The organism is Sphingomonas sp. NFR15 (assembly GCF_900103265.1).
Lineage (GTDB): Bacteria > Pseudomonadota > Alphaproteobacteria > Sphingomonadales > Sphingomonadaceae > Sphingomonas > Sphingomonas pollutisoli.
The window spans coordinates 1-115,343 of sequence record NZ_FMWX01000009.1; the positions used below are offsets into that span (position 1 = coordinate 1).

106 protein-coding genes, 1 tRNA gene and 2 pseudogenes (1 of these 109 running past the window's edge) are annotated in these 115,343 nt (G+C 66.0%); 61 read left to right on the forward strand and 48 right to left on the reverse strand.

What is annotated here, in order from left to right; translation table 11 throughout:
- Positions 1-21 precede the first annotated feature (21 nt).
- The gene (locus tag BLS81_RS17530; RefSeq protein WP_093226012.1) at positions 22-318 is read left to right on the forward strand and encodes a transposase; all 297 of its coding nucleotides are present in this window, start codon (positions 22-24) and stop codon (positions 316-318) included.
- Here BLS81_RS17530 and BLS81_RS17535 read toward each other — a convergent pair.
- The 4 genes from BLS81_RS17535 to BLS81_RS17550 form a co-directional block, all read right to left on the reverse strand.
- Complete coding sequence (locus BLS81_RS17535; protein WP_093225833.1) at positions 285-1,004, reverse strand: sensor histidine kinase; 720 nt, start codon at positions 1,002-1,004, stop codon at positions 285-287. The genes BLS81_RS17530 and BLS81_RS17535 overlap by 34 nt on opposite strands.
- Positions 1,005-1,075: 71 nt before the next feature.
- On the reverse strand, positions 1,076-1,504 hold the full coding sequence (locus BLS81_RS17540; RefSeq protein ID WP_093225835.1) for a cupin domain-containing protein: 429 nt from the start codon (positions 1,502-1,504) through the stop codon (positions 1,076-1,078).
- Between the two features lie 54 nt (positions 1,505-1,558).
- Entirely contained in the window at positions 1,559-2,320 is a 762-nt protein-coding gene (locus BLS81_RS17545) for an SDR family oxidoreductase (protein WP_093226014.1), read from the reverse strand.
- An 822-nt stretch (positions 2,321-3,142) separates the two neighbouring features.
- Positions 3,143-4,114 (reverse strand): AraC family transcriptional regulator, encoded by a 972-nt coding sequence (locus BLS81_RS17550; protein WP_093225836.1) that lies wholly within the window; start codon positions 4,112-4,114, stop codon positions 3,143-3,145.
- 59 nt (positions 4,115-4,173) lie between these two features.
- On the opposite strand from BLS81_RS17550, the gene BLS81_RS17555 reads away from it, so the two are divergent.
- Positions 4,174-5,136: an oxidoreductase gene (locus BLS81_RS17555; RefSeq protein WP_093225838.1), complete on the forward strand. Its 963-nt coding sequence runs from the start codon at positions 4,174-4,176 to the stop codon at positions 5,134-5,136.
- A 479-nt stretch (positions 5,137-5,615) separates the two neighbouring features.
- Positions 5,616-5,738 (forward strand): annotated as a pseudogene (locus tag BLS81_RS21300) (hypothetical protein); the annotation flags it as partial.
- Positions 5,739-5,810: 72 nt separating this feature from the next.
- Here the strand turns inward: BLS81_RS21300 and BLS81_RS17565 are convergent.
- On the reverse strand, positions 5,811-7,361 hold the full coding sequence (locus tag BLS81_RS17565) for a PAS domain-containing sensor histidine kinase (protein WP_176787235.1): 1,551 nt from the start codon (positions 7,359-7,361) through the stop codon (positions 5,811-5,813).
- Between the two features lie 400 nt (positions 7,362-7,761).
- Here BLS81_RS17565 and BLS81_RS17570 point away from each other — a divergent pair, with 400 nt between their 5' ends.
- Entirely contained in the window at positions 7,762-9,303 is a 1,542-nt protein-coding gene (locus BLS81_RS17570) for a winged helix-turn-helix domain-containing protein (protein ID WP_093225842.1), read from the forward strand.
- Positions 9,304-10,133: 830 nt separating this feature from the next.
- Here BLS81_RS17570 and BLS81_RS17575 read toward each other — a convergent pair.
- Positions 10,134-10,883, reverse strand: a complete 750-nt coding sequence (locus BLS81_RS17575; RefSeq protein ID WP_093226015.1) for an SDR family NAD(P)-dependent oxidoreductase — start codon at positions 10,881-10,883, stop codon at positions 10,134-10,136.
- A 92-nt stretch (positions 10,884-10,975) separates the two neighbouring features.
- Between BLS81_RS17575 and BLS81_RS17580 the strand changes: the two genes are divergently transcribed.
- The gene (locus BLS81_RS17580; protein WP_093225844.1) at positions 10,976-11,851 is read left to right on the forward strand and encodes a LysR family transcriptional regulator; all 876 of its coding nucleotides are present in this window, start codon (positions 10,976-10,978) and stop codon (positions 11,849-11,851) included.
- A 472-nt stretch (positions 11,852-12,323) separates the two neighbouring features.
- Positions 12,324-15,359, forward strand: a complete 3,036-nt coding sequence (locus BLS81_RS17585) for a sensor histidine kinase (RefSeq protein ID WP_093225845.1) — start codon at positions 12,324-12,326, stop codon at positions 15,357-15,359.
- On the opposite strand, the gene BLS81_RS17590 is transcribed toward BLS81_RS17585, so the two are convergent.
- Positions 15,356-15,988 carry a response regulator gene (locus BLS81_RS17590; RefSeq protein ID WP_093225847.1) on the reverse strand — a complete coding sequence of 211 codons (633 nt, stop codon included), beginning with the start codon at positions 15,986-15,988 and terminating at the stop codon, positions 15,356-15,358. The two genes, BLS81_RS17585 and BLS81_RS17590, sit on opposite strands and share 4 nt — an antisense overlap.
- 392 nt (positions 15,989-16,380) lie before the next feature.
- Between BLS81_RS17590 and BLS81_RS17595 the strand changes: the two genes are divergently transcribed.
- Positions 16,381-16,809, forward strand: a complete 429-nt coding sequence (locus BLS81_RS17595) for a DoxX family protein (protein ID WP_093225848.1) — start codon at positions 16,381-16,383, stop codon at positions 16,807-16,809.
- A gap of 263 nt (positions 16,810-17,072) precedes the next feature.
- Here the strand turns inward: BLS81_RS17595 and BLS81_RS21180 are convergent.
- Positions 17,073-17,334 (reverse strand): annotated as a pseudogene (locus BLS81_RS21180) (catalase); the annotation flags it as partial.
- 421 nt (positions 17,335-17,755) lie between these two features.
- Here BLS81_RS21180 and BLS81_RS17605 point away from each other — a divergent pair.
- Positions 17,756-18,586, forward strand: coding sequence for an alpha/beta fold hydrolase (locus BLS81_RS17605; protein ID WP_218123163.1), 831 nt, complete (start codon positions 17,756-17,758; stop codon positions 18,584-18,586).
- A 404-nt stretch (positions 18,587-18,990) separates the two neighbouring features.
- On the opposite strand, the gene BLS81_RS17610 is transcribed toward BLS81_RS17605, so the two are convergent.
- Positions 18,991-19,752 (reverse strand): SDR family oxidoreductase, encoded by a 762-nt coding sequence (locus BLS81_RS17610; RefSeq protein WP_093226017.1) that lies wholly within the window; start codon positions 19,750-19,752, stop codon positions 18,991-18,993.
- Positions 19,753-19,882: 130 nt separating this feature from the next.
- Between BLS81_RS17610 and BLS81_RS17615 the strand changes: the two genes are divergently transcribed.
- The 4 genes from BLS81_RS17615 (at position 19,883) to BLS81_RS17630 (ending at position 25,008) form a co-directional block, all read left to right on the forward strand.
- Complete coding sequence (locus BLS81_RS17615; protein WP_256326317.1) at positions 19,883-20,380, forward strand: carboxymuconolactone decarboxylase family protein; 498 nt, start codon at positions 19,883-19,885, stop codon at positions 20,378-20,380.
- 480 nt (positions 20,381-20,860) lie between these two features.
- Positions 20,861-21,400 (forward strand): fimbrial protein, encoded by a 540-nt coding sequence (locus tag BLS81_RS17620; RefSeq protein WP_218123160.1) that lies wholly within the window; start codon positions 20,861-20,863, stop codon positions 21,398-21,400.
- Between the two features lie 197 nt (positions 21,401-21,597).
- Positions 21,598-22,344, forward strand: coding sequence for a fimbria/pilus periplasmic chaperone (locus BLS81_RS17625; protein ID WP_176787236.1), 747 nt, complete (start codon positions 21,598-21,600; stop codon positions 22,342-22,344).
- Between the two features lie 171 nt (positions 22,345-22,515).
- Entirely contained in the window at positions 22,516-25,008 is a 2,493-nt protein-coding gene (locus BLS81_RS17630) for a fimbria/pilus outer membrane usher protein (protein ID WP_176787237.1), read from the forward strand.
- Here the strand turns inward: BLS81_RS17630 and BLS81_RS20880 are convergent.
- On the reverse strand, positions 25,001-25,225 hold the full coding sequence (locus tag BLS81_RS20880) for a hypothetical protein (RefSeq protein WP_176787238.1): 225 nt from the start codon (positions 25,223-25,225) through the stop codon (positions 25,001-25,003). The genes BLS81_RS17630 and BLS81_RS20880 overlap by 8 nt on opposite strands.
- Positions 25,226-25,256: 31 nt before the next feature.
- Between BLS81_RS20880 and BLS81_RS20885 the strand changes: the two genes are divergently transcribed.
- Entirely contained in the window at positions 25,257-26,018 is a 762-nt protein-coding gene (locus BLS81_RS20885) for a fimbrial protein (protein WP_176787239.1), read from the forward strand.
- Between the two features lie 87 nt (positions 26,019-26,105).
- Here BLS81_RS20885 and BLS81_RS17640 read toward each other — a convergent pair whose 3' ends face one another.
- Positions 26,106-26,561, reverse strand: coding sequence for a hypothetical protein (locus BLS81_RS17640; protein ID WP_093226021.1), 456 nt, complete (start codon positions 26,559-26,561; stop codon positions 26,106-26,108).
- Positions 26,562-26,714: 153 nt separating this feature from the next.
- A complete protein-coding gene (locus BLS81_RS17645; RefSeq protein ID WP_256326318.1) occupies positions 26,715-27,485 on the reverse strand; it encodes an AraC family transcriptional regulator in 771 nt (256 codons plus the stop codon).
- Positions 27,486-27,621: 136 nt separating this feature from the next.
- Between BLS81_RS17645 and BLS81_RS17650 the strand changes: the two genes are divergently transcribed.
- The 4 genes from BLS81_RS17650 to BLS81_RS17665 are packed head-to-tail and all read left to right on the forward strand — an operon-like array spanning position 27,622 to position 32,181.
- Positions 27,622-29,685, forward strand: coding sequence for an FUSC family protein (locus BLS81_RS17650; protein WP_218123161.1), 2,064 nt, complete (start codon positions 27,622-27,624; stop codon positions 29,683-29,685).
- Complete coding sequence (locus BLS81_RS17655) at positions 29,682-29,897, forward strand: DUF1656 domain-containing protein (protein ID WP_093225859.1); 216 nt, start codon at positions 29,682-29,684, stop codon at positions 29,895-29,897. The genes BLS81_RS17650 and BLS81_RS17655 overlap by 4 nt, the downstream gene beginning before the upstream one ends.
- Positions 29,894-30,790 carry an HlyD family secretion protein gene (locus BLS81_RS17660; RefSeq protein ID WP_093225860.1) on the forward strand — a complete coding sequence of 299 codons (897 nt, stop codon included), beginning with the start codon at positions 29,894-29,896 and terminating at the stop codon, positions 30,788-30,790. Before BLS81_RS17655 ends, BLS81_RS17660 begins: the two co-directional genes overlap by 4 nt.
- Complete coding sequence (locus tag BLS81_RS17665; RefSeq protein ID WP_093225862.1) at positions 30,787-32,181, forward strand: efflux transporter outer membrane subunit; 1,395 nt, start codon at positions 30,787-30,789, stop codon at positions 32,179-32,181. The genes BLS81_RS17660 and BLS81_RS17665 overlap by 4 nt, the downstream gene beginning before the upstream one ends.
- 121 nt (positions 32,182-32,302) lie before the next feature.
- On the opposite strand, the gene BLS81_RS17670 is transcribed toward BLS81_RS17665, so the two are convergent.
- Both BLS81_RS17670 and BLS81_RS17675 read right to left on the reverse strand, forming a co-directional pair.
- Positions 32,303-32,743 carry a hypothetical protein gene (locus BLS81_RS17670; protein WP_093225863.1) on the reverse strand — a complete coding sequence of 147 codons (441 nt, stop codon included), beginning with the start codon at positions 32,741-32,743 and terminating at the stop codon, positions 32,303-32,305.
- Positions 32,740-34,179, reverse strand: a complete 1,440-nt coding sequence (locus BLS81_RS17675) for a hypothetical protein (RefSeq protein WP_093225865.1) — start codon at positions 34,177-34,179, stop codon at positions 32,740-32,742. The genes BLS81_RS17670 and BLS81_RS17675 overlap by 4 nt, the downstream gene beginning before the upstream one ends.
- A gap of 167 nt (positions 34,180-34,346) precedes the next feature.
- Here BLS81_RS17675 and BLS81_RS17680 point away from each other — a divergent pair, with 167 nt between their 5' ends.
- Entirely contained in the window at positions 34,347-35,549 is a 1,203-nt protein-coding gene (locus BLS81_RS17680) for a hypothetical protein (RefSeq protein ID WP_093225866.1), read from the forward strand.
- 68 nt (positions 35,550-35,617) lie between these two features.
- Positions 35,618-36,190, forward strand: a complete 573-nt coding sequence (locus BLS81_RS17685; RefSeq protein ID WP_093225868.1) for a hypothetical protein — start codon at positions 35,618-35,620, stop codon at positions 36,188-36,190.
- 42 nt (positions 36,191-36,232) lie between these two features.
- On the opposite strand, the gene BLS81_RS17690 is transcribed toward BLS81_RS17685, so the two are convergent.
- The 15 genes from BLS81_RS17690 to BLS81_RS17755 form a co-directional block, all read right to left on the reverse strand.
- A complete protein-coding gene (locus tag BLS81_RS17690) occupies positions 36,233-36,643 on the reverse strand; it encodes a hypothetical protein (protein ID WP_093225869.1) in 411 nt (136 codons plus the stop codon).
- A 9-nt stretch (positions 36,644-36,652) separates the two neighbouring features.
- A complete protein-coding gene (locus BLS81_RS17695; protein ID WP_093225871.1) occupies positions 36,653-37,741 on the reverse strand; it encodes a DNA/RNA non-specific endonuclease in 1,089 nt (362 codons plus the stop codon).
- Between the two features lie 31 nt (positions 37,742-37,772).
- Positions 37,773-38,663: a DUF1521 domain-containing protein gene (locus BLS81_RS17700; protein WP_176787240.1), complete on the reverse strand. Its 891-nt coding sequence runs from the start codon at positions 38,661-38,663 to the stop codon at positions 37,773-37,775.
- Between the two features lie 52 nt (positions 38,664-38,715).
- Positions 38,716-39,138, reverse strand: a complete 423-nt coding sequence (locus BLS81_RS17705) for a hypothetical protein (protein WP_093225874.1) — start codon at positions 39,136-39,138, stop codon at positions 38,716-38,718.
- 105 nt (positions 39,139-39,243) lie between these two features.
- Complete coding sequence (locus BLS81_RS17710) at positions 39,244-39,546, reverse strand: hypothetical protein (protein ID WP_093225875.1); 303 nt, start codon at positions 39,544-39,546, stop codon at positions 39,244-39,246.
- Positions 39,543-40,286 (reverse strand): DUF6683 family protein, encoded by a 744-nt coding sequence (locus BLS81_RS17715; protein WP_093225876.1) that lies wholly within the window; start codon positions 40,284-40,286, stop codon positions 39,543-39,545. Before BLS81_RS17715 ends, BLS81_RS17710 begins: the two co-directional genes overlap by 4 nt.
- Positions 40,287-40,387: 101 nt before the next feature.
- Complete coding sequence (locus BLS81_RS17720) at positions 40,388-40,981, reverse strand: hypothetical protein (RefSeq protein ID WP_143023396.1); 594 nt, start codon at positions 40,979-40,981, stop codon at positions 40,388-40,390.
- A gap of 152 nt (positions 40,982-41,133) precedes the next feature.
- Entirely contained in the window at positions 41,134-41,496 is a 363-nt protein-coding gene (locus tag BLS81_RS17725; RefSeq protein ID WP_093225879.1) for a helix-turn-helix domain-containing protein, read from the reverse strand.
- Positions 41,493-42,278, reverse strand: coding sequence for a type III secretion system export apparatus subunit SctT (gene sctT / locus BLS81_RS17730; RefSeq protein ID WP_093225880.1), 786 nt, complete (start codon positions 42,276-42,278; stop codon positions 41,493-41,495). The genes BLS81_RS17725 and sctT overlap by 4 nt, the downstream gene beginning before the upstream one ends.
- Entirely contained in the window at positions 42,275-42,544 is a 270-nt protein-coding gene (gene sctS, locus BLS81_RS17735; protein WP_093225881.1) for a type III secretion system export apparatus subunit SctS, read from the reverse strand. The genes sctT and sctS overlap by 4 nt, the downstream gene beginning before the upstream one ends.
- A 57-nt stretch (positions 42,545-42,601) precedes the next feature.
- Positions 42,602-43,252, reverse strand: coding sequence for a type III secretion system export apparatus subunit SctR (sctR, locus tag BLS81_RS17740; protein ID WP_093225882.1), 651 nt, complete (start codon positions 43,250-43,252; stop codon positions 42,602-42,604).
- A complete protein-coding gene (locus BLS81_RS20890; RefSeq protein WP_176787241.1) occupies positions 43,252-43,509 on the reverse strand; it encodes a FliM/FliN family flagellar motor switch protein in 258 nt (85 codons plus the stop codon). The genes sctR and BLS81_RS20890 overlap by 1 nt, the downstream gene beginning before the upstream one ends.
- A gap of 20 nt (positions 43,510-43,529) precedes the next feature.
- Positions 43,530-44,168, reverse strand: a complete 639-nt coding sequence (locus BLS81_RS20895) for a hypothetical protein (RefSeq protein WP_176787242.1) — start codon at positions 44,166-44,168, stop codon at positions 43,530-43,532.
- Entirely contained in the window at positions 44,165-44,470 is a 306-nt protein-coding gene (locus BLS81_RS17750; protein ID WP_093225884.1) for a FliO/MopB family protein, read from the reverse strand. Before BLS81_RS17750 ends, BLS81_RS20895 begins: the two co-directional genes overlap by 4 nt.
- Positions 44,467-45,606 carry an EscU/YscU/HrcU family type III secretion system export apparatus switch protein gene (locus BLS81_RS17755; RefSeq protein WP_093225885.1) on the reverse strand — a complete coding sequence of 380 codons (1,140 nt, stop codon included), beginning with the start codon at positions 45,604-45,606 and terminating at the stop codon, positions 44,467-44,469. Before BLS81_RS17755 ends, BLS81_RS17750 begins: the two co-directional genes overlap by 4 nt.
- Positions 45,607-46,253: 647 nt before the next feature.
- Between BLS81_RS17755 and BLS81_RS17760 the strand changes: the two genes are divergently transcribed.
- The 16 genes from BLS81_RS17760 to BLS81_RS17835 all read left to right on the forward strand — a co-directional run bounded on the left by BLS81_RS17760 (position 46,254) and on the right by BLS81_RS17835 (position 63,686).
- Positions 46,254-46,880 (forward strand): lytic transglycosylase domain-containing protein, encoded by a 627-nt coding sequence (locus tag BLS81_RS17760; protein ID WP_176787243.1) that lies wholly within the window; start codon positions 46,254-46,256, stop codon positions 46,878-46,880.
- Positions 46,877-48,850, forward strand: a complete 1,974-nt coding sequence (locus tag BLS81_RS17765) for a flagellar biosynthesis protein FlhA (protein ID WP_093225888.1) — start codon at positions 46,877-46,879, stop codon at positions 48,848-48,850. The genes BLS81_RS17760 and BLS81_RS17765 overlap by 4 nt, the downstream gene beginning before the upstream one ends.
- Positions 48,850-50,658 (forward strand): type III secretion system outer membrane ring subunit SctC, encoded by a 1,809-nt coding sequence (sctC, locus tag BLS81_RS17770; protein WP_176787244.1) that lies wholly within the window; start codon positions 48,850-48,852, stop codon positions 50,656-50,658. The genes BLS81_RS17765 and sctC overlap by 1 nt, the downstream gene beginning before the upstream one ends.
- On the forward strand, positions 50,655-51,782 hold the full coding sequence (locus BLS81_RS17775) for a hypothetical protein (RefSeq protein WP_093225891.1): 1,128 nt from the start codon (positions 50,655-50,657) through the stop codon (positions 51,780-51,782). The genes sctC and BLS81_RS17775 overlap by 4 nt, the downstream gene beginning before the upstream one ends.
- Positions 51,783-51,802: 20 nt before the next feature.
- The gene (locus tag BLS81_RS17780; protein ID WP_093225893.1) at positions 51,803-52,114 is read left to right on the forward strand and encodes a hypothetical protein; all 312 of its coding nucleotides are present in this window, start codon (positions 51,803-51,805) and stop codon (positions 52,112-52,114) included.
- A 2-nt stretch (positions 52,115-52,116) separates the two neighbouring features.
- The gene (locus BLS81_RS17785; protein WP_093225894.1) at positions 52,117-52,503 is read left to right on the forward strand and encodes a hypothetical protein; all 387 of its coding nucleotides are present in this window, start codon (positions 52,117-52,119) and stop codon (positions 52,501-52,503) included.
- Between the two features lie 18 nt (positions 52,504-52,521).
- Positions 52,522-53,271 (forward strand): type III secretion system inner membrane ring lipoprotein SctJ, encoded by a 750-nt coding sequence (gene sctJ / locus BLS81_RS17790; RefSeq protein ID WP_093225896.1) that lies wholly within the window; start codon positions 52,522-52,524, stop codon positions 53,269-53,271.
- Entirely contained in the window at positions 53,268-53,750 is a 483-nt protein-coding gene (locus tag BLS81_RS17795; RefSeq protein ID WP_093225897.1) for a hypothetical protein, read from the forward strand. The genes sctJ and BLS81_RS17795 overlap by 4 nt, the downstream gene beginning before the upstream one ends.
- Complete coding sequence (locus BLS81_RS17800; RefSeq protein WP_093225899.1) at positions 53,747-54,352, forward strand: FliH/SctL family protein; 606 nt, start codon at positions 53,747-53,749, stop codon at positions 54,350-54,352. The genes BLS81_RS17795 and BLS81_RS17800 overlap by 4 nt, the downstream gene beginning before the upstream one ends.
- Positions 54,342-55,670, forward strand: a complete 1,329-nt coding sequence (locus BLS81_RS17805) for a FliI/YscN family ATPase (protein WP_093225900.1) — start codon at positions 54,342-54,344, stop codon at positions 55,668-55,670. The genes BLS81_RS17800 and BLS81_RS17805 overlap by 11 nt, the downstream gene beginning before the upstream one ends.
- Positions 55,667-56,122: a hypothetical protein gene (locus tag BLS81_RS17810; protein WP_093225902.1), complete on the forward strand. Its 456-nt coding sequence runs from the start codon at positions 55,667-55,669 to the stop codon at positions 56,120-56,122. The genes BLS81_RS17805 and BLS81_RS17810 overlap by 4 nt, the downstream gene beginning before the upstream one ends.
- The gene (locus BLS81_RS17815; protein ID WP_093225903.1) at positions 56,113-56,727 is read left to right on the forward strand and encodes a hypothetical protein; all 615 of its coding nucleotides are present in this window, start codon (positions 56,113-56,115) and stop codon (positions 56,725-56,727) included. The genes BLS81_RS17810 and BLS81_RS17815 overlap by 10 nt, the downstream gene beginning before the upstream one ends.
- 129 nt (positions 56,728-56,856) lie before the next feature.
- Positions 56,857-58,626 carry a GGDEF domain-containing protein gene (locus BLS81_RS17820; RefSeq protein ID WP_093225905.1) on the forward strand — a complete coding sequence of 590 codons (1,770 nt, stop codon included), beginning with the start codon at positions 56,857-56,859 and terminating at the stop codon, positions 58,624-58,626.
- Positions 58,627-58,792: 166 nt separating this feature from the next.
- Entirely contained in the window at positions 58,793-59,947 is a 1,155-nt protein-coding gene (locus tag BLS81_RS17825) for a patatin-like phospholipase family protein (protein WP_093225906.1), read from the forward strand.
- Between the two features lie 9 nt (positions 59,948-59,956).
- The gene (locus BLS81_RS17830) at positions 59,957-62,086 is read left to right on the forward strand and encodes a gluzincin family metallopeptidase (protein WP_093225908.1); all 2,130 of its coding nucleotides are present in this window, start codon (positions 59,957-59,959) and stop codon (positions 62,084-62,086) included.
- A 4-nt stretch (positions 62,087-62,090) separates the two neighbouring features.
- Positions 62,091-63,686 carry a ComEC/Rec2 family competence protein gene (locus tag BLS81_RS17835; protein WP_143023397.1) on the forward strand — a complete coding sequence of 532 codons (1,596 nt, stop codon included), beginning with the start codon at positions 62,091-62,093 and terminating at the stop codon, positions 63,684-63,686.
- Positions 63,687-63,982: 296 nt separating this feature from the next.
- Here the strand turns inward: BLS81_RS17835 and BLS81_RS17840 are convergent, their stop codons facing one another.
- The 3 genes from BLS81_RS17840 to BLS81_RS17850 form a co-directional block, all read right to left on the reverse strand.
- On the reverse strand, positions 63,983-65,653 hold the full coding sequence (locus tag BLS81_RS17840; protein WP_143023398.1) for a hypothetical protein: 1,671 nt from the start codon (positions 65,651-65,653) through the stop codon (positions 63,983-63,985).
- An 8-nt stretch (positions 65,654-65,661) separates the two neighbouring features.
- Positions 65,662-66,357, reverse strand: a complete 696-nt coding sequence (locus BLS81_RS17845) for a DUF6683 family protein (protein WP_093225912.1) — start codon at positions 66,355-66,357, stop codon at positions 65,662-65,664.
- A gap of 309 nt (positions 66,358-66,666) precedes the next feature.
- On the reverse strand, positions 66,667-67,518 hold the full coding sequence (locus BLS81_RS17850) for a class I SAM-dependent methyltransferase (protein WP_093225914.1): 852 nt from the start codon (positions 67,516-67,518) through the stop codon (positions 66,667-66,669).
- A 257-nt stretch (positions 67,519-67,775) separates the two neighbouring features.
- Between BLS81_RS17850 and BLS81_RS17855 the strand changes: the two genes are divergently transcribed.
- The 5 genes from BLS81_RS17855 (at position 67,776) to treF (ending at position 76,243) form a co-directional block, all read left to right on the forward strand.
- On the forward strand, positions 67,776-68,318 hold the full coding sequence (locus tag BLS81_RS17855; RefSeq protein WP_256326319.1) for an RNA polymerase sigma factor: 543 nt from the start codon (positions 67,776-67,778) through the stop codon (positions 68,316-68,318).
- Positions 68,218-69,276 (forward strand): FecR family protein, encoded by a 1,059-nt coding sequence (locus BLS81_RS17860; protein ID WP_256326320.1) that lies wholly within the window; start codon positions 68,218-68,220, stop codon positions 69,274-69,276. Before BLS81_RS17855 ends, BLS81_RS17860 begins: the two co-directional genes overlap by 101 nt.
- Positions 69,277-69,376: 100 nt before the next feature.
- The gene (locus BLS81_RS17865; RefSeq protein WP_256326321.1) at positions 69,377-71,998 is read left to right on the forward strand and encodes a TonB-dependent receptor; all 2,622 of its coding nucleotides are present in this window, start codon (positions 69,377-69,379) and stop codon (positions 71,996-71,998) included.
- 148 nt (positions 71,999-72,146) lie between these two features.
- The gene (locus BLS81_RS17870) at positions 72,147-74,570 is read left to right on the forward strand and encodes a TonB-dependent receptor (RefSeq protein WP_093225917.1); all 2,424 of its coding nucleotides are present in this window, start codon (positions 72,147-72,149) and stop codon (positions 74,568-74,570) included.
- A 53-nt stretch (positions 74,571-74,623) separates the two neighbouring features.
- The gene (gene treF, locus BLS81_RS17875; protein WP_093225918.1) at positions 74,624-76,243 is read left to right on the forward strand and encodes an alpha,alpha-trehalase TreF; all 1,620 of its coding nucleotides are present in this window, start codon (positions 74,624-74,626) and stop codon (positions 76,241-76,243) included.
- Positions 76,244-76,935: 692 nt separating this feature from the next.
- Here the strand turns inward: treF and BLS81_RS17880 are convergent.
- From BLS81_RS17880 to BLS81_RS17910, 7 genes are all read right to left on the reverse strand, one after another.
- Positions 76,936-77,919 carry a DUF1176 domain-containing protein gene (locus BLS81_RS17880; protein ID WP_176787245.1) on the reverse strand — a complete coding sequence of 328 codons (984 nt, stop codon included), beginning with the start codon at positions 77,917-77,919 and terminating at the stop codon, positions 76,936-76,938.
- Between the two features lie 1,050 nt (positions 77,920-78,969).
- Positions 78,970-79,045, reverse strand: a tRNA-Lys gene (locus BLS81_RS17885).
- An 88-nt stretch (positions 79,046-79,133) separates the two neighbouring features.
- Positions 79,134-80,246 carry a rod shape-determining protein RodA gene (gene rodA, locus BLS81_RS17890; protein WP_093225921.1) on the reverse strand — a complete coding sequence of 371 codons (1,113 nt, stop codon included), beginning with the start codon at positions 80,244-80,246 and terminating at the stop codon, positions 79,134-79,136.
- Positions 80,243-82,327 (reverse strand): penicillin-binding protein 2, encoded by a 2,085-nt coding sequence (mrdA, locus tag BLS81_RS17895; RefSeq protein WP_093225923.1) that lies wholly within the window; start codon positions 82,325-82,327, stop codon positions 80,243-80,245. The genes rodA and mrdA overlap by 4 nt, the downstream gene beginning before the upstream one ends.
- On the reverse strand, positions 82,324-82,839 hold the full coding sequence (locus BLS81_RS17900) for a rod shape-determining protein MreD (protein ID WP_093225924.1): 516 nt from the start codon (positions 82,837-82,839) through the stop codon (positions 82,324-82,326). The genes mrdA and BLS81_RS17900 overlap by 4 nt, the downstream gene beginning before the upstream one ends.
- Complete coding sequence (gene mreC, locus BLS81_RS17905; RefSeq protein WP_093225926.1) at positions 82,836-83,735, reverse strand: rod shape-determining protein MreC; 900 nt, start codon at positions 83,733-83,735, stop codon at positions 82,836-82,838. Before mreC ends, BLS81_RS17900 begins: the two co-directional genes overlap by 4 nt.
- 113 nt (positions 83,736-83,848) lie before the next feature.
- Positions 83,849-84,895 carry a rod shape-determining protein gene (locus BLS81_RS17910; RefSeq protein WP_093225928.1) on the reverse strand — a complete coding sequence of 349 codons (1,047 nt, stop codon included), beginning with the start codon at positions 84,893-84,895 and terminating at the stop codon, positions 83,849-83,851.
- Between the two features lie 154 nt (positions 84,896-85,049).
- On the opposite strand from BLS81_RS17910, the gene mutL reads away from it, so the two are divergent.
- On the forward strand, positions 85,050-86,873 hold the full coding sequence (mutL, locus tag BLS81_RS17915; protein ID WP_093225929.1) for a DNA mismatch repair endonuclease MutL: 1,824 nt from the start codon (positions 85,050-85,052) through the stop codon (positions 86,871-86,873).
- A 3-nt stretch (positions 86,874-86,876) separates the two neighbouring features.
- Here the strand turns inward: mutL and BLS81_RS17920 are convergent, their stop codons facing one another.
- A complete protein-coding gene (locus BLS81_RS17920; protein WP_256326322.1) occupies positions 86,877-87,482 on the reverse strand; it encodes a TetR/AcrR family transcriptional regulator in 606 nt (201 codons plus the stop codon).
- Positions 87,483-87,604: 122 nt separating this feature from the next.
- Between BLS81_RS17920 and BLS81_RS17925 the strand changes: the two genes are divergently transcribed.
- Positions 87,605-88,270: an O-methyltransferase gene (locus BLS81_RS17925; RefSeq protein WP_093226028.1), complete on the forward strand. Its 666-nt coding sequence runs from the start codon at positions 87,605-87,607 to the stop codon at positions 88,268-88,270.
- Positions 88,271-88,287: 17 nt separating this feature from the next.
- Here the strand turns inward: BLS81_RS17925 and BLS81_RS17930 are convergent, their stop codons facing one another.
- Together BLS81_RS17930 and BLS81_RS17935 are read right to left on the reverse strand one after the other, a co-directional pair.
- Positions 88,288-90,060, reverse strand: coding sequence for a cation:proton antiporter domain-containing protein (locus BLS81_RS17930; RefSeq protein ID WP_093226030.1), 1,773 nt, complete (start codon positions 90,058-90,060; stop codon positions 88,288-88,290).
- A 124-nt stretch (positions 90,061-90,184) separates the two neighbouring features.
- Positions 90,185-91,411 carry an NADP-dependent isocitrate dehydrogenase gene (locus BLS81_RS17935; protein WP_093225931.1) on the reverse strand — a complete coding sequence of 409 codons (1,227 nt, stop codon included), beginning with the start codon at positions 91,409-91,411 and terminating at the stop codon, positions 90,185-90,187.
- Between the two features lie 124 nt (positions 91,412-91,535).
- On the opposite strand from BLS81_RS17935, the gene BLS81_RS17940 reads away from it, so the two are divergent.
- The 19 genes from BLS81_RS17940 (at position 91,536) to hflX (ending at position 110,960) form a co-directional block, all read left to right on the forward strand.
- Positions 91,536-92,264: a phosphatidylserine decarboxylase gene (locus tag BLS81_RS17940; RefSeq protein ID WP_093225932.1), complete on the forward strand. Its 729-nt coding sequence runs from the start codon at positions 91,536-91,538 to the stop codon at positions 92,262-92,264.
- A 27-nt stretch (positions 92,265-92,291) separates the two neighbouring features.
- Entirely contained in the window at positions 92,292-93,104 is an 813-nt protein-coding gene (locus tag BLS81_RS17945) for a CDP-alcohol phosphatidyltransferase family protein (protein WP_093225934.1), read from the forward strand.
- Between the two features lie 396 nt (positions 93,105-93,500).
- A complete protein-coding gene (rpsB, locus tag BLS81_RS17950) occupies positions 93,501-94,343 on the forward strand; it encodes a 30S ribosomal protein S2 (RefSeq protein WP_093225936.1) in 843 nt (280 codons plus the stop codon).
- Positions 94,344-94,429: 86 nt separating this feature from the next.
- Positions 94,430-95,368 carry a translation elongation factor Ts gene (gene tsf / locus BLS81_RS17955; RefSeq protein WP_093225937.1) on the forward strand — a complete coding sequence of 313 codons (939 nt, stop codon included), beginning with the start codon at positions 94,430-94,432 and terminating at the stop codon, positions 95,366-95,368.
- Between the two features lie 207 nt (positions 95,369-95,575).
- Positions 95,576-96,247 (forward strand): UMP kinase, encoded by a 672-nt coding sequence (gene pyrH / locus BLS81_RS17960; RefSeq protein WP_275504744.1) that lies wholly within the window; start codon positions 95,576-95,578, stop codon positions 96,245-96,247.
- Positions 96,248-96,249: 2 nt separating this feature from the next.
- Positions 96,250-96,807 (forward strand): ribosome recycling factor, encoded by a 558-nt coding sequence (gene frr / locus BLS81_RS17965; RefSeq protein WP_093225940.1) that lies wholly within the window; start codon positions 96,250-96,252, stop codon positions 96,805-96,807.
- A gap of 26 nt (positions 96,808-96,833) precedes the next feature.
- On the forward strand, positions 96,834-97,544 hold the full coding sequence (locus BLS81_RS17970; protein ID WP_093225941.1) for an isoprenyl transferase: 711 nt from the start codon (positions 96,834-96,836) through the stop codon (positions 97,542-97,544).
- The gene (locus BLS81_RS17975; protein WP_093225943.1) at positions 97,541-98,335 is read left to right on the forward strand and encodes a phosphatidate cytidylyltransferase; all 795 of its coding nucleotides are present in this window, start codon (positions 97,541-97,543) and stop codon (positions 98,333-98,335) included. The genes BLS81_RS17970 and BLS81_RS17975 overlap by 4 nt, the downstream gene beginning before the upstream one ends.
- Positions 98,335-99,492, forward strand: coding sequence for a 1-deoxy-D-xylulose-5-phosphate reductoisomerase (locus BLS81_RS17980; RefSeq protein ID WP_093225945.1), 1,158 nt, complete (start codon positions 98,335-98,337; stop codon positions 99,490-99,492). The genes BLS81_RS17975 and BLS81_RS17980 overlap by 1 nt, the downstream gene beginning before the upstream one ends.
- Positions 99,489-100,622: an RIP metalloprotease RseP gene (gene rseP / locus BLS81_RS17985; RefSeq protein ID WP_093225946.1), complete on the forward strand. Its 1,134-nt coding sequence runs from the start codon at positions 99,489-99,491 to the stop codon at positions 100,620-100,622. Before BLS81_RS17980 ends, rseP begins: the two co-directional genes overlap by 4 nt.
- A gap of 68 nt (positions 100,623-100,690) precedes the next feature.
- Positions 100,691-103,489 (forward strand): outer membrane protein assembly factor BamA, encoded by a 2,799-nt coding sequence (bamA, locus tag BLS81_RS17990; protein WP_371128302.1) that lies wholly within the window; start codon positions 100,691-100,693, stop codon positions 103,487-103,489.
- On the forward strand, positions 103,489-104,214 hold the full coding sequence (locus tag BLS81_RS17995; protein WP_093225948.1) for an OmpH family outer membrane protein: 726 nt from the start codon (positions 103,489-103,491) through the stop codon (positions 104,212-104,214). The genes bamA and BLS81_RS17995 overlap by 1 nt, the downstream gene beginning before the upstream one ends.
- Before the next feature lie 10 nt (positions 104,215-104,224).
- On the forward strand, positions 104,225-104,701 hold the full coding sequence (gene fabZ / locus BLS81_RS18000; RefSeq protein WP_093225949.1) for a 3-hydroxyacyl-ACP dehydratase FabZ: 477 nt from the start codon (positions 104,225-104,227) through the stop codon (positions 104,699-104,701).
- A gap of 5 nt (positions 104,702-104,706) precedes the next feature.
- Positions 104,707-104,925: a hypothetical protein gene (locus BLS81_RS18005; protein ID WP_093225950.1), complete on the forward strand. Its 219-nt coding sequence runs from the start codon at positions 104,707-104,709 to the stop codon at positions 104,923-104,925.
- A gap of 81 nt (positions 104,926-105,006) precedes the next feature.
- Positions 105,007-105,240, forward strand: coding sequence for a 50S ribosomal protein L31 (gene rpmE / locus BLS81_RS18010; protein ID WP_093225951.1), 234 nt, complete (start codon positions 105,007-105,009; stop codon positions 105,238-105,240).
- A gap of 234 nt (positions 105,241-105,474) precedes the next feature.
- Positions 105,475-107,685, forward strand: a complete 2,211-nt coding sequence (locus BLS81_RS18015; protein ID WP_093225953.1) for a sensor histidine kinase NtrY-like — start codon at positions 105,475-105,477, stop codon at positions 107,683-107,685.
- A 3-nt stretch (positions 107,686-107,688) separates the two neighbouring features.
- Positions 107,689-109,062, forward strand: coding sequence for a nitrogen assimilation response regulator NtrX (locus tag BLS81_RS18020; RefSeq protein ID WP_093225954.1), 1,374 nt, complete (start codon positions 107,689-107,691; stop codon positions 109,060-109,062).
- A 70-nt stretch (positions 109,063-109,132) separates the two neighbouring features.
- On the forward strand, positions 109,133-109,660 hold the full coding sequence (gene hfq, locus BLS81_RS18025) for an RNA chaperone Hfq (protein WP_256326328.1): 528 nt from the start codon (positions 109,133-109,135) through the stop codon (positions 109,658-109,660).
- A gap of 10 nt (positions 109,661-109,670) precedes the next feature.
- Positions 109,671-110,960, forward strand: coding sequence for a GTPase HflX (hflX, locus tag BLS81_RS18030; RefSeq protein ID WP_093225958.1), 1,290 nt, complete (start codon positions 109,671-109,673; stop codon positions 110,958-110,960).
- A 17-nt stretch (positions 110,961-110,977) separates the two neighbouring features.
- Here hflX and mazG read toward each other — a convergent pair whose 3' ends face one another.
- The 6 genes from mazG to BLS81_RS18060 form a co-directional block, all read right to left on the reverse strand.
- Entirely contained in the window at positions 110,978-111,721 is a 744-nt protein-coding gene (gene mazG, locus BLS81_RS18035; RefSeq protein WP_093225959.1) for a nucleoside triphosphate pyrophosphohydrolase, read from the reverse strand.
- Between the two features lie 56 nt (positions 111,722-111,777).
- Positions 111,778-111,978 carry a hypothetical protein gene (locus BLS81_RS18040; protein WP_093225960.1) on the reverse strand — a complete coding sequence of 67 codons (201 nt, stop codon included), beginning with the start codon at positions 111,976-111,978 and terminating at the stop codon, positions 111,778-111,780.
- Positions 111,975-112,739, reverse strand: coding sequence for an MBL fold metallo-hydrolase (locus BLS81_RS18045; protein ID WP_093225962.1), 765 nt, complete (start codon positions 112,737-112,739; stop codon positions 111,975-111,977). The genes BLS81_RS18040 and BLS81_RS18045 overlap by 4 nt, the downstream gene beginning before the upstream one ends.
- Positions 112,736-113,512, reverse strand: a complete 777-nt coding sequence (locus BLS81_RS18050; RefSeq protein WP_093225963.1) for a TatD family hydrolase — start codon at positions 113,510-113,512, stop codon at positions 112,736-112,738. The genes BLS81_RS18045 and BLS81_RS18050 overlap by 4 nt, the downstream gene beginning before the upstream one ends.
- Positions 113,512-115,074 (reverse strand): methionine--tRNA ligase, encoded by a 1,563-nt coding sequence (gene metG / locus BLS81_RS18055; RefSeq protein ID WP_093225965.1) that lies wholly within the window; start codon positions 115,072-115,074, stop codon positions 113,512-113,514. Before metG ends, BLS81_RS18050 begins: the two co-directional genes overlap by 1 nt.
- A gap of 70 nt (positions 115,075-115,144) precedes the next feature.
- On the reverse strand, positions 115,145-115,343 hold the 3' portion of the coding sequence (locus tag BLS81_RS18060) for a DNA polymerase III subunit delta' (protein ID WP_093225966.1). It continues 782 nt past the right edge of the window; only the last 199 of its 981 coding nucleotides appear in the window; its start codon lies off the right edge, out of view — the gene reads right to left on this strand; it ends in the stop codon at positions 115,145-115,147.

The window sequence follows — 115,343 nt, forward strand, 5'->3', positions numbered from 1 at the left end:
CAGCGTCACGACAGCGTCGAGGTGCCGCCGCTGATCGACGGCATCGCCTTTGACGGGCTGATCGCCGACAAGGCGTTCGACAGCAACGCACTCGTTGCCGAACTGAACGAGCGCGGCGCCAAGGTCGTCATCTCGCAGCACCCCGGCCGGGCGCAAAAGCTCAAGATCGATGCCGCGATCTATACATGGCGTCACCTGATCGAGAACTTCTTCTGCAAGCTCAAGGAGTTCAAGCGCATCGCCATGCGCGCCTGCAAAACCGACCACAGCTTCGCGGCCATGATTTATCTCGCCGCAGCCGTCATCAACTCACGGTGAATCCCCACATACCCTAGAGGATCGCCGTTCGTTCGGCCGGGCGGCCGTGCCTCGAGCGTCGGACCGCAGTGCATGACGAACCGCGTGCCGGGCATGGCGTCCTCCCAGCGGCAGGTCGCACCGAGACGTCCGACGCTGGCACCGATGATGCGCGAGCCGAGGCCCGCGTTCGAACCCGATGGCCCGGGCGAGTAGCCGCGCCCCTCGTCCTCCACCGTCAGGCACCAGCCACCCGCTTCCAATCCGGAAAGGCCGATGCGGACGACGCCGGCTGCCGATGCGGGATATGCGTGCTTGCAGGCGTTGCCGACGAGTTCAGCGACGAGGATGCCGATCGCGCTCGCCTCGTCGGGGGTGACGAAGACGCTGGTGCCCTCGAAGTAGAGGCGGCGCTCTCGCCCGGCGTTCTCGCAGACGCTCCTGAGATCGCGCGCGAGATCCTCGATGAAGTCGCAAAGGTCGAGGTGGTCGATCGCCTCGATCTTGTAGAGGCGGCGATGGACGTTCGCGATCGCGTGGATGCGGTTCCGTGCGGCCTCGAGGACCACGACGGCGCCCGGGTCGGCGATCTCACGGCTATCGATCTCGATGAGCGAGGCCAGCAGCGCGAGGTTGTTGGCGATTCGGTGGTTCATCTCCGCCGCCTCGTGCGGAGATGCCGCGAACGCCGTGGTCGTCCCGGTCATCACGTCGTCTCCCCCGAGGTGTTGGGTAGTTTCTCCGGGCCTCGCTTGGATGGTGGCCGGCGGAGTTGATCTCAGTGGTGCTCGTCGGGCACGGTCAGCGGTCCGTCATTGTCGTCAACGACGAAGATGGCGAGCAGCTTCGCGGGCTTGGTCTTGCTCGCGTTCGCGCTGACGCCGTGCTTGTCACCCGGGCTCTCCGTCCAGTATTCGCCCGCCTTGAAGGTCTGCGGTTCGCCCCCATTCACGCCACTGATGATCGCGCCCTCGAGGACATAGGCGACGATGAAGGCGGATTTAGCGTGGGTGTGTGCGGGCGACTTGTCGCCCGGGGCGTAGGTGACGAGTACCGTCTTCACCGATTTGCCGGGGATGTTGGTGATCCGATGGGAGAATTCCGGCTTGATCGAGGTGAGCACCTGGGCCGCCTTGGCGGTCTGGGCGTTCGCCGCGTTCGGGGCGATGAGTGTGGCTGCGAGCATGGCCGCGAGGGTGAAGCGCATCGATGTTCCTCTCTGGTGAGCGAGTGGGTTGGTGGAGCCTGCCTTTGTGCGCGCTCAGGCGGCGGCGGGCATTCGCTTGCTGGCCAGCCAGTCCTCGAAGGGGGTCGCCTGGATGTGGACGTCGGTTCCCGGCAGCAGCGTGTCGTCGGCCAGCGGGGCACCGAAGTAGGTGCCGTTCGGATCGGCCTCGATCTTCACGGTGCCGCCGGTTTCGCGGACATAGCGTTGGGCGAGCTCGTCTATGCGGAAGACCTCGGGACCCGCGATCTCGTATGCACCGTTGACCGGGTCGGCGAGGACGCGTTCGACCAGCGTCTCCGCGACGTCCTCGGCCGCGACGGGCTGAAACCGTGCGTCGGCGAGCCGGGCGACGCCGTCGACCGCTCCCATCTCGACCATCATGGGCACCAGTTCGAAGAACTGGGCCGCCCGCACGAGCGTGAAGGGAATGGGCCCCCGGAGGATGTGCGCCTCTTGCGCGACCTTGCCGGCGATGTAGCCGCTCTCAACCAGCCGGTCGCTGCGTAGAACCGAAAGCGCGACGTGGTGGCGGACGCCGGCGGCGATCTCCGCAGCCATGATATTGCGTGCTGCGGTCTCGAAGAAGCCCATGGAGGCCCTGCGGTCCATCGTGATCTTGTTGGTGACGTCTACGACGACTTGCGCACCGTGAAGGGCATCGTCGAGCCCATTGCCGGAGATGATGTCGACGCCAGTGTCCGGCGCCGCGGCGACCGCCTCGTGGCCCAAATCCCTCAGCTTGGCAACGACCTTCGAACCGACCTGGCCCGTGCCTCCGATGACGACTACCCGCATCACATGCCTCTCAGTTTCTGATTGCGTGGCGTTCTCAATAGCGGGCTGACCGGTCGGTTTGGATTATAGCTAGGTCCCGTTCCGGCTATACGAAGGTCGAGGCCCGTCGCCCGTCAGCGCGGCCATCCTAACCCCAGCGCCCCTGCATCTCGGACCGATCCCGGATCGTGAGCGGCTGGGGCGACATCCAAACTTCCGGACGATCCGGCTGCGCCCACCGCGTGGTGGTGAGCGCAGGGAGCCGCTTCCCGTATCGATCGGTCATGAAGCTGGGAGCGCCTCATGGCGGTGGGTTCGGCACGACTCGTTTTCTGTCTGCCGATCGCTCTCGGAACGCGCAGCAGGCAATGCTCGCGACCGACATCGTCGCGTTGATCGAAGCGCCGGGATCAGGCGCGCCACGCTTGGCGGCTTCGACTGGGGCGCCCGCTCGGCCTACATCGCGGCGGTACTTTGGCCGGGACGGTGCGCGGGTCTGGTGTCCGTAAGCGGCTATCTGATCGGAAGTCAGAAGGCGGAATTGGCCTGTTGGTATCGGTTCTACTTCGCGACCGAGCGCGGCCTCGCCGGATAGGCGCCCAGGTGCAGGGCCTTCAATGAGCAGATCTCGCGCGTCGCGTCACCGCGGGCTTGCCGACCATCACGACGGCGGGTGAGGCCAACGGCGCGCCGCATCCCGAGCCTGTCGCCTGCCATGCCAGGCTCACGTCGCGATACGAGCATCGGCTGATCCGCGGCGGGATCGGTCACAACCTCCCGTAAGCGGCGCCGAGGGAGTTCGCGCAGGCGATCCGGTCGATCGCGTCGGGCGCGTGAGATGCATCAGGCCGCCGCCGTTTCAGGATCTGCCGTCAAGACGGCTTCCGACGTCGCGCGAGGACCGGCCTTTGCCCTGTATTGTCCCGGGGAGACGCCGAACTTCCGCTTGAACGCCGCTCCAAATGCGCTGTCCGACAGGAAGCCGATCGAACGCGCGATGGACGAGGCGGACTCGCGACCTGCCCTGAGGCGCGAGGCGGCGATGGTGAGCCGCCAGCCTGTGGCGTATTCGACCGGCGTCGCGCCCACCCGTGCGCGGAACCGGGCCGCGAATGTCGAGCGCGACTGCCCCGCGACGTCCGCGAGATCCTCCAGCCGCCAGAGTCGGGCGGGATCGGCGTGGATCGCCCGGATCACCGCGGCGAGTGGCGGATCGGAGAGACCGCCGATCCAGCCGAGTGCGTTTTCGCCCCGGCTTTCGAAATCGGCCCGGAGCGCGTGGACGAACATCAGGCGGAGGATGTCGTCGCAGGCCGCACGGGATCCGGCCTTGCCGCTGCGCCATTCACTGTCAAGCTGGTCGAGCAGCCAGCCCAAGGGTGCCGCCGCCGTCGCCGCGCCTTCTATTACCAGGGTCGATGGCAGGAGGTCGAGGATCTGCGATGCGCCGTCCGGACCAAATGTCACGCTCCCGCCCAGCAGGTCGACGTCGTGCCCAACGCCATACCGTCCGGCCAGCGCGTCGTCGCCGAACGCCAGCGCCGCATCGACCGGCTCGAGCGCTGGATCGCTGGTCAGGACGAACTCTGCACACTCCTTGATGACGACGCAGTCACCAGCGCGCAGATGTCGCTGGTCGTTGCCGACCACCAGCCAGCACTCCCCCTTGCGCACCGCGTTGAACTTGCAGCTCTGCGGCCTGAACCGCAGCGACCACGCGCCGCCCGCCTCGAGCCGGACGGAGCAGGCGGGTTTTGCGTGCACCATCTCGAGAAGGTCCGAAAGCGGATCGACCGGTGCGTTCTGGATTATCACGACAGAAATTCCGACGATGGATGATGTCTCGTCCAGGCCATATGGCGTAGAATAGCGGCATGACAACTCCTCAGACCCCAATCCGCTCGGGCTTCGGACCCGCATCGACCGCAGGCGATATCATGAAGGACATCGATCTCGCCGGCACCACCGCTATCGTCACGGGAGGCTATTCGGGTATCGGCCTCGTCACGACGTTCGCGCTGTCAGATGCCGGTGCCACCGTCATCGTGCCGGCGCGCGACATGGACAAGGCCGCAGCGGCCATCGATGGACGTCCCGGTGTTGAACTTGCCGCGATGGATCTCACCGATCCGCGCTCGATCTCAGATTTCGCCCGGCGATTCCTTGACAGCGGCCGTCCGCTCCCGATCCTGATCAATAGCGCGGGCGTCATGGCGACGTCACTGTTCCGGGATGCCGACGGCCACGAGGGGCAGTTCGCGACCAACCATCTCGGCCACTACCGCCTGGTCTGTGCTTTGTGGCCGGCCCTGCGCGCGGCGGGCGCGCGCGTCGTGGCCGTGTCGTCTCGGGGGCATCAAATCTCCCCGGTGCATTTCGACGACATCGACTTCCGGGATCGCGAATACGACAAGTGGCAGGCCTATGGGCAGTCGAAGACCGCCAACGCGCTGTTCGCGCGCGGTCTCGACTGTCGCGGGGCAGAGCATGGCGTCCGCGCTTTCTCCCTTCATCCCGGACAGATCATAACCGACTTGGCGCGCCATCTTTCGAAGGAGGAACTGAACGGCTTCGATGCCTTCGATGGCGAGGGTCGGCCGAAGATCGATCCGGAAGCGGGCATGAAGAACGTCGAGCAGGGTGCGGCCACCAGCCTGTGGTGCGCGACGAGCCCGGCGCTCGCCGGCCTGGGCGGCGTGTATTGCGAGGACTGCGACATCGCCGGCATCAACGAGAAGGAGGTGGGCCGCAAAGGCGTCGCGCCTTGGGCCGCGGATGACGAGGCGGCTGAAAGGCTGTGGTCTCTGTCCGAGGACTGGACCGGGGTAAGTGTCTGAACATTGCGAGGATGCTTCGTCGCGCAAAGTCTGTCGTTGTCCGTCGCATCGGCTCGAGATACCTTGAGATCCACCCTTTTTGCGCATCGTTTGATACGTTTCTGCAAGATCCTGGGATTTAGAACGATCCGTTTTGATTGCAGTGTTTTCTCTGAAGGCGATTTGCGGCTGATGGTCAATTCGAGCAACCCGGACAGGTCATCGAGGCGCTGGACGATCACTTGGAAGACCTTGCTCTCCATCTGGTCCACTGCCCGCGCACGCCCATCAATGACGCGCCGAGCACGATCCGCCGGTGCCGCTCGAGGGGCTTGGGCCACATAGCGAGGTATGCGACGTCCATTTCGTCCTCCAGTGTGATGAACGTCGTGCCCTGGGTGGATCCTCGCTTCTGGCGCAACACTGTTGCTGGAGCGCAAGGCGCCTGTGGATGGAGCGCCGCTCCTGTAATGTCCGAGGAGGAGCGATAGGCCGAGACGCTGGCCGTCGAGCGCATGCGCGGCGACCGCCCGAACGGTCATGTCGCCGAGCGGATCGGGGAGCTGACCATCCGCCGTGACGAGGCCGGCGTCGCGCCGTGGAAGGCGATCGCCGAGCGCCTCGACGGCCTCTCGGGGTGGAGGAGGCGCGGCAGTAGCCACGCCATGCGCCCCGTCCGATCCGTCGGCGATTGTTCAGCCGCGTGTCTGGGCGAGGAAGACCTGACCCACCCCGTCCGGCAGCGCCGCGACCTTCTCGGCGGTCAGGACGATGGTGGGCAGGCGGACGGTGAAGACGGCTCCGCCGAGGCCGCCGTTCGATGCCAGGAGCGAGCCGTTGTGGGCCTCGACGATGGAGCGCGACACGGCCAGTCCGATCCCGAGCCCAGCGCTTTTCGTGGTGAAGAAGCTGTCGAAGATGCGCGTCAAATGGGCCGCCCCGATGCCCGGGCCGCTGTCCTTCACCTCGAGCGCCAGCCATCCGTCGTCGAGGAGGCGCGTCACGATGTCGATCGCGGGCCTAACGGACCCGGACTTCTCCATCGCCTGCATCGCGTTGATGATGAGGTTCACCATCACCTGATTGAGCTGGACGTGGTCGCCCGGCAGCGTGGGCAGTTCCTCGTCGAGGTGCAGGCGCACCTCCACCGCCTTTGCGAGTATTTCGTCGTTGAGGATGAGGAGGGCTTCGCGCACAACGGCGTTGAGATCGACATCCGACCGTTCGACTAGGACGCCCGATGACATGTCGCGCATGCGACTGATGACGACGTTCGCGCGCTCCGCATCGTCCAAGATGCATTGGATACGGCTGGCCGCCCGCCTCAAGTCGGGGGGTGACTTTGAGAGCCAGCGCAGGGCCGTAGCGCCGTTGGTGGCGATCGACGACAGCGGCTGGCTGACCTCGTGCGCGATCGAGGCTGCGAGCTCGTTCGTGGTGGACGTGCGCGCGGCGTCCGCGAAGCGGGCCTGCGTGCGCCGCAGCTCCGCCTCAGCCCGTATCTGGCCGCTCATGTCGATCATGCCCATCAGGCTGTTCCCCAGCCGCGGGTCGTTGATGGGAAATGCCATCGAGAACAGGACCGGCACCCGCTGGCCGGCGACGCCGCACACGACTGTCTCCTCGATCACGTCTCGGCGACCGGAGTATCGCGCCATGAGGATACGTCGGAAAGTATCCGGGCGGGCCTGCCAGAAGACGCGCACCGGCCTCAGGATCGAACGGGGCGTGCCGTCGCCGAACATCTTCTCGGCATGCTCGTTCGCCTCCGCGATGCATATCGTGTCGAGTGCGCGCTCGAAGGCGGCCGGGTTCGCCCGCAGATAGGCGTCGAAATCCGTCACGCCTTGGCGGCGCGACTCTTGGAACATCGCCAGGCTTCCCCGAGAGTCGATGCGCAGAAGCGCGATGGGCATCGCATGGAAGAGCTGACGGTAACGCTGCTCGCTCGCGCGCAGGCGGGACGCGGTCTGGTCGATTGCCTCGATCATGGCGAAGACGAGCCGGATCGAACCGGGCTCGACCAGCCTCGCTCCGACCCTGACGGGCACGTGGTCGCCGGGAAGAGTCCGGGCGGAGATCTCGACCGGGGTAGGGCAGGCGCCGGTCGCAGCGGCCGCGAGAAGCGACCAGAGGGCATGGAAGTCCCGGCCGGAGACGATCTGACCGAGCGGCTCGCCGACGAGGTCGCTCGGGTCGAAGACGCCGAGGAGCTCTAGCGCGCGCGTGTTGGCGCGCTCGATCATCCAGGAGAGGTCAGGTGCGCTACCGACGCATCTCAGGAGGAGCGATGGCGTAAGGTCCTCGATGAGATCAATGTAGGGATCGGCATTCGCGATCGATGGTGGAGATTGCGCAGGTGGACTTTGGAGCGGGATTGGCCCCCCTTCTGGTATCGTGCGCCGGTTGGACATGTCTGGAACCCCTCGGCCACCGACTTGGATGTGTCCTGCGATTCTACCGACCGCCGAAATCGAAGTCCTTGTCTCCGTCTTGTCTTTCCATCGTTGCGGAGCATTCCGTTGGGAATACCCAAACGGGTAAGGCTACGACGTGCGGGATGGGTTAGGATACTTGGTCACGCCTCGTCACGTCGATAAGACAGCCCAGTGTTACGGCCGGCGAGGCCCCGGAGAAGCCACCCGAATGCAGTTGCGGTTTGAGGATTTCATCTTGGATAGCTCGCTGCGCGAGTTGCGGCGTTTGGGTGTCGAGGTGTCGCTGCCGCCCAAGGTCTTCGATCTGCTGTGCCACCTCGTGCAGCATCGTGATCGCGTCGTCACGAAGGACGACTTGCTTGCCACGGTGTGGGAGGGCCGGTTCGTCTCGGAGTCGACGCTCGGAAGCCATATCAACGCCGTTCGCCGGGCGCTCGGCGACGACGGCGTCCAGCAGCGCGTCGTGCGCACGATCGCCCGCAAGGGCTTCCGCTTCGTTGCCGAAGTCGCCACGGATCAGGGCCGTGAACTGATCGAGAGCCCGGGATACTCGGCTCTGATGATGCGGAACGCGGAGGCGGGTGGGCTGCCGTCCATTGGCGTGAGGCCGTTTGCGACCGAAACCTCGGACTGGTTCCAGAATCAGGTGGCGGAAGGCGTCCGCGAGGAGCTGCTGGTGGCGCTAACCCAGGAGCCCATGCTGCACGTCGTTGCGCTTGGGCGTGGCGACGAACCGGCAAACCGCAACGACGGTGTCGACTATCTCCTAACGGCGAGCGTCCGGGGGGCGGGGGACAGGTTTCGTATTTCGGTGCGGCTGCTCGACGCCTCGAGCGGCCGACATCTCTGGGCGGCCAGCGTCCTGTCGTTCCGCGAGGATTTGCTGGGGCTCGAGGAAAGCGTTTCCTCGCGCGTGCGCGCCGCCGTGAGGGGGCAGTTGGAGCGGGCCGAAACGGAAAGGGTGCGCCGCAAGCCCGACTCTGCGCTCGGCGCCTACGATCACTTCCTTATCGGACAGGCTCTCATGGGGCGGGGAGGGCGCGCCGACGTCGACGCGGCGATGTCACACTTCCGCGTCGCGCTGACCATCGATCCGGAGTTCGGGCCCTCATACGGCGGGCTCGCCTGGTCGCATGTGCTGCGCAAGCACGGGCTATGGATGGACGACATCGACCGCGAGAGCGCCGAGGGCGCCCGCATCGCCGAGTTGGCGGTGCGCATGAATGACGACGACCCGACCGCTGTGATCCGCGGAAGCTATGCGCTCGGTCACTTCGGTGAGGATCTCGGGATATGCGCCGCCTACATGGACAAGGCGCTACGGGCGGATCCGCGGTCCGCGCTTGGTTGGTATCTCAGCGGGGGCCAGTTCCTCTCGGCGGGGCGCCGTGACGAGGCCATGCGTCGGATCGCGCGGGCGGCCCGGGCTAACCCGAACGAGCGCGAGAGCGCGGACATAGCCATCCTGACGACTCTCGCGCATCTTCTCGATGGCCGCGCCGACGCGGCAACCGCGAACGCCGAGACTGCATTCTCTTTGGCGCCGAGCAACCCACGCGCCTTCGGGCTCCTGGCGGCGAGCAACGCACAGGGCGGTCGTCGGCGCGAAGCGGCACACGCTATGCACCTGCTCCTGCGGCACAGCCCCGAACTGCGGGTCGGCAGCGTCAGGTCGTGGATACACCTGCGTCACCGGGAGGATCTCGAAATCTTCGTGGACGGCCTCCGGAGCGCCGGGCTCCCGGCGTGACCGATCTCCGGACGGGCGGATCCGACAGTTCAACGACCATTCAATTGTTCTTGATTGCGCCTAAATCCCGCGTCTCGCCACCGGCAGGGAGACCTACATGAAGGCGACGACGCTCATGCTTGTCAGACAATTCGACTTGGAAGCGGCCTCGCTCATTTGGTGCGCTCCGGACAGCGAAGGCTCGCGGTCGTTGCGGCATCAGGGTGTCCGCGCACTGGACCGTAGGCTCTACACCGCCACCGGGGCCCCTCGATCGGGATGACAAGGAGATGGTCATCTTCCATGCATCACATGCAGCGACCCGAAGCGAACTCATCGAGGCGCGGGGCACTTGAGTGCCGCACGCGCATCTCGCCCGGGTGAAAATTCAGACGCGCATTGACCGGCAAGATCCGATCGTCGCGCGGCTGGTGCCGCGGGCGTTCCATGGGCCTGCAGCCGCTCGGAGATACCGTGGCGCGACTACGGATTCGATGGAAGGGGCCTTGCAACCCACTTTGTCAGGCCGGGTTCTACAACGGAGCGCACCGGGACAGCGACAACGTGGATAGCACGATTGCGCGTCTCGCGCGGGAGGGGAGGGACGGCGACCGCAAGGTCTGGTAGATCGAGGTGGTCGGCCCTGCGCCAGAAGAGTGGTGGTTGGCGGCGAACGTCTCCGCCGTTTCCACCAATCCCAAGGCGCTCGGCCTCGAATGGATCCGCATCACTAATCGCGAGCGCTGGGCATCCTAGTCGCGTCGTATCACTGAAGGGGCGGCCGAATCGAGTGCAGGCAACACGGACTGGCTGCGTTGGGCGATTGGTCAGGGATTGCCCCCAGAATCACTTCACGCAAGGGTGAGGCCACCGTCCACAGCGAGGTTCACGCCGGTCACGAACCTGCTGTCGTCTGAGGCGAGGAACAGTGCCGCGCGTGCCAGATCGTCTGCACCACCCATGCGGCCGAACGGAATCATGCGGGCCGACTGCTCCTCTATCATCGGCGCCGCCTCGGCGGGGAGTCCGAGCTTGCCGATGATGGGCGTGTCTGTCGGACCGGGGCTGAGCACATTCACGCGGATGCGCCGGTCCTTGAGTTCGAGCGCCCAGCTGCGGGCGAACGCTTCGATGGCCGCCTTCGTCCCACCGTAAACGGCATGACCGTCGAGTACCTTGTGCGTGGCGATCGAGCTCACGAGGATGATGGATCCTCCGTCGTTGAGGAGCGGCATGATCCTCTGTACGCCGAAAAAGGTGCCGCGCGCATTGGCGAGAAACTGCATGTCATAGTCGGCTGGCGTCACCTCGGCGGACGGCTGTATGCGGATCCCGCCCGCGTTGGCGACGTAGATGTCCGCCTTGCCGAATCGCTCGGAAACGAGGGTAGCCACCCGGTCGTGCGTCTCGATATCCGCGACATCCCCGGTAACGCCACATGCGCGTCCGCCAAGCTCGGCCACCGCCGCCTCTATCGCATCGCCGCGCCGACCAACGATCACGACCTGCGCGCCTGCCTGGATGTAGGTGCGCGCGGTCGCGAGTCCGATTCCGCTGTTGCCGCCTGTGATGACGGCCACCCTCTTATCTAGCTTGTTCATCATCAACTCCGTTTCCTGGCGACGATGTGATGATTCCCGTCTTGGAGCGCTAGCGCTTCAAATGGCAGTTAAGTTGTTCCATATTGTCTCCAATGGACCATCTCAGCGTCTTTATCCGCGTCGTTGAGGCGGGATCGTTTACGGCTGCGGCGCGGATAACGGGAACGACCCCTTCCTCGATATCGAAGAGCATGGCGCGATTGGAGGCACGACTGGGTATCCGGCTGTTCAAGCGGTCGACACGCGCGTTCGGTCTGACGCCGGAGGGCGCCGTCTATTTCGAGCGTGTCGCACCGCTGGTTCGCGGCATCGAGGAGGCGGGAGATGAGGTATCCGGCCCGGCCGATGCGACGGGCCAACTCCGTATCAGCGTGCCAGCGGACTTCGGGCGGTTGCTGGTCAACGCGTTGACCTGTCGTTTCCTCGAAAAGAATCCCGGCTTGCGTCTCGATCTCAGCATGAGCGATCGGCATGTGGATGTGATACGGGAGGGATACGATGGCGCGGTCCGCGTCGGGAACGTGGCCGACACCGGACTGATTGCCAGGCCATTGGGCGTCCTCTCGCTCGTGCTGGTCGCATCGCCGCAGTATCTCGGACGGCGCGGGATGCCAGAATCGATCAGTGCTCTCGGCGCTCACGATCACATCCGCTACATGCTGGCGGGACGGCCCTTCCCGATAGCCTTCGAGCGCGGCGACTTCGTCCCGCCCACGGGACCTTTCGATGCGGATAGCGGCGAGGCGCTTCGGCTCGCTGCCGTGAATGGGTTGGGCATAGTGCAGATACTGCGCGCCTCGGTTCACGAGGAATTGCTTGCTGGTAAGCTTGTGCCAGTCTTGGCGGACCATGCGCTTCGGCCGGTGCCAATCCAAATCCTGCATGCCTTCTCGCGCACCGTGCCCCTCAGGGTTCGGGCGCTTTTCGACTTCCTGGATCTGGAGATTGGACGGCTGCGCTCGTTGTGAGTCGAACGCATCAACTCCCATCTGGGCCTGACGCCTGTCGGTTGCGCCGTGTGCGGATCACCTGTCGATCATACGAACCGGAAGGTGCCGACGGCGGGCCTCGAACGGCCGCTACGGCATGCCCCTACCGGCCGCCGGCGTGACCTACCCATCCGTATGACTACCGCGGCGGGACCTTGGGCCTAAGCTGGCGTGGTGCGGGCCGCCGGGGCGTCGTGTCGGGTGACGATCTTGCGGCAGGTCCGGTCGGACCGCGTGTTGGTGCCGGGTGGCTTGCCTCTCGTGCACACATCATGAGTATAGGGCGGTGAACGGTTTTGCGCGGCGACGCCTTCGTCCTACAACAGGGTTCGTCGTGAGGGCTGCGTCGCCGCACGATCTGTCGGGAGACCGCGTTCGCGGTATCGGCGAGGCCGCGAAAGGGTGGGGTTTGTCCGGTCGCTGGAATTTGGGAACACTGCTGAGGTGGTTCGTGCTGGTGCTGCTTTCGCTCGGGCCCGGACCGGCTGCGGCCGCGGAAGAGCCGGCATCGTCAGCATTCGCCGCCTACACGCATCAGAAGTGGGGCCGCGAGCGCGACGCGCCCAAGCAGATATATTCCGTAGCTCAGGGGCGCGACGGATATCTCTGGCTCGCGACCACGCAGGGCCTCTACCGCTTCGATGGCGTCCGGTTCGAACGTGTCCGAGCGCCGGACGGACCAAGCAACGGCCCGCCGTCGGCCGTCATGGTGACGCGTGCTGGCGACGTCTGGACGAACTTCTCGGAATCGCATCGGTTCGCCATCTACCGGGGTGGGCGTCTCAGGACGCTGCCGCCGTCGCCCGCGACACACCGGGTCTCCATCATGCGGGAGGGGCCCGACGGGTCCATCTGGGTGCTGACGGACGCCGAGGACGAACCGCTGCTCCGCTACAAGGGCGGCAGGTGGCGCGTCTACGGTCGGGCGCAGGGAATCCCCACCGGCAACCCCTTCGACATGGTTGTCACGAAGGATGGCATCGTCTGGCTCACCCATGCCGAGACGGTCCTGAGACTCGACGTCGCACGCGACGCGTTTTTCGGGTTCGCTGGCCGGGACGCGACGATCGCGCGCCTCTCGATTGATCCCGACGGACGGATCTGGCTCAGCGACCAGCTAGGAACCCACCCGATTACCGGTCGGAACGGACGCGGCGCGCCGCCTCGGCTGCGGGTACCCTACGCGACGGACAAGCCCCAGATCCGGGGCTTCACGATGTTCGATCGGGCAGGCAATTTCTGGATGGGGACCGAGTATCGCGGTGTCCAGCGGATCACGCGACCCGACCCTCGCGGTGCGAGGACAAGGTCCGAGGCAGGCTCGGTGGTCGAGCGATTCACGACCCAGAACGGTCTAACGTCGAACATCACGCATAGGCTCTTGCAGGATCTGGAGGGCAACATCTGGGTCGGCACCGAGAAGGGCGTCGATCGGTTCCGTTCGGCCTCCGTCGTGACCGAAGCGAAACTCGACGATCCACACGTGTTCGGCGACATCCTCCTCGCGGCGCGCGACGGCAGCGTTTTCATCGCCCAAGCCAAGAATATCTATCGCGTGCCGCCGGGCGCACGGCCTGTGCGGATCCTGAATGCGGGGATCCTCCCAAGCACAATGTGCGAGTCGCCCAACGGCGAGATCTGGATCACGCTGGATAACCAGGTTGTGGTCTGGCGAGGTGGTAGGATAGTCGGCCGCAGAGCCGACGTGCCGACCTTTACCACCCTCTACGACTGCGCCTTCGACGCTCGCGGCGACTATTGGATCAGCGCCGCGCGGGGCGGACTGTTCCGCCTTCGTGGCGATCGGTGGGAGCGTAAGTTCGGGAGGACGGGTCTGGACTTCCGACCGCGGTCGATGCTCTCGGATGCGCAGGGGCGTGTGCTGGTCCAGTGGAGCTACCGCACGCTGCGCTACGCCACCTCGTCCGGCGAGATGGCCATCCCGTTCTCGATCCGCGATCCGCAGCCGGTCACCCTCTACGTTCCGCCAAGGGGTGTGACGGCGGCAACCCTCTACGTCGGCGGTCCGCTCGGGGTGGCGCGCCTGGTCGGTGCCCGGTGGCAGTGGCTGGGGAAGGACCGGGTGCCGAGTCTCGTCGACGTGAACGGCATCGTCGTGACACGCGACGGCGACCACTGGTTCGCGGGCAGCGCGGGCGTTCTCCGAATTCGGGCGTCAGAGGTGGACGCGGCCTTCCTGACCGCAGGTCGACGGCCGAAGGTAACGCATTTCGACGAGGACTCCGGTCTTCGCAGCATGCCCCACGATCACAGCCGGCATTCGATGGTGCAAGGCGGTGACGGCCGGCTCTGGAGCGCCACGCAGGGCGGCACGTCGTGGATCGATCCGGCGAGGCTCAGTCGGAACCCGTTCGCGCCCAAGCTGTCGATCCGGGCGGTCCGCGCCGGCCAGCGGATCTTCCATGACCCGAAACACGTGCGGCTCAAGGCCGGCCAGTCCGACGTCGAGATCGATTTCGCGGTGCTGAGCCTGTCAAACCCGGATCGGACTTCGGCTAAATACCGCATGGATGGCCAGGACGCGCGCTGGATCCCGAGCGGGCATCGCCGCGAGGCGTTCTACACGAACCTGAAGCCCGGCACCTACCAGTTCAGGCTGGTCGCTGCGAACGAGGATGGCGTGACGAGCGCAAACGAGGCGTCGGTGACTATCGAAGTCGTCCCCACGTTCGTGCAATCGATCTGGTTTCTGGTCGTGCTCGCGGTCGCGACCGTTCTGATCATCTGGTTTCTTCTGCGGCTGCGTGCCCTTCAGGTCGCATCGCAGATGCGCGTCCGGTTGGAGCAGCGTCTGATTGAGCGCGAAACCATCGCCCGCGACCTGCATGACACACTCCTCCAGGGCGTGCAGGGATTCGTGTTCCGCGTCCAGGCGGTGGCCAACCGGCTCGCGGCCGGCAGCGACGAGCGCAAGGCGCTGGAGCAGACGCTCGACCGAGCGGATGAACTCGTTTCGAAGGGCCGCGATAGCGTGCGCGACCTCAGGGTGAACGACGGACGGAACGACCTGCGCTGGACGCTGCAGGAAGCTGTCGACGAGGCGCTTCTGGACGACGCCGTCGACGTCCAGATCACCGAGATCGGCACCCCGGAGACGATCCACCCACTCGCGCTGAAGGAGATCAAGGCGATCGTCGGAGAGGCGCTGTTCAACGTCGGTCGGCACGCGGGTGCGAAGGAGGTTGAGCTGGTGGCGAGCTACGGGCGACGGACTTTTCGGCTGCGTGTGCAGGATGACGGCCGGGGCATTCCGGACGAAGTGCTCGGCAGCGGGAGCAGGGACGGCCACTTTGGCTTGGTCGGAATGCGCGAGCGGGCGGGCATTATCGGCGGAAGGCTCGCCGTGCGTAGCTCGAAGGGGGAGGGGACCGAGGTCGTGATCGATGTTCCGAGTGCGGTTGCCTACGACAGGCTCGTCCGCGGGCGGTCGTGGCTATCAAGGTTCTGGTTCCGCCGTGACCGCTAGAGTTCGAGAAAGCCCCGGCGCGTCGCGGTGATCGCCGCCTGGGTGCGGTCGGTGGCGTCCAGCTTGAAGAAGACGTTCTTGAGCGCGACCTTAACGGTTTCGGTTGAGACGCCGATGTTCTTTGCAATTTCCTTGTTCGTGAGGCCGCGGGCGACCATCCGCATGATCTTGATCTCGCGGCCGCTGAGGTGCTCGCTCACCGGGTGCTGCTCGAAGTCCTCCAGTATCTCGTTCTGGACGTAGGTGCTTCCTGAGTGAACCCGCCTGATGGCATCCAGCAGCTGAGTCCGAACGCCGCTCTTGAGCAAATAGCCGCTGGCGCCGGCTCTGAGGAGAGAACGCGCGGGAACGTCCCCCTGGTAGTTCGTGAGCACAATGATGCGGCCGGCGGGAAACTCGTCGCGGATCGCGATCACGGCGTCGAAGCCGTTCATGCCGGGCATCTGCAGATCCATCAGGGTGACGTCCGGCCGCAGTTCGCGGTACCGTTCCAGCGCCTCGATCCCGCTGGACGCCTCGCCACACAGTTCGATGTCGTTCTGACCGCCGACTAGCGCCGATATGCCGTCGCGAAGCAGCGGATGATCGTCCACGACGAGAATGCGAATAAGGGAATTCACGGCAACCATAGCACCCGTCTCACCTTCTCTCTCGGGCTTGTGCCTGTCTAACTGCAATCCGTTCTCCAAGCGACCGGATTAAATTTCCGACCGCCACCCACTTGGGTATTCCAAAGCTCACGGTCTCGATCAAATTCTCCCAGCGCCGCTAGCTGTGGTCCGTATTGGCGCGGTGAAGGGGGCGCGGATCCGGTCCGAAATGAACTTCGCCATGATCTCGCCGCGGATGTCTCGCGAACATCGGCTGGGGCAGATGTGGAGATGGCGGCAAATGTGCGGATGACGCGTAGCACCTTGATGCGCGTGGGCGTCGATCGCGGCCGTTCTCGTGTCGTTCGGCCGCAAGCCACCCTTGGTGCCAAGCAACGCCCGCGAGGTCGCAGGCAGGATAGGAGCCGGAGATGAATTCGAGTTCGACGGAACGCGCGAGACGTTTAAACCCGGAAGCGACAGCGTTGACTGATGCACTGGCGGTGGTCGGCCGTATCGCCATCGCACCGCTATTCCTGCTGAGCGGGATAGCGAAGCTGACGAACCCGGCGACGTTCCTGGCCTACATCGGGTCCGCCGGCCTACCTTTTCCAGCGGGAGCTCTCGGCGCGGCGATCCTTATGGAGTTGATAGGAGGAGCGCTGCTCGTTGTCGGCTATAAGACGAGGGTGGTTGCCGCCATGGTCGCGGCGTTCACGTTGCTGACTGCAGTGGTCTTTCATCACGACCTTGCCGACCAGACCCAGTTCCTGTTCTTCTTCAAGAACGTGGCAGTCACTGGCGGGCTGCTTCAGATCGTGGCGTTTGGCGGCGGCCGATGGAGCATTGATCGCAGCTGATAAGATGGCCCGGCTGCGCGGTTGAATATGGGTTATGCTCAGATCCTCCGGGGGAGGCGAGCGCCATCCGGACGATCCGGGGTACGGGTCGCTCAGCATTCGCGCGCCCTGGCCACCATCGTTGCGGTGCGTGCGGCGGCGTTCGTCAGGTTCGCAGGTGCCTCCTTGGTAATGGCCGCATCGACCGTGCGGACAGTGGCCTTCGCCATTTGACCATCGGTCAGGCCGCCGAAGTCAGGATTCTTCAACAATGCTGAAGCGGTGTCGCGCTCGGCCTCCGCCGCGCCGCGTTCACCGGCAATGGTCCAAAATCGCTGGAACACCTCGGTACGCTTGCCAACCTGCGAGAACAGCTTCCTTGGCATGCATGCGCCGTTCCGGGATCGCTTCGCGGTCGAGATGGGTGAGCTTCTCGAGCAACCACACATCCTGCAACAGGGCCGGCCCGCGCGGCCCGGCGGTCATGATGTTGATGTTGTCGACAACCGGGGCGCCCGCCGCGTTCGTCAGGTCCTTACGGCCCATGAAATCCTCCTGTGTTCAAACGGGGCCGCGCGTTCGGTCTTTCGTACGGTGACACGGCACCGGCATACGATTGGGATCAGAGTCTAGGATTGGCTATACGAAGGGCGAACCTCGTTCCGTTGCGCCCTCGACCTTGGTCCAAAGCGACCCATACCTAAGCTCCTCTCCGGCTCGCAGCGTGTCCGATTGGGGCACGGTTCCTGCCGCGCCATAATTGCGGTTATCGGAGGCGTCTGCCTTCCGATCCAAACCGTCAGGAGGGTTCATGCCGAACCATTCAAGATCGAGATCGGTCGAGATCGACCGCCGTGATCTGCTAGCCGGAGCGATCGGCGTTGTCGCTGCGGCAAGCTTGCCGTTCGCAGCCAACGCCAGCACTCCCCCCAGCCGCGCCCCCGCATATCGCAAGAGGACAGATACAATGAGCTACGTGACCACAGCCGATGGCGTAGAAATCTTCTACAAAGATTGGGGTCCCAAGACCGCCCAGCCGATCGTCTTCCATCATGGCTGGCCGCTGAGCGCGGATGACTGGGATGCACAGATGATCTATTTCCTCAACCAAGGCTTCCGCGTTATCGCACATGATCGCCGCGGTCATGGCCGGTCGAGCCAGGTCAGCGATGGCCATGACATGGATCATTACGCTGCCGACGCCGCTGCGGTGACTACGCATCTGGATCTCCGCAACGCCATTCATGTCGGCCACTCGACCGGCGGGGGCGAGGCGACCCATTATGTCGCGCGCCACGGAAAGGGACGCGTCGCCAAGCTCGTACTGATCGGCGCGGTGCCGCCGATCATGCTGAAGACGGCGAGCAACCCGGGCGGCCTGCCAATCGAAGTGTTCGACGGCTTCCGCGCGGGAATCGCCAAGGATCGCGCGCAATATTACCTCGATATCCCGAGCGGTCCATTTTACGGATTCAACCGACCTGGCGCGAAGCCCATCCAAGGAGTGATCGAAAATTGGTGGCGCCAGGGCATGATGGGTAGCAGCAAGGCCCATTATGACGGCGTGAAGGCCTTCTCCGAGACGGATTTCACCGAAGATCTCAAGATCATCGACGTCCCGACGCTCCTCATGCACGGCAGCGACGATCAGGTCGTGCCGATCGCGGACAGCGCCATGATCGGGATCAAGCTGCTCAAGCACGGGACGTTGAAGGTCTACGAAGGCTTCCCTCATGGGATGGCGACGACCCATGCGGACGTCATCAACCACGACCTGCTAGCCTTCATCACGCGATGACACTCGGCGGGAGGCCGCAGTCCGATGCGACCGCGGCCTCCGTTCGCACTCCGGATTACGCGATCGTCCTTCAGAACTCAGATCGAATGTCCGTACGCCTCTCGCCGAATGGGTGAATGACACATTCGCTGTACTCAAGCCCTGTTGGTCCAACTCTCGACCCACACAAGGCTAAGTACCAGCAACGTCTGAGACGCTACCGGCTCTCTGCGGGCAACGAGAAGCACCGCGGTGCGAGTTCGCCGATGCGGTTGGCAGGGTGTCCATCGGCAGTTCCGTTATCGCCACGACCCGGCGCATCGCTGGCTGCGTACCTCATCAGCGCGGTCGCGGCAGCGCTATAGCGCGCATTGCCCGGCGGCAGCGGTTGCAAGTCGGCGGCGCGTGTGAGCGGACGCTCCGGCTCATGCTGGCCGCTCCTGCGCCTGAGCGGTGAGCCAAGTCTCGAAGTGCGTGGGTGCGATCCGTGCGTCGTCGCGCGGAACCAGCGTGTGGTCGTCGGCGGGCGCGCCGAAGTAATCGCGTTCGGTGGTCACCACGATCCGACGCGGATCGTCGCGCGCGCCAAGCCAACTGGCGGTAAATTCAGCCAGCGGTGCGCGCTCCGGCCCCGCGACTTCGACGATGCCGTTCGCAGGGCTAGCCACAGCTACGTCGGCGAGCAACGCCGAGACATCGGCGGCGGCGACCGGTTGAAGGGCGATGCCCGGCAGGTGCACGGCGTCGTCCTTCGTATAGCCGTCCGCGATAGCCGACAGGAACTCGAAGAATTGGGTGGCGCGCACGATCGTGTAGGGAACGCCGCCGGCGGCGATCAACTGTTCCTGCGCGAGCTTGGCGCGGAAATAGCCCGATGCCTGGAGACGATCGGTGCCCACGACCGAGAGCGCGACGAGGTGGCGCACCCCCGCGTCGCGCGCCGCTTCGAGCACGTTGGCGGTGGTGCCGCGGAAGAAGGCCAGCGCTGCTTCATCCTCGAACGTGGGGGCATTGCTGACATCGACCACGACCGCGGCATCCGTCAGCGCTTGAGCCAGGCCCGCGCCGGTCAGCGCGTCGATGCCGGTGCTTGGTGAGGCGGCGACGACGTCATTGACCTTGGCCCGCAGCAGGCCAACGAGGGGCCGGCCGATCAGTCCCGTGCCGCCGATGATAACGATCTTCACGTTCACGTCTCCCATGCAAGTGCCTGCCTGCATGACGAAGGTGGCGCGACCAGTGTGACATGGAACGGCGCCGGCACCGAAAAAATGCGCGCCGGTATGTCACGGCGCACCCGCCTGCCTCGTCAAGCCGATGAGCGCGCCGGTGGTCGGCGCCCATGACGAGGAAAGCATCATGTCCGAGGTGAAGCGTTTGAATTGGTCTGAAATCGCGCCAGAGGGGGCCAAGGCGCTCTTCGGGATTCATCAGTATGTGACGCAGAAGACGAACCTTCCCGAAGAGCTGATCCACCTGGTTTTCCTGCGTGTTTCGCAAATCAACGGCTGCGCGCATTGCATCGACATGCACACGCGCGATCTGCTCAAGACCATGCCGATCGACAAGGTCGCGTTGATCCCGGTCTGGGCGGAGGTGCCGCATCTGTTTTCGGACCAGTATCGCGCGGCGCTGGCCTGGGCTGAAGAGGTGACCAACGTCAGCATTACCCACGCCTCGGACGATGCATATGCGGCCGCGGCCGCCGCTTTCGTGCCGAAGGATCTGGTCGATCTCACGCTCGTCATCGCGGCGATGAACGCGTTCAACCGTTTGGGCGCGCCATTCCGCCTTCCTGTTGCAGCAAAGCCATGAACCGGCGGGGGCGGGCGCATCCCCTTGCTCCCGCCCCCGGCAGCAGGCGACCCAGCCTCTTTCGGTGACCCGTGATCGCCAGGTGGCTGCTTCCGACGCAAGCAGCGCCGACCAGGCCGTCATTCAGCATGGCCGCGTGCCATTATGACCAACCGCCCGATCGGCATCGTCGAATATCGGCGATACTCCAGAAGGTGCGCGAGATCGCGGCACTGCCCCTTCGTAACGTGGCACTCGAAGTCGATCAGCAGATCACCAATTCGGTCCTTTTTTGGCGTGAACTACTTAGTACAACCTAATATCATATCGACCAATCTCATCGCAGGAGCTTGATGAGGATTTAAATCCGCAATGGATATATTCACTTTTTTTTAGGTAGATTCCCTAATGTCAGTATGCGGAAATTTCGCGTCTTTAGGATACTGTCTATCGGAATATGTTATGTTGCTGGCACCCCGATAACATGGAAGGAGGAAGGTCATGTCTCGTAAGTCGATTTTCATACCTATATCAATCGCCATGTTTGTTCTTTGCTCCGCTCCGGCCTATGCATCCGATGGAACAATCACGTTCACCGGGTCGCTTACGGCTACGACCTGCACGGTTGCTTTGAATAATGGAACCGCCAGCGGTACGGTGGTACTTCCAAACGTATCGACCAGTGTTCTGAAAGTCAGCGGCGACGTCGCTGGCGCCACCAATTTTCAGTTGGATTTGAGCAACTGCACGGTCAGTTCAACTGTGAAAGCCTATTTCGAGGCGGGCCCGACCGTGAACACGGTGACCGGCGCCCTCATCAACGCCGGCACTGCGAGCAATGTAGAGGTGCAGCTCGTGACCGACGGGGGAACGCCGATCGCCATCGGCAACTCCGGCCAGGCGACCTCGACTGGTGTGACGATCACGGTTCCGGGCACCACGTCGGGCGCCCTCAATTACGTCGCGCGCTATCGTGCGAAGGGCGTAACGACGGCTGGCACGGTGACGAGCTCGGTGACCTATTCGCTGACCTATAGCTGATCGCGAATTGCGCCATATCGGAGCCAATTTCCGGGTAATCGATAGTCGGCTCCGACTGCTCCGCCGTGCGCACGACATCGACGATGCGTGCCATGCGGCCACCACGCTCGGGGACCGTGCGTCGTACGACGCGATCCGAACGCCCGGCCGTTTGCCAGCACATCTCGCAAATCCGGAGGCTTCCCATGGCTCGCCGAATGCCGTTTCGCGCCTGCCGATCCGCCGCCCTGCTCCTGTGCGTCAGCGTCAGTCCGGGCGTTGCGCAAGCGGGTGTGGTTATCAACTGTACCCGCGTGATCTATCCGGCCAATCGCAAGGAAGTCTCGGTCAACCTGCGCAACGTCGGCGAAGCGCCTTCGCTCGTTCAGGCCTGGATCGATGCCGGGGAGGGGAGGGCGGAACCGGCGAACACGAGCGTACCCTTCGCGATCGTCCCACCGCTTTTCAGGCTTGATCCGACCAAAGGGCAAACCTTGCGCATCATGTACTCGCAGGCGGCTTTGGCAGCCGATCGGGAAACGGTTTTCTGGCTGAATGTGCTGGATGTCCCGCCGCGCGTCCCGGTCAATCCAGACGCACCAAATCGCCTCGAAATGGCGTTCCGCCACCGCCTCAAACTTTTCTTTCGCCCGACTGGACTGCGGGGCAATCCGGCGGACGCGGCCAAGCAAATCGAATGGATCTTGACGCGCAAGGACGGCAAGCTTGCAATCGAGGCGCGTAACCCGACCCCCTATTTCATCTCGCTCACGAGCGCGACAGTGACGCTCGGTGCGCCAATCGCCGCGCTCGCCCCTCCGATGCTGGCGCCGTTCTCAAGTTCCGTGCTCGCGCTCGCGCAGACTGCCGCCGGTCTGCCCGGCACTGCCACCGTAACGTATAGCTTCGTCAACGATTTCGGCGGCGTCGTTACGGGCGAGGCGACCGCCAGGACGGCTGCGTGATCTCCCGCCATGCGCCGCGCACCCATCGGCCGGAGAACGCGTCGGACCAGGGCAATCGCTGCGGCTGTCGTGCCTTTGGCCAATGCGCTGGCCTTATCGAGCGGTGCCCGCGCCGCATCATCGGCCGTCCCCGCGTCTCCGCCCGGCGCAACCGCTCCAGCCTCACCAAACGTGCAATTCAATGCCGATTTTTTACGGGGCGGCCTCGGGCCAAATACCGACCTCGCCAGGTTCGAAAAAGGTAATCCCATCGCCCCCGGCGACTATCTGGTCGATCTGCTCGTGAACGACACTCTCGTCGGGCGATTCAACGTCCGTTTCAACGCCGAACATCCCGGCGACAGTGCCCAACCCTGTATCGATCGGATGTTGCTCGAAAGGATCGGGCTTACGGCCGCTCTGATGAATGGCGCTGCCGTTACGCAGGCGCCCGGTGGGTGCGTCGACCTCAAACGGATTTCGCCGGACGCCACGGTCAATTTTGACCTGGGCACGCTTCAGTTGGCAATCGGCCTGCCCCAGGCGCTGCTAAGACGCACGGCGCGAGGCTATGTCGCCCCCCAATATTGGTCAAAGGGCATACCCGCAGCCGTCTTGGCCTATGACGCGAGCCTGTTTCGCACCGCGAGCGCGGGTCGCGTCACCACCAGCATGTTCGCGGGGCTTACCGCTGGAGTGAACATCGGCGACTGGCATTTTCGGGACCGGTCCGCGATCAGCGCAACGAACGGTTCCTGGCGGTTCCAGACGGTCGCCGCCTTCGTCCAGCGCGATCTACCCGCGATACGCGGAAACCTGGTTATTGGCGACAGCTTCACCGATGGCCAGGTGTTCGACAGCGTGGGCTTCCGCGGGATCTCACTGTCGAGCGAAGATCGCATGCGGCCCGAATCCCAGCAGGGCTATGCCCCGGTGGTGCGCGGAATCGCCCGGACCAACGCGCACGTCCGTATCACCCAGGACGGCAATGTGTTGCTGGAAACGAACGTGCCACCGGGACCGTTCACGATCGATGACCTCTATCCGACCGGATATGGCGGCAATCTGTTGGTCCAGGTGCTGGAAGCTGACGGAACCCAGCAGAGTTTTTCGGTACCCTATGATTCGCTGGTCCAGTTTTTGCGACCCAAGATCTGGCGATATAGCCTCGCGGCGGGTGATATCGCCATCGGGGGCAGGCGCACGGGCAATCATTTCGTTCAGGCTGCCCTCCAATATGGCTTCGCCAACGGTCTGACCGGCTATGCCGGACTGGCATTTGCCTCGGGCTATGCCACGGGCCTTCTGGGCACCGCCGTGGAAACACCACTGGGCGGGTTTGCCTTGGACGCCACGCTTTCCAAAGGGCAGTCGTCCCAGCAAGGCTATAGTCTCAGGCTGGGGTATAGCTATGTCATCCCCGGCCTCGGGTCGCACATCGCGCTCGCCGCATATCGCTATTCCTCTCACGGCTTTCGCTCGCTGACGGACGCGGTGCTGGAGCGCGATCTTCTGAAAGGGCGGCACGCGCTTGGGGAATTTCCGCGCGAGCGCAACCGCTTCCAGGCGAATGTGACACAAGCGCTCGATCACGGTTGGGGCAGCTTCTACCTCAGTGGGTCGCTCACCAATTTCTGGAACCAGCCGGGGACGAGCACGCAACTCCAGGCGGGGTATAACAACCGGGCGCGGATCGGGCCGACCAACCTCGACTTCGGTCTCGCGTTCGCGCGGCAGCGCAACGAGACCATAGGGCAAACCGACGACCGCGTTTTGCTGTCGATCGGCTTCGCGCTCGGGCGCAGTGCCAATGCACCGCGCGTCACCGCCAGCGTTGCCCCCACCTTCACCAACGGGCGAGGCGACACCAGCGCCCAAATCACCCTGAGCGGAACCCAAGGCTCCAACAACGAATATTCGTATTCGGCCAGCGTTGAACAATCGCCCGGATCCCGCTCGATCAGCCTGGGCGGCGGTATGCGAGCGCGTTTCGCCAATTTGTCCGCCGGTTTCGGCGCCGGCACGGGCTTCACGCAGTTTTCGCTGGGCGCGAGCGGCGGGATCGTGGTCCACTCGGGCGGCGTCACGCTCGCCAACCAGATTGGCGACACCATCGCGCTGGTCGAAGCGAAGGGCGCACGCGGCGCGACGGTTTCGTCCGGGAGCAACGTGCGGATCGACGGCGCGGGCTATGCGGTCGTCCCCTACCTGATGCCTTACCGGCTCAACGAGATCGCGGTCGATCCGGCGGGCACAGGGCGAGATGTCGAACTCGCGGTTACGAGCCAGCAGGTCGCGCCGCACGCCAATGCAGTCGTCAAACTGAAATACGATACCGTGACGGGCACCGCCGTCTTTATCACCGCCCGCCTGACCGGTGGCGGGTTCGTCCCGTTCGGCGCAAGCGTACTCGACGCCCGACAGACCGAAATCGGCTTGGTCGGCAGCGACGGCGCGATCTTCCTGCGCGGAATTCCGGCAAGCGGCACTCTCGATGTCAAATGGTCGGACTCCCCCGACGCGCGGTGTCGGATCGTTTACAGCTTGCCTCCTGCCTCGCGCACGGCGCCGGATGCGGCAGTTCGCATGGAGGTGCCGTGCCGGCCAATAATGCCGTCGGAGACGGATGCCAAAAGCGGCGGGCATCCGCCGCGCTCACCCAAGGCGTCGGAGGACATCAAATGAGCAACCGAACGGGGGAGGGCCGGGCCGTTTTTGACAGGATGGCGCGTGTTCTGGGGGTTTTGGCGCTCTTGGCGAGCGCGTTGTTGTGGAGCGCTCCCGCCGGCGCGGTCTCGGTCGTGGTCAGCCCGGCATCATTGCCGCTCAGTCCCTCGGGGCCGTATTCTGCCGCGCGGGACAAGCCGGTAGGGACCGTGATTGCCACATCGAGCGCGATCATTTCCGCGACCGATATCAGCGGCACCTGCGTGGTGACCGCGCTGATCCTGTCGGGGGCCGCCGCGAACGGAGATATTTTCACGACCGGCGTCGCGGGACTTGGGGTGAAGCTCTACTATTACAACGGTTTGACCCGCGTGCAGCTCGCGCCGAACATTCAGGTCAGCGTGGCGGCAACGCTGTCTGGACCCGGAACCGTAAGCACGGTGGAAGCAGAGCTGGTCGTGACCGGCCAAGTCTCTTCAGGCACGCTCAACGCGCTGCCATCAGTCAACCTGACCTTCCTTGCCGCCGGCGCCGGCTGCGGGGTGGTCACACTGGCCGACAAGACGCTGACCGTGACCGCAGGTAACGGCACCGTCACCGCGTCGAGCTGCGTGGTCACCAGCCCGGCGATCGCAGTCGGCTTGCCCACAGTGTCCACCCAGCAGCTTGACGCCGCCGGAAAAACCGCGGGACTGACCCAGTTCACGATTCCGCTCAACTGCAGTTCTGTGACCGCGGACGTCTACGTCACGTTGACGGACGCGACAGACGCGTCGAACACCACGTCGTTGCTGACCCTGCAGCCGGCCGCGACCGCCGGCAACGTGAAGCTGCAAATCCTGCGAAACAACGGCACCGCGGTTTCCTACGGCCCGGATGCCGCGACTGCGGGGAATACCAACCAGTTCTTCGTCGGGCCAGCGAGTACGGTGAGCAATATCCCGCTCGGCGTGCAATATTACAGCACGGGCGTCGCGACCGCGGGATCGGTGCACGCGGCGGCAACCTTCACGATGAGCTACCAATGATCTCGATCTATGCTTTTCGAGTACAAAGCCGCGGCGGCGAACGGCTCATCCGCCAAGGGTTGCGCGAACTGCCGCTCAGCCTCAACCTCACCCGCTTGACCCATTGGTTTTCAACAGCGCCCGTAGCGCTTCGATGTTCGCTTTGAACGCCGCTTGGTCTTCGGGCCGATCCGACGCGCTCAGCAACTCCAGATCCTGGCGCAAGCGCTGAATGCGATCGACGGCGGCTTCGTGCTTTATCCGATTGATCCTCGTCGCCAACTCAGAGATCTCGATGAAGGCCTTATTGCTGTCGCGATCGGGCTGTGTTTTGACCAGCTCGTTGACGGCGTCCAGCAGCTTTCCGATCTGTCGGCCGTAGCTTTCGTGTGCGAGGATGATCTGTTCGGTTTGGGGCGCGCTGGAGTTTTGCTCGTTTATCGTGACGCTACCAAAAGACCAGCCCGAGTTGACCGACTGCCAGAGTTTTTGTGGTGCAAACGCGGCCGAAATCCAGGGAAACCAAATATTTGCCCAGAGATCGGCAGAAGCGGGCTCGGTCATCTCGGCTCCGATCTTGATACGGTGCGAGTCATTCGTTGACATATTGAACCATCGTCGGCCGAACTTCCAGTGCCTCGAGGATCTGCTGAACACCGTGCCTACTGGCCGAGATGATCCGGACCGTTGTCCCGCTCGGCTTCCGGATTGAAGCATCTATGGCCGGTTCTCTCGCCGGGCGGTGAAAAAACGGGCGGGCGTAGTTCCCAGCGCCTTCTGGAACATCGTTATGAAGGCGTTGACCGACTCGTAGCCGAGTTCCGCTGCGACGCCTTGCACGGTCGCGCCGCCTGCCAGTTCGCGAAGCGCGGTGAGGAGGTGGAGTTGCTGGCGCCAGCGACCAAAGGTGAGGCCGGTTTCCCGGATCAGCAGGCGTGACAAGGACCGTTCGCTCATTGCCACGCGCTTTGCCCATTCCGCCTGCGTGGCGCGATCCGACGGGTTGGTCGTCAGCGCATCGGCGATCGTGCGGATTTTCGGGTTGCTCGAGACGGGCAGGTTGAACCGCTCGTGCGGCATCTCGGCCAGTTCGTCGAGCAGCACGCGGGCAAGGCGCGCGGCATGGCTGTCCGGCGGATAGCTATCACCGTCCACCGCCAGTCGATCCATCATCGCGCGGATCACCGGGGTTACCGACAGCGCGCAGCAATGGTCCGGCAGGTGCGCCGCACCCGGCTCGACGAAGAGGTAGCTGAGACGCGCGTTCGGCGTGGCGCGCGCGCTATGCGACGTGCCCCCGGGAATCCAGATCCCGCAGTTCGGCGGAACGATCCAGAGCTGGTTGTTCGCCACGCAGGTGACGGCACCATGCAGCGCCAGGATCATCTGTCCCTTGCGGTGCGCATGCGCAGGCACCTCCGCGGCATAGTCGGCGAAATCGAGATTGCGCGCGACTGCAGGCCTGTCGGTCGCGTCGGGGTCGAACACGGCAATGGCCGTTCGGGGAGAATGCATATGATTGACCGGATTTAGGGACTGATTGGCCAGATAGCGAATTTATAGAACTCTGAGAATCGTTATCAACAAGCCAATGGGTCTTTGGCTATTTTATACGCACGGTTGGGTGGGGCCACGTCCAGCGCTACCAGCATTGGGCAAGCTGCTGCGCGCGCCCGCGCTGAGGGCCGATGCGGATGCGCTGCTGTTCTCGGCCAAGACATTCGCCGCGGCGATACTTGCCTATTACATCGCGCTGCGCATCGGGCTCTCCCGCCCGTCCTGGGCAATCATCACGGCGTATCTGGTTTCCCAAACCTCGGCCGGTGCGTCGCTCAGCCGCGGGGTCTATCGTCTGGCGGGCACACTGGTCGGTGCGGCGGCGACGGTGGCGATCATCCCGACCTTCGTCGGCGAGCCGATCGTTTGCAGCCTGGTGCTGGCCGGCTGGATCGGTTTCTGCCTGTTCCTGTCGCTGCTCGACCGCACCCCGCGCGCCTACGCGTTCGTGCTGTCCGGCTACACCGCCAGCCTGATCGGCTTTCCCGGCGTCGCCGAGCCGCAGGCGATCTTCGACACCGCGCTGCTCCGGGTGCAGGAAATCGGGCTTGGCATCCTGTGTGCGGTGCTGATCCACCGCGTCGTGATGCCCCGGCCAATGACGGGCCAGTTCGTGGGCAAGGTGGCGACGATGCTGCGCGATGCACGGCGCTTGGCCGGTGACGCGCTGAGCGGCGCCTCGGGCGTGCGACAGCGCGCCGACCGCCATCGCCTGGCACTCGATCTGCTCGCCCTGAACGGGCTGGCGACCCATCTCCCCTACGATCCGGCTACCGCCAAACCCCGTCGCGAGACGCTGCGGCGCCTGCACGATCGGCTGGCGCGGCTGCTCCCCTTGGCGACGGAAATCGAGGAGCGGCTGGCCGCAATGAACGACCCCGAGGCGCTGTCGGACTTACTGCGCGACATCGGCCACTGGATCGACGCTGCCGCTTCGCCGGATGCGGACGCTACCGCGCTCCTTCTGATCGATCGCGCATATCGTGCGCGGAAGGCGGCCTATGTCGAACCGGGGCGCGGGGGGAACCTGCCGACAGGCAATCTCGCGGGCCATCTCGCCGAGCTGGTCGGCCTCCTTCACGATTGTGACCGGCTGGGGCGTGAGATCACGAGCGGCCGTGCAGCACGAGATCGAGCGCGGTTCGGGGACATGGCGGCCACGGGCTATGTCCATCACCGCGACCCGGTCATGGCGGCACGTGTCGCAGCCGGTGCGGCCACCGGAATCCTGGCCGGCTGCCTGCTCTGGATCTGGTCGGCGTGGGCGGATGGCGGGCTGGCGGTATCGGTGCTGGGCGTCACCTGCGCCCTGTTCGGCAATGTCGACGCGCCGGCGCCCAACGTGCGCAAATACATGCTGGGATCGCTCTACGGCGTGGTGCTCAGCCTCGCGTACAGCTTCATCATCCTTCCGCGCGTCACGGACTTCCCGACGCTGGTCGCCGTTCTCGCACCGGCCTTCTTGTGGGGCGGATCGCTGCAGGCGCGGCCCGCCACCGCCTATATGGCGCTGGGTATCACGCTGACGATCCCGATCTTGTCCGGACTGGGCGCCCGCTATGCCGGCGATTTCGCCGAGGCGCTCAACAGCAGCGTGGCCTTGTTCGTGGCAACCGGCTTCGGGGCGGCGAGCATGAGCCTGCTCCAGACCATGCCCGCCGATACGGCGATCGAGCGCCTCTTGCGGTTGAGCCGCCGAGACGTTGCCCGGCGAGCGCTCGGCCGCGGACCCGCGGAGGCGGGCTGGACGAGCCTGATGGTCGACCGAACCGCACTGATCCTGCCACGCCTCGCCGCCTCGAAGCGGTCGCGCGCCGACACGCTCGACGAAATGGTGCGGCAGCTTCGCACCGGTCACGCTGCCGCCGGGCTGCGGCGCGCGCTGGGCGCGGCGCGTGGGGCGATCGACGATCAGGCGCGGCAAGTGCTCGGCAAGCTCGCCGGCGCTTTGGCAACCGGTTGCGATTTGAATGCCGCCGCGGCAGCCGAGTTGGACCAGCGCATCGAGACGCTGACGTTGCTCGCCGCAAACGACCCGAGCGAAGGCAGTTTGCGGCTCCTCGACCCGCTCCTTGATCTCCGTCAAGCGCTGGCCTCCGCTGCGGCGAGCGACCCGGAGCGCGCGGCGTGATCTCCGACCTGAACATCGAGGGCATCTTGGTTCCGGGGCTGCTGGTGCTGGCATGCCTTGCCCTGGTCGCGACGGTGATGCTGATGCGGCTTCTCGCCGTCACCGGCCTGTCGCGCCGCCTCGCTCTGCCGGCGCTCACCGAGATCGCCGTCTTCATCATCCTCTACGGCCTGCTCGTGCAGGCCCTGCCTGTGACCGGATCGTTCCTATGAAGCCGATTGTCTCGTTCCTCGCGCGCTACGGCGTCACGCTTGTCGTTGTGGCGGGTGCCGCCCTGGTCGGGTGGCAGCTCTGGGATCGGCATCAGCAGACGCCCTGGACGCGCGACGGTCATGTCCGTGCCGACGTGGTGCGGGTCTCGACCGATGTCGGTGGGCTCGTGACGCAGGTCATGGTTCGCGACAATGAGACGGTCCGCCCCGGACAGCTCCTGATCGTACTCGACCGACCGCGCCTCGCCGCAACGATCGAGCGCGCGGACGCCGCCATCGCCGAGGCGCGCGCGCAGCTCGATCAGGCGCGCAAGGAGGCCCGGCGCGATGTGGCCCTTGGCGACCTTGTCGCGACCGAAGCGCGCGAACAGAGCATTGCCAAGGTCAAGACGTCCGAAGCCGCGCTGACCCGCGCCATCGCCGACCGCAACGTCGCCAAGGTTGATATCCAGCGGACCGAAATTCGCGCGACCGTGGCGGGCATCGTCACCAACCTCGACATCCACCCGGGCGACTATCTTGTCGCCGGCGCGCAGGCGATGGCGCTGGTCGACACCGCCTCGTTTCGCGTCGAAGGGTATTTCGAGGAGACCAAGCTGCGTCGGGTGTCGATCGGTGACCGCGCCCGCGTTCGCCTGATGGGCGAGGACGCCGAGATCGGCGGCCGCGTCGAAAGCATCGCCGCCGCGATCGCCGACGATCAGCGCGATGACACCGGCAATCTGCTTCCGAAGGTCGCGCCGACCTTCTCCTGGGTCCGGCTTGCCCAGCGTATTCCCGTCCGCATCCATATCGACCGGGTGCCCGCCGGCATCCGCCTGATCGCGGGGCGGACGGCGACCGTGGAGATCCTTCCAACCATCGCGGCGCGGGCAGGGGGGCGGCGGTCGTGAAGCGCGCATCCGCCTTCCTGCCCGCCCTGCTTCTCGCCGCTTGTGTTGCCGGGCCGGACTATCACGTTCCCCCGGCAGCGATCGTCAACCGACCCGAAGCGGCGGCACCGTTCCTAGGTGGCAAAGAGGCAGGCGTGTCCCAGGCCGAGCTTCCGCCGCGCTGGTGGCGGCTCTATGGTGATCCCCGACTCGATGCCTATGTCGAGGAGGCGCTGGCGGCGAACACCGACCTTCGTGCTGCCGACGCCAACCTGCGCCGCGCCAGCGCGGTCGTTCGCGAAGCCGCCGCGGCACGGACCGTGAGCACCGGCTTGAACGGCCAGGCAACGGGCGGCCGGATCGGTGGACCGACCGCTGGCCTGCCGGCGCCGTTCAGTTACGCGCTCGGCTTCGACGTCGGCTATCCGCTGGACCTTGCAGGCGGCATCCGTCGCGGGATCGAGGCGGCGACGGCGCAAGCGGAGGCGGCCTTGGCGGCGCGCGATCAGGTGCGCGTCGTGGTCGCAGCCGCCGTTGCGCGGAATTATGCACGGGTCTGCACCGGTGGGGTGGCATTGTCCGCCGCGCGGCGCGTCGCCGCCATCCAGCACGCTACGCTGACTGTGGCGGTGCGGATGGCGCGCGGGGGGCGCGGCACCCGCTTCGACACCGACCGGGCGCGGGCGGCCGTATTCGCCAGCGAGGCCGCCATTCCCGACATACTTGCCGACCGCAAGGCCGCGCTGCTCGCACTGGCCGCGCTGATGGGCCGAACACCCTCCGAGTACCCGCGCGACCTCGAGACCTGCGCCGCGATACCGACGATCGCGCGGCCGATCCCGGTCGGGAATGGCGCGATGCTGCTCAGGCGCCGTCCGGACCTGCGAAAAGCCGAGCGTATGCTGGCCGCCGCCACAGCGGGCATCGGCGCCGCGGAAGCCGAGCTCTACCCGAACGTCAGCCTCGGCGGATCGGCCGGCACGGCTGCTTCCGTGGGTCGTGCTTTGGGACAGAGGTCGTTCGGGTTCAGCCTCGGGCCGCTCGTCTCCTGGTCATTCCCGAACAGGAAAGCGGTGCGCGCTCGGATCGAACAGGCCGGTGCCGATGCGGACGCCGCGCTGGCAGGCTTCGATGGCGCCGTGCTGGTCGCGCTGCAGCAGACGGAGACGGCGCTATCGGCATATGCGCGCGCAACGGACCGGCTGAGGGATCTCGAGCGGGCGGCAAACGCCGCCGCCGATGCCAGCGGCGATGCCGAAAGGCTGCAGCGGTTCGGCCGCACGCCCTTCCTCGACGTCCTGAACGCGCAGGCCGGTTACGCCGATGCCCAGGCGTCCCTGTCCGCCGCCCGCGCCAGCGTCGTCGATCGGCAGATCGATCTGTTCCTCGCGTTGGGCGGTGGGTGGGATTGATGGCGCATGAGCTGACCGGCCTTGTAGCGGCATGAATCTTCGATTGGCTCGGGTCGCCTTCAATGAGACAGCCGATTGCCGGCCTTCCGATAGCGAAAGAAGGATACGGACGCCGCATGCGTCACCCGCTCGCGCGCCCCGCCTGTTCGACCGAGCGGTCGCGCAGGATCAGCACGGGGATGTCGGATGCGATGCCGGGATCGACGCGTAGCACGGCGAACAGGTGTTTGCCGGTATGCCACGCGCGCAGCGTGCCGTAGCGCGGGGCGGAGCCGTCGAGCGCGACCGGCTGCCACCCCGGCGGTATGCCCGCGCCGATCGCTCCCCATAGTTTGCCGTCGTTGCCGGGCGCGACCGCATAGTCGCTGACGTCGAGCTTGCCCCAGGCGGGTTCGAGCCGATCGAGGCTCGCGAGCATCGCCACGACGCGGCGGTGGTTGACCGCGTCGCCATAGGGCGGCTCATCGTGCTGGACGAGGATCGCGGGCAGCGCGACCGGCGCCGGCGCGGGGTGGCAGGCGGCGGCGGTCATCGCCAACGCGAGCGCGAGCCGCAGCTTCAAGGCCGCGCCCGGCGCTGGACCGACGCGAGCGTGTCGTCGAACGCGCTCGACACCTGATCGCCGACGCCGAGTTCGCCGGTGCGCGCGTCAACCGGCAGTGCGGCGTTTTCGAGCCGGGTGCCGGCGTTGGCGGTCGGATCGGCGATCGCGGCGTTGACGGCGAACTGGACCCATTCCTTGGCCACGCTCGCGCCGGTGCCCACCGCTGCGGCGGCGGGGCCGCCGATCTTGGCCTTGTCGATGATGGTGAGCGCGGATTTGAGGATCGCGGTGACCTGCGCGCGCTGTTGCGCGACATCGCCCGACAGCGACTGCGCGCCCGCATAGACGCTGCCGACGAAATAGCCGAGCGCGCCGGCGTTCGGGCGCCGCTCCTGCGCGGTGTTGGCGACGGTGACGGTCTGGTCGAGGCGCGTGACCGGGTTCTCGGTGCCGGCGTTGCCGACTTGCAGCCGGCCCATTTGCGCGCCGAGCTCGGCCTCGCGGCCTTCGTGCAGCATCTCCTTGGCATAGGCCGAGAAGCTCGATCCGTCGGCAGTTGCCCGATTGTAGGTCAGTTCGCGCATGACGCCGGTCGTATCGCTGTCGATGATCCGGGTCAGCCCGTTGGTCATCTGCTGGAGCGCAGCGTCCTTGCCGACCACGGTGAGCCCGCCGATCACGCTGTTGGTGTCGCGCAGCGCGCGCATCGCCTGCACGCCCTGGTCGAACACCTGTGCCTTGAGATCGGCATCCCCCATGCTTGCGGCGGCCTGCATGATGCCCTCGAACGGACTGGCGTGCCACGTCATCGTATTGGCCGCGCCCGCACTCGAGGTTGTGGTGGTCATCTGCGCATCGACCGAGGAGGTCAGCACGTCGGGTAGGTGGGTGCCGAGCGCGCGGAACCCGGCCTCGGCCTGGGTGCCGCGCAAGCTGCCGAGCACCTGGCCGACCGCCGCGCCCTCGGCATCGCTGAAGCTGGTCTGGCTGAAGCCGAACCCGGTGTCGAGCCGCGCAGTGCTGTCGCCGGTGGCGCCGGCGAGCGCGTGGATGTAATCAACCTTGACCTGTGCGCTCGCATGGGTCGCGACCGCGCCGCCAAGTTGGGTCACCGCGCCGAAGGCGCCGTTCTTGTCCGTGCCGGCGAACGCGGTGCTGAGCGTGGCGAGATGCTGGCCGTCGAGCTTGCCGGCCATGTCGGCGAAGAACTGGCCGCGCTCGTCCGCGGACAGCCCGCCGAGCCCGAACGGGCTGCCGTCCTCCACCTCGCCAGCGATGCGGCCGAGTTCGCCGCTGTGCTGCAAACGGTCGATCAACTGGTTGGCCTGCGCCGGCGGGAGCGACGTGATCGTCGCGACCACCTGCTTGATCTCGCGGTTGGTCACGGGGTTGAGGAAGCCGGTCTCCATCTTCTGCGTGATGGTGTTGACGGCGTTGGAGACGGGATCGGTCACGTGCGGACTCCTCTCACGGGCTTGGCTTTCCCGGTATCGCAGGCTTCGTCGACGAACGCGCTAGTCGATGCGACTAGCGCGGCAGCGGCCGCTAATCGGATCGCTTATCGTGGCGCCGCGACGATGCCGCGTATCATCGCGCCATCCCCAGCGTGAAAGGTGACGCGATGAGCATCGAGATCGACACGGGCGTGCGGTCGCTCGGTCCGGCGGGCGGTATGCCGCCCGATCCGCTCGAAGTGCTCGCGCAGCGCGGCGATATCGACGCGTTGCGTGCGTATCTCGGCGAGCATCCCGGCCAGCGCGACGCGCTCGACAGCTTGCTGGTGCGCGCTTCGCGCTACGGCGACGTGTACGCGCTCGCCGAGGGTGAGCGGCGGGCGGCAGGACCACAGGCGGCAGCACCGGTCGATACCAAGCCGAAGCCCAAGCCCGTCGATTACGACACCCCGGTGTGGACCAAGACCAAGGTCGGCGACGGCCCGGCCTTCCCCGGCCGCAAACCCTCCGATACAAGCTACCGCCTGTCGGAAAGCGCCGCCTGGGGCGGGATGGTCGCGCAGGGCACGGTCAGCGAGTCCGAACAGCGCGTCATCAGTCGCATGGCCGATAATGAGGGGCGGCTGGATTCGGTGCAGTCCTACGACAACCAGATCGTCACGGTCGGGTCGATGCAGAAGACAATCAATCCGCAGGGGAGGGGCGAGTTCGCGCGCCAGGTGTTCGAATTCTCGCAATCGAACCCCGACGCCTATGCGTCGCTGTTCACGGAGCAGGGCTGGAGCGTCGAGAATAGCGGGAAGGGGACTGGCGACGGCGCCTATACGATGTCGCTGACCGTCGACGGCACCAAGATGACCGGCAATGCCCTTTCCGCCTACATCAAGGACGAGCAGCACCCCGATCACTGGATGACCGCGCTGTCGCCGCTCCAGAATGCGGGCCGCGATGCGGCTTTCCAGGCGAAGCAGATCGGCGATTTCGTCGCGAGGCTCGACAGCGCGCTGGCCAAGGTGCCGGCCAGCGCGGTGAAGGGGCAGAGCTATACCCGCCCGATTTCCGCCTATGTCACCTCGGAGCAGGGTGCGGCGCTGGTGCTGGACGAGAGCGTCAACCGACCCGCGCACGTGCCGAACACCTTCGGCAAAGCGCTCGACGCGTTTTTCGCGGATAACCCCAAGGCCGAGCGTGATCCGACGCTGTGGACAGCGGCGCAACGCGCGACGTATGAGCCGCGGATCGTTTCCAAGTACGAGGCGCAGCGCCTGGTGTCGCGCATGACCGATCCAGATCAGCGCGCCGCGCATATCACCGGTAAGGGTACGACGCTGAGTGCCGATCCCGGCAGCTTCGTGCGCGTGTCGCGCTGAAGCGCCTCCTCCTCGCGCTGCTGCTCGCCGCGGCCGCGCCGGCGCCGCACGCTTCGACGCGCTACGCGGTGTCCGGCACACCGGGCGCGACCAGCGCGATCACCATCATACCGGGCGGCGGCGGCAGGATCGTGGCGGACCGGCTGCTCGACCGGCCGACGCTGATCGCGAACGAGACGGATGCGTTCAGCGCGAACACGCTGCCGCGCGGCAGTTGCGGCTATGCCGCTGCGGCGCGGCCGTTCACCCGGCTGCGCGGTTATGATCGCAGCGGGCGGCTGGCGTGGAGCTGGGATCTGGCGCGGGAGCAGGTGGCGCTGCGGCTGCTCGGCACCGGCATCGACGATTGCCTGTCGCCCGATCACGCGCATCTGCTGGTCTTGATCTACGGGCTGGCGCCGGGCGATCTGTCGTTCAGCGAAGCGTTGCAAGCGCAGGGTGTGGTCGCGCTGGGACCACGGCACGGCTTCGTCCGTGCCAAGCCGAAGGGCGCGGCCGAAATGTTCGGCAACGCACGCCGCACCAGCGCGATCGGCTGGCGGCCGGGCGCACCTGCGACGCTCGATTATGAGGTCGATGCCGACGTCGATGGCGATGTCGTCAAGGCATCGACGGATTTCAGCACGCCGCTGGCGAGATAATTTCCGCTGGCGTGGCTTGGACCGTAGTAAAAGCAGGCGTGCTCACGCGCCCGCTTTCTCTTGGCGGTAATGATCGAGGTAGTGATCGAGCCGCTCCTCCTTCGCTTTGTCCCAGATGCCGTTGAGGCGCTTGGGCGCATCGTAGGAGAAGTGGAATGTGTACGTGCCCGGCTGGTCGATCTGCAGTTCGAAGCCGCCGAGTACCTCGCCCGCCGCCTTGCGCTGCTTGTAGAGATCGACGATCGCCGCGCGCGCGGCCTCGCTCAGATCGAACTGCGGGTCGCTCAGCGTGCCGGCTGCGTCGCGCGCCACCGCGAAGCTGACCGTGTCGAGCTGGTAGCCGTCGTCCTGCTCGGCGATCTCGACATCGGCGACGATCCGCTCCCACGCGGAGACCGGCACGGTGCGCACAACCTCGATGACGATGCGGTTCTGGAGGTCGGTCAGATCCACGGCTGGTCCTTACTTGTTGACGAAACTCTGCGTGCGCCACTTGCCGTCGTTGACGCGGTACGACGCGATGAAGTCGTCGGGCCGCTTGCTGGCGTTGGCACCCTCATATTTCGCCTCGATCTTCACTTCCACCGTATTGCCGGGCTTCGCGGCAATGTCGGCGACCGTGTTCTCGAAGCGCTTATAGGCGCCGGTGTTGAGGTTGGGGAGCCCATCGCCGATCGGCTTGCCGTTCCCCGGCACCACGTTGAGCCGGTTGGTCTGGCCGCCGAAGCGATCCGCGATGAGGTGGAAGCCGACATCGGTGTCACGGCCTTCATGGCCGATCTGGCTTTGCAGCGGATTGTCGTTGCGACCCGTCGGGGTGAGCGCGATCTTGCCCTCGGCGGTCTGGACGCGGCCCTTGGCATCGGTGGTATAAGCGTAGCTGCCATATTCGTAGCGGGTGTTCGCCGCCGCCTTATTGGCCGATGCGTTGAACTCGGCGGCGGTGGAGAAGCGCTTGACCGCGAGCTTCTCGCCGGCCTGGACCGCCTCGTCGGCGTGTTTGGCGACCGCGCCGGCGACCTCCGCGCTCGCTTTCTCGCCGCCTCGGATCAGCCCCTTGACGGCGTCACCGACGCCAGGGATGAAGCCGACCGCCGAGGCTGCGAGATTCGTCCAGCCGCCCGTTTCACCGTTCCAGATCTGGCCGATCGCATGGGCGGCGTCGCGCACGTCGGCGATCTGCCCGGCGATCGGCACGAAGCCCATCGCGACCTGCCCCGCGGTGGCGGACCAGCTCGGATTGCCGGCGAAATCGCCCTTCACCGCGCCTTCGAAGAACGACCCGATTCCTTCCTGTGAGTCCGCATGAAGCGCAGCGGCGAACTGGCCGCGCTCCACCGGGGTCATCTGCGCTTCGAGCGCGGTGGCGAGCGCCGCCGTCTTGGCTTCGTCACCGCCCGCCTGGGCCTTGACCGCCGCCGCCAGCGCGGGCGCGTCGAGCGCGCCGCCCAAGCGGTTGGCGGCGAGCAGGCTGGCGGCAAGGCTTGCCGATGCGCTGGCGCCGGGCGCGGTTCCGCCGATCCCGGCGGCGTTGGTGGCTTGAACACTCATGACGCTCTCCGCATCCTTTGGAGCCAATCGTTCAGGCGAAGGCCGCGCGCAGCGCAGCCGACTGGGCGACGCGCTGGGCGCCCGCCTCGAGTCCGGCGACCACCCCGAAGAACAGGAAGGTCGACAGCGCCTGGCTGACCTCGCCGAGGCTCGGCATCTCGCTGCCGGGGCCGTAGAGCTGACCCGGACGAGTCATGTCGAGATCGGCCTGGGTCGCCTGCTGTCCGGTCAGTTCGGAGGTCCAGCCGGTCGCCGTCTGGTCGAGGACATAACCGTCGCGCGTGGCGGCATCGAGCGCATAGCCGTCGTGCGACAACGAGACCGAAAGGTCGCCGAGGGTGTTCTGGCTGAGCCCGTTGATCTGGAGCGCCTGATCGCCCTTGGTGATCGTCACCGCGTTGGCGACGTACATGCTCGGATTGGCAGCATATTGTTCGGTATTGATGGTGATCTTGGTGCCGTTGCCGAGCGTGAAGGTGGTGGTGCCCCAGAAATCGAACTTGTGCTCGCCGTTCACCTCGACGTGCGGATCGCCCCAGATCTTGGTGGTCTCGCCGGTGTTGGCGTCGTGGATCACCATTTGCGAGTTGTTCTCGTCGAGTTGCAGCGTGTAGCCATCGCCGAGGTCGACGTCCGCCGTGCCCTGGCCTTGCAGCGTCGCGGTCCATTCGGCGCCGGGGGTCGGCGCGAATTCGGGTGCGGCGCTCGCCTGTTCGGGCTGCTGCATCGTGCCGCCGCGCATCGCCAGCAGCATCGGCAGCACCGCGAAGGCGAAGGCGTTGGCGACGAGCGGGTTGACGGCGGTGCCGAGGACGCCGGGGGAAAGCTGGATCGCCTGTCCCTCGACGGCGCGGTTCGGCGCGGTTTGCGGGGCAAGCGTCGCCTGGAGCGTCAGGCCGGTGTTGAAGAGCAGGTCGGTCATCATGCCATCTCCTTGTGCCTGGCCCGCCGCGTCCGGCATGCGGGCGGGTGGGTTAGCGTGCGTCGCTGATCGTCGCCGCCGCGCGTTCGAACGAGGCGCTGACCGCCTCGATATCGTGAGCATTGAAGTCGGCGATCGCGCTGTCGACTCGGTCCAGCGTGCGGCCGTCGGCGAACGCGGCCATGTCGGCGGCGACGGCGCCGGCGAAACTCTCCATCGCGCGGTACAGCGTGCCGACGGCGGCCGGGTTGCCGTTCGGGAATGCCGCCGCGACCGTGTCGGCGAGCGCACGTACGCCGTAATTTTCAGCAACGTTGCCGGGCCGGGCGGGGGCGAGCAGCAACTGGCCAGCGATATGTCCCACCACCGCGACCGCGATCGAGCGCGCGCTCGCCTGGGCGACGTCTGCGCCACCGCTATCGCCAGCGCGGCCAAGCGCGCTGATCTGGGAGGCGGAAATCGGGGCGATCGTCATGGTCTCATCTCGTCGGTTGATGCGAGAGTAAGACCATATTCGACGGTGGATTGGGCTCCGCGATCCGATTAGGCGGCTAGTCGGATCGACTAGCCGCCACCGTCTTCAATAATACCCGGCCGCGCGGCAGAGCCGGAACAGGTGTTGGGTCGCCGGGTGATCCATGCCGAGGTTCGAGGCGACGGTGTAGCGGCGCGCGCATTTCGCGCGAGCGCTTGCTTCCGAAGTGCTCATCGGTGGTGCGCGGCGCGTGCCGCGATGTCGCAGGCTGTGTTGCACCGCCGCGCCGCCGGCCCAGCCGGTCATCGCCCCGGGGTCGAGCGCGGGGCCGATATCTTGCGCGAACACCGGGAGGGGCAGGGCGGCGATGGCCAGCGCCAAGGCAAGGATGCGGGTCGCCCGTTTCATGCCGGCACCAGCCCCTGATCGGTCAGCGCCATGCCGCGCAGATCGAAGCCGTAGGAATTGCGTGCGCCCTGCGCGACCGTTTCCGCGATCTTGGGGCGAAGCTCAGGGTTCTTCTTCGCCTGCTCGGCGACGCTGCTCAGGATCATGGCCTGGATCAGGTTCGCCTCGCTGAGTTGCTGCTTCATCGCGTCGCTTGCACTAGCGAATTCCGGGGTCGCGCCGATCGCGCGGGCGAGTTGGTCGCGCAGGCCGTGCAACTGGCCCGGCGTAGGGTCGCTGGTATCGGCGCGGATCGTGTACCAGGCGGTGGCCAGATACACGGCCAGCGCGTCAGCGACATTGGTGGTGCGCATGCCGTATCGGTCCATCCATTTCTGCGCCTCGGCCATCACGTCGGTGGTGGCGAGGAGATGTTCGAGTTGGCTGGCACCCTGCGGATCTACCACACGCGTCTTCGCGATGAATTGTGCGTAATTGGCTTTGCGCACCGCCGGATCGGGCCGGAACGACACCGCGGCCGTCGGCGGCAGCGGGGCGTCGGAAGCATGCGGCGTGGCGAGCAGACCGCGCATTGGCAGCGGCGCCTGTGCCGCGCGCCGTTCGAGATCGTGCTGGACGGCGGCGCCCCCGGCCCAGCCGACCATCAAGCCTGGGTCCAGCGCCGGGCCGATATCCTGCGCAGCGGCGGGGGCCGAGCCGCAGGCGGCGGCGAGGATGAGCAAGGTTCGCGAAAAACGCATGGCCAATCTCCAGACAATCGGGAATCGTTGCTGAAAAGAAACGGGGCTCCACGACCTTCGTCGTGGAACCCCGCGAGGAAAACACTTTTGCGGTGAAGCGCTTACTGCTTGCGGGCAGTCGACGACATACCTTCGCCGATCGACTTGAGCGCGGTGCTCGCGGCGTTGAACAGGATACTGAACTGCTGCGACAAAGCGCTGAACTTCGTGGTGATGTCCGGCGTATCCTTGCTGATCTTGCCGGCCATGTCGTTCATGTCCTGCGCCATGCCGTTGAGCTGCTTGCCCAGCGCCTCGGCGATCGCCATCAGCCAGCCGCCCTTGTTCGCGACCTTTTCGCCCTGCTTGCCGAGATCGACCGCCATGTCGTTGATCGAATCGTTGATGGTGCGCTGCAGGTCGCCTTCCTGCGCCGGGCTGCCACCGAACGCATCGGAGAAGCCGCTGACCGCTTCTTGCACGTTCTGGAACGCGCCGGCCTGATCGCCCATCGCGCCAGCGAAAGCGCCCTGCGCGAGATCGATGGTCGATTGCGGCAGGCCGAGCTGCTGGCCGAGCTGCTGGATGACCTGCTGGCCGATCGACGACGCGAGCGTCTTTACCGCCAGCGCGGCCCAGCCGGTCGGGCCGGTCGCCAGCATGGCTAGGTTGGCCGGGTTTGTGAACACGTTGGTAATGCCACCGAGAAAGCTCATCATGTCCTCCAACGATTGAGGGGCGGCCCTGAGGGGGAGTGGGGTTGCCGCCGTTTGCGAAATTGTCCGCCGGGTGATCCGACGCCGATCCTTATCCGCGCTTTTGCCGTCGTCCGCGCTCACCGATCCGACTAGCGGCCTAGTCGGATCGCTTAGGTGAGCGGGTGGAAGAGCAGTCCCGCCAGCGCGTTCAGTTCGCGCACGCCGTCGAGTTCGAGTTTGCGGCACATGTTGTTGAGGTGGACGCGCACGGTATTCTCGCTGATCGCGAGTAACGTCGCGATGTCGGCATTGGCACGACCCCAGCCGAGAAAGCGCAGCACCGCGACTTCGGACTTGGTCAGCGTCGCGATGCTGTCGAGATGCCGTTCGGGGATGCGCGCGCGGGGGATGCGGAAATCGCCGACACTGCGCTCCTCCTCGGCAGCGCGGTCGTCGGCCTTGCGCAGCAGCCGCATCAACTCGCGCAGCCGCGCTTCCTCCTCCAGGTCGATGCCGAGCGCGGGCGCGTTCATCGTGCCAGCACCTCGACGAGCTGCCGCGCGACGTCGCTGCGGCTCGCCACCTCGGTGATGACGGCCTGGGCGAAGGCGGGGATCAGCGTGACCAGCAAGATCGTCGCCGCCCAGCTCTTGAGCGAGAGCGACAGCGTGAACACGTTGAGCTGCTGCGCGAACCGGTTAAGCAGGCCGAGCCCGGCGTCGATCACGTACAGCAAGGTCAGGACGGGCGCCGCGAACAGCATCGCGAGCATCACCAGCCGGCCGAATTCGCCTTCGAACAGCAGCAGCCCGTGCATGTCGAGATCGGGCCAGTCGGCCGCCATCGGCCAGATCGCATAGCTCTGCATGATCGCGCCGACGAACAGCGACAGCCCGCCCACCGACATGAACACCACGTTGGCGAGGCGCCCGAGCAGCGCGCCATTGAGCGAGGTCTGGTTACCGCCGAGTGGCTCGACGATCTGGCCGATGGTGGAGCCGATCTTGGCGTCGATGATCTCGCCCGCCGCCTCCATCGCCCACAGCATCGTTCCGAAGAAGAAGCCGATCACGACACCGACCACCGCCTCCTTGAGCAGCAACCGGACCCACCCGAACGCGCCGAGCAGCGCTGGCTCGACATGCGGCTGCATCGTGAACGCGACCCCGCCGAGCGTGAGGATGATGCAGTTGCGCACCGTGGACGGGATCAGATCCTGTGCGAACATCGGCACCAGCGCGAAGGCGAAGCCGAACCGCGCCGATGCGACTGCCACCAGCAGGATCTGGTCGAACCACGCGCCCCCTGCGGTCATCCGCGCACCATGCCGGCGAAGCCGCTGAAGATCGTGTCGGCGAACTGGTAGAGGCTGCCCGCGAGCAGCGAGGCGGTGACGAACAGCGTCGCGACGATCGAGAAGAACTTGAGCGTATATTGCAGCGTCTGTTCCTGAAGCTGCGTCGCCGCCTGGATGATGGCGACGAGCAACCCCACCGCCGACGCGGCAATGATCGGCGGTGCGGAGAGCAAGAGCACCAGCCACAGCGCCTGCACGGTGATGTTGACGATCGAATCGGTCATGCGCGTGCCCCCGCGCCGCCCGGCGAGAGCGACGCCGCGCGATCGATGCGGCGCACGTCACACATAGCTCAGCACCAGCCCGTGGCTGATCTTCACCCAGCCATCGACCAGCACGAACAGCAGCAGCTTGAACGGCAGCGAGATCGTCACCGGCGACAGCATCATCATGCCAAGCGCGAGCAGGATGTTGGAGATGACGAGATCGATGATCAGGAAGGGCAGGAAGATGAGGAAACCGATCTGGAAGGCGACGGTGAGTTCCTTCACCACGAACGCCGGGATGACGATGATGAAGTCGCTCGCCGAGGCCACCTGCGTGCCGCTCTTCTGTGCGACCCGCTGCTCGGTCCGCAGGAAGAACTCGCGCTCGGCGGGGTCGCTGTGTTTGAGCAGGAAGGCGCGCAGCGGTTCCTTGGCCTTGTCGGCGGCGGCGAACAACTGGTCGGTCTGCGCGGGCACCTTGGTCGTGCCGGCAGACGCCTGCATCTGCTGCATCGTCGGGTACATCACGTAGAGCGACAGGATCAGCGCGAGCCCGTTGAGCACCATGTTGGGCGGCACCTGCTGCAGCCCGAGCGCGTTTCGGATCAGGCTGAGCACCACCACGATCTTGGTGAAAGACGTTACCATCACTGCGAAGAAGGGTGCGAGCGCGAGCAGTACGACGACGACCAGCGCCGAGCCGGGTGTGAATTGCGAGAGATCCATCACGCATCGCCCGCGATGAGCACGCCGTAGCCGTCGCCGATCGCGACGAGCGTGCCGCGCGCGAGGGGGCGGCCGCTGGCGAGGATCCGCACCGCGATACTGCCGCCGTCGCTGCCGATCGGCAGCACCGCCCCTTCGCGCAGCGCTTGCAGGCGGTCGAGGGGCACAACGCTGTCCTCGATCTCGATGGTGAGCGGAACGTTGAAGGTGGCATCGGGCGCCGGCTGCGGCGCGGGGGCTGCGGAACTATCCTGCATCAAAGGCTCCTCGGGCGGGGTCACGCGGGGATGAAACGAGCGGCGGCCGGATCGAACCGGCCGGCGAGCGGGGCTTGGCCGGACACGTGCAGCGTCGCGGCGAGCGGATTTTCGAGCAGCAGCAGGTCGCCCGGCGCGAGGCTGGCGGCGGCGTGCGGCGCGAGGCGCGGCCCGGCGATCCGCACCGCCACGCGCACACTGACGCCGCCCAACAGTTCGGGCGCGAACTCGGGCGCGGCGGGGTGCAGCATGAGCGTGAGCGGCAGCGCGAGCAGCAGGCGCTGGCGCGCGATACCCTCGGCGAGCGCCGTCACCTCCACGATCGGCGTGTGCGCGGGCGCCTCCACCAGCCGCTCGGGCACGAGCGCGATGCCGAGCCCGAGTTCGATTTCGCGGAGCAGCGGCTCGCATGCCTCAAGCGCCTCCGCCGCGGTGGGGCCGTCGTCAGCGAGGAGACGCGCGTCGCGGCCGTCGCGCAGCAGCAGCGCGAACGCAGCCTCGTTCGCACATGCATACCACCAGCGTGCGGTCGACGGCGCGGCCGGGATGCGCGCGACGAGCGTTCCGTCCGCACAGCGCCGCCCGGACAGCGCGGCAGGCACCGTCTCGCGCAGGCGCGCTTCGGCGGGATCGAGCCGGGGCAGGCGATCGAGCATCATCGTAGATCCTCCTGGGCGATGGCACCGGGGTCATCCTCGGGCCAGCGGGCGAGCAGGCTGATGCCGCCGGCGGTCACGCCGAGCAGCATCGTCTCGCCGCGTACCGCAACCATCACCACGCGCTCGGTCTGGCCGAGCGGCATCGCGCGCAGGAAGCGGATCGGGCGCTCGCCGCCGTCCTCCTTGCCCTGGAAACGATCCTGCCAGGTGCGCAGCGCCTTGAGCAGCACCCAGGCGAGCCCGAGCACGACTGCGAGCGCGATCACCACCGCGAACAGGCTGGAGAGCAATGCGCCGGTCATAGTCCGAACTCCTGCGCGTCTTCGCGGTGCAGTGGCGCATCGCCAGCGCGGGCGCGCTTTGCCCATAGGATGATCTCGGCAATCGCATCGAACAGCGGCTCGGGTATGATCGCGCCCGCCTCGCCGGTGGCGAAGATGGTGCGGGTAAGCCCGATGTTGCGCACGATCGGCACGCCATTTTCCTCGGCACGGGCGCGCATCGCGGCGGCAAGCGGCCCTTCGCCCTTGGCCGCGATCACCGGCACCGGGCAGGCGCCCGGATCATAGTCGAGCGCGATCGCGAGATGAGTCGGGTTGACGAGTAGCACGTTGGCCGCGCCAGCCGCGCCGATCGCGTTCTGGTTGGCATATTCCTCGTGCATCTGGCGGCGCTGCTGCCGCAGCAGCGGATCGCCCTCGCTATCCTTATGCTCCTGCCGGATGTCGCGGCGGCTCATTTTGAGCTTCTTGATGAACGTGTGGTGCGCGTAGATCCGGTCGGCGAACGCGACGAGCAGGAACACCGCGGTCGTCCAGCCGATCAGTTGCAACGTCACCGATTGGCTGAGCGCGAAGATCTGCGCGGCGACCTGCGGGCCACTCGATTGTACCGGAGACCATGCGGCGGCGTTGAGCAACTCGCCGAGCGCGCCGAACGAGCCGCGCATTACCGCCACGACGATCGCGAGGATCAGCAGCGCCTTGACCAAGGTCTTCGCGAGCTCGACCAGATTGTCCATGCTGAACATCTTCTTGAGCCCCTCTATGGGGTTCATCTTGTCGAGCGTCGGCTTCATCTTGTCGGTGGTGAGGATCACGCCGGTCTGGAAGAACTCGGCGGCCAGCCCGGCGATCGCCGCCGGCACCAGCGTCATCGCGGCGATGCCGAGCAGCAGCGTGACCGCGTTCCAGCCGACCAGCGGCAAGGCCGTGGCGAACGGCACCGTGACCGCGCGATCGAGCGTCATCGTCGTGAAATCGGCGATGCGGCCGCCGAGCAGCCCCGCCGCCGTCGCGAACAGCGCCAGCCACACGACCATGCCGAGCGCCGCGCCAAAATCCTTGGACTTGGCGACGTCGCCCTTCTTGCGCGCATCGCGCAATCGCTTCGCGGTCGGCTTCTCGGTCTTGTCGCCGCCGTCGTTCTTGTCGGCCATAATAGCTTCCCGGATCGGGCGCGATCATCGCGCCGACTTTGGGCATCCCGTCACGCAAGTATTACGCGACATTCAAGACTTTCGGTCAGGCAATTCGGATAGAAAAATCGAAGTAAAAATGCCACCGGCTCCGAGAAGGTCAATACAAATGTTACAAGACACGATGAGCTGTGTGGCTTTTACAGATATTGCGATTCCGGAATGATTCTTCGCAAAAACGTAGCAAATCTGCAACAGTCAAGGGGATTGCGATGAATGGGGCCGGAATGGCTCAACTCGTCGCAAAAAGCATAACGGCTCGTCGCCAAGCGGTTCCATTACAATCATTTGACCGACTAGCCGTTGGCGCAAGACACGTGCCGTCACGCTACGGACACATGTCGTAACAGGGATATCACCACAGGTCACAGTGCAGGCAGGGCGCCACGACGGGCATCGGGCGCCTGGACAAGACGGTTCGGATCGACATTCCGCCGGGTTCCTTAAGTTGGATCGGAGACCGCTTCGTGACGAAGAACGCTATCCGCACTACCGTTTATAGTTTGGCTGCTTCCACTTTGATTGCTGCGTGCGGTTCAACGTGCTTGGCGCGGCCGATCAAAGATACCGATCTCTTCGCGAAATGTCCGCTCACGGCGAATCTGCGCGTGGCGGACCCGCGCACGTTGAACGAGTTCGAGTCGCTCGAAGCGTGTCGTGACACGATTGTCAGCCAGGCGCCCGCCGATGTGCCGGACGATACGGGCGTTGTTCGCATCATTGGCGTGAAAGCGAAGCCCGCGCCGCGCGGCAAGCGGGCCGCGCCAAGAGACGCGGCTGGCGGCGTGACCAAGGCAAGCTGGTCGGCCACGCTCAGCCCGTTCGATCGCGACGTGGCGCGCACCGCCGCCGCCTATCGGATCGATCCGCTGTTCCTTCATGCCATCATCCGCACCGAATCCGGCTATCGCCCGGCCGCGGTGTCGCATGCCAAGGCGGTGGGACTCATGCAGATCATGCCGGCGACCGGCGCGACGCTCGGCGTGCGCACCGCTGGCCTGTACGAACCCGCCACCAACATCGACACCGGCGCGCGGCTGCTCAAACGGCTGCAACGCCGCTACGGCCGCGACTTCGGGCTGATCCTCGGCGCATACAATGCCGGCGAGGGTGCGGTTGCGCGCTACGGCAACCGCGTGCCGCCCTATCGCGAGACGCGTGCCTATGTCGGCACGGTGATGGGCCGCTACCAGGCGTTGCGCGCCGCGTCGTTCAGCGCGGGGGTGGCGCGGTGAGCGCCGTCACGCTGTTGCGCCGACTGCCGCGCACCTCGCTGCGCGCCGCCGATCTGCTGCTGGTCGGCGCGCTGGTCGCGGTGATCGGGCTGCTGATCCTGCCGCTGCCGCCGCTGGTGCTCGACGTGCTGATCGCCACCAACATGACCGTCGGGGTGCTGCTGCTGCTGAGCACGCTGTACGTCACCAAGCCGCTCGATTTCTCGACCTTCCCGTCGGTGTTGCTGCTGACGACGCTGTTCCGCCTCGCGATTTCGATCGCGACGACGCGGATGATCCTCGGCCATGCCGAAGCCGGGCATATCGTCCGCCAATTCGGCGAGATGGTGGCGGGCGGCAATCTGATCGTCGGGCTGGTCGTGTTCCTCATCATCACCATCGTTCAGTTCGTGGTGATCTCCAAGGGCGCCGAGCGGGTTGCCGAAGTCGCCGCGCGCTTCAGCCTGGATGCGATGCCGGGCAAGCAGCTCTCGATCGACAGCGATCTGCGTTCCGGCCTGATCGGCAAGGACGAGGCGCGCGCACGTCGCCGCACGCTCGAGAACGAAAGCAAGCTGCACGGTAGCCTCGACGGCGCGATGAAGTTCGTGAAGGGCGATGCGATCGCCTCGATCATCATCGTGCTGGTCAACCTGATCGGCGGCCTCGCGGTCGGCGTGTTCTCGCACGGCATGCCGGCGGGCGAGGCGATCACGACCTATTCGATCCTGACGATCGGCGACGGGCTGGTTGCGCAGTTGCCGGCGTTGTTCAGCGCGATGGCGGCTGGCCTGCTCGTCACGCGCACGACCGACGAGGAGGACGAGCGCGATCTCGGGCCGACCATCGCGCGCCAGATTGCCAGCAAGCCGCGCGTGCTCGGCATCGCCGGGGCGCTGTGCCTGTTGCTCGCGATCATCCCCGGCTTCCCGACCCTGGTGTTCGTCGCGCTCAGCGCGGCGCTGTTCGCGGGCGGCGCATGGAACCACCCGGTCTCCAACGCGGCGATCCGCGCGCGGCTCGCCCGCTTCGACAGCGCGCCCGCGCCGGTGCCGGAGAGCGTCGAGGCCAAACCGGCGCCGCTGCGCGCGGTGCGTCCGCTGGTGCTCGAAGTCGCCGCGCCCGGCCTTACCGGGCCGCGCGTCGCAGCGCTGTCCCAGGCGGTGACGGCGGTGCTGGAGCGCACGCAGGCGCGGCTCGGCCTTCCGGTTCCGCCCGCCGAGATCGTGCCGAGCGCGGTCGCGCCGGGTGAACCGGGCAAGTGGGCGCTGTTCCTGTATGACGCGCCCGCCGCGAGCGGGGTGATCACGCACGAAGATTTCGAGGACCGGCTGTGCGACGATGTCGAGCGCGTGCTGCGCCGGCATGTCGGCCAGTTCCTCGGCCTTCAGGAAGTGACCGGCATCCTCAACGGGATCGGCACCGACTTCCCCGATGTCGTCAAGGAAGTGGTGCGCGCGGTGCCCGTCACCCGCATCGCCGAGATCCTGCGCCTCCACGCCGAGGAGGAAGTGCCGATGCGCAACATGCGCGACGTGCTCGAGGCGATCGCCGAGGCCGGGCAGAACGAGCGCAATGCGATCCCGCTCGCCGACCTTACCCGCGTTGCGCTCAAGCGTTATATCGCGCCGCCGTACCTCACCGCCGACGGGCGTTTCCGCGTGCTGGTGATCGGCACCACGCTCGAACGCTTCTGCCGCGACAACATCCGCATGCTCGACGGCGTGGCGCGGCTCGCGATGGAGCCTGACCATGCGCGCACGATGATCGGCATGATCCGCCGCGAGGTGGCCGAGAGCGGCGCCCGCGCCGTCGTCACCGCCTACGACCTGCGCCGGCCGCTCCGCCGTCTGCTCGCCGCCGACCTGTTCGAGCTGCCGGTGCTCGCGTTCAACGAATTGATGACCGACGTGCCGCTCGACGTCGCCGGTCAACTCGACCGGACGCCGATCGCGATCGAGGATGCCGACACGGTGTGGGCGGCCGAATGATGCGCGCGCTCCGTGACCTGTCGCGCGTCGGCGCCGGGCTGGGCTGCATGGTGCTTGCCGCCACGCCGAGCCTCGCCGGGCCGATCCCCTTCACCGCCAAGCCGGTCGCGATCGAGGCGCGCGATCAGGATATCGGCACTTTCCTCAACCAGTTCTTCGCCGCGGCTGGCCTGCCGGTGGTGGTCAGCACCGAATTGAGCGGCAAGGTCAACGGCCGTTTCACCGGCGCGCCGGCCAGCGTGTGGGCAAACGTATCGCGTGCGTTCAACCTGGTCGGCTACCATGACGGCGCGACGGTGGCGGTCTATGCCGCGAAGGACGTGCAGAGCCGCACCGTGGCGGTGCCCGCCGGCCGCGCGCAGGAACTGGCGAGCGCGATCGCGCGCGCCGGGCTTGCCGATGACAACAACCATGTCCGCGTCACCTCCGCGCAGTCGCTGCTCGCGACCGGGGTGCCCAAGTTCGTCGATCAGGTGCAGCAACTCGCCGCCGCCCTGCCGGCCGCGCCGGGTGCGGGGCAGGGCGGCATCGACCGGATCAGCCCGTCACGCGCCGCGATCGCGCCGGTCGACGCGGTCGAACCCTACGAATTGCGCGTCTTCTACCTCAAATACGCCCGCGCCGACGACACCATGCTCGATGCGGGCGGGCGTGAGACCAAGGTGCCCGGCGTCGGATCGACGCTCAGCAAGATCATGGGCGACGGCCAGCCGGTGGCGGGTTCGGTGACCGGCCAATATGGCAGCCGCCGCATCCGCCAGAGCCAGCCGCGGCTGATGGGCCGCGGGCTCGATGCGGTCGATCCCGATGCGGCGCAAGCCTCGCCGACGGCGCCCTATGACGATGAATATCTAGGTCTGCCGCCGGCGCAGGGCAACGCCGTGGCTTCGGCCGCCGCCGGCGCCAATGGCCGCTATGTCCAGTCTGGCCCGCGCATCAGCATCGACCCGTCGCTCAACGCCGTGATCGTGCGCGACCGGCCGGAGAACATGCCGGCCTATGAGGGGCTGGTCAAAGCGCTCGATATCGCGCCGCAGGTGGTCCAGCTCGAAGCGACCATCATCGATCTCAACATCGACAAGGCGCGCGAACTCGGCATCAACTGGCGCGTGCAGAGCCAGGGCTTCAACGCCCTGTTCGGCGGCGACCTGACCCAGCGCAGCGGCAATGCCGCGAACGACATCGCCAATTTCGGCAGCGCCAACAACGGCCTGTCACTCTCCAGTGTGATCGGCGCGCACCGCGAGCTGATCTCGCGCATCACCGCGCTCGAACAGAAGGGCGCGGCGCGGATCGTGTCGCGGCCGCAGCTCGTCACGCTCGCAAACGTGGAGGCGGTGTTCGATCGCACCCAGACCTTCTACGTGCGCGTCGCCGGCGACCGGCAGGTCGATCTGTTCAACGTGACCGCGGGCACCGTGCTGCGCGTCAACCCGCATGTGCTCACCGAGAACGGTGCCCCGCGCATCCGTATGGTGGTGGCGGTGCAGGACGGCACGATCCTCGACAACCGCGTCGATCGCATCCCCGTGGTGGAGAATGCCAGCGTCAACACGCAGGCGCTGATCAACGAAGGCGAGAGCCTGTTGCTGGGTGGCCTCACCGTCAACGCGAAATACGATGCCGAGAGCAAGATCCCGATCGTCGGCGACATCCCGGTGCTGGGCGAGCTGTTCAAGAGCCGCTCGAAATCGTCGTCGCGGATCGAGCGGCTGTTCCTCATCACCCCGCGCGTGGTGCGGCTCGATCAGGTCGCGACCGCCGCGGCCGTGACGACCACGCCCCTCATCCCCGGAGCCAAGCCATGACCAAGCCCCCGACCGTCACCGGCGACGTGCTGCGCATCATCGGCGGCCGTCTGGATGGCAAGGAATATCCGCTCATGCCCGGCGCGCGCATCCTGATCGGGCACGCGCTGGCGAGTGACGTGGTGCTGCGCGGCGCGGGCACGCGTGAGCTGTGCGTCGAACTGCGGGTCGCGGCCGACGCGGCGGTGGTGCATGTCGTGTCGGGCACGATTGAGCTGCTCGGCCGCCCGCTCGCCGCCGGCGATGAGGCGATGCTGCCCGCCTATCTGCCGTTCCGCTTCGGCGAGTTTCTCGTCGCGCACGGCGGCGCCGGGTCGGCGCGCTGGGCCGAGGCGGAGAGCGTCGGCGGCGGGCGGTGCGGCGCTCCGGTCACACCGCTGCCGGTGCCCCGCCTCGGTGATCGGCTGGTCGCGCAGGGCCGTGCTCAGGCCGCGCGGGTGGTGGAGCGGTTCGGAGGGCGGCGACTCGCGCTCGCGGCGGTGTCGGCAGTGTTGCTCACAGCGGCGGTGCAGCCGGTCGGCGCGCTCATCTCTGATCGCGAACACTCGCCCGAATCGCTCGCACAGACGCTCGAACAAGGCGGCTTCCACAGCCTCAAGGTCAGCGCCGATCCGGTCGGCGGGCTGATCGTGCATGGCGCGGTCGCGCGCGATGGAGATCTCGCGCGTCTGCGCACGCTGGTCGCGACCCGCGACGTGCCGGTGGTGCTCGATGTCACGTCCTCGGCTGCGCTCGCGACGGCGGCGGCGGACGTGCTGCAAGCGCAAGGGGTGCAGGCGAAGGCGGCACCGGCGGGCGCGGGCGGCATCGTCGTGACCGCCGCCTATATGCCGACCGACACGCAGGAGCGGCTGCGCAAACTGCTGTCGAACGACGTGCCCGGCCTCCAGCGCGTTAGCTTCCGCACCGACGACGCGCTCGGCGACAACCCGCTGCAAAGCTATTTCGCGCGGAGCGGCGCCGGGCTGGTGACCGTGGTGGAAGACCCCGGCTACATCGCCACAGCCGACGGTTCGCGCTGGTTCCCCGGCGCGACGCTCCCGACCGGGCACAAGCTCGTCGCGATCACCGACGGCCGCATCCGTTTCGAAAAGGACGGCCGCTTCGAAGACGTCCGCCTCTGACTCACTCAAGGAGAAGTGCCATGACGACGATCAACACCGGACTCACGCTCTCGAACCTCGCCGCCGCCCCGGCATCCGGGCGACTCTCTTCGCAGAACAGCTCGTCCGACAATTGGTTCGAAGCGTTCGCCAACGCCTGGGGTCAGGCGCTCGACAAACAGGCGTCGGTGATCGAGCAGCAATCGGGCGCGATCAGCGAAGGCGGCGACCAGCCGTCCGACATCACCAAGCTGACCGCCGAATCGATGAAGATGAGCTTCCTGTCGGAAAGCTCGCACAGCTCGATCGATAGCGTGTCCAAATCGCTCGAGACGATGGCGCGGAAGTCCTGACGATGACGGTCGAAGCGATCGCGGCGACCACCGCCGCACCGCCGCCGCGCGTGACCGATCTCGCGCCTGCCATGCCGCAGGCGCCGGGGCTCGGCACGCAAGTGCAGTTCGAAGGCGCGATGCACCAGGCGGCGGCCCCGCAGGCCAGCCACGACGTGCCGCCCGCCGTCAAAAACATGCTCGACACGCTCGACAAGGTCGATGGCGAAGCCAAGGGCATCGCCGATTATGCGCGCACAGCCGAACAATCGGGCGGCAAGCTGACCCCCGGCGAGATCGTGCAACTGACGATGCGCTGCCAGGAATTCGCGTTCCACGCGCAGCTTTCGTCGAGCATCGCCAATCGCAGTTCGGACGGCATCCAGCAGCTTTTCCGCCAGCAGGGCTGAGCCGGGAGGGAGAGGACCATGACAGACGCACTTACGGCGTGCCGCCGCTGGGTGGTGTTCGCACTGATGCCGCTCTTGCTGCTGTCCGCGTGCGGCAAGCAGGAAGTCTATGGCAAGCTGAAGGAAGCCGAAGCCAACGAGATGATCGCGGTGCTGCGCACCGCCGACGTCGACGCGAGCAAGACCAGCGGCGCCGACGGCAACTGGAGCGTCGCGGTCGCGCCCGACCAGTTCTCGCGCGCGGTGCAGGTGTTGCGCTCGAACGGTTTGCCGCGCGATAGCTTCGCCACGCTCGGCACGGTTTTCGAGAAGAAGGGCTTCGTGTCCTCTCCGGTCGAGGAGCGCGCGCGGCTGATCTATGGGCTGTCCCAGGAGCTGAGCCATACCGTCAGCGAGATCGATGGCGTCGTCGAAGCGCGCGTCCACCTCGCCATCCCGCAGCCCGATCCGCTGTCCGAGACGATGAAGCCGTCGTCGGCGGCGGTCTTCATCAAATATCAGCCCGGCTTCGACGTGCGCAGCCAGACCGGCGCGATCAAGGCGCTCGTCACCAACAGCATCGAGGGGCTGAGCTACGACAAGGTGTCGGTGGTGATGGTGCCGAGCCAGATCGCCGCGCCGGCGCCCGCGATTTCGATGCAGACGATCGACACGCCTGTCGTGCGGCTCGGGTTGATCGCGGCGGCGCTGCTCGCGGCGGCGGCTGCGCTGTTCTGGCCGCGTCGCCGGCGTGCTGCCAGTACCAACCTGCCGGTGCCGGCCGAGTGAGCGGCGCCGACGCCCGGCGGCGGCTGGTGGCGAGCGCGATGCTCGCGCGCCAGCTCGATCCGATGGCGCGACGCGCGGCGGCGTTGCTCGGCGCGCGCGGGCGCACCCCGCCGACGCTCGCCGATCTCGCCCAATGGCCGCGCTGGCCGACACTCGACGGAGATGCGCGGTCCCGCATCTTCGCGCTCGCCGCGTTGGTCGCGGGGCGAGACCGGCTCGCGCGCGAGATCGACGGCGAGCGGCTGCGCGATGTCGCCGCGCTGGTGGGTGAGGACGCGCTCGAGGCGGTGCTTGCGCTGCCCCCGGGCGGCGACCGCGTGCTCGACCCACCCAAAATGCTGCCCGCCGCCGGGCGCGCGCTCGCGGAACAGGCGCTCCCGCCGACGCTGGCGCAGCGGCTCGGCCGGTGCGGACGCGATCTGCCGCAAGGCGACGGGTTCGTGCGCGCGGCGGAGCGAATCGCGGAGGCTGCCGCATGACCTTCTATTTCCTCCACAATGACGGCGCGGCGCTGATCGCGACCGACCAGCCGGTGGTTCGCGCCGGCGATGTGGGCACGCTCGCCGAGGCGCGCGACCTGCTCGCGACGGTGCGAGCCTACGCGGCGGACAACGCCGCGCGCCTCACGGCCGAGACACAGGCGGCAATCGAGCGTGGCCGCGCCGAGGGTGTCGCTGACGGTCGCGCCGGCTTCGTCGCGGCCATCGCGGAGCTCACGGCGCAGGCAACGCAACGCGAACGCGAGCGTGAGGGTGAACTCGCCGCGCTCGCGCTCGCCGCGGTCCGCCAGATGCTCGGTGCGATCGGCGACGCGGCGGTTACGGCGGGGCTGGCCTGCCGGGCGGTCGCGGCGGTGGCGCCTGGGGGGACGATCACGGTCGAAGTGCCGCCGGCGCTCCAGCAGCCGGTGATCGATGCGCTCGCCGATCAACACGGCGACGGCGCGGTGCAGGTCGTCGCCGATGCCGCGCTCGAGATCGGCCAATGCCGTGTGAGCGGTGCGGACGGGCGCATCATCGCCGACCTTGGTGTGCAACTCGCCGCGCTCGCCGAACGCTGGGAGCTCGCCGATGTCGCTTGACGCGGCGCCTCCCGAAACACGGCTTTCGCAGCTTTTCGAGCGGCTCGACGCCGCGCCCGCCTTCGAGCAACGGGGGCGCGTGAAGGGTGCGATCGGCACCGCGATCCGGGTGAGCGGCATCACCGCACGGATCGGCCAGACCTGCGCATTGCTCGATCGCGCCGATCAGCCCGCGCTTCTCGCCGAAGTGGTCGGCATCCACCAGGGCGAGACGATCCTCGCGCCGCTCGGCGACTTGCGCGGGCTGTCGGTTGAAACCGAGGTGGTGGTGCGGCTTGGCGAAGACAGCGTTCCGGTCGCGCAAAGCCTGCTCGGCCGCGTGCTCGACGCGCGGCTCCAACCGCTCGACGATCTGCCGCTGGTCCGCGCCGAGTCGACCCAGCCGCTCTACGCCGACGCGCCCAACCCGATGCGGCGTGCGCGGATCGAGCGCCAGATCGAGACAGGCGTGCGCGCGATCGATGGCGTGCTGCCGATCGGGCGAGGGCAGCGCGTCGGCGTGTTCGCGGCGGCCGGCGGCGGCAAGTCGACGCTGCTCGGCACGCTCGCGCGCCAGACCGAGGCCGACGCGATCGTCATCGCGCTGATCGGCGAGCGCGGGCGCGAAGTGCGCGAATTCATCGAAGACAATCTGGGCGAGGCCGGACTCGCGCGGTCGGTGCTGATCGTGGCCACCTCGGACCGGCCCGCGCTCGAACGCGTCCGCGCCGCGCACGCCGCCACCGCGATCGCCGAGGGATTTCGCCGTGACGGCAAGCATGTGCTGCTGCTGATGGACTCGGTGACGCGCTTCTCGCGCGCGCTGCGCGAGATCGGGCTGTCGGCCGGCGAGCCGCCGGTGCGACGCGGCTTCCCGCCGTCGGTGTTCGCCGAATTGCCGCGGCTGTTCGAACGTGCCGGCACCGATGCGCGCGGCGCGATCACCGGCATCTACACCGTGCTGCTCGAGGATGAGGAGGATGATCCGGTCGGCGAGGAGGTGCGCTCGCTGCTCGACGGGCACATCATCTTGTCGCGCAAGCTGGCGGCGCGCGGCCATTATCCGGCGATCGACGTGCTGGTGAGCCAGAGCCGGCTGACCACGCAATTGGTTTCCAGCGAGCAGCAACGCGCTGCGATGGGACTGCGCGCGCTGCTCGCCAAGCTCGACGAGATCGAGCTGATCGTCCAGGTCGGCGACTACAAGCCGGGGCAGGATGCGCTCGCCGATCGCGCGCTGGCCGCCAAGCCGGCGCTCGACGAGTTCCTGCGCCAGCCCACGCGCGACCGCTGCGATCTCATCAAGACACAGACGATGCTGAGGGGATTCGAGCCATGAGGGACCAGATCGACAAGCTCGGCGTGCTGCTGCGACTACGGCGGCGCGAGGTGGACCGGCGCGCGCGCGAGGCGGCGATCGCGGCGGCGGCGGTGCAGGCCGCAGAGGCGGCGCGGGCCGAAGCTGAGCGTTTCGCCGTCGCCGCGCGTGTCAAACGCGACCGGGCGCTCACCGAGCGGCTCGCCGCGCCCGCCGACGCGCATATCGCGGCGTTCTGCCTCTCGTGCGAGCAGCGCGTCCACGAGGCGATCGAAGCGCTCCGCCGCGCCGAACGTGCCATCGCCGGCGCGGTCGAGCGCGCCACCGCGATCCGCCAGCATCTGCGGCGCGCCGAAGCACGGCTGGAGGCGCTCGCCACGCAGTTGCATCAGGCGGTCGCGCGGCAGCGGCAGGCCGGCGAACGCCGCGCCGCCGACGATCGCGTCGTGCCGGGAGCGCTGGCATGGGCGTGACCGCCCCGGCTGCTACATCGCCCGCCGCCTCGACCCGGTCGGCGCCCGCCGCCAGGCCGCGCCCCGAAGGCGACGCGGCGAAGCGCTTCGGCGAAAGCCTTGGCCGGCACGCCGCGGGCGCGCAGGGCGATGGGGCGGGCGCCGATACGCCGCAGCGGGCCGTGAAGGTCGGACTCCACCCGCCGCGAAAATCCGTGCCGCCAGGTGACACGGGCGGGCAGGGCGTCGCCGCCGATCTGCCCGTGCCGCGCCGCGTGCGGGACGAGCATCCCGCCGCGCTTGCGGACGGCACGCCGACGAAGGCGGTGGCCGCCGCGCCCGCCGAGCGCGCACCGCCGAGCGGCACGCCCGCGCAACCGGCGATCGAGGTCGCAGTCGCCGACCGGCTTGGCTTGCCCGAACCCCGTGGCGGCGAGACCCGGGTGAGCTTCCCCGACGCACAGGCCCCCGCGCGTGACGTTCTGGTCGTACAGGACGCGGGCGGCGGTGTGTCGATCGACATCACCCTGCGCGATGATCGCCCGCGCGACACCGCTGTAACCGACGAGCTTCGCCGCCGTCTGGCCGCGCGCGGCATCCTCGTCGCGCAGGTCGCCGCGCATTAGCTGCGCGCCGCGGCTCAGGTGAGCGCGCCGCCGGGGTCGCGAGAAACGCGAACGCCGTCCCTTATCCTAATCCATGTTACATTTCCCGCGCTATGATATCTTCAGGTGTGTGCGATAGGTCGCACCGCAATGGTTCGCGAATCGGTTGTCCTGCGTCTCTTTCGAAAGATCCTGATCGTCTGGTGCGCGATCGTGTCGCTGGGGGCGGGCGCGTTCGGCGGGCCGGCACCTGCTTTTGCCGACGTGCTGCGGGTCGGCCGTCCGCTGTGCTATGCGGTCAGCCGGACCGTCGCGAAAGACGGTGGCTCACCCCTCGTTTTCCTGTGCGCCGGGCAGCCCGAGGGCTATCAGAAAGGCACGCTCTGGTTTCGCGCGATGCTGCCTCTGGGAGCGGACCGGCGCGACGACCTCTCGCTGATCGTTCACAGTTCGCGGTTCGATCGTCTGCTCGTCACCTTCTCCTACGCCGATCGCGCGGTGGAGCGGCAGGACGTGCGCAGTGGTGATTTCGGTACCCACTGGCGGGCGGGCGGACAGCTCGCCTTTCGCGCGCCGCACCGCGACGTGCCGCTGACGGGCGTTACGATACGGTTCGACAAAGTCGCGAGTGCGCACCTGCTGCGCATGAGGCTCGTCGGGCGCGGGGAGGAAAGCACCCAGACGGCGGGACTGGCGGCCCTGATCGGCGCGGCGCTCGTGCTGTTGCTGGCGGGAGCGATCTACAATGCCTCGCTGGCGCTTGCCCTGCGTCGACAGTTCTCGGCGTGGCAGGCGGCGTGGGCGATCTGCATGGTCGCGTGGGGCGCATGCTGGTCACAGCTCCACCTGCTTTTCCTTCCGGCGATGGCCGGCGCCGTGTCCGCGCAGATTTGTACATTTCTCTCCTGTCTCGCCATTCCGCTCGCCACCCTGAGCGCGATCACCGCGCTGGAAGAGCGCTACGTCAGCCGCTGGCTGAGACGCGCCACGCTCTGGCTGACGGCGGGCGTATTCGTGCTCGGCATCCCGCTCTCGCTGATGCGGTCCGGGCCAATCGACACGCTCGGCGGCGTGCTGAGCGTCGTGGTGCTCGCCAATTTGGTCGCGGTCGCCTTCTGCATCGGGCAGGCCTGGCGGCGGGGGAGCAGCGACGCGCGCAGCTACGCCGGAGCCTGGGCGGTGCCGATGCTCGTTCTCGCCTCCACCAGCTTCTTCGATGCCGACGCGATGTTCTGGGGTGGTGGATCGCAGATCCTCGTGCTTTTTGCGGCGGCGTGGCAGACGCTCTGGCTTTCCGCCGCCGCCTCTCGCTCGCACGGCCGCCTGCGCGCGGAGCGCGACATGGCGCGTCGAGCCGAAGGCCAGGCGCAGGAACTGGCGCGCCGCGACGCCCTGACGGGGCTGCTCAATCGACGCGGCTTCATCGAGCGGATCGGCACCGTCCTCGATACGTCGCGCGACAGGGGCGAGGCGGTGGCCCTGCTGCTGATCGACGTGGACTGGTTCAAGTCGATCAACGACGCTTACGGGCATGAGGCGGGTGATGTCGTGCTGGCGGCGATCGCTCGCTGTATCGCGCATCACGAATGCCCGTCCTGCATCGTCGCCCGGCTCGGCGGCGAGGAGTTCGCGGTGATGGTCGCGGGGCTGGATGGCGCCGAACTGATGCGCTTCGCAGAGGGGCTTCGCCAGCAGGTCCGCGACTGCGAGCACGGCGACCTCATCGACAACCGCAACGTGACGGTGAGCATAGGCATTGCCGAAACCATCACTGGAGCCGATTTCCGCGCGCTTTATCGGCTGGCGGATGAGGCGCTTTACGAGGCCAAACGGAACGGACGCGACCGGGTCGTGATCCGCCCACCGGACGCCGCTAACCCTTGCACCGATGATCTTGACCAGGTCGCCGTGGGGCTGTGAGGTGTGCTGCTGCCGTCGCCCGGCGAAAAGATCATGATCCGGCATAGGTGAAAGGGACTCGCTGTCCCACGCTTCCGGGGGCGTGATCGGCGTGGCGCTTTTCACCTATACGAAGCGCCCGCGCTATGGTCGATTTCGGCGAACCTACGCTTCGGGGGCGGGTCGAATGGCCGAAATCGAGCAGTTCTCGGAACCCGATGGCGAGCATCTGCTCCGCCTGTTCGATTCGGTTTCCTATGATGCCGACGGGGTCGGGCTGGCGCTCTCGGGCGGGGGGTATAAAGCGGCGGCCTATCACCTGGGTGCGTTGATCCGCCTCAATGAGCTTGGCTGGCTGCCGAAGCTCTCGCGTGTTTCCAGCGTTTCGGGCGGCTCGATCGCGGCCGGATTTCTCGGGCTGGTATGGCGCAAGCTGATCTTCGCCGCGGATGGGGTCGCGACCAATTTCGACACGGTGTTCGTCGAGCCGCTCGGCACGTTTCTCACCGAGGTCAATCTCGACATTCCGCAGGGTCTGCTCGGATTGCTGCTGCCCTTCCGCTCGGCCGCCGACGGCGTGGCGAAGGGCTATGACCGCCATCTTTTCAAAGGCGCGACGTTGCAGGATTTGCCGGCGGACGGGGAGGGGCCGCGCTTCGTGATTCTCGCGACCAATTACGAACTCAATTCCCTCTGGCGCTTCGCGCGGCCCTATGCCGCCGATTATCGCGTCGGCATGATCGACAATCCGGTGCTGTCGCTATCGCGCATCGTCGCGGCGTCGTCCGCGTTTCCGCCCTTCTTCTGCCCGATCGAGGTCGATTTCGCGGGGCAGACGGTGAAGCCCGTCGCTGGCGCCGATCGCAACGAGGGCGATTTCCTCAAACGCGCGGTCCTCGCCGACGGCGGTATCTACGACAATATGGGGCTCGAACCGATCTGGAAGCGCTACGGCACGCTGCTGGTCAGCAATGCGGGCGGCGCGTTCGACGAGGAACACCGGCCGACCGACTGGTTCAATCTGCTCTTGCGGGTGATCAACATGATTCACCGTCAGGCCGAGAACAACCGTCAGCGCGCGCTGATGATGCTCGCCAAGACCGGCCAGCGAAAGATCGCCTATTGGCCGCTCCGGAATGCCGGCAGCGCCTATCCGGTGCCATCGCCCGCGCAACCGTCGCCCGAGGACGTCACGCGCGCGCAGGAGGAGGGCGTGCGGCTCTGGTCGCTCGGCGCCAGGGCGTATGCGCGCCTCGTCAATCATGGATACAGTCTGTGCGATTCGGCAATGGGATCGTATCTCGGCTCCGGCACGCCGCCGCCAGCCACGCTTCCTCTCTAGGAGTCGATCATGGCGAAGATGGTGCCGATCCCGCAACCGACCGCCCGCCGGCTGCGCGTCTATGCGTTCGATCCCAACGCCTCGCTCGATCTTGGATCGGCCAAATTCAGCCACGCGACGATCGCGCTCGCCTGGTCCGACCCGACCGAGGAACCGATTTCGGTCGGCCCGGTCAACGAATATCTCGAGGTGATCGATATCGATCCGGCGAGCCGTCAATTCTACCCGCCGCTCGATCTCAACGCGCCCGACGTGCTCGGGCAGGACGGGCTGCCGCCGTCGGAAGGCGATCCGCGCTTTCACCAGCAGATGGTGTTCGCGGTCGCGATGAAGACGATCAAGCTGTTCGAGCGCGCGCTCGGCCGCAAGGTGATCTGGGCGCCGGCGTGGGACGACGACGAAAAGACCTATGTTCCCACGCTCAAGCTGCGCGTCTATCCGCATGCGCTGCGCGAGGCGAACGCCTATTACAGCCGCGACAAGCGTGCGCTGCTGTTCGGCTATTTCAACGCGACGCAGCGCGCGGCGGGCGCGAGCTGGATCTTCACCGCGCTTTCGCATGATATCATCGTGCACGAAACGACGCATGCGATCCTCGACGGGTTGCACCCGCGCTATTCGGAACCGACCAGCATCGACAGTCTGGCGTTCCACGAGGCGTTCGCCGACATCGCCGCCCTGTTTTCGCATTTCCAACTCTATGAGGCGGTGTACGACTATATCGAGAAGAATGCCGGCCATCTCGACCAGATCGGCTTGCTGAGCGGGCTGGCGGGGCAATTCGCAAAGGGTACCTCGGGGCATCCGTCGCTACGCGATTTCATCGACACCAAGCCTGACGCCAATCTGATCGAGAATACGGACGAGCCGCATGATCGCGGCTCGATCCTGGTCGCGGCGGTGTTCGACGCGTTTCTCAGCATCTATTCGGCGCGAACCGTCGACCTGCTGCGGATGTGTGGACTCCAGATGGGCGCGACCGGGCCGCTCCATCCCGATCTCGTCGCGCGGCTGACCGGGGAGGCGACCAAGAGTGCGGATCACGTGTTGCGGATGTGCATTCGGGCGCTCGATTATCTGCCGCCTGTGGATGTGCGATTCGGCGAATTCCTGCGCGCGATCATCACCGCCGATGCCGATCTGATCCCCGATGACAGGCTCAATTACCGGCTTGCCTTCATCGAGGCGTTCCGGCGACGCGGTATCTTTCCCGAGCATTGCCTCTCGATGTCGCCCGACAATCTGCTGTGGGACGCGGCCGACCCGGACTTGACGATCAGCGATATCGACGCCGAGGGCATGAACCTCGTCCCGCAATATAGGCGGGGCGACATTGTCAGGACGGCCGAGGAGAATCGCCGCAAGGTCTGGTACTGGCTCACTCAGCCGGAGTTGCGACTTGCTGGGCCGCCGAACGCGGCGGATGAGCAGCGTTTCGCCGCCTTCCGCGCGAATGCGCGCGCGGTGTTCGCCCACGATCATGCCTGCACCGGCGCGCGGTTGACCGCCTACCTGGCCGATATCGACGCCGATCTCGCCTGGCTGGGCATTTCCGAACCCGACCGCGAGAAGCTCGCGGCCGATCTGGGCGCGGCGCCGACCCACTTCGCACGGTGGGAGACGTTTCTGAAAGTGCTGACCGATCCGACGCGCGCGACCAATGTCGTGTCCGATAAGAACGTCGATCGGGCGTGGGAAAGGGAGCTGGGGCTGTTCTTCCAGCGACCGTCCGACAACCCGCTATATACGATTCGGGGCGGGATGTCCGGCCTGTCGGTCGAGGTGGCGAGCGTACGCACGACCCGGCGCACCGGCCCCGACGGACAGGACATCCGCCAACTCGTGATAGAGATCACGCAGCGTCGGCGGGGCTATTTCGACGCGAAGGTCCAGGCCGCCAACGATGCGACCCCGCCACCGCAGGGCACGTTTCCTAAAGGGGACTTCATATTCCGCGGCGGTGCAACGGTGATCATCGATCTGCGCGACAACACGCTGCGCTACGTCATCACCAAGCGGATCGACGACGATGTTCGGCTGGATCGCCAACGCCAGCATCTGCTCGCGCCCGAAGCGATGGGCTTCACGTACGATCCTGCCGCCGCGAAGGAACCCTTTGCCATGCTCCACCGGATGTAACGCGATGGCTAGGCGCACCACCACCAAGGCCGCCGCACACCCGGCCACCACGTCATCTACCGGCAGCGGCGAGACGATCACGATCCGCATGTACCGGCAGATATTGGGCGACTGTTTTCTGCTGACGCACGACTATGACGGGCGGCGCTTCCGTGCGCTGGTCGATTGCGGCGCGCTGCAGTGTATCGGCGCGAGCAAGCCGAATACGAAGGCGGCCGTCGCGCACATCGGCGCGGTGGTCGACGATCTCTTCGCCGATACCGGCGGCGAACTCGATCTGGTGATCGGAACGCACGAGCATTACGATCATCTGTCCGGCTTCCTGCTGCATTTCGACGTCTGGCAGAAATTCACCATCAAGCAGGTCTGGCTCGCCTGGACCGAGGATTATACCGACAGCGTCGCCAACGACATTCGCGATAAGAAGTCGAAGGGGCTGGCGGCGCTCGCCGCGCTCGTCGGCCTTGGTGCCGAGGGCAAGCCTAATCCGTTCGCGCTGGATCGCACGAATGCGGAGATCGACGATACGGTGACCCGGATCAGCGATCTCTTGCAGTTCTACGGCGAGATCGACCCGTGGCAGGCGCCTGGCGGTCAGGCGCTCGCCGCCGCCGGGCGGACGCCGCGCGTTCCGAAAGTGCCGCCGCGCAGTTGTCTCGACGTCTTCGACTGGCTCAAGAGCAAGGCGGCAGACGGCAACGTGACCTATCTGTCGCCGGGGCAGCAGAAGGTGTTCGGCGTCGACAATCGGCTCAAAGCGTCGGTATTCGGGCCGCCGCGCACCCGCGACCGGCTGCTCAAGCTCGATCCGACCGATGGCCCGACGCGCGAAACCTATCTCGTGCGCCCGGACGACGTCAACGCGCTCGACGTCACGCTCAAGCTTCGCGCGGCGCAGGCCGATACAGCCATGACCGACGACCCCGGCCACTACCCGTTCGCCGAGCGTTTTCGTCGATGGGAGGACGAGACATCGACCGACGCGGTCGCCGCGCTTTATTACAAGGGCCAGGCAAAGCGGCGGATCGACGGTACGTGGCTCGGCTCGGCCGACACGCTTGCGCTCAAGATCGACGGCGACGTCAACAATACCTCGCTCGCGCTGGCGATCGAGGTGCCGGGGCGCGACGTGTTGCTGTTCCCGGCCGACGCGCAGGTCGGCAACTGGCTGTCGTGGCATGACCAGCAATACCCTGCCACGCCCGTGCCGCTCGGGGGTGCGCAGGAAAGCGCTGAGCAAATCCTCGCGCGCGTGATCTTTTACAAGGTCGGCCATCACGGCAGCCACAATGCCACCGCGCGCCTTCAGGGGCTGGAGATGATGACCAGCCCCGATCTCGTCGCGATGATGCCGGTCGTGGAGGCGATCGCCAGGGAGCAGGTGACGAAGACCAATCCGGATGGTTGGGCCATGCCATACGGCGATCTGTATGCGCGGCTGAAGGATAAGACCGCGAAACGCATCGTGCGCGGCGACGGCGACCGCGCGGAGGAGGAAGCGGTGTTCGCCGCCCCGGGCGGCCGCTTCGCGCTGACCTATTCCGACAACGGCCCCAACCCGCTGTGGGCCGAGCTGACCACGATCTGTCGTCCCGCCTGAAGTGTGGTGGCTGCTGCGAAGCCGCTCGTGCGAAGTAGGGCGCGGGGAAGGTCCGCGGAGATTCCCCCGTCGCACTTATCGGTCGATCGAAGCCGCTTTGCCTTTTACGACAGGCACGCGACGCGAAAGCGGGCACCGCCGGCCTGTCGAGCATCCACTGCGCTTCGGGCAGATCGTCGAGAAGCGCCGCAGTAATCGCTGACCTGGCCAGCGGTCGTGAAGAAGCTCAGCGGGCGACCGCCGCGCGACAAGAGGCGATGGATGCCTAGCACCCCTGGGCCGCGCGTGCGGGGTTCTCAGTCGCTGTCTTTGAAATAATATGTCCCGTTCAACATCAGACCTTCGCGGTTGAGCTGATCTCGCTCGTGCGCATACACTGCGAACGACATGCGCGTGACGCGTCCGTCTGGATAGGTCAGCTTCAGCGTATAACCATCGACCTCGTAGTGCCCGCGCGTGCCGGCGCCTCGGCTCCCGCCCATCGCCGACGCGCCTTCCGCGCCCGGACCGCCGCCGGCCATGAACGAGGTGCTGCGATCGCTGCTGAACGTACCGTCGGGGAAGAAGCTGTACGAGCTCTCCGACAGCACCGAGTTTCCGCCGCCGAAGGCGATGTTCCCCGAGCCGCTGACATGACGATATTTGCCGCTGAGCTTCATGCCGCGCCGACCCGCCGTCATAGCATTGGTGGGCGTTACCTTGATCGTGTCCGTATCGCCGTCGCTCCAGGTCACGACGATCTGGTTGCCGCTGCGGGTCCAGCGGCCCCATGCTCTTGGCTCGGCGCGACGCGACGCGGCGGGGTCGATCAAGGCCGGCGGCCGGTCGAACGCGCGCTTGGCGGTGCCGTCGCGCAAGAACAACGGGCTGTCGATCGAATAGCCCGTCATGAAGCCGCCGGCCCCGATCGTGTTGCCGCCGGTGGTGTACAGACCGGCGATCTGCCCGTCCTGGAGCCCTCCGGCAGGGGGCGGGATCTGTGTGGCTGCGATCGCGGCCTGGCGCCGGTGTTCGACTTGCCCGGACCTCACGGCTTGCAGGGTGCGATCGACAGCATAGGCGCAATCCTTGAGCCACTGCTCGTTTGGGCAGCGTACCCCGACCAACACCGTGCGGCCGTCGGGCAGATTGACCGATCCGGCCATTTGAACCGCGGTTTTGTCTACGCTTCCGGGGAAGCTGCGTCGGATCCACGGATTGGTGGCGGTGCCCACCCACTTCAGCGGTCCCGGCGCCTTGTCGTCTTCGTCGATGAGCGCGTCAGCGAAGCGGGTGATGCTGTCGCGTAGCCCGGTGGCCGAAAGTGCCGACGGTGCGGTGGCATAGACCGTGGCCTGACGCGTGCCCATCACCTGACGAAGTGTGAGCACCGAGGTGCCGTCGGCAAGATACTGACTCTCCCAGCCAGGCACGGTGAGCGGTTCGGGCGGTTCTGGCATCACGATCTGACCGCGCTGTATCAGCACGAGCAGCGTTGTCGCGCTGCGCAGGCATCGATCGCCGCCATACTGATCGGGATGCGCGGTGTCGCAATTGATGTGGAACGGCAGATAGCCGCCACGCGCAGTCTTCGCCACGCCCCAGACGCTCAAGTTCTTGTCGAAGGCATAGTCCCAGCGCAGCGTCTTGGCGATCACGTCCTGCCCCATCGGCTTGGCCCCTGCCATGCTGACGGGCACGTCGTCCCCATCCGTCGCGGCATTGGCCCAGGCGCTCTCCAGCGCGTTCTGCATCGTCCGGCCGAGCGCCGGCTCCTCGGGCGCGACCTCGAGATAATAGTCGCTCTGCCACGTGAACTTGCTTGGATGCAGTTTGAGGAGACCCCTGCGCCAATCCTCCGCCTCCCAGTCGGCCACTGCAGCCGTGACCTTCTGCGAGAAGGCAGTCGGCGGATCATCGCGCGCGGGGGCGCGGGACGCGATCAGGCACAGCGCCAGCCCTGCGCAAAGCGATCGAAGCCTTACCATTCCCGGCCTCAGCGCTTGGCGAGGACGAAGCCGGTCGGCGTCAATTCCATCGCATCGAGATCGAGCGACATCGCTTTGGCGCCGGTGCGCGCACTGGCCTGAACCTGCGCCATCTTAGCGGGGTCAGCCTTGGCCTGCGCGTTCATGGCTTCGAGCAACATCGCCTGGATCAGGAACGCCTCGGCCATTTCCTGCTTCCGCGCGTCGTTGAGCGTTGCAATCTGGCCTGTGGCCGCCATGGCGTTGGCGGCCTGGCGGCGCACCGCCTGTGCCTGCTCCTTGCTGTTCTGGTCCGAGCGACCGCGCGACGCCATCCAGGCGTTCAGCCAATAGACCGTCATCGCATCGGCGACATCGTCGGTGCGCAGCCCAAAGCCGGCGAGCGCCGGAGCGATCTCGGCGATCACATCCTTTTGCGCGAACAGTTTTTGCAACTCATCGGCACCCTGCGGAGTGGCGGCGCGGGTTTTCTCAATGAACTGGGCATAGTTGCGTTTACGCAGCTCGAGGGATGGCGTGAAGCGGAACGCCGCCCCGGAAGCCGCCGGGGCGGCGGGCGGCCTTGCCGCGCCGCCGGCGGAAGGCTGGGTAGGCGCGGACAGCGTATTAGTCAGAGTGCTCATGTCGAACACGCCCTGCGCGCGGGCATCGACCGAGAGCGTCGCTGCAAAGAACAGGATCGGACTGAACAGAAGAAGGCGCATCTCGTCAGGCTCCCTCGAAGAAAGCGTGCCCATGCAAATGGCAGCGGCTGGTCCGGGCATCTCCTTCGGCTGTTGCATTTGCAAGACATGCGCACCGGCTACGGAGCGTTTCGTCTGATGGTAAGTGCAATTTGCCTTGATACGGTCTACGGTCGCTTCTCGTACATCGCGGTCGTAACCACGCCAGTTTGCAACCGGCCCAGTCCTAGCCGTTCCGCATAACCTGTACCAGCGCCCGGTTTCCGAGAACGCTCATGCCATGTCGAACGTCGGCTATTGAGTCGCCACGGCCGTCTGGATGCGAACGCTTCAGCGAGCGATGGATTGAACGCGAGCCGCGACAAGGAAGGCGAGATCCCACACGATCATACCACCCACGGCGCGATGCTCGTGCTCGATCCGCTGCGTCAGCGTGGCGGGGTCGATCTGTTCGACGGTCGCGATGCCTCGTTCGACAATTCGGGGCAGCATCGCTTGCGCCAGTATCGGGACGAACGAAGGCTGGTCGGGGTAGAGTAGGATAGCCTCGCAGCGCGCTTCCTTGATCGAAAGCCTCAAGCGCTGCATCAGTTCCGGGAGCCGGAGTGCCAGCCCCACATCGCCTCCTTCCGCTGCAACCGTCCGCCAGTTCCAGTCGTACAACTGGCGGTGCAACGCGAGATCCCCGAGCCCTGCGGGAAGGCCAGCGCGTGCATGTTCCTGAAACGCCAGGATCCCATCAGGCTTCGCCATCGCCGCCAGCCGCTGCACCGCTTTGGTGGCGTCGGGCAGGTACATCAGCACGCGACGGCCAACGATTGCATCGAAACGGCCAAGATCGGGCAGGTCATCCGAAAGATCGACGGCGTGGTACCGGATAGGCGCGGCACGTGCGTCTACGTCGATCTTCCGGGCCATCGCGAGCGCCTGTTCGCTTCGATCGATCGCGATGATTTCGCCGCTCGGTCCGGCAAGCTCAGCCACATATCGGCTGAGGTCACCATTGCCGCAGCCGACGTCGAGCACCCGCGCGCCGGGCGCGATGCCGATACCGCCGAAGAAGCGGGCGCTGGGAGCATTGGCTGGGTTGGGCGGGGCGGACAGAAGTGCATGAGACATTGTCTCATCATAGCCATGACGTTCGTCGATGCCAAGTGTATCGGTCGCGCGGAGGAGGGACAAGAGGTAGCATGATGAAGTCGCTCCACGAGGACGCTATGCTCGCGGCGATCGTAGCGTAAGCGATCGCCGATCTGAGAGCTGATGTGCGGAGCAATCCGGAACGCTGCCACTCTGCCGATCCGCGTTTCGGTTGCGAGCAGTCATACCGATCGTCAAAAGGACAGTCATCCCCGCCGCTCGCAATCCCGCGCGCTTCGCTGCTTGCTGGCGCGGTCGGTCGGTGGCACACACCGGCGATGGAGCGCGAAAGAACGTCCATGTTGGGGAGGATCGACGTCGACGGCGCGCCTGGCGACCGGCGCGTCGTCCTTGCGCGGCTCGCGCAGACCTACGACCGTGCGCTAAGCCGGTTCTTCGAGCGGCGGGTTACAGTGAACGCCGACGTACCCGATCTGGTGCAGGACGTGTACCTCCGCCTAAGCCGCATGCCGGATCCAGCCGGGATCGAAAAGCCTGAGCATTTCCTGTTCGTCACCGCTGCCAACGTGCTGCGCGACCGGGCGCGGCGCAACGCGGCGCGCGGCGGCGGCCTGCACGATGCGATCGACGAGGATCTCGCCGGTTCGGAGATTCCGCCCGACCGCGTCTTGGAGGGCAGGGAGGCGGCGGATCGCTTGCAGGCGGTGCTGCTAGAGCTTCCCGAACGAACGCGCGACGTGTTCGTGCTGCGCGTGCTGGAGGGGATGAAGATGGCGGAAGTTGCCAGCGCGATCGGCATTTCGACACGCGCCGCCGAAAAGCATCAGGCTAAGGCGCTCGCGCGCGTTACCGCCGCGCTGGAGGACTGGCGCCATCGCTGACGACGCGCTTCTTGTCGAAGCGGCCGCGTGGCACGCGCGGCTGGCGCGGGCCGACGACGCCACGCGCGCCGCATTCGCGGGCTGGCGCGCTGCGCGCGCCGACCATGCCGCCGCCTACGCACGGGTGTGCGCGGCACATGACCACGCGGCGACGCTTGCCGAGCACGACCCGTTGCTGGCGCTGCGAGGGGCGACGCTGGCGCGCACGGCGGCGGCGCGACGTTCGCGCAAGAGACGCTGGCGGGTCGCTGCCGCCGGGGCGCTGGTGCTGGCGGGCGCACCGCTCGCTGCGTTCGGCATCCGCGCCTTCTCCGCTCCGCCTGCCCCGCCTCCCTATGTGCAGACCTTCCGTACCGGCATCGGCCAGCAGACCGACGTGACCTTGCCCGACGGATCGGTCGTGACGCTCGACACCGCGAGTACGCTCGAAGTGCGGTTCGGCGCGGGCGCGCGGGCCGCGAAGCTCGACGGGCAGGGGTGGTTCCGCATCACGCCCGGCGCGGCGCCGTTTCAAATTCACGCCGGCGGCCGCGACTTCACCGCGCGCGAAGGCGTGTTCGACGTGCGCACCGATGCCGACCGGGTGCGGGCGTTCGCGGCGGCGGGGCACCTGACGCTTGAAAGCGACGGGTCATCGGTTGCGCTCGCGCCCGGCCGGCTACTGGCCGTGCGCGATGCCGATGTTGTGATTCGCACGCCCGAGGATCCGACCAACTTCACCGGCTGGCGAACCGGGCTGCTGCAATTCGACGACACGCCGCTGGCCGAGGCGGTGGCCGAGTTCAACCGCTACAGCCGCCGCCCGATCCGTATCGCCGACGGCCGCGTCGGCGCCTTGCGCGTCTCCGGCGCGTTCCGCACGACCGGCGCGCCCGCCTTCGTCGGCGCACTCACCACCGGCTTCCCGGTGCGCGTGCAGCGGGATGCGCGCGATGGCATCGTCATTGCGGCGCGCTGAGGCGCGAAAAAAGACGATAGCCGGGTTCGGACTTTCAGCGGCGCTGCGTCTAGTCCTTCGGAAGACCCCGCATGTGACGGGGCCGCTTGGAGGGAAAGGGGTGTCATGGCGACTGTGCGGCGCGATCGCAGCGGCCGTGGCGCTCGGCACGCCTGCGGCTTCGCGTGCGGCGTCGGCGTTGCTCTTCGACATCCCCGGCGGCGACCTTGCCGATGCGCTGATGCGGTTCGCGCGGCAGAGCGGGCGGCAGATCCTGTTCGCGCCCGCGCAGGTGCGCGGACTCCGCGCGACAGCCGTGCATAAGCGGCTCGATCCCGACCGCGCGATCGCGCGGCTGCTGAGCGGCACGGGCTTTCGCGCGCGCCCCGCGCCGGGCGGTGCCTATCTGCTCGAAGCGGTGCCGCGCCCCGCGCCCGCGCCGCCGCGCGCGATCGCGCCGGCCGATATCGCGCAGATCGCCGATATCGTCGTGGTCGGCACGCCCGGTGGCGGCAGCCGGCGGCAGGAGGCGGCGTTCGCGGTAACGACCGCGAACCGCGCCGCGATCGACCAGCTCGGCGCGCCCGCCACCGCCGATGTACTGCGGCTGATGCCCGGCCTGACCGTGGAGACCTCGGGCGGCAAGAACGGCGCGAACATCTTCGTGCGCGGCTATCCGTCGGGTGGAGATGCCGAATATGTCACCTTCCAGACCGAGGGCGTGCCATATTTCCCGCCGGCGACATTGTCCTTCCTCGAAAACTCGCAGCTCTACCGCATCGACGGGTCCGTTCAGCGCGTCGAGGCGGTGCGGGGCGGCACGGGCGCGCTGCTCGCCTCGGGCCAGCCCGGCGCGACCATCAATATCATTCAGCGCGAGGGGGACGATCATCTCGCGGGGCTGGTCAAGACGAGCGTGATCGACGACGGCGAGGGGCGAGGCGACGCCTATGTCTCGGGCCCGCTCGGCCAGCGCGCGCACTTTATGATCGGCGGCTATTATTCACGCGGCGACGGCATCCGCTCGCCCGGCTTCGCCGCCGATCGCGGCGGGCAGATCACCGCCAACCTGCGCCGCGACCTCGCGCGCGGGTCGGTGCTGGTGTTCGCGCGCTATCTCGACGATCGCAGCCAGTGGCTGCTGCCGATCCCGGTCGAGCAGACCGGGCGCAGCATCGGCGCATATCCCGGTTTCGATCCCGGCACCGGCACGCTTGCCGGACCTGATACCCGCACCGGCACCCGCAACGACGGCAACCGCTACGACCTCAACGACGGGCGCGGCGCGCGGATCGTCAATCTCGGCACCAATGTCGAGCTTCGTTTCGGTGATACCGTGACGCTGCGCGACAAGGCGAGCTGGCTGGCGGGCCATGCCGATACGACCGGGCTCGTCTCGGACAACGTGCCGCCCGAAAGCGCCGCCGCTTACGCCGCACGGCTGGGCGGCGCGATCGGCATGCTCGTCACCACCGCCGACGGCCGGGCGGTCTCGCCCGCGCAAGCCGTGGTGCAGGCGGGCATCTGGACCGTGGCCAAGCGCATCGATGCCTTGGTCAACGACGCCACGCTCGAATGGGCGACGGGGGTGAGCAAGGCGACGGTCGGTGTGTACGCGACCGAGTATGGATCGCGCGACCATTGGGATATCGGCAACGCGTTGCTGCTCACCGCGCAGCCGCAGGCGCGCCGGCTCGACCTGACGCTTGCGAACGGCACGGTGGTGACGCGCGACGGCTTTGCGAGCGGATCGAGTTTCCTCGTCGATGCACGGTACCGGGGCAGTGATCTTGCCTTCTATGGGGTCGAGGAGGTTACGCTCGGCGATCATGTCCGGCTCGACGGCGGCGTGCGGCACCAGCGCCACAGCGTCGACGGCAGCGTGCGCGATACGCGGGCGGCTGGGTCCGGTGGGCTCGATGGCGATCCGCGCACGCTCTACGACAATGACGATATCGTGTTCGGCGATACCCGCTCGCAGGTGCGCTATCGCGGCGGGGCATGGTCGTGGACGTTCGGCGGCAACGTCGACGTGACGCGACGCTTTGGCGGCTTCACACGATTCAGCCGGGGCACCAGCTTCCCGTTCTTCGACAATGTGCGCGACGGCATCACCGTCGCACCGCGCATCGACACGATTGAGGGCGGGGTGAAGCTGACCGGGCCGCTCAGCCTCTTTGCGACTGTGTTCCGCAACAGCTTCCAGGGGCTGGCCACCACCGTCATCGCGGGCGGCGCGCCGATCGCCTCGATCGGCGGGGCGCGCGCGACCGGGGTGGAAGTCGACGGGACATGGCGGGTGGCGAAGCCGCTGTCGGTGGCGTTCACCGGCACCTGGCTCGACGCGCGCTACCGCCGCTTCTTCACCGACGCTGGCCGCACCGATCTCAGCGGCAACCGCGTCCAGCGCCAGCCGGTGTGGCAATGGCGCGTCACGCCGAGCTGGGACTTCGAAGTCGCCGCGCGGAAAGCGGGCCTGTTCGCGACGCTCGCTTATATGGGCGACCGCTGGTCCGACGTGCAGAACCAGCAACTTCTGCCGGGCTTCCTCAAGTGGGATGCCGGCCTGACATTCGACCCGACCGACCGGCTGCGCCTGCAAGCCACTGCCGACAACATCACCAACGCGATCGGCCTGACGGAAGGTAATCCCCGCGCGCTCGGGACTCAGGCGCCCGGTGCGATTTTCGCGCGGCCAATCCCCGGTCGGTCCGTCAACCTCTCCGCCAGTTTCCGGTTTTGAGCATGAACCGCCACCACCCACCCTAATCATCCGGGCCTGCGTCGATTTTGCCCGAATGCCGCGTCGGCACCGCTCCGACGCGTTGGCGGCGTGCGCCCGCAGCGCATGGCCGCCCCCCCCAAACAAAAGACCGTCAGGAGGACTTCCCATGATCCGTACGCACACGCTCACCTTCGCCTTGCTGGCCGGGACCGCGCTTGCCGCGACACCGGCTTTCGCGCAGGCGCCCGCCGCCGCGCCCGAACCCGCCGCCACCGCCGACGCCGCGCCGATGGCGGACATCGTCGTCACCGGCAACGCCAACCGCGAGGGCTTGCGTAAGCTCGACGCGAGCTATTCGATCTCCACCGCGAGCGCCGAGCAGATCCGCCAGGTCCAGCCGACCTCGACCGCCGACCTGCTCAAGATCGTGCCGGGCGTATGGGTCGAAAGCTCGGGCGGCAATGCCGGCGCCAATGTCTTCATTCGCGGCTTCCCATCGACCGGCGACGCCCCGTTCCTCACGCTGCAACTGAACGGCTCGCCGCTCGTCGCGCCGTCCTCGCTGTCGTTCATGGAGAACAGCTCGCTGTTCCGCCTCGACGACACGATCGAGCGCGTCGAGGTGCTGCGCGGCGGCCCGAGCCCGATTTTCTCGAACGGCCAGCCGGGCGCGACCACCAACTTCATCCTCAAGGAAGGCACGTCCGAGCCGCACCTGTCGCTGCGCGGCACCTACGGCACCGAGGGCACTTATCGCGGCGACGTGGTGGCGCAGGGGCCGATCGCAGCGGATACGACGTATATGATCGGCGGCTTCTACCGATATTCGGACGGCTTCCGCCACACCGGTTTTCAGGGCGATCTCGGCGGACAGGTGACGGCTAGCATCACGCACAAGTTCGATGCCGGCAAGCTGACCGTCTATGCCCGCTATCTGGACGACCAGAACGCCTTCTACACGCCGATGCCGCTGCTCGAGACGAACGGCAAGTTCAGCACCTTCGCGGGGTTCGACGCGCGCACCGACACGCTGGTCGGACGCGAGATCGAGCGTACGCTGATCGAGACCGGCCCCGCTGTCGGCGGGGGTGCGACGCAGAAGAAGGCGGTCGATCTGTCGCGTGGGCGCGGCGCGAACCTCTACACGTTCGGATCGACCTTCAATTACGATCTCGGCAGCGGCTTTGGCGTGCAGAACACCGTGAACTTCACCAAGGGCACGTCGGAGACCAACGCGCTGTTCACCGGATCGAACCCGCAGACCGTCGCGCAATATCTCGCCGCGTCGGGTGGCCCTGGCACCGTCACCTATGCCGGCACCGGCCAAGCGCTAACCGGCGGCCAGCAGACCATCCAGGCGGGCATCTGGAGCGTCGCCAAGCACATCCAGAGCTTCACCGACGAACTCAAGCTGTCCAAGGAGCTGTTCCAGGGCAATACGCTCACGCTCGGCGGCTATTTCGCCAGCGTGCTCGATCACGACACCTGGAACCTCGGCAACAAGATCCTGCTCGCGCTCGAGCCGCAGGCGCGTGTGCTCAATGCCCGTCTCGCCAACGGTACGATCCTGACGCGGAACGGTTTCACCAGTGCCAACAGCTACGACGTTAATGCCTTCTACAAGAGCACCAACATCGCCGGCTATGTCAGCGACGAGTGGAAGTTGGGTGCGCTGCGCCTCGACGGCGGCGTGCGGGTGGAGCGGGTGAAGCTCCGCGACACGTTCGAGAACAGTTCGACCGGCGATCTCGACAACAATCTGCTCACCGCGTTCAACAACGGCGCAACCTATCTGAATGGCACCTTCACCACGGTACGCTATGCGAAGACGCAGGTATCGTGGACGGCGGGCGCGGATTATGCGTTCACCAACACGCTCAACGGCTTCGTGCGGGCGAACTCGGGTGCGCTGCTGCCGCAGTTCGATGATCTCCGTGGCAACGCGACGGCAATCCAGAACATCAAGCCGCAGACGGCGGACCAGTATGAGGTCGGCCTCAAGACCTCGACCCGGCTCTACGATCTCTACCTCACCGGCTTCTACAACCGCTTCCACAATCTGATCTTCCAGGACATTCGCGTCGTGAACGGGGTCGAGCAGAACGTCGTCCTGTTCGGCGGCTCGCGCGCATATGGGCTTGAGTTCGAAGGCGCGATCCGCCCGGTCGACGGGTTCCAGCTCGCCGTGCGCGGCGTGGTGCAGGACGGCAAGTTCAAGGATTTCGGGCCGAACTCGGGTAACGATGTCAACCGCCAACCCAAGTTCCAGATCGCCGCGATCCCGTCGTACACGTTCCGCAGCGCGTGGGGCCAGGCACGGCTGTTTGGCACGTTCACGCATATCGGCAACCGCTTCGCCGATATCGAGAACCAGCAGCGGCTCGGCAGCTATGAGACGCTCGATCTCGGCGCGTCGATCGATCTAAACGACCGCTTCTCACTGCAGGCAACGGTAGACAATGTGACGAACACGCTCGCGCTCACCGAGGGCAACGTTCGCACGGTCGGATCGGCGGACAACAACGGTTTCTTCCTCGGCCGACCGATCTTCGGCCGCCACGGGACGATCACCGCTGCCGTCAAGTTCTAATGCCTTCCGCCGGCCGGGGCATGCCCGGCCGGCCCCTTTTTCACGAGGCCCCCATGATCGTCCGCTCGTCACTCGCGCTTGCGCTTGCGCTACTCGCCCCCGTTGCGGCGAATGCGCGCCCGCAAACCCCAGCGGATGCCGCTCGCGCCGTGCAGACGCCCGAGGATATCTACGGCCCGCTCTACCGCGCGGTCGAGCTTGCGCGCGTCTTCCCCGACAGCAAGACCTTTGCAGACATGATGCCGCTGAGCACGCCCGCCGCGATCCTCACCGCTTACCACGCCGAAGCGCCGCAGGATCGCGAGGCGCTCGCCACGTTCGTTGCGCGCCATTTCCGCAAGATCGGCGATGCCGCGCCTGCCAAGCCGACGATGCGTGAGCATATCCGCGCACTGTGGCCGGTGCTCGCCAAGCCGCCGATGGCGGTGGTTCCCGGCTCCTCCGCGATCCCGCTACCCTATGCGTATGTCGTGGCGGGGGGCCGTTATCAGGAGATGTATTATTGGGACAGCTACTTCACGATGCTGGGCCTGAAGGCGGACGGCGAGAGCGCGCTGATCGACTCGATGCTCGCCAATTTCACGGCTCTGATCGCCAAGTACGGCCATATCCCCAACGGTACGCGCAACTACTATCTGTCGCGCTCGCAGCCGCCGTTCCTCGCGCTGATGATGGACCTGTCCGACACACACGATTCCGCTACTGACGCGGCGCGGCTGGCTGCGCTCAAGGCCGAACATGCCTATTGGATGGCGGGTGCGGCCTGCCTCGGCGCCAGCGGCGCATGCGAGCATGTCGTGCGCATGCCCGATGGCAGTCTGCTCAACCGCTATTGGGATGCGCGCGACACGCCACGCGACGAATCCTATGCCGAGGATGTCGCCACTTCCACCGCCGCGGGCCGCACGCCCGGACAGGTTAACCGCGACCTGCGCGCGGCGGCGGAGAGCGGCTGGGACTTCAGTTCGCGCTGGCTCGCCGACGGGCAGACGCTCGCGACGATCCGCACGACGCAGATCGTGCCGGTCGATCTCAACAGCCTGATGTGGAACCTTGAACGCACGATTGCGCGGCGTTGCGCCGCCGCCGGCGACGCGGCGTGCGCCCGCGATTTCACGGGCCTTGCTGCCAAGCGCGCAGCCGCGGTTTCCATGTACCTCTGGTCCCCGTCCGAACAGCGTTTCGTCGACTGGGACCGCGCGACGGCCAAACCGACGCCCTCGATCAGCGCGGCAATGATGTATCCCCTATTTGTCGGCCTCGCCACGCGCGAACAGGCCGACGCCACCGCGACTCTGGCGCAGGCCAAGCTGTTCGCGCCCGGTGGGCTGCGCACAACGACGATCCGCAACGGCCAGCAATGGGACCAGCCCAACGGCTGGGCGCCGCTGCTGTGGATCGGCGTGCAGGGGCTCGATCGTTACGGCAAAACCACGCTCGCCGAGGATCTTGCACGACGGTGGGTCCATACCGTCTCCGCCTATTACGATCGCAGCGGGCTGATGATCGAGAAGTACAACGTCGAGACCGGTTCGGCCGGTGGGGGCGGCGAATATCCAGTGCAGGACGGATTCGGCTGGACCAACGGCGTGACGCGCGCGCTGCTCGATCGCTATCCGGCGCTCGATCCGGCCGGTCGCGTCGCGACCGGGAGCAAGGCGCGCTCCCGGTAGCCGCATCGCGCGCGAGCAGGACGACGCGGCCGGCGTTCGGCGACGGGTACCGCGCTTTCGCGGTCGCACGGCGGGCGCGCGCAACGTCGTCTTTGAGCGTGATCGTGGGCCAGCACCTCGTACTCGTCTCTCGTCAGCCGTCGTAGACGCCGCAAAAACGATCGGCACCGGATCGTCGAAGAGGCGCCTACCAGGTGACGGTCGCTCTCGCTCTGATCGCAACTTTCCGTTAAATCGGCAGTTCATCGACCGGGAGTGATCGCATTATGCGCTGTTTCAGATTTGGCGTAGCGGCGATTCTACTCGGCGCGGCGCCTGCGTGCCACGGGCAACAGCCGGCGACACCACTGACAAATGGGCAAGCGACGAAGGCGATCCGCGACTTGCTGGGGATACCCGGGCTGCAGGTGGTGTTGGGAACGTGCAAGCCGGCGCTGAAAGCCAAGTTCCCTGGGCAGACCGCCTGCACGCTGGATGGCGTTTCTCAGGCAGGGACGTCCGAGACGCAGGCGGACTTTCATTGGAGCGGGACAGAATGGATCGCAGAGCCGAGCGAATCGCAAACGATACTGCCTTTCCCCGATCCCGTCCTGATGAAGGTTCATGCCGGGGCGAGTGTTGACGTGAATGCCGGCCCACTTAGCGGAAGCAGAAGCAACTGAGGCCCGGCTCCGGTTGTGACGGTCGAACGGTCATTCTTGTGCCGAGCGAAATATAGTCGGCCAGTCTCCAGCTTCGACACCACCGCAGGTCTGTTGCAATTGCATGCTGGCGATCACGAAGGCGCCGCCGTTCCAGATCCAGCTTGCGGTCATCCCGCAGTCCGCCAAGGCACGGCCCTTGGCAGAGGTGCTCAGCATGCCCCTCTTAGGATCGAAGTCCACGTTCGTGAAGTAAGTCGTACCGGATCGTTGCGGATCGTTTCCGCGATAGGGCCGCGGCAGGACAAGGCGTTTCGCGGGGCCCCCCGCGCGCGGAACGATGAACGCAAGGGAGGAACTCTGATAGGCTCCCATAATACATGGGATGAAAACGAGTGCTTGATTTTCACTTAGCGCGTGGGCTTCTGGTTCCATATTCGTCAGATCGGTCTGGCAATCCTCCTGTTTGAACACCGCCTTTTGGTCGGTTCGGGTGGCCGCGATCAGACGCGCGCTCTCTCCGGCTTTCAGCGTCGCTGTAATCCTCCGATATGGTACCCGCGGTAGCGGGGGCGAAGCCGGCACGCGCGACGCCGGCAAGGGGCCGGGCTTGGCGATCGCAGTTACCCCGCCGATCCTGTGCTGTCGCTCGTCAAAGCGCAGAACCGCGGCGGCGAGCCCGTCGAGCGACACTTCGGATTTTCCGCCGAGTGTCAACTTCGAACCGTTGCGTAGCTTGGCGACCAATCGCCGGATCGCGGGCAGGGCGTTGCTCGCAGCCGTGGTCACCCCGTCCGCAGATTCGACCGACCAGTCGGACCCGGAGAGTGCGGCAGCCTTCCCGTCAATGGCAATGTCGCCAATCGCGAACGGCTGGTCTGCGCTGATCGCGAGTGAAAGCTTGCCCCGCGGACCCCCGTCCCGTTCGATATCAATCTCTGCACCGGCATAAGCTTCGGAGACGCCCTTGGCGACACAACGCAGAACATTATCGCAAGCGACGAACCACGACTGATAGCTGTCATAGCTCGGCACGACGACCGGAGGCGGCGCTGCCTGTGCGGTGGTTGAGATCGCGAGCAGGAGGGCTACAAGATATCGTGATCGCATCAGGGTACCTCGTGCGCTAACTCGGCCGCAATCGTTTAGCAGTATGCGAACGGTGAGAGAGTGTCGATCGATGCAGATCGAGGTCTGAAACCTCGGAAGGTATTGAGGGCTTGGAGATAATTATTATGGGCCATACCATCTGCGCTTGGCTTCGTTGATGCTCATTTGAACCGATCCTCACTGGCCGGAGAACGGCCGTTATCTTCGCTCGGCTTCGGAGATGCCATCGTCCTGATATGGCACCCATGCCGCAGGACGGGTCTAAGCGGTTGTTGAAGCGATTGCGCGACGCTTGCGCGGTGAGCGAATTTTCAAGCCATTGCGCACGCCTTCGACGATGCGGAGGGCGGTATAGATCAACAGAACAAACGAGAGATCGCCTTCTGCCAGATCGAAGACGCAGAGTTCGCGCTCCCGTTCGGTTCGCGCGACAGCTTTCTCGCAGCGTACAACGAGATCGCGGCAGGAGCGAAGAAGGGCTGCATGCTCGCAGTCGCCCGTGCAGCGAGCCAAGACATGGAGCGGCCCAATCCAATCATTGGCCGCGTGCCACAACCACCTTCATATCCTAGCAGTCTCGAATCGCCCGCCGGCGACGGCGCATAGACAGCGAGAGAGCTCGTTCGACGGATCGAGCTAATGGGGCCGGCGATCGCGGAGTGGGTGCTGCGTCGGTTCTCAGGCCGAATTAAACCTATCGCGCCGAAGTCGAACACCTCCAGGCGCTAACGCGAGAACCATTGCTGATCTTCAGCGCAGATCGCGTTGCGGATTTTAAGCGCGAAGAGAACAACATTCGCTGGGCAACATACATGAGTAGTTGCGGCCCAGAGCGGAATAGTAGGTTTACAGAGTCCAGGAAGCACTCGCCCGAGCACGATAGCTTCGTAGTCCTAAATGTAGTCCGAGAAACGAATCCTTCTGGAAAACTTCCGGTTTCCTCAAAGAGGATATACTTAAGTCATTGAGAAGGAATGGTGGACGCACTTGGGCTCGAACCAAGGACCCGCTGATTAAGAGTCAGCTGCTCTACCAACTGAGCTATGCGTCCATTCCTGTAGCGAGAGGTGCTTGGCAGCGCCACCGCGTCGGGAGGTGCGCTGTTACCATCCGCGCGGCGGGATGCAACCCCTTTTTCGCTACCATCGAACGGTTTTTCGATTTTGTCGGTCGATCGACATCAACACGCCGAGACACAGCATCACCGTCATCTGCGCGGAGCCGCCGAAGCTGATCAGCGGCAGCGGCACGCCGACGACGGGCGCGAGACCCATCACCATCGCCATGTTGATCGACACATAGAAGAACAAGGTCGTCGCCAGCCCCGCTGCGGTCAGCCGGGCGAAGCGGCTTTCGGCGTGCTGGGCGACGTTCATGCCCCAATAGATGATCGCGAAGAACGCGAGGATCAGCAACACGCCGCCGACCAGCCCCCATTCCTCCATCATTGTGGCGAGCGCGAAATCGGTATGGCCTTCGGGCAGATAATCCAGATGGCTCTGCGTACCGTTGAGGAAGCCCTTGCCGAAGATGCCGCCCGATCCGATCGCGATCTTGGATTGGCTGATGTGATACCCGATGCCGAGCGGATCGCTTTCGGGATCAAGGAACACGAGGATGCGGTTGCGCTGATAGCCGTGCAACACGAAATTGACGGCGAACGGTACGGCGACGCCCACCGCCAGCGCGCCGCCGATGAACAGCCTCAGCGGCACGCCGGCGAGGAACATCACCGTGATGCCGCTCGCCATGATCATCAGCGCCGTGCCGAGATCGGGCTGCTTCATCACGAGCGCGGCCGGGAGCAGGATCAGCGCTGCGGCGGGCCAGATCGCGCTGAACCGACGCGTCTCGCTCGCTGGCAATCCGTCGTAGAATTTGGCGACCGCGAGTACGATCGCCAGCTTCATCAATTCCGAAGGCTGCAAGCGGATGATACCCAGGTCGAGCCAGCGCTGGCCGCCGCCGCGCACCGCGCCGATCAGCTCGACGAGCACCAGAAGCACGACCAGCACGCCATAAGCCGGCAGGGCGGCCTTGCCGAAGGCGGACGCGGGTACGCGCGAAAGTCCGATCGCGCCGAGCAGGAACACGAAGAAGCGGATGCCCTGCGATTTCGCCCAAGGGGACACGCTGCCGCCCGCCGCCGAATAGAGCACGAGCAGATCGAAACAGCCAATCGCGAGCGTCAGCAGGATGATGAGCCAGGGCAATTGCGAGATCGGCTTGGGGATATAGTCCCGTGCGCTCATTGATCGCGCTCCGTCGTGCCGTCGGCGGCGATGCTGTTGCCAGCGGCATTGGTGTGCGCGACCGATTCGGCGGTCGAGACGTCGGCGGCGGTCGCCGCGTTGACCGCGGGCGCTTCGGTGGGTGCCGTCGCGTTGAGTTCGGTCTGGACCGCGACCGCGGGGGGCGGCGCGTTGGCGGCGGCACGATACGCGGTCGCCTCGGCGGCCATGCGCGTCTGGATGTCTCCGCCCCAGGTCGGTTCGAGTTCGGCGAGCGTCGCCATCGCTTTGTCGCGGTCGAACAAATAGGTCATGATATCGCGGCCGATGCCGGGGGTATCGAGGTTGCGCACGGTATGTCCGCCATGCTCCAGCACGATGGCGGTGGCGTAACGCGGTTTATCCGCAGGCGCGAAGCCGATGAACAACGCATGGTCGCGTAGCTTGAACGGCAGCGAGGCGTTCTTGAGCACGCCCGAGCTCCGCTCCGCCATCGAGATACGGCGGACCTGCGCGGTGCCGGTCTTGCCCGCGAGCGCCACACCGGGAATCTGCATGCGCGCCGCGCCGCCGGTACCCCCGCCATTGACCACGCCGAACATCGCGTCCCGCACGACCGCGAAATGCTCGGCCGAGATCGGCAGGTCATTCGGAGCCGGGGCGCGCCCGGCGAGGATGCTGGGATGGAGATCCTTGCCCGATGCGAGGCGTGACGCCATCACCGCGAGCTGGAGCGGGTTGGCGAGCACATAGCCCTGGCCGATCGACGCGTTCAGCGAATCGGCGACGGTCCATTGTTCCTTGTATTTGCGTAGCTTCCACGCCGGATCTGGTACCGTGCCATAACGCTGACTGGCGAAGGGCAGGTCGAACTTCTGGCCCAGCCCCATCGCGCGGGCGACCGGGGCGATCGCGTCATAGCCGACACGCCGCGCCATCTCGTAGAAATAGATGTCGCAACTCTGCATGATCGCGTTTTTGAGATCGAGTGGCCCGTGGCCGCGCTTCTTGTGGCAGTGGAACACGCCGTTGCCGACGCGCAGCGCGCCCGAGCAATTGACCCGCATCCCCGGATCGACGCCGGCGGCAAGCAGCGCAAGGCCGTTCATCGGCTTGACCGTCGAGCCGGGCGGATAAAGCCCCTGCAAGACCTTGTTCATCAACGGAACATGGTCATTGTCCGACAGCATCTTCCATTCGAGATGGCTGATCCCGTCGGAGAAGCTGTTCGGATCATAGGCGGGCATCGACACCATCGCGAGCATCTCGCCGGTGAGGCAGTCGATCACCACGGCGGAGCCAGAGTTGGTGCCCAACCGCCGCGCGGTATATTCCTGCAGCCCGGCGTCGATCGTCAACCGGGTGGTCTGGCCCGGCGTATCGGGGCGGGTCGCGAGTTCGCGCACGAGCTTGCCGCGCGCGGTCACTTCGACACGCTTGGCGCCCGGGCGACCGCGCAACTGGTTTTCCAGCATCTTTTCAAGGCCATCCTTGCCAAGCTTGAAACCGGGTACGAGCAGCAACGGGTCTTTGGTCTTGATATATTGCTCGGCCGAGGCCGCCCCGACATAGCCGGTAAGGTGTGCTACCGCCGCCCCGGCGGGGTAGCTGCGCGCGAACCCCCGGGTTGGCGCGACGCCCGGCAGTTCGGGCAGATGGACGCTGACTGCGGCGAACCGATCCCAATCGAGATTGTCCGCCACCTGGACCGGCTGGAAGCCGGCGGCGTGCTTCAGATCGGCGGCGATACGCGCCATCTCCTCGGGAGGAAGGCTCAGGAGGCGCTGCAACTCGCCAAGGATCTTCTCCTTGTCCTCGAGCAGATCGGGGATCAAATCGACGCGGAAATCGGTGCGATTGTTGGCGATGGGTGCGCCGTGGCGATCGACGATCCAGCCCCGGCGCGGCGGCACCAGGGTCATGTTCACCCGGTTGCTTTCGGACAGCAGACTGTAATGCGCGTTTTCAGCGATCGCCAGCCAGGTCATGCGACCGGCCAGCAGCAGCGCGACGCCACCCTGCGCCGCGCCCAGCATCAGCGCGCGGCGCGAAAAGCTGTAGGTTTGCGTAGCTTCGGTGACGATACGCGGGGGACGGCTCATGCCGGTTCGTAATCCCGATCGAGCCAGGCGCAAAGCAGCGAAATGACGGGGAACAACAACACGGAGGTAAGCACCTGAAGCAACAGTACGGTATCGACATGGGTGCCGAAGGGGACCGCGACCAGGCGGCCGCAGATCAGGTAAAAGGCGGTGCCGCCCGCCGCGATCAGCCAGTTCTGCCAGAAGTCGCGGAAAACGAGGCGCTCGTCGATCAGGTCGATCATGAAGAAACACAACGCCCAAGTGGTGATGCCGAGCCCGAACGGCTGGCCGCTCAGCAGATCATCGAACAGACCGAGCGCGAGCGGCCCCCAGACGGGGATGGCATCACGCCGGATCAGTCGCCACGCGAGCAGCATCAGCAGCCCGACCGGCGGCAGAAACGGGAAGGACGCGATCGTCGGCCAGAGCGTGACGCAAGATCCCAGCATCACGGACAGCGCGGGCAGCAGCCGGCCGACGCGCGAATCCGGGGCCTCGTCGAAAGGCCCGCGCCGGCGCGGCGTTCTCACGGCTTCTTCACCTTCGCGGCCGGCGTCGGCGTTGGGGTCGGCGCGGGCGCGGGCGCTGGCAGATAGGCACGCTGCACCAGCGCGAAATCGAGCGTGCTCGGCCGTACCGCCGCCTCCGCGAGCACGATGTCACGGCCGTGGCGCAGCACGCGGGCCACTGGGATATTGGGCGGGTAGACACCGCCGGCGCCCGAGGTGACGAACACCTCGCCCGGCGAGAAGGTGGCCGCCGCGTTGCTGACCGAGCGGATGTCGACCAGCCCGTCGCCGCGCCCCTGCGCCAGCGCGGGCAGACCGTCGCGGGTGCGCCGGACCGGCACGGAACTTTCGGGATCGGTGAGCAACAGCACGCGCGCGGTATTCGGGCCGGATTCGAGCACCTGGCCGATCAGCCCCTCAGGGCCGAGCACGGGCTGGCCATGCTCGACGCCCTGCCACGCGCCCGCGTTGAGCGTGGCGAAGCGCCGCGTGCTCGCCGCCGACGAACTCACCAGCCGCGCGGTCGTGACCGGTACGCCGACCCGCTCGCGCAGCGCGAGCAGCGCCTTCAAACGGCGATTTTCATAGTTGATCGCCCGCGCGCGCATCGTGATCGCGCGCTCGTCGGCGATCTGCTTGCGCAACGCGGCATTCTGATCGTGGACCGCGACATAGCTGCCGAGCCCCGCCGGCACCGACCCGACCGAGCGGCCGACGAACGCCAGCGCCGAAGACACCGGCGCGCTCACTTCGGCGATCGCGGTGCGCGCCGCGCCGAAGGTGTTGGGATCGAAATAGGACAAAGCGAGCAGGATCGCGCCGACCAGCGCACCCGCCACGGCGAACACATAGGTCGCGAAAACGCCATATTGCGCCCGGCGCGAAAACCCCGGACGCCGGTTATTCGACGGCGCCATCAATCCCTCGTTCGAAGCCCGCCCCGGGCAATTTGAAGCTCGACGCCCCGTACACTTGGCCGATGATGTTGGGTAGCGATATCGCGCTCGGCGAGACCGCTACCCGCACATCATCATGCGCTGTGCAACACCCCGCGGAAGACCGGATCTTCAAGCGCGCGGCCGGTGCCGAGCGCGACGCAGATCAGCGGATCGTCGGCGACCGTGACGGGCAGCCCGGTCTCGTCGCGCAGCACCTCGTCGATGCCCTTGAGCAGCGCGCCGCCGCCGGTGAGGACGATACCCTGATCGACGATGTCCGCCGCCAGTTCGGGCGCGGTGTTTTCGAGCGCGATACGGACGCCCTCGACGATGGTGCCGACCGGTTCGCTGAGCGCCTCGGCGATCTGGCCCTGGTTGATCTGGATTTCCTTGGGCACGCCGTTGACGAGATCGCGGCCCTTGATGTGGATCGTCAGGCCGATGCCGTCCGCCGGCGGCTTGGCGACGCCGACTTCCTGCTTGATCCGCTCGGCAGTGGCATCGCCGATCAGCAGATTGTGGTTGCGGCGGACGTAGGAGACGATCGCCTCATCCATCTTGTCGCCGCCTACCCGCACCGACGTCGTGTAGGCGAGGCCGCGAAGCGAGAGCACCGCGACTTCGGTGGTGCCGCCGCCGATATCGACGACCATCGAGCCGATCGGTTCGGTCACCGGCATGTCGGCGCCGATCGCGGCGGCCATCGGCTCTTCGATCAGCCACACCTGCGACGCGCCTGCGTTCGATGCCGCGTCGCGGATCGCGCGGCGCTCGACCGAGGTCGAACCCGAAGGCACGCAGATCACGATCTGCGGCCAGCGCATGAAGCGCCGCTGCCCGCCATGAACCTTGTGAATGAAATGCTTGATCATCTGCTCGGCGACATCGATGTCGGCGATCACGCCATCGCGGAGCGGACGAATCGCCTGGATGCTGTCGGGCGTCTTGCCCATCATCAGTTTGGCGTCGTCGCCGACCGCCTTCACGCGTTTGACGCCATTGAGCGTCTCGACCGCGACCACCGATGGTTCGTTGAGCACGATTCCGCGCCCGCGCAGATAGACGACGGTGTTCGCGGTCCCGAGATCGATCGCCATGTCATGCGACATGAATTTGAAGAAACGCGATAAGAAGGCCATTGATCGTTCCGTCCTGGGCCGCCCCTCGGGGAAGGTCGCGGCAATTCGCACTCCCCCGCGTCGTCTTCATGGCCGGTACGCCAGAGCAATCGCCCTGATCGCGTGAGATGAATGCGGGTCGCGGGATGGCTGCGCTTGGGCTAGAGCATGACTCATGTCAATACGGCGCCTGCCCGAACATCTGGTCAATCGAATCGCTGCCGGGGAGGTCGTCGAACGCCCCGCCAGCGCCCTCAAGGAACTGATTGAAAACGCTATAGACGCCGATGCGTCGCGGATTTCCATTCGGCTCGTCGCAGGCGGGACCGACCTCATCGAAGTTACCGACGACGGTTGCGGCATGACGCCCGCCGACATGGCGCTCGCGCTGGAGCGACACGCGACCTCCAAGCTGCCGGACGAGGCGATCGAAGCGGTTGCGACGTTGGGTTTTCGCGGCGAGGCGTTGCCCTCAATCGCGAGCGTCGCGCGGCTTTCGCTCGAAAGCCGGATGCGCGGCGCGGAAGGCTGGTCGCGAATCGTCGATAACGGGATCGTGACGGGTGAGGGACCGGCGGCGATTCCCCCCGGCACGCGTGTCCGCGTCGAGGCGCTGTTCGAGCGGGTGCCGGCGCGGCGCAAGTTCCTGCGATCGGCCCGATCCGAATATGCCGCCAGCCTCGACGTGGTGAAACGCCTCGCGATGGCGCGGCCCGACATCGCTTTCAGCCTCGAACATGACGGTCGCCGTGCGCTGACCGTCGCCGCCGGAGAGACCTTGCCCGACCGGGTCGCGGCGCTGACCGATCGCGGGCTGATCGAGAACGGCATCGGCGTCGATCTGGAGCGCGAGGGGGTGGTGCTCGGCGGCATCGCCGGGCTGCCGACCTTCAACCGTGGCATCGCCGATCATCAATATCTGTTCGTCAACGGGCGCCCGGTGAAGGACCGCCTCCTGACCGGCGCGGTGCGCGGCGCCTATGCCGAACTGCTCGCGCGCGACCGCCATGCGGTGGTGGCGCTGTTCCTCCAGGTGCCGGGCGATCTTGTCGATGTGAACGTCCACCCCGCCAAGACGGAGGTACGTTTTCGCGACCCGGCGCTGGTTCGCGGGCTGATCGTCAGCGGCTTGCGTCGCGCGCTGGACGAGGCCGGCCACCGCAGCGTGCAACGCCCCGATGCCGCCGCGCTGGAATTGTGGAAATCCGAGCCGACCGCGCAGGCTTCCGCTTCTCCTCGTTTATGGGACTCGTCGCCGCAGGCCTTTTCTCCGCAACCGACCGGAAACGTCGATGCCGGCCGGTACGACACGCCATCCGTTGTACATCATGCCGTATTCGATCGCCGCCCGACCTTCGCCGCACCGCCGCCGCAGGCGCGCGCCGAACCCGCCTACCAGCCCCCGCCGGAGACCGAGCGCTATCCCTTGGGCGTCGCGCGCGGGCAAGTCGCGCGGACCTATATCGTCGCCGAAGCCGAGGACGGGCTCGTGCTGGTCGATCAGCATGCCGCGCATGAGCGGCTGGTGCTGGAGCGGATGCGCAAGGCGATGTCCGGCGGCGGTGTCGCATCGCAAGCGCTGCTGCTGGCGGAGGTGGTCGAACTCGATGAACCGGCCTGCGACCGGCTCGAGGCGCGCGCCGCCGAACTGGCTGAATTCGGGCTCGATCTCGATCGGTTCGGCCCGCGCGCCATGCTGGTGCGCGGCGTGCCGGCCTTGCTCGGTCAGGGTGATGTCGTCGGCCTCGTCACCGATATCGCCGATGAGCTTGCCGCGTTCGATGAGGCGCTCTCGCTCAAGGAACGGCTCGATCACGTCGCCGCAACGATGGCGTGCCACGGCTCGGTACGGGCCGGCCGGACGTTATCGGTCGCCGAAATGAATGCGTTGCTCCGCGAGATGGAGGTGACGCCGCACTCGGGCCAGTGCAACCACGGACGCCCGACCTGGATAAAGCTCGCCCACGGCGACATCGAGAAGCTGTTCGGGCGCAAATAGGCATTAGCCGCTTCGGTTAAGCCGCTCCAGATAGGTCTCGAACATGTCGGCCACGGCGTTCGAATAGGTTTCGATCTGATCGGCCAGCGTCGCATCTTCGGACAGGCGCTTGCCGACATCGGAAAGCGTCATCATCACCAGATTGCCCGCGATCTCGCGCCGCTGCTCGTCGCAGCCAGGCAGCGCCTCGGCCATGAACGCACGCATCACCGCGTGGCCACGGACCCTCGGTACGGCCGCCTCGGGCGCCTCGCGGTAATAGGGTGCGGCATCGTCCAACGCGATCCGCATCTCGGCCTCCTCGCACTCGGATCGCACGAAGGCATGGACGAGCCGCCGCAGGCGGTCGTGTGGCGGAACCGCGCGATCTTCGAGGATGCCCAGCATCATCGCGCTGGTCTCGACCCATTCGTCGCTCTGCAATCGGAACAGGATCGCCGCCTTGTTGGGGAAATATTGATAGAGCGAGCCGATGCTGACCCCCGCGCGCTCGGCGACTCGGGCGGTGGTGAAGCGGTGCGCGCCATCCTCCGCCAGAACGCGAGCGGCGGCTTCGAGAATGGTCGCCACCAACTGCGCCGACCGCGCCTGGCGCGGCGCTTTTCTCACGGAAATCCTCGGCTTCTCGTGCTCGGCCAACGCGCCCTCCGGGAATGCGAATAGAGAATGCGATGGATTACTCGTATTTTCCGGTGACCCGCAAGATCGCGGGCGATCCTCCGGAGACTTCGATGACCACATTGACCAAGGCGCCCGTCGCGCCCCTGCTCGCCACGCTGTTCGCCAGTGCCGAGCGCAGCGAGGGCATGTTGCCGCCGGCGCTTGCCAATCTGTCCGTAGCCGAACGCGGCGCGATGCTTCGCAGCAAAGCCGATTATCTCGAACTATACAGCCGCATGAAGGACTCGCCGCTCGCGGTGTCGCGCGAGACGGGCAGGCTGCTCTACATGCTCGCGCGTGCGCTCGGCGCCAAAGCCATCGTCGAGTTCGGCACCTCGTTCGGGATCTCGACGCTCCATCTTGCGGCGGCGCTGCGCGACAATGGGGGAGGCCGGCTCATCACCACCGAGTTTGAACCCGCCAAGATCGCGCGCGCGACCGAGAACCTCGGTGCGGGCGGCGTCCTCGATCTGATCGATCTGCGCGCCGGCGACGCGCTCCACACGCTCGCGCATGACTTGCCGGAGACGATCGATCTCGTGCTGCTCGACGGCGCAAAGGCGCTGTACGGCGATATCCTCGATCTGCTTGAAAGCCGCCTGCGTCCGGGTGCGCTGCTGATCGCCGACAATGCCGATATGTGCCCGGAATATCTCACGCGGGTGCGAGACGCTGGTCGCGGCTACCTATCGGTACCTTTCGCCGACGATGTCGAAGTGTCGATGCGGATCGGCTGACGCGCAAGGGGCAGGGGTCAGCCTTCGCCCATGCGCACGCGCCTCAGTCTCGGCGCGCGGTCGAGATTGGCCGCTTCCTTGATCCCCTGACGCAATTCGTCGCGCTTCTCGTGGATCGAGGCGATCACCGGACCGACCGCCACCCCCAGGTCGGTCAGCACGGCTTCCGAGAGTTGCAGCGAACTTTCCAGCGTTTCCGGTACGGCATCGGTCACGCCCGCACGGTACAATTCGGCGGCGTGGCCGATGTCGCGCGCGCGCGCGATGATGGTCAGATCGGGCACCCAACCGCGCACGCGACGGGTCATCTGCACCGTCAGCACCGGGTCGTCCATCGTCAGGATCAGCGCCTTCGCGCGGCCGAGGTTGAGCCGATCGACCAGTTCGGGGCGCGACACGTCGCCGAAGATGAGCGGATAGCCATCGCGCCGCGCGGCCGTGACCGTGTCGATATCGGCCTCGACCGCGACGTAGGGCTGGTTGTGGGTCGCGAGCATGTCGGCCACCATCCGCCCGACCCGCCCGAACCCGATGATGACCGTGCCCGGCCCTTCGCGCGGGATCATCAATTCGGGCGCATCGCCGCCACCGCTGCGGCGCTCGATCCGGGCCGCCACGCGCCGGCCGGCCCAGGCGAGCAACGGGGTGATCGTGAGGCCGATCGCCGTCACCGTCTGCCAATAGGCGGCGGTGGACGGTGCGATCAGGGCCGCTTGCGCGGCCGTGCCGAGTACGATCAACGTCGTCTCCGACGGGCTCGACATCAGCACACCGGTTTCGGCGGCAATGCCGGATTTCACCCCGCCGAGCTTGAGCAGCGCGAACGTCACCACGGTCTTGACGAGGATGACGCCGAGGATGCCGAGCAGCAAGGCCGCCCAATTGTCCGCGATCTGCCGCAGGTTGAGGCTCATGCCGACGGTAAGCAGGAACACGCCGAGCGCGAGCCCCTTGAAGGGCGCGGTCATCACTTCGACTTCGCTGTGATAATCGGTCTCGGCGATCAGCAACCCGGCGAGCAGCGCACCGACGATCGGCGAGAGACCGGCCGCCGCGGTGGCGAGGCTCGCCACGATCACGACCAGCAGCGACGCGGCGAGGAACAGTTCGGGGCTCTTGGTGCGCGCCGCCTGCGCGAACAGCCGCGGCAGGATCAGCCGGCCGCCAACGAACATGATCGCCACCGTCATCAGCCCGCGCGCCAGCACTCCGACGAAGGCCCAGTCACCACCGGCCGCGTTGGGCGAGAAGGCCGCGAGCACGAAGATGATCGGGACGAGCGCTAGATCCTCGAACAGCAGCATCGCGAACGCCGAACGGCCGACCGCGCTCGCGGTCCCCGCGATCGGTAGGACGAGCGCGGTCGAGGAGAGGGTGAGCGCGAACCCGAGCCCCATCGCGCCGGGCCAATCCTGGCCCAACAAATGCAAGGCGGTGCCGATGAGGACGCCCGAGCCGATCAATTCGGCGGCACCGTTACCGAACACCTGCCCGCGCATCGCCCAAAGCCGCTTGAACGACAACTCCAGACCGATTGAGAACAGCAGCAGGATGATGCCGAACTCGGCGAACGGCTCGATCGCATGCGCGTCGGAGATCGTGATGTAATAGAGCCACGGATACTGGCCGACCAACGCGCCCAATCCCGCCGGGCCGACCAAGACGCCGACCAGGATGAAGCCGATGACCGGGCTGATCCGGAACCGCGCGAACGTCGGGATGATGAGGCCGGCGGCCCCGAGGATGACGAGCGTGTCGCTCAGTCCGTTATTATCGAGCGCCAATGCCATGACCGGCATCTAGCCAGAGTAGATCCGGTTTGTCAGCCGGTGACTGAGATCACCATGACAATATCGTCAGAAGGCTGGCGGTACGGGGTGGCCGCTCGCCCACGGCGAGCGGCCACATACGGCATCAGGCGGCGAGGATGTCGCCCATCTTGGCTTCGAGGTTGACGCGGACCGCCTCGAAGAACTGCTCGGTGGTCATCCAGGCCTGGTTCGGGCCGATCAGCAGCGCCAGATCCTTCGTCATCTTGCCGCTCTCGACGGTCTCGATGCAGACCTTCTCCAGCGTCTCGGCGAACTTGGTGACTTCCGGCGTTCCGTCGAACTTGCCGCGGTAGATCAGGCCGCGCGTCCAGGCGAAGATCGACGCGATCGGATTGGTCGAGGTCGCCTTGCCCTGTTCGTGCATGCGGAAGTGGCGCGTGACGGTGCCGTGCGCCGCCTCGGCCTCGACGGTCTTGCCATCGGGCGTCAGCAGCACCGAGGTCATCAAGCCGAGCGAGCCGAAGCCTTGGGCGACCTGATCCGACTGGACGTCGCCGTCATAGTTCTTGCACGCCCAGACGAACTCGCCGCTCCACTTGAGCGCCGAGGCGACCATGTCGTCGATCAGGCGGTGCTCATAGGTGATGCCGGCTTCCTGGAACTTGTCCTTGAACTCGGTCTCATACACTTCGGCGAACAGATCCTTGAAGCGGCCGTCATAGGCCTTGAGGATGGTGTTCTTGGTCGACAGGTACACCGGCCACTTGAGGTTGAGGCCGTAGTGCATTGAGGCGCGCGCAAAATCGCGGATCGAATCGTCGAGGTTGTACATCGCGAGCGCGACACCGGGCGACGGGAAATCGAACACTTCGCGGTCGATCTTGGTGCCGTCAGCACCGTCGAACACGAGGCGCAGCTTGCCGGGGCCGGGGACGAGGAAATCGGTCGCGCGATACTGATCGCCGAACGCGTGGCGGCCGACGACGATCGGTTTGGTCCAGCCCGGGATCAGGCGCGGGACGTTGGAGATGACGATCGGCTCGCGGAAGATCGTGCCGCCGAGGATGTTGCGGATCGTGCCGTTGGGCGACTTCCACATCTGCTTGAGGCCGAATTCCTCGACGCGCGCTTCATCCGGGGTGATCGTCGCGCACTTCACGCCGACACCATATTTCTGGATCGCCTTGGCGCTATCGATCGTGATCTGATCGTTCGTCTCGTCGCGCTTCTGTACGCCGAGGTCGTAATATTCGAGATCGATGTCGAGATAGGGGAGGATGAGCCGCTCGCGGATCCACTGCCAGATAATCCGCGTCATCTCGTCGCCGTCGATTTCCACGACGGGCGTCTTCACCTTGATCTTCGCCATTTTGTCTCTCTTGTGCAGGAGGAGTTTGGCGATGCGTCTAGGAGCAAGCCCGCGCGGGATCAACCACCGCCGACGGTCGCGGCGGTGATTGTGTTGGCCGGCGCGGCGGCGTAGGTCTGCGGCCATGCCTTCGCTCGAAAAACCCGAAATCGCCACCTCTACCGTCAAATGGCGGTTCGCCGACATGCACCCGGAGGGGCGCAAATATGTGCTGATCGCCGCAGCGCTCACCTTCGCGGTGTGGCTGTTCGTGCCGATCCTGACCTGGCCGATGATCGCGGTGACCGCATGGGTCGCCTTGTTCTTCCGCGATCCGATCCGTGTGACCCCCCAAGCCGAGGGGCTGGTGATCGCGCCTGCCGACGGTCTCATCACGATGATCGAGCGCGTGCCCGTGCCACGCGAGATCGCCGGACCCGGCGGTCTCGGCGACCTGCCGCTGGTGCGGGTCTCGATCTTCATGTCGGTGTTCGACGTCCACATCAATCGGACGCCGATCGCTGGAACGATTCGCCAGGTCGTCTATATCTCGGGCAAATTCCTCAATGCCGATCTCGACAAGGCGAGCGAGGAGAACGAGCGCCAGCACATCGTCGTAGAGGATCGGGACGGCCGCCGGATCGGCTTCACCCAGATCGCGGGGCTGGTCGCGCGGCGGATCGTCCCCTTCGTCAAGAGCGGGGACATGGTCGCACGCGGGCAGCGGATCGGGCTGATCCGCTTCGGCAGTCGCGTCGATGTCTACCTGCCCGACGATTGCGCCTGTCAGGTCGCGCTCGGCCAGCGCAGCATCGCGGGCGAGACGGTGCTCGGCCGGGTTGGCGGCATTGTCGCAACCGGCATCTCGCAGTGATTCACACCGCCAAGGCATTGCGTTAGGATGCGGCGCCCACTCCGCCGCACGCGGCGCGGCCTGCCGTTGCGGGCGGTCGCGCCCAACGCCGTCACGGCGCTGGCGCTGTGCTTCGGGCTGACAGGCATTCGCTACGCGATCTCGTCGGACTGGGAAGCGGCCGTGACGATGATCATGATCGCGAGCGTGCTCGACGGGCTCGACGGGACGGTCGCGCGGCTGGTGCGCGGCGAAAGCCGGTTCGGCGCCGAACTCGATTCGCTGTCGGATGCGGTTTCTTTCGGGGTGTCGCCAGCGGTGATCCTCTACCTCTGGTCGCTCAAGGATGCGCCGCGCGTCGGCTGGCTATGCGCGATGGTGTTCGCGGTATTCTGCGCATTGCGCCTCGCGCGCTTCAACGCCGCGATCGACCTCAGAGAGCAACCGCATAAGTCGGCTGGCTTTCTCACCGGCGCGCCCGCGCCAGCCGGTGCCGCGCTGGCGATGTTGCCGATGTACCTCTGGTTCTGGACCGGCGAACCCTGGTTCCGCTCGCCGGCGATAGTACTGCCCTGGGTCGCGCTGATGGCGACGCTGATGGTGTCGAGCGTCGCGACCTTTAGTTGGGGATCGCTCAAGCTTCGCGATCACATCCGCTTCGAGGCGATCGCGGTCGTCGTGTTGCTTGGCGCCGCGCTGATCTCGGCGCCGTGGCACACCCTGTCAGCCTTGTGCGTGTGCTATCTCGCGACGCTGCCGTTCAGCATCGCCGCCTATCGGCGCATCAAGCGGCTTCGCGAAACGACGCAGGCCGGATCTGCCGTGCCGATTGCACGCGCGCCCGCAGGCGACGATCGCTGACCACGACGAATGGCTCGGGTGAGACCATCTCGACCTCGCCACGCAGCAGCGCGGCGATACGCGGCAAGGCTGGTACGAGGGTGAAAGCGAAAACCCAAACGGCCGCCGTGAACGCCGCGGCGAAGACCATGCAATCGAGAATTGCGACCATTGCTCAACTTCCTGTTTACGCGCGAAGTCGAAGATCAGAAAGCTTCAGGCCCCGGCGATGTTCCACGTACCGCTGATGAGCGCGTTATGTTCCATGTTTGTACCGTTCGTCAAGCTTGATTTTGCGGGAAAGCTCGGCTAACGGAGCCGCCTTCACACCGCATGGGAAGCACATACACCGGTGTCCGGAGGGTTCCCCTCATGGATGACTCGCTTCCCAGAGGCACAACCGGAAAGGAATATCTTATGGCGGCACCTGTCGTCTCCATGCAGCAATTGCTCGAAACGGGCGCGCACTTCGGCCACCAGACCCACCGCTGGAACCCGAAGATGAAGCCCTACATCTTCGGCGACCGCAATGGCGTCCACATTCTCGACCTCTCGCAGACCGTGCCGCTGCTCGCGCGCGCGCTCGAGTTCATCAGCGCATCGACCGCCGCTGGCGGCAAGGTGCTGTTCGTCGGCACCAAGCGCCAGGCGCAGGAGCCGGTGGCGGACGCGGCCCGCCGTGCCGGCCAGCACTTCGTCAACCATCGCTGGCTGGGCGGCATGCTCACCAACTGGAAGACGATCTCGAACTCGATCAAGCGCATGAAGGCGCTCGAAGAGCAGCTTTCGGGCGACACGCACGGCCTCACCAAGAAGGAAGTGCTCCAGCTCACCCGCGAGAAGGACAAGCTCGAACTGTCGCTCGGCGGCATCCGCGACATGGGCGGCATCCCCGACGTGATGTTCGTGATCGACGCGAACAAGGAAGAGCTGGCGATCAAGGAAGCCAACACGCTCGGCATCCCGGTCGTCGCGATCCTCGATTCGAACGTCTCGCCGGACGGTATCGCGTTCCCGGTGCCGGCGAACGACGACGCGAGCCGCGCCATCCGCCTGTACTGTGAAGCGGTCGCAATCGCCGCGACCCGTGGCGGTCATGAGCAGGTCGCGCGCCGCGGCGTCGATTTCGGCGCGATGGAGCGTCCGCCGGTCGAGGAAGCGCTGACGGTCGAGACGCCGGCCGCCGAGCCGGGCGACGTTCCGCCGGTCGCGCCTGAAGTCGAAATGGCTGCCGAGTCCGAGCGCCAGCTCGACGCCTGAGCGTCGTTGAACTGACATATGGACGGGGTAGGGCGCGGCCCTATCCCGTCCTTTCCCATATCTGCAAAAGCCAAGAGGAATTCGAGATGGCCGATATCACAGCCGCTGCGGTGAAAGACCTGCGCGAAAAGAGCGGCGCGGGCATGATGGATTGCAAGAAGGCGCTCACCGAAGCCGCCGGCGATCTGGATGCCGCGATGGATTGGCTGCGCGCCAAGGGCCTCGCCGCTGCCGCCAAGAAGTCGAGCCGCACCGCGGCCGAAGGTCTCGTCGGCGTGGAAGTGGCCGGCACCAAGGGCGCGGCGGTCGAAGTGAATTCGGAGACCGATTTCGTTGCCAAGAACGTCCAGTTCCAGACGTTCGTGCGCGATGTCGTGTCAGTCGCGCTCGAAATGGGCGACGATCTCGACACGATCAAGGCGACCTCGCTCGGCGAGAAGACCGTCGAGGAGACGCTCGTCACCAACATCGCCACGATCGGCGAGAACCAGGCGATCCGTCGCGCCAAGCGGCTGGAAGTCTCGGCCGGCGCGGTCGTGCCGTACATCCACAACGCACAGGCGCCCGGCCTCGGCAAGATCGGGGTGCTCGTCGCGCTGGAGAGCCAAGCGGGCGCGGATGTGCTCGAGCCGCTCGGCAAGCAGATCGCGATGCACATCGCCGCCGCGTTCCCGCTGGCGCTGAATGCCGACGGGATCGACCCCGCCATCGTGGAGCGCGAAGCCGCGATCGCCAAGGAGAAGAATGCCGACAAGATCGCCGGCAAGCCGCCCGAGGTCGCCGAGAAGATCATCCGCGGTCCGGTCGACAAGTTCCTGCGCGAGAATGCCCTGCTTACCCAGGCATTCGTGATGGACGGCAAGACGCCGGTCCAGGACGTCGTCGCCGCCGCGGCCAAGGCGGCGGGCACGGCAATCGTGCTCAAGGACTATGTGCGCTTCCAGCTCGGTGAAGGCATCGAGAAGGAAGTCAGCGACTTCGCGGCCGAAGTCGCCGCCGCCTCGGGCGTTCCCGCCAAGGCGTAACGCTCCACGCCACCCGCCGCCGATCATCGGCGGCGGGTGGCTTTTATCGTCTGCGCGACAAGACGATATGTTCTGCGTGGTTTCCGCGCTTCCAATCGCGAAGGGCCGCGACTAAGGTCCGCGCGCACCCGCCCCTCAGCATGATGGAATCCCGTGAGCGATCCTAGGTTCAAACGCATCCTGTTGAAATTGTCGGGCGAAGTCCTGATGGGCGAGGGAGGGCTGGCGATCGATCCCGCCGTTACCGCCCGCGTTGCCGGCGAGATCGCCGATGCCCGCGCTGCCGGGTATGAATTGTGCGTCGTCGTAGGCGGCGGCAACATCTTCCGCGGATTGTCCGCCGCCGCCAAAGGCATCGAGCGCGCGACCGCCGACTATATGGGCATGCTCGCGACCGTGATGAACGCGCTTGCAGTGCAGAATGCGCTCGAGCAGATCGGCGTCGATACCCGCGTGCAGTCGGCTATCCCGATGCAGTCAGTGTGCGAGCCCTTCATCCGCCGGCGCGCCGAACGGCATCTCGAAAAGGGCCGGGTGGTGATCTTCGCCGCAGGTGTCGGCAGCCCGTTCTTCACGACCGACAGCGGCGCCGCCCTGCGGGCTGCGGAAATGAAGTGCGACGCGTTGTTCAAGGGCACGTCGGTTGACGGCGTCTATGACGCCGACCCGAAGAAGGTGCCTACAGCAAAGCGTTATGAAACGGTGACTTACAGCACGGTTCTGGCGCAGGATCTCAAGGTGATGGACGCGAGCGCCATCGCGCTTTGCCGCGACAACAATATCCCGATCGTCGTATTCAACATCCGCGAGCATGGCAATCTCGCCGCCGTCCTGCGGGGCGAGGGTGTGTCGACGGTCGTTCAGGCTCAAGGAGAATAAGCATGGCCGCCTATGACAAGGCCGATCTCGAACGCCGCATGGCGGGCAGCGTCGAAGCGCTGAAGCATGACCTCGGTGGCCTGCGCACCGGTCGCGCCTCGGCCTCGTTGCTCGATCCGGTCACGGTCGAGGTATATGGGTCGCACATGCCGCTCACCACGATTGCAACCGTGTCGGTGCCCGAGCCGCGCATGATCTCGGTTCAGGTTTGGGACAAGGGCAACGTCGGCCCGGCCGACAAGGCGATCCGCTCGGCCGGGCTCGGCCTCAACCCCATCGTCGATGGTCAGACCTTGCGCCTGCCGATCCCGGACCTGACCGAGGAGCGCCGCAAGGAGCTCGCCAAGCTCGCCGGAAAATATGCCGAAGGCGCGCGCATCGCCGCGCGCAACGTGCGCCGTGATGGCATGGACAGCCTCAAGGCCGATGAGAAGAAGGGCCTGATCTCCGAGGACGAGCGCAAACGCCACGAAACCGAGGTGCAGAAGCTCACCGACGCGACGATCGCCGATATCGACGCGGCGGCGGCGGCAAAGGAAAAGGAAATCCTCGGCAAGTGAGCACCCGGCCTGCCCCGGTTGCGCGGATGGCCGATGGTGGAGCGGTGCCCCGCCATGTCGCGATCATCATGGACGGCAATGGCCGCTGGGCCAAGAAGCGCTTCCTGCCGCGCGTCGCGGGCCATAAGGCGGGTATCGACGCGGTCCGCCGGGTGACGCGCGCCGCGCGCGCGATGGGCATAGACGCACTGACGCTCTACGCCTTCTCGTCCGAAAATTGGCGGCGCCCGGAGGATGAGATCAGCGACCTGATGGCGTTGATGCGCGTCTTCATCCGCTCCGACCTCGATGAACTGGTTCGCGAGAATGTGCGCCTGCGGGTGATCGGCGATTACCGCCGATTCTCGCCCGACCTGGTCGTGATGGTCGATGACGCGATCGCGCGGACGGCGTCGAACACCGGGCCGATCCTCGCCGTCGCGCTCAATTACGGATCGCAGTCCGAACTCGCCAGTATCGCGCGCCGGCTCGCCGAGCGGGCGGTGCGGGGCGAACTCGATCCCGCGACGATCGACACCGGGCTGATCGAATCGCAACTCGACACGCACGATTTGCCGCCGCTCGACCTGCTCATCCGCACCTCGGGCGAGGTTCGGCTGTCGAACTTCCTGTTGTGGCAGGCGGCTTATGCCGAACTGTTGTTCACCGAGACCTTGTGGCCCGATTTCGACGGTGACGCGCTGGCGGACGCGGTCGCGATTTTCGGTCAGCGCCAGCGCCGGTTCGGGGGCTTGTGAAAGAGACCGGGGCGCCTAAGCGGCCCTCCGAACTCGCGCTGCGAACGATCGTCGGCATCGCGCTGATCGCGGTCGCGCTGGGCGCTATCATCGCCGGCGATTTCGTGTTCTGGCTCGTATGCGTGACGCTCGGCGTGCTGATGATGGCCGAATGGGCCGATCTTCAAGCGACGCCCGCCGCGACCAAGCGGCTTGCGCAACTCGCGTTGTTCGTCCCCTTGTCGGTGATGGCGCCGATCATGGCGGGGCCGAGTTTCTTCACGCTTGGCTTGCTGGCGGGGGCCGGCTTTTTCATCGTGATCGTCACGCAACGCCCGATGCTGGCGGTGGGGGCGATCTACGTCGGGCTGCCGACACTCGCGCTGCTGGTGATCCGCGAGCAGAAGGATGGCATCGTCTTCACGCTATGGGTGCTGGCGCTGGTGTGGGCGTGCGATATCGGCGCGTATGCGGCGGGCCGCTTGATCGGCGGGCCGAAGCTCGCACCTGCGATCAGTCCCAACAAGACCTGGGCGGGGTTGCTCGGCGGGATGGCGATGGCGGCCCTGTTCGGCATGTTCATGCATGCGATGTACGGCCTGCCGCTTCGGCTCACCCTCGCCACGCCGTTCCTCGCGGTGATCGCACAAGGGGGGGATCTCTATGAAAGCTGGCTTAAGCGCCGTGCTGGCGTGAAGGATAGCGGCAGCATTTTTCCCGGCCACGGCGGCGTGCTAGACCGGCTCGACGGGCTGGTGCCCGTGGCGCCCGTGGCAGCGTTTCTGGTCATTTTTCCGAGATTTTATTCCTGATGAAGACGGTTACGATATTGGGGGCGACGGGTTCCGTCGGCCGCTCGACACTCGATCTGGTCGAACGCGAACCGGACGCGTTCCAGGTTCTCGCGCTGACCGCGCACCGCGACGTCACCAAGCTCGCCGAAGCTGCGGTGCGGACCAACGCCAAGCGCGCCGTGGTCGCCGACGAGACCTGTCTGGATGCGCTGCGCACCGCGCTGGCGGGCACCGGTATCGAGGCGGCGGGCGGCGCTCAGGCCGTCCATGACACCGCCGAACTGGGCGCCGACGTGACGATGGGCGCGATCGTCGGCTGCGCGGGGCTGGAACCGGTCTTGGCGGCGATCGAGCAGGGCCGCACGGTCATCATCGCCAACAAGGAACCGCTCGTTTCGGCGGGCGATGTCGTGCTGGCGGCGGCGGCGAAGAGCGGCGCGACGCTGCTACCCGCCGATTCCGAGCACAACGCGATCTTCCAGTGTTTCGACGTGACGCGCCCCGGCCGGGTGCGGCGCATCATCCTCACCGCCAGCGGCGGTCCGTTCCGTGACTGGTCGCTCGAGCAAATGGGCGGCGTGAGCGTCGCGCAGGCGGTCGCCCACCCGAACTGGTCGATGGGCGCGAAAATCTCGATCGATTCGGCGACGATGATGAACAAGGGGCTCGAACTGATCGAGGCGGCGCGCCTGTTCCCGGTGCCGCACGACGCGATCGAGATCATCCTGCATCGCCAATCGGTGATCCACTCGATGGTCGAATATGTCGATGGCTCGACGCTCGCTCAGCTCGGGCCACCCGATATGCGCGTGCCGATCGCGAGTTGCCTCGCCTGGCCGGACCGGATGGCGACGCCAATGGCGCCGCTCGATCTCGTCAAGATCGGCCGGCTCGATTTCGAGGCACCCGACGCGGTACGCTTCCCGGCACTCCGCCTCGCGCGCGAGGCGCTCGACGCGGGCGGCGCACGCCCTGCGATCCTCAACGCAGCTAACGAAATTGCCGTCGCGGCGTTTCTCGATAGGCAGATCGGCTTCCTCGAAATTGCCGCAATCGTTGAAGATACCTTGGTCCGCTACGATCCGCCCGCGCCGGGCGCACTCGCCGACGTTCTTGCCGTCGACGCGGAGGCGCGGGTGATCGCGCGTGAGCGAGTGAAGGATTGTGTTGCGTGACCCACAGCCCCGGCTTTCTGCTGACCGTGCTCGCGTTCGCGCTGGTGATAGGTCCGCTGATTTTCCTGCATGAAATGGGGCATTATCTCGCCGGGCGGCTGTTCGGCGTGAAGATCGACGCTTTCTCGATCGGCTTCGGCCAAGAGGTGTTCGGCGTCACCGACAAGCGTGGCACGCGCTGGAAATTCTCGTGGATGCAGCTGGGCGGCTACGTGAAGTTCGCGGGCGACATGAACGCCGCGAGCCAGCCCGGCGCCGACTGGCTACTGCTGCCGCCCGAGGAACGCGCCAGGACGCTGCACGCGCGGCCGGTGTGGCAGCGCGCGATCGTGGTTGCGGCTGGGCCGATCGCCAATTTCATCGTCGCCGTCATCATCCTGGGCGGGTTCGCGCTGACCTATGGCGTGGACGCCACGCCGGCGGTGATCGGGGTCGTCGCCCCCAAGAGCGCGGCGGCGAGCGCCGGGCTCCAGCCGGGCGACCGCATCACCAGCCTCGGTGGTCGGGATGTCGGCACCTTCGCCGATCTCGCCCAATATACCGTGCTTCGCCCGGATGAGCGCGTGAACATCCGCTTCGAACGCGAGGGCCAGCCGATCAGCCGTGAGGTGACGATTGGCGCGCTCGTCCAGCGCGACGCGTTCGGCAATGAATTCCGCAAGGGTTTGCTCGGCATCGGCCCGGCCAAACCGGTGCTGCGTCCGGTCAGCCTGATCGAAGCACCGCTCGCCGGTGCGAAGATGACCGGGGAAATCCTGCGCGGTACGCTCGACGGGCTCGGCCAGATCCTGACTGGGCGGCGGTCGGTGGACGAGCTTGGCGGGCCATTGCGTATCGCCAAAGTGTCGGGCGAGCAGCTTTCGCTCGGCGCCCCTGCGCTCATTTGGATGATCGCGGTAATCTCGATTAACCTGGGATTCATCAACCTCTTGCCAGTCCCTGTGCTCGATGGCGGGCACTTGTTTTTCTATGCGATAGAAGCGATCCGGCGCCGTCCGGTGCCGATCCACGTACAGGAATGGGCTTTCCGTGGCGGGCTTGCGGCGATGCTGGCCTTGATGTTGATGGTGACGTTCAACGATCTGGGATCGTTTGGGCTCTGGAAAAACCTCACCGGCTTGATCGGCTGACGAAGGTGGGGCAGGGCGGGTTCGCGGTGTTGCGGTCCGCGAGTATTTTCTCCGATTTGGGGTGGGAAGTGACAGCGATCAAGGTTTCGACGTTCGGAAAGCATGCGCTCGTCACGCTTCTGGCGGGTACGGTGCTTTCCACGATGCCGAGCGCGGCCGACGCCCAGGGCGGCATGCGCGGCGGGCATCGTGGCGGTGGTCAGCGCGGCGCGGACCCGCGCGGTGCGGCGCAGCCGATTCCGATGCCGCCAGCGCCGACGACCGGTGCGGCGGTGGTGGTCAGCGATCCCAACGCCAAGAAGATCCTCACGCTCCGCGTCGAAGGCTCGCAGCGCATCGAACCGGAGACGGTGCTATCTTACACGCGGCTGCGCGTCGGCATCGCCTACAACAACGAATTGCTCGATCAGGCGATCAAGGATCTGCTGGCGAGCGACCTGTTCGCCGACGTGTCGATCAGCGGTGTCGAGAGCGGCAACATCGTGCTGCGCGTGCGCGAGAACCCGATCATCAACCGGGTGATCCTGGAGGGCAACAAGCGCCTGAAGGAAGACAAGATCACCAAGGAGATCAAGCTCAAGCCGCGCCAGATCTTCACGCGGACCGCCGTCCGGCAGGACGTCGCGCGGATCGTCGAACTGTACCGCCGTCAGGGCCGGTTCGCGGCGGCGATCGAACCGAAGATGGTCACGCTCGACCAGAATCGTGTCGATATCATCTTCGAGATCAACGAGGGGCCGAAATCCAAGGTCCGGCAGATCAACATCCTCGGCAACGAGGTGTTCTCCGACAAGACGCTGCGCGGCCAGATGGCCACCAAGGAAGCGCGGCTCACGACCCTGCTCAGCTCGAACACGAGCTACGATCAGGATCGCCTCGCCTACGACCAGCAGAAGATGCGTCAGTTCTATCTGACCAACGGCTATGCCGACTTCCGCGTCACCTCAGCTGTCGCCGAGCTTACGCCCGACAAGAAGGACTTCATCATCACCTACGTGGTTGAGGAAGGGAAGCGTTACAAGTTCGGCGACGTGACGGTCGATAGCGACATTCGCGACTTCGACGGCAAGAAGGTCGCGGCTGGTCTCTCGATCAAGAAGGGCGACTGGTATGACGCCAAGAAGGTCGAGGACACGGTCGACAGCCTGAACCAGTCGGCTGGTCTGGTCGGCTACGCTTTCGCCGACACGAACCCCGAATTCAACCGCGACAAAGACACGCTGACGATGGGGATCAATTTCCACATCGCCGAAGCCAAGCGCAGTTATGTCGAGCGGATCAACGTGACCGGCAACACGCAGACGCAGGACAAGGTGGTTCGCCGGGAAATCCGCGTCGCCGAGGGTGACGCGTTCAACAGCTTCCAGGTCAAGCGCTCGCAGGACCGCATCAACTCGCTCGGCTATTTCCAGGACAAGTTCGAGATCAAGCAGAGCCAAGGCTCGGCGCCCGACCGGGTGGTCCTCGACGCCAACGTCGAGGAAAAATCGACCGGGGAGCTGTCGCTGTCCGCCGGCTATTCGAGCCTCGAGAGCTTCATCATCCAGGCGTCGATCACGCAGCGCAACTTTCGCGGCAAGGGACAGGAACTGCGCGCCAGCGTCAACTATTCGAGCTATTCGAAGTCGGTCAACCTGGGCTTCACCGAGCCATATCTTTTCAACAAGAACATCGCCATCGGCGGCGATATCTTCCGGCGCGATTACAACGCGTTCAACTATGTCGGCGATCAGCGCCAGACGACCTACACGCAGGTCTCGACCGGCTTCCAGATCCGCTCGGGCGTGCCGCTCACCGAATATTGGTCGCTTGCGGCGCGCTATGGCCTCACCTATGATGAGGTCGGTCTCGACAGGCAATATTTCAACTCCGACGGCAGTTGTAACGTCCTCGCCGCCGGCAGCTATCTGTGCCAGGCGATCGGCAACCGCTGGACGTCGTCGGTCGGCTATTCGCTGATCTTCGATTCGCTCAACAGCCGCTTGCGGCCCACGGCGGGGCAGAAGTTCAGTCTCAGCCAGGATTTCGCCGGGTTGGGCGGGGACGTCCGCTACGTTCGCACGCGCGTCGATGCGACGAAGTACAAGAACCTCGGTGCGGGCTTCATCGGCTCGCTGCATGTCGAAGGCGGCTACATCTTCTCGCTCGAAGGCAAGAAGCCGGCGGGCGTCGACAAGGTGCGGATCACCGACCGCTTCTACCTCGGCGAGCCTGATTTCCCCGGTTTCGACATCCGCGGCGTCGGTCCTCGCGTGACGCGCACGCCGTACACCACCGACGCCTCGGGCAAGCAGATTCTCGTCACCGACCGGAACAGCATCGTCGACGACGCGTTGGGCGGGAACAAATATTACGTCGGTCGGCTCGAGGTGCAGATCCCGCTCGGTTCGGGTGCGCGTGAACTCGGCCTGCGGCCGTCGATCTACGTTCAGGCGGGCGCGTTGTGGGGCGTGACCAAACCGCTTGCGACCGCCAGTTTCCCAACCACGATCGACCCCGTCACGGGCCGCGCCACCGTGCTTCCGCTGGTTCAGCAGGCGCTCGACAGCCAAACCGGCAAGCCGCTTTTTGCGGTGCCTTCGACGGATGCGACCAACGGCGGACTCACCACGACATGCCAGATCGGCTATGCGGCGCCCGGCGGCACGTGCGTCGGCTCGTCGGTCAACACCGCGGTGACGACCACGACCGCGCCGTTCCTGGAACAGTTCCTGGGCAACTCGGCGCAGCCGCGCGTTTCGGTCGGCGCTGGCGTGAACTGGAACTCGCCGTTCGGACCGCTTCGGATCGACGTCGCTTACGCTCTCATGAAGGTGAAGGGCGACGATACCAAGCTTGTTACATTCAACGTAGGGACACAATTCTGATGAACACGTTCAAGAAGCTCCTGATCGGCGGCGCCGTCGTCGTTCCGGCCGCATTCGCAGCCACCACGGCCACCGCGCAGGTTTCGGGCATCGCCTTTTCCGATCCGGAGTCGGTGATCCTCAGCGCCAAGGCGCTCGACGCCGCGAACCAGACGATCGCGACCACCTACAAGGCGCAACTCGATCAGGCGCGTGCGCGGCAGCAGGCGCTCGATACCGAGTTGCAGGCACTGATCGCTCCGATCGATACCAACAAGGACAAGCAGCTTTCCGACGCCGAAGTGCAGGCCGCGCAGGCCGCCAAGAACCCGGCGCTCGCCAAGCTCGAAGCGGCGCAGAAGGCTGGCCAGCAGGAAGTCGGCCGCTTGCGCCAGCCCGCGACGCTCGCCCAGGCCTATGCGATCGAGCAGATCGCGATGAAGTATGATGCCGCGATGAAGGCCGTGGTCGCCGCCAAGAAGGTGAGCTTGCTGCTTTCGGCCGGCACGATCCAGTACAACGCGCCGGACGCCGATCTGACCGACGAGATCAAGGCTGAACTCGACCGCCAGACGCCGACCGTCTCGGTCACGCCGCCCGCCAACTGGCAGCCGAGCCAGCAGACGGGCCAGCTCTTCCAGCGCTATCAGCAACTCGTCTATTACAGCGCGATGCAGCGCCAGCAGGGTGCGGCGGCCGCACCGGGCGCCGCTACGCCGGCCAAGCCCGCGCCGCAGGGTCGTTGATCGCCACGCGATGACTGACGCAGCCGAAGTCCGCACCACCGGCCCGCTCGATATCGCGCGGATCATGGCGGCGCTGCCGCATCGCTATCCGATGCTGCTGGTCGATCGTGTCGAGGAGATCATCCTCGACCGGTCGATCACGGCAATCAAGGCGGTGACGATCAACGAGGGCTTCTTCCAGGGACATTTCCCCGGTCGCCCGATTATGCCGGGCGTGCTGATCGTCGAGGCGCTGGCGCAAGCCGCCGGCGTGCTCGCGGTCGAGAGTCTCGGCCTCGCCGGGTCGGGCAAGCTCGTGTACTTCATGGCGATCGACGGCGCGAAGTTCCGCAAGCCGGTCGAGCCGGGCGTGTTGCTCAAGCTCGAGGTCGAATTCGTCCAGAAGCGCAGCAGCGTCTGCAAGTTCGCTGGGAGAGCGACGATCGACGGGCAGCTCGCGGCGGAAGCGAACTTCACCGCAATGATCGCCGATCCGCCCAAGGCATAGCGTTCGTGAGCGCGCTGACCTGGTTCGGGCTGCTTGCGCTGTCCTTCACCTTGGTGTGTTACGCTCTGGAAAGCCGGTCGTCGTGGTGGACGCTCGGCTTCGCCGCCGGTTGCGTGCTCGGGTCGATTTACGGCTTCCTGCAGGGTGCGTGGCCGTTCGGCGTGGTCGAGGCTATCTGGGCGGTGGTGGCGCTGCGACGCTGGCTCGCGCTGCGTAACGCCTGAGTTGCACTGCCCGCGCGGCTCTGATAGGGGCCGCGCCTTCGCCGCTGGTCGGAAACCAGCGGCTTTCACCGGAGATACGACGTGAAGAGCAACATCCACCCCGATTACCACATGATCAAGATCCAGATGACCGACGGCACCACGTTCGAGACGCGCTCGACCTGGGGCAAGGAAGGCGATCTGATGCAGCTTGAAATCGATCCGCTCGCGCATCCGGCGTGGACCGGCGGCAAGGGGCAGATGCTCGACGCGGGCGGTCAGGTCGCACGCTTCAACAAGCGGTTTGGCGGCTTGTCGCTCTCCGGCAAGAAGTAAGCCTTTCGTCGGCGGTCACGGCGGCAACGCTCGCCAGATCACCGGCAAACTCGACATTGTGGCCGCCGCCGCGCACGCTTCGTTTGACCACGATCGGTGTGCGGCGGCGTTCGCGTATCTGCTATGTGCATGATATCGCAAGGCCCCGGGGTGACGGCGGGGCGGGGCGTGGATCCGCCGACATGAACGATTAGTGTGTTTTCTTTGCAACGGCGACGTTGTAAGGAAAACACGATGGTGTTGCGCGTAGCCTCGAGTTCCAAAGACCGCGTATTTCGGTTCCCCGAATTCGCCGCCGCGATGGAGCTGGCGGCGCTGGCGATCATGGTCGCCATCTCGATCGCGACCTACTCCGTCATCCGCACGCACGCCCTGACGGAGCGTATGGTGCCGCCGGCGTTGAGCGCGTTTCTGCTGCTCGCCAACTTGCTGCCGCTGGTCGCGCTCATCATCCTCGCCGGCCGGCGCATCGCACGGCATCGCGCCCAGCGTTCGGCGGTGGCGGGGGGCGGCCAGCTCCACGTTCGGCTGGTGGCGATCTTCTCGCTACTGGCGAGCATCCCGATCGTGCTGACGGTGATCGCCGCCTCGTTCATGTTTCAGTCGGGCATCGAGTTCTGGGTTTCCGACCGGGCGCGCAGTTCGTTCGAAGCCTCGATGAATATGGTCCGCGATTCGCAGCGTGAGATCATCACGCGCTGGTCGAACGAAGGGCGCGTGATGGCGGCGGATATCGCGAGCGAGGCCGCGCAAATTCCCGTCGGCTCGCCGCGCTTCCCGACGTTCCTGCAATATCAGACCTATCAACGCAGTCTCAGTCAGGCCGCTGTGTTCCGCTATACTCCCGAGGCGGGGATCGAGCCGATCACGGTGGTGGCGGTGCCCGATCTCGCCGTCCTCGCCAAGCGCGCCGACCCGAAGATCCTGAGCATCGTCAAACGGCAGAACCGTGCCTATGTCGATCTCGCCAAGGATATGGTGTGGGTCGTCACCGCCCTGCCGGGGTCCGACAACCTGTATTTGTATGTCGGTACCGGCGAGAACGCGGACTTCCTCAACCAGCAGCATGTTGCCGCCGAGGATGTGCTCAAGGATTACCGCGGTATTCAGTCGCGCGCGCGCGCGCTGCAACTCCAGTTCAACGCCGCGCTGTTCGCAGTGGCGCTGCTGATCGTCGGTGTCGCTGTGTGGATCGCGCTGACCGTCGCCGACCGGCTGGTCCGGCCGATCGACGAACTGGTCGGTGCCGCGCGGCTGATCGCCGACGGCGATCTCACCGCGCGCGTGCCCGAGCGCGAGGAACGCGACGAGGTCGGCACGCTCGCCAACGCGTTCAACCAGATGACGAGCCGGTTGCAGGCACAGACCAGCGCGCTCGAGAGCCGCAGGGCGCTGATCGAAGCGGTGATGTCGGGCGTTACCGCCGGGGTCATCTCGATCTCGCACGACGGCACCATCCGCCTCATCAACCGTTCGGCGGCGACCTTGCTCAAGACTGGTGAGGACAATCTCGTCGGCAAACCGCTATCGCTCGTGTCGCCCGAACTCGGCGCGTTGATCGCGAGCGAAGACCGCGAGGCGATCGTCGAGGTGGATGCGACCGGCGAGGCCAAGACGCTCGCTGTGAAGATCACCCGCGCGGGCGAGGGGCCGATCCTGACCTTCGACGATATAACCGGCCAATTGCTCGATCAGCGCCGCGCCGCATGGTCGGACGTGGCGCGCCGGATCGCGCATGAAATCAAAAATCCGCTCACCCCGATCCAGCTTGCCGCCGAGCGGCTGCAACGCCGCTACGGCAAGCAGATCCCGGCGGATGACGGCACGTTCGCGCGGCTGACCGACACGATCGTCCGGCAAGTGGGCGACCTGCGGCGGATGGTGGACGAATTCTCCTCGTTCGCACGCATGCCCAAGCCGGTGTTTCGCAGCGAATCCCTGCTCGACATCGCGCGACAGACCCTGTTCCTGCATGAGGTCGCGCACCCCACGATCCGGTTCATGCTCCAATATGACGAGCCCGGGCCGATGCTCGTGTGCGACCGCCGTCAGATCGGCCAGGCCCTCACCAACATCGTCAAGAACGCGGTGGAGGCGATCGAGGCGAAAGGCGAGGGCGCGGCGGGCGCTGTGTCGATGATGCTCACGCAGGAAGCCGACGCCGCCACGATCGTCGTTCGAGACAGCGGCATCGGCCTCCCCGCGGCGCGGGACCGGATCGTCGAACCCTATGTAACGACGCGCGCGCGCGGAACGGGGCTCGGGCTGGCGATCGTCAAGAAGATCGTCGAGGAGCATTTCGGCACGATCAGCTTCGCCGACAACGAAGGCGGCGGCACCTGCGTGACGATCCGCTTCGATACCGTGGCGCTCGCCGCGCTGGACGCCGGGGAGGCACCCGCCTCCGAAAGCCGCGCGCCCGACTACAACCAGAACCGGACCTGACCTATGGCACTCGATATCCTCATCGTTGATGACGAGCATGACATTCGCGATCTCGTCGCGGGTGTTCTTGAAGACGAAGGCTATGGCACGCGCACCGCGGCCAACAGCGATGCCGCCCTCGAGGCGATCTCGATGCGACGGCCGTCATTGGTGTTGCTCGACGTCTGGCTGCACGGCTCGCGGCTCGACGGGCTCGATCTGCTCGACGAGATCAAGCGGCGTGATTCGACCATCCCGGTGCTGATGATATCGGGCCACGGCAATCTCGACACCGCCGTCGCCGCGATCCGGCGCGGCGCCGCCGATTTCATCGAAAAGCCGTTCGAGGCCGAACGCCTGCTGTTGATGGTCGCGCGCGCCACCGAGACCGAGCGCTTGCGCCGCGAGGTCGCGTCGCTGCGCGCCGTCGCCGCCCGTGACGCCGATCTCACGGGGAATTCGGCCGCGATCAACGCGGTCCGCGCGACGTTGAAGCGCGTCGCCGCCACGGGCAGCCGCGTGCTGGTGATGGGTGCGGCCGGCGTCGGGAAGGAAATCGCGGCGCGGCTGCTGCACGGCTGGAGCCAGCGCGCCGATGCGCCGTTCGTCATCGTCAACGCCGCACGCATGACGCCGGAGCGCGTCGACGAGGAACTGTTCGGGGTGGAGGAGGGAGGGGATCTCGTCCGCTCGGGGCTGCTCGAACAGGCGCATGGCGGTACGCTGTTCCTCGACGAGATCGCCGACATGCCGATCGCGACGCAGGCACGTATCCTGCGCGTCCTGACCGACCAGAGCTTCACCCGCGTCGGCGGCACGCGCGTCGTCAAGGTCGATGTCCGTGTCGTCTCGGCGACGTCGCGCGATCTGGCTTATGAGATATCCGAGGGACGCTTTCGCGAGGATCTCTATTACCGCCTCAACGTCGTGCCGGTGCAGATCCCGCCGCTCGCAGAGCGGCGCGAGGACATCCCGGCCTTGATCTCGCATTTCGTCGCGCATTACGCGGCGGAGCGCCGCGTTCCCACGCCGGAGATCGCGCCAGATGCGATGGTCGCGCTGCAATCCTATGAATGGCCGGGCAACGTGCGCCAGCTTCGCAACATCGTCGAGCGCGTCATCATCATGGCACCGGGCGACCGGATCGGCCGCATCGACCTGGACATGCTGCCGAGCGAGGTGCTGGGCGACCCCGGCGAGCTCGGCAGCGGCGCGACTGCCATCATGGGATCGCCCCTGCGTGAGGCGCGCGAAACCTTCGAGCGCGAATATCTGCGTGTCCAGATCAAGCGCTTTTCGGGCAACATCTCGCGTACCGCGAACTTCATCGGCATGGAACGTTCCGCACTGCACCGGAAGCTAAAATTGCTCGGCATCACCGAAGGCCGAGAGGAATAGTGGACGAAACCGCCGCGCGCGCCTAGATTGGCGGCGCGACAATCGCACAACCGACGCCGTAAATGGCGCGCTGCGGGAAAAACCCGCCAAGAACAAGGATCGACCGATGGCCGACAAACCAGCCTCCCTACAGGATCTCTTTCTCAACGCGCTGCGCCGCTCCAAGACGCCGGTGACGATGTTTCTCGTCAAGGGCGTCAAGCTGCAAGGCATTGTGACCTGGTTCGACAATTTCTCCGTGCTGCTGCGCCGCGACGGGCAATCGCAGCTCATCTACAAGCATGCCATCTCGACGATCATGCCGTCGAGCGCGGTGGATATCGCCGCGATCGTCAATGCGGTCGGCGAGGCCCAGCGCAAGCAGCCGCTGCTCCAGGAAATTTTCCTCAACGCGGTGCGCAAGTCCAATGACAATGTGACGATGTTCCTCGTAAATGGTGTGATGTTGCAGGGACACATTGCCGCGTTCGATTTGTTCTGCATGTTGCTCCAGCGCGATGGCATGTCGCAGCTCGTCTACAAACATGCCGTGTCGACGATCCAGCCGGCACACCCGCTGAACCTCGCCGATGAGCAGGCCGAGACGGACGAAGATTGAGAGTGATGCTTTGAGTACTGGCTTCGATCGGGACCGCGACGAGTTCGCTCGCGGTGCCCGCGCCATCGTTGTGTATCCCGATCATGGCGCCTCCGCGCGCGACGCCGATGCTCGACTGGAAGAAACGGCCGGCCTCGCGGCGGCGATCGGCGTGACGGTGGTGGAGAAGGTCGCGCTGCGCGTGCGTGCGCCCAAGCCTGCCACGCTGATCGGCAGCGGGCAGGTCGAGCAGCTCGCCACGACGGTGCGGATGGAGGAGGCGGGGCTCGTCGTCTTCGACGCGGCGCTGACACCGGTGCAGCAACGCAACCTCGAGACCGCGCTCGAAGCCAAGGTGATCGATCGCACCGGGCTGATCCTGGAAATCTTCGGAGAACGCGCCGCCACCGCCGAGGGACGGTTGCAGGTCGAGCTCGCGCACCTCGATTACCAGGCGGGTCGGCTGGTGCGGAGTTGGACCCACTTGGAGCGTCAGCGGGGCGGCTTTGGCTTCCTCGGTGGCCCTGGCGAAACGCAGATCGAGGCGGACCGTCGCTTGATCCGGGACCGGATGGCGCGGTTGCGCAAGGAACTCGATTCGGTCAGCCGCACGCGCGGGCTGCACCGCGAGCGGCGCCAGCGCGCGCCGTGGCCGGTGATAGCGCTGGTCGGCTATACCAATGCCGGCAAATCGACGCTGTTCAATCGCCTGACCGGTGCGCACGTGATGGCCGAGGATCTGCTGTTCGCGACGCTCGACCCGACGCTGCGGCAAATCTCGCTGCCCGGCATCGACAAGGCGATCCTGTCGGACACGGTCGGGTTCGTGTCGGAATTGCCGACCCAGCTCGTCGCGGCGTTCAAGGCAACGCTGGAGGAGGTGGTCTCGGCCGATCTGTTGGTCCATGTCCGCGACATCGCGCATCCCGACACGCAAGCGCAGCGTGACGATGTCGAGACGGTGCTGCGCGATCTCGGCGTGAGCGAGACGACACCGCGTATCGAGGCGTGGAACAAGCTGGACCTGCTCGAAGGCGATGCGCGCGAGGACATGCTGGTCGAGGCCAGCCGGCGCGAGGATGTTGTGCCGATTTCGGCGCTGAGCGGGGAAGGGGTCGACACGCTCGTCGCGAGGATCGGCGCGCTGCTGACCGAGGGGCATCGCCGCTATTCGATCACGCTCGAGTCCTCGGACGGTGCCGGCGCCGCATGGCTGCATGCGCATGGCGAGGTCTTGGGACAGGAGGTCGATGGCGAACACGCGCTCTACGATGTCCGTATGGCGCCAAGCGATTATGAGCGGTTCCTGACACGGGGTTAGAAGCTCTGGCGCCCCTGTCAGTTGCGCTCCGACGCTTTCGCCGCCAGCCAAAGGCGCTCCTGGGCATCGAGATCGCGCTCCGCGAAGTTCGCGTCGGCCGCCTCCATCGCTTTGAACCGGCGCTCGAACTTCGCATTCGCCGCGCGTAAGGCCGCTTCGGCGTCGACACAAAGGTGTCGCGCCCAATTCACCACCGCGAACAGCAGATCGCCGACCTCTTCCTCCCGCTCGGCGTGCGTCTCCGCGCCGGCGACCTCGGCAAGTTCCTCGTCGATCTTGGCGCGCGGGCCGCTCGCGTCGGGCCAGTCGAACCCGACGCGCGCCGCACGCTTCTGCAATTTCTCGGCACGCAACAAGGCGGGCAGGCCGATCGCCACGCCGTCGAGCGCACCTGACGCGGCTTTGGCGGCGCGTTCTTCCGCCTTGATCTGCTCCCAGCGATGGTTGCCGCCTTCGGTCGCGTCACCGAAGATATGCGGGTGGCGGCGCTCCATCTTGTCGCTGATCGATGTCACGACGTCCGCGAGTGCGAAGTCGCCGGCTTCCTCGGCCATGCGGCTGTGGAACACGACCTGAAGTAGCAAGTCGCCGAGTTCATCGCGTAATTCCGCCATGTCGCCACGCTCACACGCGTCGGCGACCTCATAGGCTTCCTCGATCGTATAAGGCGCGATCGACGCGAACGTCTGCGCACGATCCCATTCACATCCGAGGACCGGATCGCGGAGGCGGGCCATGATCCTAACCAGACGCTCAATCATCCCAGCCTCTCGCGCAATCCCTTAGTTCGATAATATATATTATGTTAAATGGTGTCTCATAAACCGAGCAAGCCACGCATCCCCGCGCCGACGCCCATCGCCTCCTGCCAAGCCACTACGACGAAAAACAACAGCAGGAAGATCGCGAGCCACGCCAACGCCATCTTGACCATCTCGCCAACCGGCAAGCGCCGTGCGACCAACGCCGAGATCGGCAACAGCAGCATGACCACGTACAGCATGACGTCGCCGGTCATAGGTCGATTTCCAATCCATCGTACGCCGGCTCGATCCCGGCGGGCAGCCGCGCCGCCAGCGTGGCATAATCCATCGACTGATCCATATGCGTCAGCACCGCCCGCCCCGGCTTGAGCGTCTCGATCCAGCCGAGCGTCGTGGCGAGATCGGCATGCGTTGGATGGTGCCGCTCGCGCAACGCATCGACGATCCAGACGTCCAGATCTTCATAGAGCAGCTCAACCGCAGGCGTCATCTCGTTGATATCGGTCGCATAGCCAAGGCTCTTGCCATCCGCCTCGAAGCGCAGCCCGGCCGATGTGATCGATCCGTGCGGTTGATCCACCACGCGGATCGCGATGTCGCCGACGGTGAACGCGTCCTCCAGATCCTCGACCGTCGCGGTCGGCGGATAGCCTCCCGCGCCGGCGAACACGTATGGAAAGCGTGTCATCAGCGTGCGCGTCGTCCAAGGGCGAGCGAAGCCGCGGACGGGTTGGCCGAGCGCGTGATAGACCTGCCGGAGATCGTCGATGCCATGCGTATGGTCGGCATGGTCGTGGGTCCAGATCACCGCATCGACCGTCGCGATCTGCGCCGCCAGCAACTGCGCGCGCATGTCCGGCCCGGTATCGACGAGAATGCGCGTGGCCGCTGTCTCGACCAAAATCGAGACTCGCGTGCGCGCGTTACGCGGATCGTTCGGGTCGCACGCCCCCCAATCATTCCCGATCCGCGGCACGCCCGACGACGTGCCTGACCCGAGTACCCGAACCTTCATGCGCGCACTTTGGTGAACAGCGCGTAGAAGTTTCTTGCGGTCGCCGCGGCAAGGTCTTCGACGCGTTGGCCGCGCAGGGCGGCGAGGAACGCCGCGGTGTCGGCAACGAACGCGGGTTCGCCCGTCTTTCCGCGATGCGGCACCGGCGCGAGGAACGGCGCGTCGGTCTCGATCAGCAATCGGTCGAGCGGTAGCCGCGCGGCAGTTGCCTGCAAGTCCGTCGCGTTCTTGAACGTCACGATCCCCGAAATCGAGATATAGAAGCCGAGATCCAGCGCGATATCGGCGAAGGCGTCGCTCGCGGTGAAGCAGTGGATCACGCCGGGGAAGCCCCCCTGCTCCATCTCTTCGCGCAGGATCGCGGCGGTGTCATCCTCGGCGTTGCGGGTGTGGACGACGATCGGGAGTTGCGTCTCGCGCGCGGCCGCGATGTGCGCGCGGAAGCTCGCCTGCTGGCGCTCGCGATCGCTCTTGTCGTAATAATAATCAAGGCCGGTCTCGCCGATGCCGACCACGCGAGGGTGCGCGGCGCGCTCGATCAGGCGGGCGGTGCCGATATCGGGATGCTGATCGGCCTCGTGCGGGTGGATGCCGACCGTGGCCCACACATCGGCCTCACGTTCGGCGGTGCCGAGCACCATGTCCCATTCGCTCTCCCGCGTGGCGATGTTGAGCATCACCTCGACCCCGCGCGCGCGCGCGTTGGCGAGCACCTCCTGCTGCCGGTCGCCGAGGCCCTTGTAATCGAGGTGGCAATGGCTGTCGGCGAACATCAGGCGTCCGCGTCCGCAGGCAATTCGAGGCGGGGGAACAGGCCGACCGGCTGATCGAGCCGAAAGCCGCTTTCCGCGAGCGGGGAATACCAATGCGAGCCAATCGCCGAGAAGTCGCGCAATTCAGACGCTATTCCCATCCGATCGAGCAACGTCGCGGCGCTGCGCGGGATGATCGGCGCGATCGCAACGGCAAGTTGCGCGATGCAGATGTACAATGTCGCGAGCACCGTCTCCATCCGCGCCGGATCGGTCTTGCGCAACGCCCATGGCGCCTGCTCGTCGATATAGGCGTTGCAGGCATAGACCGCCTGAATCCAATGCTCGGTCGCGTGCGACAGGGCGAGATCGGCGAAGGCGGCGGGCATCGCCTCGCGCACGGCCCTGCCCACCGTCTCGAATAACGCCGCATCTGCGGCATCGTGGCCGTGGATCTGGGGCAGAGCGGCGCCGCAGTTCTTGAAAATTTGCGCGAGGGTGCGCTGCGCGAGGTTGCCGAAGCTGTTGGCGAGTTCGGCGTTGACGCGCGTCACGATCGCCTCGGCCGAATAACTGCCGTCCTGCCCGAAGCTGACTTCCCGGAGCAGGAAATAGCGCACCGCATCGACGCCGAACCGCCCGATCAAATCGGCCGGATCGGTGACGTTGCCGAGCGACTTCGACATCTTCTCGCCGCGGTTGAGCAGGAAGCCGTGGCCGAACACCGTTTTGGGTAAAGCCAACTTCGCGGACATCAGGAACGCCGGCCAGTAAACGGCATGAAAACGCACGATATCCTTGCCGATGAGGTGAAGATCGGCGGGCCAGAATTTCGCCAGCGTCGCGGCATCGCCGGGGTAGCCGACGCCGGTCAGATAATTGGTCAGCGCATCGACCCAGACGTACATGACGTGCCCTTCGCTGCCGGGCACCTTGACGCCCCAGTCGAAGCTGGTGCGCGATACCGACAGATCTGCGAGCCCACCTTCCACGAAACGCAAAACCTCGTTGCGGCGGCTCTCCGGGCGGATGAAATCCGCGTTGGCGGCGTAATGATCGAGCAACGGCTGCTGGTATTTGGAAAGCCGGAAGAACCAACTCTCCTCGGCGGTCCAGGTGACAGGGGTGCCCTGGGGCGAGAGCTTCGCGCCCCCCTCCCCGTCGACCAATTCCTTTTCGTCGTAGTAAGCTTCGTCGCGAACCGAATACCAGCCTTCGTAGCGACTCAGATACAGGTCGCCAGCGTCCGCCATCGCCTGCCAGATCGCCTGACTCGCGCGGTGATGATCCGGCTCGGTGGTGCGGATAAAACGATCATATGACACGTCAAGACTGTCACACATCGCCTTGAACAATCCCGACATTTCATCGGCGAGCGCCCGCACTTCGACACCCTTGTCACGCGCGGTCTGCACCATCTTGAGGCCATGCTCGTCGGTACCCGTCTGGAACCGAACGTCGCGTCCAGCCTGCCGGTGGAAGCGCGCGATCGCGTCCGCGGCGATCGCCTCATAGGCGTGGCCAATATGGGGCTTGCCGTTGGGATAGCTGATCGCGGTCGTGATGTAATAAGGCTCGGACATAGGCGGCTCCTAGAACATCGGGCGGGGCAATTGAAGCCTTCCCCATTCTGGAGACTGCCAGAGCCGGACGCTATTTGGCGAGCGCCGCCACCAGCCCCGCCATTTCATACACGGTTCCCTGCGCATCGAGCGACAGACCGCGTGCGCTGGCCGACAGCGCGCGCGCGGCATCGTAGCTGTCGAGCGCGACGCGCAAGCGCTCGCCATGCCGAACGCGCGCGCTTTCGGCGATGAAGGCGGGCGCGCGATCGAGAAACGCTTCGTAGCGC

Excerpts from the sequence above, each read along its gene's own strand:
- BLS81_RS18020 (WP_093225954.1), top strand. The coding sequence starts at position 107,689 with ATGGCACTCGATATCCTCATCGTTGATGACGAGCATGACATTCGCGAT.
- BLS81_RS17580 (WP_093225844.1), top strand. The coding sequence starts at position 10,976 with ATGGACCATCTCAGCGTCTTTATCCGCGTCGTTGAGGCGGGATCGTTT.
- frr (WP_093225940.1), top strand. The coding sequence starts at position 96,250 with ATGGCCGCCTATGACAAGGCCGATCTCGAACGCCGCATGGCGGGCAGC.
- BLS81_RS18045 (WP_093225962.1), bottom strand. The coding sequence starts at position 112,739 with ATGAAGGTTCGGGTACTCGGGTCAGGCACGTCGTCGGGCGTGCCGCGG.
- BLS81_RS17825 (WP_093225906.1), top strand. The coding sequence starts at position 58,793 with ATGGCCGAAATCGAGCAGTTCTCGGAACCCGATGGCGAGCATCTGCTC.
- BLS81_RS17720 (WP_143023396.1), bottom strand. The coding sequence starts at position 40,981 with ATGAGCTTTCTCGGTGGCATTACCAACGTGTTCACAAACCCGGCCAAC.
- BLS81_RS17700 (WP_176787240.1), bottom strand. The coding sequence starts at position 38,663 with ATGACCGACCTGCTCTTCAACACCGGCCTGACGCTCCAGGCGACGCTT.
- BLS81_RS17785 (WP_093225894.1), top strand. The coding sequence starts at position 52,117 with ATGACGGTCGAAGCGATCGCGGCGACCACCGCCGCACCGCCGCCGCGC.
- BLS81_RS17810 (WP_093225902.1), top strand. The coding sequence starts at position 55,667 with ATGAGGGACCAGATCGACAAGCTCGGCGTGCTGCTGCGACTACGGCGG.
- BLS81_RS17640 (WP_093226021.1), bottom strand. The coding sequence starts at position 26,561 with ATGACCGAGCCCGCTTCTGCCGATCTCTGGGCAAATATTTGGTTTCCC.
- fabZ (WP_093225949.1), top strand. The coding sequence starts at position 104,225 with ATGACTGACGCAGCCGAAGTCCGCACCACCGGCCCGCTCGATATCGCG.
- BLS81_RS17620 (WP_218123160.1), top strand. The coding sequence starts at position 20,861 with ATGTCTCGTAAGTCGATTTTCATACCTATATCAATCGCCATGTTTGTT.
- BLS81_RS17970 (WP_093225941.1), top strand. The coding sequence starts at position 96,834 with ATGGCCGATGGTGGAGCGGTGCCCCGCCATGTCGCGATCATCATGGAC.
- sctR (WP_093225882.1), bottom strand. The coding sequence starts at position 43,252 with ATGGATCTCTCGCAATTCACACCCGGCTCGGCGCTGGTCGTCGTCGTA.
- treF (WP_093225918.1), top strand. The coding sequence starts at position 74,624 with ATGATCGTCCGCTCGTCACTCGCGCTTGCGCTTGCGCTACTCGCCCCC.
- BLS81_RS17625 (WP_176787236.1), top strand. The coding sequence starts at position 21,598 with ATGCCGTTTCGCGCCTGCCGATCCGCCGCCCTGCTCCTGTGCGTCAGC.
- BLS81_RS17820 (WP_093225905.1), top strand. The coding sequence starts at position 56,857 with ATGGTTCGCGAATCGGTTGTCCTGCGTCTCTTTCGAAAGATCCTGATC.
- BLS81_RS18015 (WP_093225953.1), top strand. The coding sequence starts at position 105,475 with ATGGTGTTGCGCGTAGCCTCGAGTTCCAAAGACCGCGTATTTCGGTTC.
- BLS81_RS17705 (WP_093225874.1), bottom strand. The coding sequence starts at position 39,138 with ATGACGATCGCCCCGATTTCCGCCTCCCAGATCAGCGCGCTTGGCCGC.
- BLS81_RS17750 (WP_093225884.1), bottom strand. The coding sequence starts at position 44,470 with ATGACCGGCGCATTGCTCTCCAGCCTGTTCGCGGTGGTGATCGCGCTC.
- BLS81_RS18040 (WP_093225960.1), bottom strand. The coding sequence starts at position 111,978 with ATGACCGGCGACGTCATGCTGTACGTGGTCATGCTGCTGTTGCCGATC.
- BLS81_RS17605 (WP_218123163.1), top strand. The coding sequence starts at position 17,756 with ATGAGCTACGTGACCACAGCCGATGGCGTAGAAATCTTCTACAAAGAT.
- BLS81_RS17840 (WP_143023398.1), bottom strand. The coding sequence starts at position 65,653 with ATGGTAAGGCTTCGATCGCTTTGCGCAGGGCTGGCGCTGTGCCTGATC.
- BLS81_RS20880 (WP_176787238.1), bottom strand. The coding sequence starts at position 25,225 with ATGATCGCGCTCGATGTGGCAATCACGGTCCCTACCGGCTTGTCCCGC.
- BLS81_RS17870 (WP_093225917.1), top strand. The coding sequence starts at position 72,147 with ATGATCCGTACGCACACGCTCACCTTCGCCTTGCTGGCCGGGACCGCG.
- BLS81_RS17565 (WP_176787235.1), bottom strand. The coding sequence starts at position 7,361 with ATGATCGAGCGCGCCAACACGCGCGCGCTAGAGCTCCTCGGCGTCTTC.
- BLS81_RS17755 (WP_093225885.1), bottom strand. The coding sequence starts at position 45,606 with ATGGCCGACAAGAACGACGGCGGCGACAAGACCGAGAAGCCGACCGCG.
- BLS81_RS17995 (WP_093225948.1), top strand. The coding sequence starts at position 103,489 with ATGAACACGTTCAAGAAGCTCCTGATCGGCGGCGCCGTCGTCGTTCCG.
- BLS81_RS17980 (WP_093225945.1), top strand. The coding sequence starts at position 98,335 with ATGAAGACGGTTACGATATTGGGGGCGACGGGTTCCGTCGGCCGCTCG.
- BLS81_RS17855 (WP_256326319.1), top strand. The coding sequence starts at position 67,776 with ATGTTGGGGAGGATCGACGTCGACGGCGCGCCTGGCGACCGGCGCGTC.
- BLS81_RS17815 (WP_093225903.1), top strand. The coding sequence starts at position 56,113 with ATGGGCGTGACCGCCCCGGCTGCTACATCGCCCGCCGCCTCGACCCGG.
- BLS81_RS17695 (WP_093225871.1), bottom strand. The coding sequence starts at position 37,741 with ATGAGTGTTCAAGCCACCAACGCCGCCGGGATCGGCGGAACCGCGCCC.
- BLS81_RS17555 (WP_093225838.1), top strand. The coding sequence starts at position 4,174 with ATGACAACTCCTCAGACCCCAATCCGCTCGGGCTTCGGACCCGCATCG.
- mreC (WP_093225926.1), bottom strand. The coding sequence starts at position 83,735 with ATGGCGCCGTCGAATAACCGGCGTCCGGGGTTTTCGCGCCGGGCGCAA.
- BLS81_RS17910 (WP_093225928.1), bottom strand. The coding sequence starts at position 84,895 with ATGGCCTTCTTATCGCGTTTCTTCAAATTCATGTCGCATGACATGGCG.
- BLS81_RS17575 (WP_093226015.1), bottom strand. The coding sequence starts at position 10,883 with ATGAACAAGCTAGATAAGAGGGTGGCCGTCATCACAGGCGGCAACAGC.
- BLS81_RS17715 (WP_093225876.1), bottom strand. The coding sequence starts at position 40,286 with ATGCGTTTTTCGCGAACCTTGCTCATCCTCGCCGCCGCCTGCGGCTCG.
- BLS81_RS17660 (WP_093225860.1), top strand. The coding sequence starts at position 29,894 with ATGAAGCCGATTGTCTCGTTCCTCGCGCGCTACGGCGTCACGCTTGTC.
- rpsB (WP_093225936.1), top strand. The coding sequence starts at position 93,501 with ATGGCGGCACCTGTCGTCTCCATGCAGCAATTGCTCGAAACGGGCGCG.
- BLS81_RS17725 (WP_093225879.1), bottom strand. The coding sequence starts at position 41,496 with ATGAACGCGCCCGCGCTCGGCATCGACCTGGAGGAGGAAGCGCGGCTG.
- BLS81_RS17945 (WP_093225934.1), top strand. The coding sequence starts at position 92,292 with ATGCGGCGCCCACTCCGCCGCACGCGGCGCGGCCTGCCGTTGCGGGCG.
- BLS81_RS17535 (WP_093225833.1), bottom strand. The coding sequence starts at position 1,004 with ATGACCGGGACGACCACGGCGTTCGCGGCATCTCCGCACGAGGCGGCG.
- BLS81_RS17615 (WP_256326317.1), top strand. The coding sequence starts at position 19,883 with ATGAGCGCGCCGGTGGTCGGCGCCCATGACGAGGAAAGCATCATGTCC.
- BLS81_RS18050 (WP_093225963.1), bottom strand. The coding sequence starts at position 113,512 with ATGTTCGCCGACAGCCATTGCCACCTCGATTACAAGGGCCTCGGCGAC.
- BLS81_RS17940 (WP_093225932.1), top strand. The coding sequence starts at position 91,536 with ATGCCTTCGCTCGAAAAACCCGAAATCGCCACCTCTACCGTCAAATGG.
- pyrH (WP_275504744.1), top strand. The coding sequence starts at position 95,576 with ATGGGCGAGGGAGGGCTGGCGATCGATCCCGCCGTTACCGCCCGCGTT.
- mrdA (WP_093225923.1), bottom strand. The coding sequence starts at position 82,327 with ATGAGCCGTCCCCCGCGTATCGTCACCGAAGCTACGCAAACCTACAGC.
- BLS81_RS17775 (WP_093225891.1), top strand. The coding sequence starts at position 50,655 with ATGACCAAGCCCCCGACCGTCACCGGCGACGTGCTGCGCATCATCGGC.
- BLS81_RS20890 (WP_176787241.1), bottom strand. The coding sequence starts at position 43,509 with ATGCAGGATAGTTCCGCAGCCCCCGCGCCGCAGCCGGCGCCCGATGCC.
- BLS81_RS17545 (WP_093226014.1), bottom strand. The coding sequence starts at position 2,320 with ATGCGGGTAGTCGTCATCGGAGGCACGGGCCAGGTCGGTTCGAAGGTC.
- tsf (WP_093225937.1), top strand. The coding sequence starts at position 94,430 with ATGGCCGATATCACAGCCGCTGCGGTGAAAGACCTGCGCGAAAAGAGC.
- BLS81_RS20895 (WP_176787242.1), bottom strand. The coding sequence starts at position 44,168 with ATGATGCTCGATCGCCTGCCCCGGCTCGATCCCGCCGAAGCGCGCCTG.
- BLS81_RS17590 (WP_093225847.1), bottom strand. The coding sequence starts at position 15,988 with ATGGTTGCCGTGAATTCCCTTATTCGCATTCTCGTCGTGGACGATCAT.
- BLS81_RS17930 (WP_093226030.1), bottom strand. The coding sequence starts at position 90,060 with ATGGCATTGGCGCTCGATAATAACGGACTGAGCGACACGCTCGTCATC.
- BLS81_RS17925 (WP_093226028.1), top strand. The coding sequence starts at position 87,605 with ATGACCACATTGACCAAGGCGCCCGTCGCGCCCCTGCTCGCCACGCTG.
- BLS81_RS17835 (WP_143023397.1), top strand. The coding sequence starts at position 62,091 with ATGGCTAGGCGCACCACCACCAAGGCCGCCGCACACCCGGCCACCACG.
- rodA (WP_093225921.1), bottom strand. The coding sequence starts at position 80,246 with ATGAGCGCACGGGACTATATCCCCAAGCCGATCTCGCAATTGCCCTGG.
- sctS (WP_093225881.1), bottom strand. The coding sequence starts at position 42,544 with ATGACCGATTCGATCGTCAACATCACCGTGCAGGCGCTGTGGCTGGTG.
- BLS81_RS17845 (WP_093225912.1), bottom strand. The coding sequence starts at position 66,357 with ATGCGCCTTCTTCTGTTCAGTCCGATCCTGTTCTTTGCAGCGACGCTC.
- BLS81_RS17710 (WP_093225875.1), bottom strand. The coding sequence starts at position 39,546 with ATGAAACGGGCGACCCGCATCCTTGCCTTGGCGCTGGCCATCGCCGCC.
- BLS81_RS17595 (WP_093225848.1), top strand. The coding sequence starts at position 16,381 with ATGAATTCGAGTTCGACGGAACGCGCGAGACGTTTAAACCCGGAAGCG.
- mutL (WP_093225929.1), top strand. The coding sequence starts at position 85,050 with ATGTCAATACGGCGCCTGCCCGAACATCTGGTCAATCGAATCGCTGCC.
- mazG (WP_093225959.1), bottom strand. The coding sequence starts at position 111,721 with ATGATTGAGCGTCTGGTTAGGATCATGGCCCGCCTCCGCGATCCGGTC.
- metG (WP_093225965.1), bottom strand. The coding sequence starts at position 115,074 with ATGTCCGAGCCTTATTACATCACGACCGCGATCAGCTATCCCAACGGC.
- BLS81_RS17805 (WP_093225900.1), top strand. The coding sequence starts at position 54,342 with ATGTCGCTTGACGCGGCGCCTCCCGAAACACGGCTTTCGCAGCTTTTC.
- BLS81_RS17680 (WP_093225866.1), top strand. The coding sequence starts at position 34,347 with ATGAGCATCGAGATCGACACGGGCGTGCGGTCGCTCGGTCCGGCGGGC.
- sctT (WP_093225880.1), bottom strand. The coding sequence starts at position 42,278 with ATGACCGCAGGGGGCGCGTGGTTCGACCAGATCCTGCTGGTGGCAGTC.
- BLS81_RS17830 (WP_093225908.1), top strand. The coding sequence starts at position 59,957 with ATGGCGAAGATGGTGCCGATCCCGCAACCGACCGCCCGCCGGCTGCGC.
- sctJ (WP_093225896.1), top strand. The coding sequence starts at position 52,522 with ATGACAGACGCACTTACGGCGTGCCGCCGCTGGGTGGTGTTCGCACTG.
- BLS81_RS17935 (WP_093225931.1), bottom strand. The coding sequence starts at position 91,411 with ATGGCGAAGATCAAGGTGAAGACGCCCGTCGTGGAAATCGACGGCGAC.
- BLS81_RS17570 (WP_093225842.1), top strand. The coding sequence starts at position 7,762 with ATGCAGTTGCGGTTTGAGGATTTCATCTTGGATAGCTCGCTGCGCGAG.
- BLS81_RS17780 (WP_093225893.1), top strand. The coding sequence starts at position 51,803 with ATGACGACGATCAACACCGGACTCACGCTCTCGAACCTCGCCGCCGCC.
- BLS81_RS17800 (WP_093225899.1), top strand. The coding sequence starts at position 53,747 with ATGACCTTCTATTTCCTCCACAATGACGGCGCGGCGCTGATCGCGACC.
- BLS81_RS17540 (WP_093225835.1), bottom strand. The coding sequence starts at position 1,504 with ATGCGCTTCACCCTCGCGGCCATGCTCGCAGCCACACTCATCGCCCCG.
- sctC (WP_176787244.1), top strand. The coding sequence starts at position 48,850 with ATGCGCGCGCTCCGTGACCTGTCGCGCGTCGGCGCCGGGCTGGGCTGC.